This is a genomic window from Pseudomonas sp. 10B238 (genome assembly GCF_000970615.1).
Taxonomy (GTDB): Bacteria; Pseudomonadota; Gammaproteobacteria; order Pseudomonadales; family Pseudomonadaceae; genus Stutzerimonas.
Genome location: NZ_KQ033933.1, coordinates 115,344 through 229,030 on the forward strand (window position 1 = coordinate 115,344; position 113,687 = coordinate 229,030).

The following is a 113,687-nucleotide window of genomic DNA, read 5'->3' on the forward strand; positions in this document are numbered from 1 at the left end:
GCGCCATGCTGATGACCTTCTTGTAGATCGGTAGCTTGCTCCAGGCATCCTTTAGCCCTTTTGGCGGCTCCGGCTCCTTGAGAAAGGCCAAGAGCTTGCCGATCTCGCGTAGCTCGGACACTTCCTCCGCCCCCATACCCAGAGCAACGCGCTTGGGTGTGCCGAAGAGATTTCCGAGAACCGGCATATCGAAGCCGGTCGGGTTCTCGAAGAGCAGCGCCGGCCCCTGCTTGCGCAGGGTTCGATCGCATATCTCGGTCATTTCCAGAACGGGAGAAACGGCGGCTGAAACGCGCTTGAGTTCACCGCGCTGTTCCAGGCCTCGGATAAAGTCGCGCAGATCGCGATACTGCATTGCTTGAGCCTCGCAGGGGCCGGCGGGTGTCCGGGCGGAAAGTGTAGCCTTGGTGCAGGTCGATACAAAACCTGCAGACAGACAAAGGCCGGGTTTCCCCGGCCTCGGCAGCAACGACCAGACTTATTTGCGCTTCATTGACATGAAGAATTCTTCGTTGGTCTTGGTGTCCTTCAGCTTGTCGAGTAGAAACTCGATCGCAGCGCTTTCGTCCATCGGATGCAGCAGCTTGCGCAGAATCCAGATGCGCTGCAGCTCTTCCTCGCTGGTCAGCAATTCTTCGCGACGAGTACCCGAACGGTTGATGTTGATCGCGGGGAATACCCGCTTCTCGGCGATACGGCGATCAAGCTGCAACTCGAGGTTACCAGTGCCCTTGAACTCCTCGTAGATCACTTCATCCATCTTGGAGCCGGTTTCCACCAGCGCAGTGGCGATAATAGTCAGCGAACCGCCTTCCTCGATGTTCCGCGCGGCGCCGAAGAAACGCTTGGGCTTTTCCAGGGCGTGGGCGTCAACACCACCAGTCAGCACCTTGCCGGAGCTCGGGATTACGGTGTTGTAGGCGCGGGCGAGACGGGTAATCGAATCCAGCAGGATGACCACGTCCTTCTTGTGCTCGACCAGGCGCTTGGCCTTCTCGATCACCATCTCGGCAACCTGCACGTGACGGGTTGGCGGCTCGTCGAAGGTCGACGCGACAACCTCACCGCGCACGGTGCGCTGCATTTCGGTCACTTCTTCCGGGCGCTCATCGATCAGCAGAACGATCAGGTGGCATTCGGGGTTGTTACGGGTGATGTTGCTCGCAATGTTCTGCAGCATGATCGTCTTGCCCGCTTTCGGCGGTGCGACAATCAGACCGCGCTGACCTTTGCCGATCGGGGCGCAAAGGTCGATCACCCGGCCGGTGAGATCTTCCGTCGAGCCGTTACCGGCCTCCATCGTGAGTCGCTTGTTGGCGAACAGCGGAGTCAGGTTCTCGAACAGAATTTTGTTCTTCGCGTTTTCCGGGCGATCGAAGTTGATCGTATCAACCTTGAGCAGCGCGAAATAACGCTCGCCTTCTTTAGGCGGGCGAATCTTGCCGACGATGGTGTCGCCGGTGCGCAAATTGAAGCGGCGGATCTGGCTCGGCGAGACATAGATATCATCCGGGCCGGCGAGATAGGACGAATCCGCGGAGCGCAAGAAGCCGAAGCCGTCTTGCAGAATCTCCAGCACGCCATCACCGGAGATTTCCTCACCGCTTTTCGCGTGCTTTTTCAGCAGAGAGAAAATCACGTCCTGCTTGCGCGAACGGGCCATGTTGTCGATGCCCATCTGTTCGGCCATTTCCAGCAGTTCGGTGATGGGCTTTTGCTTAAGTTCGGTCAGATTCATAGAAAGAGTCAGAAGGGATGAAGAAAGCGATTAGCTTGAGAAGCCGCGCAGCAGGAGACGAACAGGTTCGTTGTGCTTTATGAGGCTGAAGTGCGTCGGCGACGGCATGCAGAGGGCGACGGAGAAGCGTCGCAGGGCCGAATTTAGCACCGTGCAGGCGAAGCGTCCACCCTGCAGCTATAAAAAACCCCCGCATTTGCGGGGGCTTTCGAAAGCAGCAACCGTGAATCAGATATTGCTATCGAGGAACGCTGCCAGCTGAGACTTCGACAGAGCGCCCACCTTGGTGGCCTCGACATTACCGTTCTTGAACAGCATCAGCGTCGGAATGCCACGTACGCCGTACTTCGGCGGGGTTTCCTGATTCTCGTCGATGTTCAGTTTGCAGACTTTGAGCTTGCCTTCGTATTCCTTGGCGATCTCATCGAGCACTGGAGCAATCATCTTGCACGGGCCACACCACTCGGCCCAGTAATCGACCAGAACAGGACCATCGGCCTGGAGCACGTCCTGCTCGAAGCTGCTGTCGCTGACATTGTTGATGTATTCGCTCATGGAGTTTCTCCAGGGTCAAAATCAGAAGTGACGCCATCATAGCCCGGCTTGGTGCGGATCGAAAGTCGCAGCCTGTCGCTTGGGCAATAGACCATGGAAGGCGCAATGGATCGATCACGGAGCGCTATGACGCAGCGCTGCGCGTTGGCGGATGAGGGCGATCATGTCAGGATGTCGGAGTTTTGCACAGAGACTGCCCCATGCGCCCAACAGCCGCCGAACCCTTTCCGATGATCGCCGCCCTTGATCTCGGCTCGAACAGCTTCCACATGGTGCTGGCCCGCACCAGCAACGGCGAGATGCGCATCCTCGAGCGGCTCGGCGAAAAGGTCCAGCTGGCCGCCGGCATTGATGAGAACAGACAGCTCGACGAAGCTGCAATGCAGCGCGGCCTGGACTGCCTTCGCCGCTTCGCTCAGCTGGTCAATCATCTCCCCCAGGGCGCGGTGCGCGTGGTCGGCACCAATGCCCTGCGAGAGGCGCGCAACCGCGCCCAGTTCATTCGCCAAGCTGAGACGATCATCCAGCATCAGGTCGAGGTGATTTCCGGCCGAGAGGAAGCGCGACTCATCTACCTTGGCGTATCGCATACCTTTCCCGCGTCTAGTGGCAAGCGCCTGGTCGTCGACATTGGCGGTGGCAGCACCGAATTCATCATCGGGGAAGGTTTCGATTCGCTATTACGTGAAAGCTTGCAAATGGGTTGTGTGAGCTTTACTCAGCGGTTTTTTCAGGACGGCAAGATTACGCCGGCCCGCTACGCGCAGGCCTATACCGCCGCGAGGCTGGAGCTGATGAGCGTCGAGCACGGCCTGCACCGGCTCGGCTGGCAGGATGCGGTGGGTGCGTCCGGCACCATTCGCGCCGTCGGTCTCGCGATCAAGAGCGCCGGGCTTAGCAACGGCGAAGTTACGGCCGATGGCCTCGGCTGGCTCAAGCGCAAACTGTTCAAGCTGGGCGATGTTGAAAAGCTCGACATGGACGGTATCAAGCCGGACCGCAAGAGCATCTTCCCTGCGGGCTTGGCCATTATCGAAGCGATCTTCGACGCCCTGGAGCTGACCAGCATGGCGCACTCCGAAGGCGCACTGCGCGAAGGCGTGCTCTACGATCTAATTGGTCGACACCACCAGGAAGACATCCGTGATCGCACACTGAGCTTTTTGATGGAGCGCTACCACGTCGACACTGACCAGGCCGCTCGGGTCGAAAGCAAGGCGCTGGAAGCCTTCGATCAGGTCGCTTCGGATTGGGCACTAGATGAAGAATGGCTGCGAGAACTGCTCAGCTGGGCGGCGCGGATACATGAGGTCGGACTGGACATCGCGCACTACCACTACCATAAGCACGGCGCCTACTTGATCGAGCACTCCGACCTCCCCGGTTTCTCCCGTCAGGATCAACAGATGCTGGCGCTGCTGGTTCGCGGCCACCGCCGCAATATACCCAAGCAGAAATTCGAGGAAGTGAGCGAGTACGGCGTGAAGCTGACCAGACTCTGCGTATTGCTGCGCTTCGCGATTCTTTTCCACCACATCCGTGGCCCACAGCAAGCGCCAGCGTTTCAGCTCAAGGCCGGCGATAACAGTCTGGACGTGGCTTTTCCTGAAGACTGGCTGGCTCAAAACCCGCTGACACAAGCCGATTTTGCCCTGGAGGCGGATTGGCTCAAGCGGATCGACTTCACCCTCAGCGTGCGCTGATTTTGGCAGCGGTCGACGAACCGCTGCCACCCCAATTACCCCCGGTGTCTATCGCGCAGTCGGGCTTCCCAGACGCTCCAGCAACGTGTTCTGCACGTTGCGTGGATTCTGATTGCCGCTTGGGCTGTTACGCAGATAACTGCCATCAGACTGCAGCACCCAGCTCTGGGTGTTGTCGGTCAGGAAGCCCTCCAGCTCCTTCTTCACCCGTGTCACCAGCTTCTTGCCCTCGACCGGGAAGCAGGTCTCGACCCGCCGATCCAGGTTGCGCTCCATCCAGTCGGCACTGGACAGGTAGAGCTTCTCGTCACCGCCGTTGAGGAAATAGAACACTCGGCTGTGCTCTAGGAAGCGACCAATGATCGAGCGCACATGGATATTGTGCGAGACCCCGAGAATGCCAGGGCGCAGGCAGCACATACCGCGAACGATGAGATCGATGCGCACCCCGGTCTGGCTGGCCTTGTACAACGCCCGGATCATTTTCGCGTCGGTCAGCGAATTGACCTTGAGAATGATATGCGCCGGCTTGCCTTCGCTGGCGTGTTGCGTCTCCTGCATGATCATGTCGAGCAACGCCTTCTTCAGCGTGAAGGGCGCGTGCAGCAACTTTTTCATACGCATGGTCTTGCCCATGCCGATCAACTGACTGAACAGCTTCGACACGTCTTCGCAGAGCGCTTCGTCCGAGGTCAGCAGGCTGTAATCGGTGTACAGCCGCGCGTTGCCGGCGTGGTAGTTGCCCGTACCGAGATGGGCGTAACGCCGCAACTCGCCATTCTCCCGGCGCAGGATCAACATCATCTTGGCGTGGGTCTTGTAGCCCACCACACCGTAGATCACCACGGCCCCGGCCTGCTGCAACCGACTGGCCAATTGCAGGTTGGACTCCTCATCGAAGCGCGCACGCAGTTCGATGACGGCAGTGACCTCCTTGCCGTTACGCGCGGCTTCAACCAGCGCGTCGACGATCTCCGAATTGGCACCAGAGCGATAAAGCGTCTGCTTGACGGCCAAAACGCAGGGATCCTTCGCCGCCTCGCGCAGGAGGTCAACGACGGGAGTGAAGGATTCGTAGGGATGCAGCAGCAGAATGTCCTGCTTGCCGACCACGCTGAAAATGTTCTCGCTGTTCTGAAGCAACTTCGGGATTGCTGGCGTGAAGGGGGTGTATTGCAGTTCGGGATGACTATCCAGACCGGTGATACTGAACAGCCGGGTCAGGTTGACCGGTCCGTTGACCCGATACAGCTCGCTTTCGCTCAAGTTGAACTGCTTGAGGAGGAAATCAGCGAGATGCTTCGGACAGGTATCCACCACCTCCAGCCGCACTGCGTCGCCGTAGCGCCGTGAAATCAACTCGCCACGCAGCGCCCGGGCCAGATCCTCGACGTCTTCGGTGTCGACCGAGAGGTCGGCGTTACGTGTCAGGCGAAACTGGTAGCAGCCCTTGACCTTCATGCCGTGGAACAGATCATCAGCGTGCGCATGAATCATCGAGGAGAGGAACACGTGGTTCGCGCCAGGCCCGCCCACCTCCTCCGGCACCCGAATAACCCGGGGCAACAACCGCGGCGCCGGAATGATCGCCAGCCCGGAGTCGCGACCGAAGGCATCGATACCTTCAAGCTCGACAATGAAGTTCAGGCTCTTGTTAACCAGCAATGGAAACGGATGGGTTGGGTCCAAGCCGATTGGCGTGATGATCGGTGCGATCTCGTCACGAAAGTAACGGCGCACCCAGGCCTTGATCTTGGTTGTCCAGTTGCGCCGACGAATGAAACGCACCTGATGCTTGGCCAGTTCCGGCAGCACGATCTCGTTGAGGATCGAATACTGTCGGCTGACCTGCTCGTGGACCAGTTCGGAAATACGCGCCAGCGCCTGGTGCGGCTGCAGACCGTCTGCACCTGCCTGCTCACGCGCGAACGTGACTTGCTTCTTCAGCCCCGCAACACGAATCTCGAAAAACTCATCGAGGTTGCTGGAAAAGATCAGCAGGAATTTGAGCCGTTCCAGTAGCGGATAGGACTCGTCCAGCGCCTGTTCCAACACGCGAATGTTGAATTGCAGCTGTGACAGCTCGCGGTGGATGTAGAGGCTGTTGTCGTCCAGATTCGGCGGGGGGGCCGGTGGCGCTGGCGCTTCCTCTGTCTTCTCCACCTCAGGCGCTGGCGGGGCCATTTCCTCTAGGGGATGCACTTCAATGGCTGCAGCCTGCAATTCGCTTTCGCTGAGTCCCTGATTAGTCATCGATCTGCCTCGGGAGGGCTCATTGCCCCTGTTTTAATTGTTGTGCCGCCTGCTTGGCGAAATAGGTGAGGATGCCATCGGCACCTGCGCGCTTGAAGGCGGTCAGCGATTCGAGAATCACGGCATCGCTCAGCCAGCCGTTCTGAATCGCTGCCATGTGCATCGCATACTCGCCGCTGACCTGGTAGACGAAGGTCGGCACTCGAAAGGCATCTTTAACCCGCCAGAGAATATCCAGATAGGGCATGCCCGGTTTGACCATGACCATGTCGGCACCCTCTGAAAGGTCGGCACCGACTTCGTGCAAAGCCTCGTCACCATTGGCCGGGTCCATCTGATAAGTGTTCTTGCTGCCCTTACCCAGATTCGCCGCCGAACCTACCGCATCGCGGAACGGCCCGTAGTAGGCACTGGCGTACTTGGCCGAATAAGCCATGATCCGCACATTATGATGTTCAGCCACCTCCAGCGCCTCGCGTATCGCCTGGATGCGCCCATCCATCATGTCCGATGGCGCAACCACCTGCGCGCCCGCCTCAGCGTGGGACAGGGCCTGACGGACCAGCGCGTCGACCGTGACATCGTTCTGCACATAGCCATGCTCGTCAAGAATCCCGTCCTGGCCATGAGTGGTGAAGGGGTCCAGCGCAACGTCAGTGATGATGCCGAGCTCCGGGAAGCGCTCGCGCAGGGCCCGGGTGGCGCGCTGGGCGATGCCCTCAGGATTCCAAGCTTCCGCCGCATCGAGGGATTTCTTCTCCAGCGGGGTGACCGGAAACAACGCTAACGCAGGGATGCCCAGCGCGACCAGTTCCGCGGCTTCTTCCAACAACAAATCGATGGAAAGACGCTCCACGCCGGGCATCGACGGCACCTGCTCGCGGCGATTTTCGCCATCGAGAACAAACACGGGCAGGATCAGGTCATCCACGCTCAGTCGATGCTCGCGTACCAGTCGGCGGGAAAAATCATCACGACGATTGCGGCGCAACCGTGTAGCGGGGAACAAGCGATTGGCAGGAACGAAACTCACAACGAACTCCTGGCCCGCAGAACGGGCGAATATGACGTTTATAAGCCGACATCGTGACAGCTTGATGACAAGCAATCCGCGCCGGCCGGAGATTGCCCTCATTGTCGCCACCAAGCGCGGGCACTGCCAGTGCTTTGAGCAGTCTATCGCCGAGCTGAAGTGCCTAGGCTAGACGCGCCCACAGTTGAACACCCGACGCGATAAGGCATCCAACCTTTATCGCGATGGACTTACCTTGAACCCCACCAAGGGCTAGCATCGAAGGCTGTTGCCTGGCGCAGTTGCCAGGCTGCTGAACTGACCAGGAGTATCTCAATGAACAGAAAAGTCGCCGTGATTCTTTCCGGCTGTGGCGTATACGACGGCTCGGAAATCTACGAGAGCGTGATCACGCTGTTGCGCCTGGATCAGCGTGGCGCCAAGGTCCAGTGCTTTGCGCCGAACATCGAGCAGATGCACGTAATCAATCACCTAACCGGTGAAGAGATGCCGGAAAAACGCAACGTGCTGGTCGAGTCCGCGCGCTTGGCACGGGGAGAGATCAAGGATCTTCGCGAAGCCAATGCCGAGGAGTTCGACGCGCTGATCGTGCCAGGCGGCTTTGGCGCAGCGAAAAACTTGTCTGACTTCGCCACCCAGGGCGCCGGCTGCAAAGTGCTTCCCGATGTGTTGGCGCTGGCCCAAGCCTTTGCCGCGGCCGGCAAGCCGGTCGGCATGATGTGTATCGCGCCTACCATGGCGGCACAGATCTTTGGCCGCGGCGTGGTCTGCACCCTGGGCAATGACGACGATCCGGCTGCAGCGGCGGCACGGGAGATGGGCGTCGAACACCAACCGTGCGAAGTCACTGAGATCATCGAGGATTCGCGGCACAACCTGTTGACCACCCCTGCCTATATGTTGGCGCAATCCATCAGCGACGCGGCTACGGGCATCTACAAGCTGGTCGATAGGGTGCTGGCGCTGACCGGCAAATAGCGCCTCGGCTGGTCTTGCCCCAGCTTTCGAGCCGAGGCGTGAGAGCTGAGGCATCGGCGTGGCGATACCGCCAATCTTACCGGCGCTCCCGCCGCGCCACTGGTCAATCCCCCCTCCCTCCGGCAGCTTAGCTCGATCTGCCGGAGAGCCGCACGCATGAACCACCCAATCGATACCATCGAAGAACAACAGCACGCGGTGCGCCAGCTGTTCGAGCGCATTCCGTTCAATGAATACCTGGGTATCGAACTGGATGAGGTGTCCCGCCAGCGCGTGGTGATGCACCTGCCAATGAAACAAGAGCTGGTCGGTAATTTCTTTCACGGCATTTTGCATGGCGGCGTGATCGCGTCGCTTCTCGACGTCGTCGGCGGCGCCATGGCAATGATCGGAGCCTTCGAGAAACATCAGCACCTGACCACCGAAGAGCGCGCCCTGCGCCTCTCGCGCCTCGGCACCATCGACCTGCGCATCGACTACCTGCGCCCAGGACGCGGCAAACGCTTCAGTGCCGGCGCTACCTTATTGCGCTCCGGCAACAAGGTAGCGGTGGTTCGCTCCGAACTGCACAACGAAGAAGGGGTGTTGATCGCAGTAGGGACCGGCACCTATCTTTGCGGCTGACCCGGAAGCCCGACCTTAAACGGAACAGCCCCGCGCCAGCCGTGTTTGCTTAGCGGACGCCGGCTCGAGCCAGCTGAGTCAGCAGACGGTCCAGCGCGTTGGCAAACGCTTGCCGATCACGGTCGCCGTAAGCCCCCTGCCCCCCGCCCACCTGGCCCTGCTCACGCAGGTCGGTGAACAGGTTGCGCACCGCCAGACGATCGCCCATGTTGCGCTCGTCGAATTCACGACCGCGCGGATCGAGAGCCGCCACGCCTTTTTTCACCAGTCGATCAGCCAGCGGCACATCGCTGCAAATCACCAGTTCGCCAGGCTGCGCATGCTCGACCAGATAGTCATCTGCCGCGTCCGGGCCGCTCGGCACGACGATCAGACGAACACAGGCGAAGGCCGGTTTGATCTGACTCTGCCCCGCCACCAGCAGCACCTCGAACTTGCGCTTGAGGGCGAACTTGATCAGCTGTTCTTTGGCAGCCTTGGGACAGGCATCCGCGTCAACCCATACCCGAAGCGGTGCAGCCCCCGTCATGCAACAGCCCGCCGCACCGTAGCCAGCAAAGCGGCAGCACCGGCGAACATAGCGGCGAAACTACGGTTGACTAGGCGCTGCTGACGCGGCGTGCGCAACAAGCGCAAAACCCGGGACGCCAATCCGGTATAGCCCGCCATGACGATCAGGTCGACCACCACCATCGTGGCCCCCATATGCAGGTACTGCAGTACCAGATCACGCTGTGGATCGAGAAACTGCGGCAGCACAGCGAGAATGAACACGATGGCTTTAGGATTGCTGGCATTGACCAGAAAACCGCGGAACACCAAGGCTAACGGGCGCCCGATCGGTCGCGGTGCAGCGCTGTCGTCAAGCATTGATGGCACCGCCTGCCACTGCTTAAGCGCCAGCCACAATAGATAGGCGACCCCGAACCATTTGATCAGGCTGAAGGCGAGCGACGAGGTCGCCAGCACCGCCCCGACACCGGCGGCCACTACGGCTATCTGCATCGCCAGCGCAATCTGCAAACCGATCGCGTTCCAATAACCGCGCCAGAAGCCGTACTGCAATCCGCAGGACATCGAGGCGATCGCCCCCGCCCCCGGCGACAAGCTGATGACCCAACAGGCAACAAGAAAGGCAAGCCAGGTTTCGAGCGTCATGATTGATCCCTCCAGAAGCTGCGCCTGGCAGGCGCAGCTTTCAGCACAGCCCTTAGTCCGGTATGTCTTTGCCGAGCTTGACCGGCGCCTTCAGCTTGCGATTCATCGCTTTGCGCATACGAATGTTGATCGCCTCGACCCCTAGCGAGAACGCCATGGCGAAGTACACGTAGCCCTTGGGCACATGCGCGCCGAAGGCTTCGGCCACCAGCAGGGTGCCGACTACGATCAGGAACGACAGCGCGAGGATCTTCAGCGTCGGATGCTTCTCGATGAAGTCGCTGATGGTGCCAGCGGCGAGCATCATTACCCCGACGGCAATCACGATTGCGGCAACCATCACCTGCACGTTGTCTACCAGGCCCACTGCGGTGATCACCGAGTCCAGCGAGAAGACGATATCGATCACTGCGATCTGCAGGATGATGCCAACGAAGCCTGCTTTGACCGCACCTCCGGTGGTGCCTTCCGATTCTTCTTCGCCTTCAACGCTATGCCAGATTTCCATGGTGCTCTTGAACAGCAGGAACAGGCCGCCGAAAAACAGGATCAGGTCACGCCCGGACACACCGTGCTCGAATACGGTGAACAAGTCATTGGTCAGGCGCATGACCCAGGCGATCGATAGCAACAAGAGAATCCGCGTGCCCATTGCCAAGGCCAGGCCGAAGAAACGCGCCTTGGGTTGCTGCTCCTTTGGCAAGCGTCCGACGAGGATGGAAATAAAGATAATGTTGTCGATACCCAGGACGATTTCCAGGGCAGTCAGGGTCAAAAAGGCGACCCATATTTCGGGGCTGCTAAGCCATTCCATGCATGCTACTCGTGTGCGTTGTGATGAGGGGACTGGATCTCGGTGCCACGCCAGCGGCGCAACACCTTCTGGAAGAACAGACTGTTAGGAACCTGAACGATCGCACCGGTTCCGCTATCGGCTGACTCTTCCAGCGTGGTGTAGAGCAGGTTTATGTCGATGACTCGGCCCTTGACGATGGGCTTGTCGAAACTCTCCACCAGTTCCACCATGTCGCCCAACCGAAACGGGCCAACGGTCATGATGAGCACAGCGCAGAGCAGGTTGGAGAGCACGCTCCAGATCGCAAAGAAGGCCACGGCTGCGACTGCCACGAACCCCGAGAAGGCGGTCCAAATGACGGTGGCCGAAACTCCGACGCGCTCCAGCACCATGATCAGCGCACCGCCAATAATGAACCAGCGAATCCCGCCACGCAGCGGCAAAAGCAGTTCAGGCGGAAGCGGATAGCGACTGCCGAGCCGTGAAAGCCCACGTACGACGAGCCGCTGAAGAATATAGGCGACCAACAGAATCAACAGTATCTGCAATCCGAGCAGTAACTGATCGCTCCATCTTTGCGAAAAAATCAACCACCGCTCGCTCACAGGCTCGCCTCAAGTTGGCTTTGTAGAACTTCGAGCGCTTCGAGCGCCTCCAGCCAAGCCTCTTCCAGTTCGCCTTCGCGCACCTTCAGTTCAGCCTGCTTGGCCAGCAGCTCGCGCAGCTCATCCTTGCGGGCCGACTCGTATACATCCGAATCAGCGAGAAGCGCCTCCAGCGGCGCGAGCTTTTCGTGAATATCAGCCAAAGACTTTTCGAGCTTTTCGGCTTGCCGTTTCAACGGAGCCAATTGCTGACGCAGGGTAGCCGCAGCCTGGCGGGCGGCGCGCTTATCAGTCTTTTCGCCCGCGGGCTCCACTGGGCTCAGCGGCTGCTGGCGGGAACGGTAGTCGACCAGCCAGCGAGCGTAGTCCTCAAGGTCACCTTCGAACTCCACGACCCGGCCTTCTGCAACCAGCAGGAATTCATCGGTCGTGCTTTTCAGCAAGTGCCGGTCGTGGGACACGACGAGCACGGCCCCCTCGAAGTCCTGCAAGGCCAGCGTCAACGCCAGCCGCATCTCGAGATCGAGGTGGTTGGTCGGTTCGTCGAGCAGCAACAGATTGGGTTTGCCCCAGGCGATCAGCGCTAGCGCGAGCCTGGCCTTTTCACCGCCGGAGAAATTAAGGACCGGCTCATCGCAGCGATTGCCGCGGAAATCGAAACCACCGAGAAAATCACGCAGTACCTGCTCCCGTTCGCCAGGGGCGATACGCTGCAGATGCAACAGCGGGCTGGCCTTGGCGTCCAGAGCGTCTAGCTGATGCTGGGCGAAATAGCCGATGACAAGGTTCTCGCCGCGCTGCAGGCGTCCACCCAAGGGCTGCAGCTCGTTGGCCAGCGTCTTGATCAGCGTGGATTTCCCCGCTCCGTTGGGGCCAAGCAAACCGATGCGGGCTCCCGGGACCAACTGCAGCTTGACCTTCTCTAGCACCACCTTGTCGCCGTAGCCAAGACTCCCCTGCTCCAGATCCAGCAGCGGGCTGGAGACCTTATCCGCCTCGCGAAAAACGAAGTCGAACGGCGAATCGATATGCGCCGGGGCCAACTCCTCAAGCTTTTCCAGGGCCTTGATCCGGCTCTGCGCCTGTCGCGCTTTGCTCGCCTTGGCCTTGAAGCGCCGAATAAAGTCCTCCATGTGCTCGCGCTGTGCCTGTTGCTTTTCGAACGCCTGCTGCTGCTGCGCCAGGCGCTCGGCCCGGGCCCGCTCAAAGGCCGAGTAGCCCCCGCGATAGAGCGTCAGCTTGCGCTGCTCGACGTGCACCACATGACCGACCACCTCGTCGAGGAAATCGCGATCATGGGAAATCAGCATCAGTGTGCCCGGATAGCTCTTAAGCCAGGCTTCCAGCCAGAGAATGGCATCCAGATCGAGGTGGTTGGTGGGCTCGTCGAGCAGCAACAGATCAGACGGACACATCAGCGCCTGCGCCAGATTCAGACGCATCCGCCAACCTCCTGAGAAGCTGCTTACCGGCAGATCCATTTGCTCATTGGCAAAACCCAGGCCGGCCAACAACTTGCGTGCCCGTGCGTCAGCGGTATAGCCGTCGGCGTTATCGAGCTCAGTATGCAAGCGAGCCAGTGCCCCACCGTCAGAGGCTGCTTCAGCTTCGATCAGCGCACCCTGAATGCGGCGCAACTCGGTATCGCCGTCCAGCACGTAATCGACCGCCAACCGATCGAGCGTATCGACCTCCTGGCGCATGTGTGCAATGCGCCAGTCGGGCGGCAGCTGGCAGTCGCCCTCGTCGGGGGTGAATTCGCCGCGCAGCAAGGCGAACAGGCTGGACTTACCGGCGCCATTGGCGCCAACCAGCCCGACCTTATGGCCAGGATGAAGGGTCAGCTCGGCGCCTTCCAGCAAACGCTGCGGGCCGCGCTGTAGAGTCAGGTTCTGAAGTCGGATCATAATGGCGGCGGAGTTTATCAGGTCGCCCGGAAATCCATCCGGCTGCTCATGAAAAAAACCAATTACAGATGAACAACGACGAACTCTGGAATTTTGCCCTCGCCTGTTACGCAGAGCCCGGCGTGGAAAAGGCGTGTCTTGAGTTGCAAGCGCTAGGGATGGACGTCTGCTTGCTGCTCGCCTGCGTCTGGTTGGAAATTCGGGGCATCCAACAAAACGCGCAGCGATTGGAAGAACTGAAACAGCTCAGCAAGGACTGGCAGAGCGCAGTGGTATTGCCCCTGCGAAATCTGCGTCAGGCGTGGCGTGAGCAGGCAGCCATCGACACCGAGCTCGCCAGCTTGCGCCAGCGAGTCAAAACGCTGGAGCTAGACGCCGAACGAACTCAGTTCGAGCGCCTTCAGCAGGCAACGCAGCATTGGTTGCGGGAGGACGGATCTAACAACTGGCTGAACCAGCTATGCACGGGGATCAACGGCGACCCCGATGCATTGCTGACCGTGCTGCGCCGTGCAGCTTCTCAGCTGGATGCCGGCGGAGCGGACTGATCCGCACTGCCGGCCTTGGTTGCTGCGGGCTTGCGTGTGGCAGCAGGCTTGCGCGTTGCAGCGGGCTTGGCAGCGCTGGATGACTTGGTGGAAGCGGGTTTTGGCTTCGCGCGGCTAGTGGCAGGCCGAGCGGGACGTTTCGGAGCGCCACTGTCGGCTGCGCCCAAGCCGCTGGGCGCATTAGCCGTGGCGGACTTGCTATCCGCAACTTTTGAGGCTGCTGTTCGGGCGCGGGCTGTGGCTGGCTTGCTCGCCGCCGGGGTCGAGCTGCTGGAAGATTGCTTGGCAGGAGCTGACTTGGTTGACGCAGGCGCAGCCTTGCGTTGCGCTGAAGCCGAACGTGACGGCGTGGCCTTGCTGCGCGATGCCAGTGCTTGCGCCGCAGCCTTTTCAACCTGAGCGACACCTTGCGCCAAGTTCAAGCTCTGCTCGGCGTCGCGCTTGAGGTCAGCCAGGTAACTCAAGGTCTCGTTCTGCCGTGACTGTAGCAAGGCAAGCATGTCATCCAGTTCGGCTAGCTTGGAGCGAGCCTTGCTTTGGGCCTTCGACTTGCCAGCATTGCCGGCCTCGTCGAGCTTGGCGCGCGCTTTGATCAGTTTTTCCTGCGTCTTGCCACGCTGCTTTTCAAGCTTGGCCAAGAGGATCTCTGCTTCCTTCTGTGCATCAGTGCAGGCTTTTTCCAGATGCACGACCAGACTTTTTGATAGCTGCTGAAGCAAGTGCAGCGGGGTAGTGACCGCGTTTTTCTTTGCTGGCATGAAAGCGCCTCCTGGCGGGATTGGTGCAGCCATACTAGACGGGCCGCAGCGATCCGCCAACCGATCAGCGAAGCGTGCTACAAGCGATCCTTCGCGCGCAGCTGACCGGCATCGGTCAGGCGGTAGCAGCAGGCTCTTTATGCGCGGTATGCAGCACTTCGATCAGGCAGTCTTCAAGCTCGAAGCGCTCGTGCAGCAACTGGCCCAGACGCTTCAGCTCTTCTGGAAGACCAGGGCTTTCGAGACAGTCGCCGTTGTCGCACCGGTCATTGAAAGCAACCGCAACCTGGGTAATCGCCTCGATACGAGGATAAATCTGACGTGCCAGATCCAGCCCCCGCTTGTCACCAAAGGCTTCTGCTTCGTTGAGCAATTGCTCGTAGATCTCGAAATGACCAGCCGACACATAGTCGAGCAAGATTTCGCAGAATTTTTGCAAGGCCGGGCGAGTAGCCGCTTCGGCACCCCCATGCAGCCCTTCGAATGCGTTGATCAATGCGTGGCGTTCCTGCAGCCAGCGGTCGATCAGCAGGTGCACACCTCCCCAGCGTTCCTGGGCGTTCCGACAGCTCTCGAGCATGATGACCTCACTTTCCCTAATCGATGATGCCTGTTGCGCCTTCCGAGACGGTTTTTTGTCTTGGGATATCGGCCTTGGGTGAGTGACAGCGAAATTGGCAGAAAACCGACGCCGCCAGGGCAGACTAAGCTGCGCGGAACGAAGCATCAAGCAGCAAGGATGAAATTCAACTGGCATCACTAGCGTGACCGCTTCGCCCTGCTCATTGACCATCAGGCGGGGCGATCATTCGCCCCGCCTCGACAAAAAGCCTAGTCGCGGCGCAGCAACTGCCAGAAACAGAACAGGGCCATTGCAATGAATGCGAGCAACGTCCACTCCGGAATACTCATTCCGAGCAGTGTCCAGGTAACTTCGGCGCACTCGGCGGTACCGTGAAGCACCAAACGGGCAATTTCCTGGAACGGCAACGCATCCATCATGTATTCGAGACTGGGCAGGCAGCTCGGCAGCTGGTCGGCAGGCATGTTCTGCAGCCATATCTGGCGTATCGCCGTGCCCCCACCAGCAACGGCGAACAGCAGTGCCATGACCGAATAAACACGGCGACCGATCTTGCGTGGGCCATGCAGCGCAGCGACCAGACAGACCAGGCCGAAGCCGATGACGCAGATACGCTGAACGATGCACAGCGGGCAGGGAACCAGCCCGACGACGTGCTCGAGATACAGGGCAGCGACCATCATCAACGCGCAGCCGATGAAGGCCAGAAGAAACAGCGAACGTGGGCTGGCCAGGTTCATGGCAACTCCGCAGACAGGAAAAGTTCGCTACGGTAGTGCGGCAGGCGGCGAGCTGCAAGCCATACGCAAATCGCCGCAGCGGCGCGGGACGGGCGTCACTACCCGGGCGCCGCGCCGACTGCCAACCGCTAACTGCTGCTGGTGGTTTGTATCCGGTTGGCGCTGGATTGATCAAGGAGCCCCAACCCTTCTTGGAACAGCCGGTTGCTGCGCTCGTTGTCTCCTAGCTGGGCCAGCAATCGGGCCAGCTCGGCGCAGGTTTCCGGACGGTGTTCGAAGCGCAGGCTGGCCTCGAGATAGTCGCGTGCCTTGCCCCAAAGCGCGTTGCGCATGCTCAGCCGGCCAAGCGCAAGCAGCAGCTCGGCATTCTCCGGATTAGTCTTGAGCCAGCCTTCAGCATTCGCCAGCTGACGTGCAGGGTCCTGACCGCGGACGCGGCCGTACCGCTCAACCAGGCGATCATCGTACTGTCGTTTGAGCGCTGCGTAGAGCACCTCTTCGGCTTTAGCATCCGCTCCCAAGCGGGACAGGCCGTCAGCGTAGGCTCGCACCAGCAGCGACTCACTGCGCAACCCCGACGGTACGGTTTGCCACTTCTGATTGAGGGTCTGCAACGCGTCCTCATTGCTGGCTGTCGGGGCTTGACCGCTTTGCTCAATCGCCGCTGTCCAGGCCAGCAATTCAAGCTCACTCAGGCGAGCCGGTGGCAACACGCGGTGCTTGCGCAGCTCGGGTAGCAACCTGCACAAAGCCGACCAGTCTTCCAGCTGAACGTACAGCTGCTGCAACAAGGTCAACACGTAGGGATGACGGGGATGGTCGCTGTGCAGCGCGTTGAGTGTTTCCCGCGCCTCGCCATATTGGCCCCTCGCAATTTGCAGCTGAGCCTGGGTCAGGCCAACCGCAAGGCCTGACTCGGGCTCGCGCTCCCTTGCCTTGCGGAGCAGCTCGTCGCTTTGCTCGTGCTCGCCCAGTTCATTGGCGGCACGTGCGGCGCCAAGGTAATGCACCAATGGCTGGTGGTCGTGCTCGGCAGCGGAGCGCAAATGACCCAAGGCTTGAGTCCATTGTCCTTCGGCCAACTCGCGTAAACCGCTGCGTGATGCCTTGCTGACACGACGCTCACGGTGACGACGCGACCACGGATTGACCAGTGCGCCGGACGTGTGCAACAAGCCGAGCACCCAGTGCACCACCATTGCCAACAACCAGAGGCACGCGATCAGACCAAGAAAGATCCAGAAGCTCGACTCGTAGCGGAAGCGGTCATAGCTGATCAGGACATAGCCCGGGTCCTGCGCAATGGCCCAGCCGAGGAACCCGACAATCGCGATAAGCAGGATCAGGACAAAGGCGAATCGCTTCATGCGCGCTGCCCCTCTTCCGCTGACGGCTCATCGGACGCTGGCTCATCGGCTGTCGGCTGGTCAGATTCCGGGGTCGTCTTGTCCGTGGGCTGTGCTGGGCCGCTGTCAGCAGGCGACCCAGCGCTTTCGGACGATTCACGTTTCTGCACATAGGTCTGCAATGCGCGGAGCGCCGGTGAGAGGTCCGGCAGGCTGACCGACACTTGGCGTTTTTTCAGTTCTTCGATACGGTCGCGCAGCCCTCGGCTCTGACCGTTTTCCTCGCTGAAGTGATCCTTGATCAATTGCCCCGCCTGGTCCAACGATTGCTGGTAGACCTTTTCGTTGCCATTGAGCACGGCCCACTGCGCCTGCTCGATGGCCAGCGACAACGCCAACCGCACCTGCGCCAGACTCTGACCGGCAAGCAGCGGCTTGACGCTATTACCAGCGTCGAAATCGATACGGACATAACGTGTCAGCTCATTTAGCCACCGCTGCCAGCCGCTATCAGCCTGGCCACCTGTGGCGCCTTGACCCTCCTCGAATTCAGGAGCCAGGCCATTGAGCTGATTGGCCTGACCGCGCAACGCACCAAGCTGGAGAAACAACCCGGTCCGGTCCAGCTCCGGCAGACTGCGCAACGCTTCAAGCCCTTCGAGCAATTGCTGTCGCGCGGCGTACGCCCCCGGATCATCCTGTTTACGCAAAATCAGATCCGCCTCGGCGAGCAGCGATTCGGCGCTGTTCACGTCTTGCATGGCCGACAGGCGCAACATCGCCATGCGCAACAGATGCTCGGCTTCGGCGAGTCGCCACTGCTCACGACTGGCTCCAAGAACCTGCTCGACACGCCCCGCCAGGCGCTGCTGATCGCTTTGCAGCTCTGTCAGCAAACGGCGTCGATCCTCAAGCTGGTCGGCCGATGGCAGTTGCTCGAGCTTGCCGAGGCGGCTGGCCAGTTGCTCGCTGCGCTCACCCAACTGGCGGGTTTGTTCGCTCGTAGCCTGTGCCGATTGTTGCTGTTGCTGCTCCTGATCGGCCAGCTGCTGAGTCTGCCAGACGCTGTAGCCCCCTGCTGCCAGACCCGCCAAGCCGACCAGCAGGGCCAGACCGGCCAATCCTTTGCCGCCGCCACGCGCATCGGCTGTAGAACCGGCCGGTGTTTTCGGTGGTGGCGCCTTGGGCGCCTCTTTCGAATCCTTCTGCGGCTCTTTCTTAACAGGATTTTGAGCGGCGACAGAGTCGTTGCCCTTCGGTTGCTGAGGTGCCTTGTCGGAGTCTACTTCGCTCACGTTTCCATCCTTTGCATCAGGAAGCGGGCCCGGGATTGTCCCGTAGCGCCGCCAGCAAAGCCGCGGTTCCAGCACCACGGCAGTCCACGATTCTTTTGGCGCCCAACGCCTCGGCCATCTCGGCCACACGAGGGCTGGGTACGAACAAGGGTAGTTCACGCAGAGTTGACCAATCGAATCCTGCCAACTCGCGTAACGACTGCAAACCCTGCCCACTGCTGACCACCATGGCATTCAGCCGTTCCGAACGAACCAGTTCGATCAACCTGTCGCACGGGTACTCAGGCAGATATCTCCGGTACAGCTCGAGGCTGTCGACCTGAACGCCACGGCCGCGAAGCGTATCGGCGAGATGTTCACGCCCCCCCTCCCCGCGCAGGATGAGCGCTTTCGGAGCTGCCACGTCTAGCGCCTCGGCCAGTCGCGGCAGCGCCAGCAGCGCTTCGCTATCGTCGCCACTGGCGGGCCAGGACACATCCAGGCCGTATTCTTCAAGAATGGCGCCAGTCGCTGCGCCCACGCTGAACCAAACTGGCCCAACTGGGGGAACTTTCCAATAACGACCGAGCCGCTCCAGGCCCAACCGGGCCGCCGGTTTGCTCACTACCACCACGGCAGCATAACGATCCAGCTCCAGCATGACCTCGCGCTGTTCGGGCGTTTCGTCGAGTGCCTCGATAGCGAGCAGGGGCAGGCTGGCACTGTGGATGCCCTGACCCGCCAAGATGTCCGCCAGGGCGGCGCATTCTTCTGCGGGCCGCGTCAGCAAGAGACGCCAGCCGTTCACGCCTTGCCGGCCTCACCATAAATATCCTGAAGGATCTTGCCAGCGCCTTGCTGCAATAATTCTTCTGCGATGCGCACACCGAGCGCTTCGGCTTCGGCATTGGGCGCACGGCCTTCAGCGCGTAGGAGCAAGGCACCATCGGGCTGGCCGACGAGCCCACGCAACCACAGCTGATCGCCTTCGAGTACGGCATAACAGGCGATCGGCACCTGACAGCCTCCATTGAGGTGGCGGTTCAGGGCCCGCTCGGCGCTCACGCGGATGGCGGTATGGGGATCGTTCATGCATTGAAGCAGCTGATGCAGCTCGGTATCGCCGGTCCGGCACTCGATCCCGACGGCGCCCTGCCCGCCGGCAGGCAGGCTGTCCTCGACACTGATGCTGGTGCGGATGCGGTCGCCAAAACCCAGGCGGATCAGGCCGGCCGCCGCCAGGATGATTGCGTCGTACTCGCCTGCATCGAGCTTGGCCAGGCGAGTGTTCACGTTACCGCGCAGGAACTGGATCTTCAGATCGGGGCGACGCGCCAGCAGCTGCGCCTGGCGCCGGAGACTGGAGGTGCCTACGATCGCGCCGGCAGGCAGCGCATCAAAATTCTCATAGTGAATGGAGACGAACGCGTCGCGCGGGTCTTCCCGTTCACAGATGCAATACAGACCGAGCCCCTCGGGGAATTCCATGGGCACGTCCTTCATGGAGTGCACGGCAATGTCCGCTTCGTTCTCCATCAGGGCTGTTTCCAGCTCTTTGACGAAAAGACCCTTGCCGCCGATCTTTGCCAGCGGTGCATCGAGCAGCTTGTCGCCCCGACTGACCATCGGCACCAGGCTCACCGTCACATGCGGATGAGCGGCTTCCAGGCGCGCCTTGACGTATTCGGCCTGCCACAGGGCCAGGGCACTCTTGCGGGTGGCGATGCGAATTTCGCGGGACATGAACAATTCCAGACAGATGAACTGCCGGCGATGATAACAGGCCAGGAACAGCGATCGGGTTGGCGGGGATCAAGGAAAGCCGTCCGGGGGACGGTTGAACTGGAACGGGGCGCCTGTCCTTAGCGCCAGGCCCGAATCAGAGGTTTTGCATCAACTTGCGCACACCGGCGACATGGCGGCGGCTTACGGTAAGCGGCTCGCCCTCAAGCCCCTTGAGAAACAGCTGGAAATGTCCAAGGGGGGTGCGCTGCAATCGCTCGATACGGTCGCGATAGACCAGCGCATTGCGGTGAATGCGGACGAAACGCTCGCCGAACTCATCTTCGAGCGCCTTCAACGGCTCATCTAGCAGAACCTCGCCGCCCTCATGGCGCAGGGTGACGTATTTGTGGTCAGCGATGAAATAGATCACCTGAGGCAATGGGATCAGTTCAATGCCCTTGCGGGTCCGTGCGCTGATATGGCTGCGCGGGCCGGTGCCGCTCACCGCCGCAGGACGCGTCAGCGCCGCGAGTTGCACACGATTGGGCCGCTCGGCTTTCTTCAATGCTTCGGCGAGGTGTTCCGGCCGTACCGGCTTGACCAGGTAACCGACCGCGCTCACCTGGAAGGCGTCCAGCGCAAACTCGTCGTGGGCGGTGCAGAAGATCACCGCAGGGGGAGCGTCGCGCTCGCACAGCTTGGCTGCAACCTGGAGGCCATCAAGCCCCGGCATACGGATATCCAGCAACACAACATCGGGACGCAGTTCCTCGATCAGGGACAGCGCCTCTTCGCCATTGGAGGCGGAAGGTTCCAGGACACGATAGCCGTCAAGGTCACCTACCAGTCGGCTGAGGCGCTCGCGGGCTAGAGGTTCGTCATCGACAATCAGCACATTCATACAGTTCTGGCTTCCTGCTTTTGTGTCGCACACGGATAGCGTAGACAGGTGTAGTAACGGGCATTACGCCGCTCCACGCTGAGACTCGCCGCGGGACCGAAAAGTGCCGTTAGTCGTGCGTCTATATTGAGCAGCGCTTGCTGAGTCCCTCTAGATGGCAGCTTTGGAGCCGTCTCATCAAAGGGGTTACTAACCTGCAAATGGAACACGCCGTCAGCATAGTACGCCGCCACGCTGACCACCCCGCCCTCGATTCTTGGCTGGATTCCGTGGATAAGCGCGTTTTCCAGAAGCGGCTGCAGGGTCAGCTGGGGAATCGGCAAATCATCCGGTACGGTATCGACCTGCCATTCAACTTTCAGCCGTTCGCCGAGCCGGTACTGCTCGATTGAAAGGTATCGGCGTGACAACTCCAGCTCTTCGCGCCAAGGCACCAGGGTGCCGGGGCGCGCCAGGCTGGCACGGAACAGATCGGACAGGTCGAGCACCGCTTGCTCGGCCTTAGCTGGATCGGTGACCACCAGGCTCGCGATGCTGTTCAGGCTGTTGAACAGAAAATGCGGTCGGATGCGCGCCTGCAATGACTCGATGCGAGCGCGAAGCTCGGCCTGCTCCTGCCGCCGCCATTGGCTCTGCAGATAGAAATAGCGCAGCAGCAGGCCGGACATGATCAGGCTGATCAATGCATGGCGCAGATACAGATTCACCTCGCCGACGCGCGTCAGCGGACCGCCAAGCTGATAGATATCGGCAACCGCCGTGCACGCCAGCGTCAGCCCGACCACCATCGCACAGCAAGCAAGCCCTGCCAGCCAAGCCGGCAATCGCGCCAGCAGCGGTCGCAGCTGACAAGTCAAACCGGCCGACAGCAACATCACCCACTGCACGAACAACGACGCCAGCGCCAGGCGCATCCAGTTGAACCCTGGTTGCATCGGCTCGGCGAGCACCAGCACGAGCACCAGCAACTCGGCGAGCAGCACCAGGCCGAGCAACGCGTCGGGCTGGCAGAGTTCAGGCACGAAGAAGTCATCGACAGGGGCCGCCGGCCGCGTTCGATCGAGTTTATTTGTTCGCATGAATTGAGTTTCCGCGCCGCAGGAGCGCAAAGCAAGGCGAGCCCGGCAAGGCGGCCACTGCCGTTGCGAAGTGGGAGCCGAGTCTATCGACTCGGAACGTTGCAATGATGACGAACGGTCGCCAGTTCCACGCTTCGGCAGTCATGAATGCGGCTGTATCGGCCGATACAAGGTGTTCTACGAGCGATTCGTTTTGCGCATGATGGCGCAATGCTTGCATCCCATTATCGACCCGCCAATTGTTACCGCTGCCCCAGGAGTTTGAACCGTGCTGCTGTTTTCCTCTCTGCGTAGCCCCTTGCTACGCCCGGTATTCCTGACGCTGTGCGGCGCCGTTCTGGTGCAAGTACTGGTTGCTCTCGCATTGACCCGGGGCACCATCGACGGGCTCGAACAAGACATCGAGCAAAGCCTGGGCGAAGATTCGGCGCGCCTGCTGCAAGCGCTGCGCTCGGCAGATGCCGAAGTCAGGGGCGGGCTTACCAACCTGGCCGAACGCATGACCAGCGATCTGTCCCAGGGACTGACACAGCGATTGACCGAAGAGCAGAATCAGCTGAAAGACGTGCTTGAGCGTCACCTCAAGCAGTCCGGCGACGACCTCGCCACGCTGCTCGCTGGCGTCGCGCCAGCTGCGATCTGGGACAACGACGTACCGGCGCTGACCGAGTTCGTCAGAATGGCTCACCGCAACCCGGCGGTCGTCTTCGTCGTTTATTTCGATGCCAATGGCAACCAACTCACCCGCCACTTGAACCGCCAGGATCCCCGAGTCAAAGCACTGCTGGACAAGGGCACCGGACGCACCGCGTTCGACAAGGTACTGTCCGCGGCCGAGAGCGACCCAACGCTCTATCTCGCCAAGACATCGATCAACCCCAAGGGGGCGGACATCGGCCAGGTGATCCTCGGCTTCTCCACCTCAGCGGTGAGCACGGAACTGGCGGCGTTCGACAGCCGTTTCCAGACACTGGTCGCCAGCGGAGCGAAGCTGGTGGAAGCCGGTCTCGCAACCACCGCCAGCGACAGCGCAAAAATCATGGCGTCTGGCCTGGCCGCGGCGACGGAGGTGGCACAAAGCATCGAGTCCAATAGCCAGAAGGCAGTGGAGCGCTCCGCGTCGGCGCTGCTTTGGAAAATCAGCGTTGGCCTTGCTGTCATCGGAACACTGCTCCTGCTCGCCGTCACGCTGGTGCTCGGACGCCAGGTACTGCGCCGGCTGGGCCTGCTCAGCACCGCGCTGCGCGACCTTTCGGCCGGCCACGGCGATCTCACCCAGCGCGTGAAGATTCACAGCGCAGACGAGGTGGGCGAGATGGCTGACGCGGTCAATCTGTTCCTGGCCAAGCTCCAGCCGATCGTCCAGGAAGCACGCGCTATCGCCGTACAGACCGGGGCGGAAATCGACACACTGGGCAACCGGAGCCGCTCCGCTGCAGCCGCTGCCGAGCGCCAACGTGACGAGGTCGCCCGAAGCCTGCAGGCGTTGGCCGACATGACCCAGCACGCACAGAATGAAAGCCGCGCCATGCAGACTGCACTTGATCAGGTTGCCTCGATTCGCAAGGCCGCGGTAGATAACGAGGCGATTTCCGAGCAGGTGGGCCGTACGATCGAAGCGCTTGGCAGTGGCGTACAGACAAGCGCCTCGGTGATCGAAAAACTGGCCAAGCAGAGCGAACAGATCGAGGTGGTACTGACCGTGATTAAGGGCATCGCCGAGCAAACGAATCTGCTTGCGCTGAACGCTGCCATCGAAGCCGCTCGCGCCGGCGAGAGTGGTCGTGGATTCGCGGTGGTGGCCGATGAAGTGCGAGCGCTCGCCAGCAAGACTCAGCAGTCCACGGGCGATATCCAGGCGCATATCGAAAGCCTACAACGGGGTGCACGTGACGCCGTCTTGGCGATCAACACGGCGGGCAAGCAGGCCGAAAGCGGCGCGGCTTCCCTGGGGAGCAGCCGCGAGCTACAGCGCGCCTTGCAGACTGCCGTCGAGCAAGTGCACCAGGTCGTAAGGGAGGCAACCAAAGGCGCAGAACACCAAGCCAGCACCGCAACGGCCGTGCGCGAGCGGGTCGAAGTCATCTTGACCGAAGCCGAACGATCCGCCGACGCGGTGACTGCAACCGCGGCCAGTGGTAAGGAACTGGGCGTGCTTGCGCAGAGGCTCGAAGCCAGTCTCGGCCAGTTCAAGGCCTGATAAAGCCGCTCGCTGCGGAGCGCCAGCACGGAAGCCGCGCGTAACCCTGTTATTATTCGGGCCCTCCAATTTGCCCATCCGATTCAGCGAGCGCATTCATGAGCACCGACAAGACCAACCAGTCCTGGGGCGGCCGATTCAGCGAGCCCGTCGACGCCTTCGTCGCCCGATTCACCGCCTCCGTCGAGTTCGACAAGCGCCTCTACCGCCACGACATCATGGGATCGATCGCCCATGCGACGATGCTGGCCAAGGCCGGCGTGCTGACCGATGCCGAACGCGACCAGATCATCGCCAATCTGAAAGAAATCCAGAACGAAATCGAAGCCGGCACGTTTGACTGGCGCGTCGATCTCGAAGACGTGCACATGAACATCGAAGCACGCCTGACCGACCGCATCGGCGTCACGGGCAAGAAGCTGCACACCGGCCGCTCGCGCAACGACCAGGTCGCCACCGACATCCGCCTGTGGCTGCGCGATGAAATCGACCTGATCCTCGGCGAAATCACACGACTGCAAGAGGGCCTACTGGGCCTGGCCGAAGCCGAAGCGGACACCATCATGCCCGGCTTCACGCACCTGCAGACAGCCCAGCCGGTGACCTTCGGCCATCACCTGTTGGCCTGGTTCGAGATGCTGTCGCGCGACTATGAGCGCCTGGTCGACTGCCGCAAGCGCACCAATCGCATGCCGCTGGGCTCGGCCGCGCTGGCCGGCACGACTTATCCCATTCAGCGCGAGATCACCTGCGAACTGCTGGGTTTCGAGGCCATCTCCGGTAACTCGTTGGACGGCGTCTCGGATCGCGACTTCGCCATTGAATTTTGCGCCGCCGCCTCAGTGGCGATGATGCACCTGTCGCGCTTCTCCGAAGAGCTGGTGCTCTGGACCAGCGCGCAGTTTCAGTTCATCGACCTGCCCGACCGCTTCTGCACCGGCAGCTCGATCATGCCGCAGAAGAAGAACCCGGACGTACCAGAACTGGTACGCGGCAAGACCGGACGTGTGTTCGGCGCGCTCGCTGGCCTGCTGGTGCTGATGAAAGGCCAGCCACTCGCGTACAACAAGGACAATCAGGAAGACAAGGAGCCGCTGTTCGACGCTGCCGACACCCTGCGCGACTCGCTGCGCGCCTTTGCCGATATGGTCCCGGCGATCAAACCCAAGCGCGAAATCATGCGTGAAGCCGCGCTGCGTGGTTTTTCCACAGCAACCGATCTGGCCGACTACTTGGTGCGCAAGGGCCTGCCCTTCCGTGATTGTCACGAGATCGTTGGCCATGCGGTGAAGTACGGACTAGAGGGCGGCAAGGACCTGGCTGAAATGAGCCTCGCCGAGCTGCGCCAATTCAGCGACCAGATCGGTGAGGACGTCTTCGCCGTGCTGACCCTGGAAGGGTCGGTGAATGCCCGCGATCACATCGGCGGTACGGCACCCAGGCAGGTTCGCGCAGCCGTTCAGCGCGGCCGTGAATTGCTGGTCACTCGCTGAGCCAAGTCACCTGGGCAGGCGCGAGGCGGCTCGTGCCTGTCAGACCGGAGAGTTTTCATGTCGTTGAACATTCGCCCCGCCAGCCGCGATGATGCCGCGCTGATCCTGCGCTTTATCACCGAGTTGGCAATCTATGAGCGCGCCGAGCATGAAGTGAAAACCGATGTCGCGGGCATCGAGTCCAGCCTGTTCGCCGAAGATGCCAGCGCCAGTGCGCTGATCTGCGAGCGCGACGGCCAGCCGATCGGCTATGCGGTGTATTTCTTCAACTACTCGACATGGCTTGGCCGCAATGGCCTTTATCTCGAAGATCTTTACGTCACACCCGAGGCCCGGGGTACCGGTGCAGGCAAGGCGTTGCTCCAATATCTGGCGCGCTTGGCAGTGTCGCGTGGTTGCGGGCGCTTCGAGTGGTCGGTGTTGGACTGGAACGAACCGGCCATCCAGTTTTACGAATCACTGGGTGCACGCCCCCAGGATGAATGGACCAGCTATCGCCTGACCGGTGAAGCGCTACAGGCGTTGGCGGAGCAGGCCTGAGATTGACACGAGCGGGAACTCAACCTGTCGGATGGCGCCAAACGCCTTGACGCCCGAGATTGCTCCCCCTTATGCCCGACCTCAAAACGTTGCTGCTCAATCAGGACACCCAAGGTGCCGAAGTATTCGACTCACCTAAGGAGCGCCTGAACTTCTATCGCTCGGAAATCCACTTCGAGTCGACGCTGCTGGCCAGCCGCACCAGCGGCTACCTGTCTTCGCAGTCGTTTCTGATGATCGCCTTCGCCTCGTCCATGGCCAACACTAATCCCGACTGGGGAAGCCTGTTCCGTCTGGTGGTGCCGAGCATCCTGGCGCTGCTTGGGCTGCTCACTTCGCTGCATGCGATACCTGGCATTCGCGCGAGCTTCGACGTGATCGAGCGCTGGCATCGCAAGCAGGCCGAGCTGCTGCAGACCGAAGGCAATGTCGGCCTGCTGCCCAACCACGATTCCGCTCTGTTCGGTGAAGGCAATAGCCCGCCGGGCGGGAAGCGCTACAAACGTACACTGCTGTTCTCGCTGCGCACGCCCATCATTTTTGGCGCCGTATGGGCGCTACTGGGCGCGTTCTGCATCGTTCTGTATTTCTTCGGCTGATCAAAGCCAGTCACGGAACTTGAACCAGGCGTAGGGGATGATGGCTGAAATCACCATCATCCCAAGGGCCATCGGATAGCCAAACGACCAACTGAGCTCGGGCATGCTCTCGAAGTTCATGCCATATACCGTGCCCACCAGCGTTGGCGGCAGGAACAGTACCGCCGCAATGGAAAACACCTTGATGATGGCGTTCTGTTCGATATTGATCAGGCCCAGCGTGGCGTCGAGCAGAAAAGCGATATCGCCCAACAGCCGCGCCTGATGCTCCCCAAGCGAACGCACGTCACGCTCCAGCGCCTTCAGCAGGCCCTTGGCGGCACCCTGCCTGGGCTCGTTAGCATGCAGGCGATAAAACGCCAACAGACGGGTTGAGCTGAACAAGCTTTCGCCCAGCTGCGACAGGAGCGAACGGTGCTGCCCAAGCTGCTGGATGATCTGCTGCAGGTCCGTGCGCTGCTCCTTTCGCACGTCGAAGATGCACCTCGACAAGGTCTGAAGCTGGACCTGAACGCTTTCCAGCACGTCGGCAATGCGATCAACCACAGCGTCCGCCAAGGCGAGAAAGATCTGATGACTGGAGGAATAGGTCGACGGCTGCCGAGAACTCTTCGTCTCGAACTGCCGGAACGCACTGAGCTCGGTATAGCGAACGGTCACCAGGCAACGCTTGGTCAGGACAAAGGTGACTTGGGCATTTTCCGGCCGCCGATCGGCGATCCCCATCACCACCGTTGTGGTCATGAAGATGGCGCCATCCTCATCGTAGAAGCGCGACGAGTCTTCAATTTCGGCGAGTTCTTCGCGGGTCGGAATGTCCAGCCCCAACGACGATTCGATAAAACGCTCTTCCTGCGAATCAGGCGACAGCAGATCGGCCCACAGCATATTGTCAGGAAGCGTCTGCAGATTTTCGGCAACGCGCCGCACCAGCGCGCCGTTTTCAAGACAGTGAAAGATGATCATTGCTGTAGTCGTGTTCTCGATAAGTCATAGTAAGAGTAGAAACCGACCCAAGCGAAGCGTTCAGCCGGCCTTTTCCGCCTGATGCCAGCTTGCCGGTAGTCACCTCAACACGCTATCGAGAACTTCCCTGACGAGAGTTGCGACATGAACGATGCCACGTCCGATGATGATGAAACCTTTGCCGAGGAAACACTGATCCAGGCAATCGAAAACCAGCTTGAAGCCGGGGAACCCGCCGCTGCCCAGGCTACGCTGAACAAACTGACACTGGTCGGCTACGAGCGCGACGAGATCCTCAAGCTGATGGCGCTCGTGCTCGCCAGGGAGATCCGGCAGATGCTCGAGCAAGACCGCCCGTTCGACATCGAAGGGTACGAAACGCAGCTGCGCAACCTACCCGACCTAGCCGAATAGTCTTAGACGGCGGCACGCGCGCACGTAGCATCTACACTTCCGCAAACAGGGCCAACGCCCATCATCCGAGGAGCAGACATGTCCTACACCCCAGAAGTGGTAGCCGAGCTGGAAATTCTTCGCCTGTTCAACCTCGACAACTCACTCGAAGGCCTGAAAGTCCACCACGACGCCGGCGACGCGGCGATCGCTGCCGCCCAGCGCCTGCATAGCAAAGGTCTGACAACCCTACCCGACGGCGGCTACCTGACGAGCCTCGGACGCGATGCCGCTGAGCATGCCCAAGTGCTGCTAACAATTCTCACTGAGCCCGTTCCGGCTTAAGCTTGAGGCGACCAAAGCCTAGCCGAGCACGCCATTTACCGGTTTGACCACCGCACAGGCGCTCGGCTATCACCCGTTTCTTGCAGCTGCGGCTTTCACTGACCCGTGCTAGTTTTCGCCCTTCGCCTCGATCAACATGTCGGACAACATCGTTTGCCTGAACCAATCGCCACATGACGCGCCACCAGGAAATCCGCCCAATCCTTGAAGAGGGAATCGATCGCAAGGTGCTCGCTGCGCTTCGTGCTCGCTTTCTTTCATTGAATGCCGCACGCCTGGAACGCACCCGGCTCGTCATGTCGTCCCGCCAACAGGCGGTGCTCACACTGTTGCCGCTGCTTTTCCACGTAAACCATCCAATTCTGCCGGGTTACGTTTCCAGCACTACACCAGCCGGACTGGCAGGGTTCGAGCCGGACGCCGAAACATTGGCTGAAGCTCAGCGCCTGAGCCGCTCGTTCACCTACAAGCCACTGCGCGGTAAGCCGCCGCAGCCGATTCTCGGCCTGTTTCTCATGGGCAGTCTTGGCACCGTTGCGCAGGACGACCAAAGCGACCTGGATGTCTGGGTTTGCCATGATCCGGATCTGTCTGCGCAGCAACTCAGCGAACTGCAACGCAAATGTGAGCTGCTACAGGGATGGGCCGCAACTCAAGGCAGCGAGGCGCATTTTTTCCTGGTCGATCCGGTCCGCTTCACTCAGGGCGCCCGCGAAGCCAAGCTGACCTCCGATGACTGCGGGACCACTCAACACTATCTGCTGCTTGATGAGTTTTACCGCACCGCGATCTGGTTGGGCGGACGCACCCCGCTCTGGTGGCTGGTACCTGATTACGAAGAGCACCGCTACCACGACTACGTGCGCACCCTGCTGGACAAACGCTTCGTGCGCAGCGACGAGGTGCTGGATCTGGGCAGTCTCGCCAGCATCCCGCCCGGCGAATACCTCGGTGCCGGCTTGTGGCAGCTGTACAAGGCCATTGAGTCGCCCTACAAGTCGCTGTTCAAGCTGCTGCTGATCGAGGTCTACGCCGGCGAGCATCCTCAGGTGCGCTGCCTCAGCCTCGACTTCAAGCAGGCTGTGTATGCCAATCGACTCGATCTGGACGAGCTCGATCCTTACATCGTCGCCTACCGCAGAATCGAGCACTACCTCGACAGCCGCGGCGATCAGGAACGCCTCGCACTGCTGCGCCGCTGTCTATACCTGAAGGTCAATAAGCCGCTCAGCCAGCCCTTCAACGGCCGAAACAAAAGCTGGAAAAGGCGGTTGCTTGAGCGCCTGGTGGCGGAATGGAAATGGGATGATCGACAGTTTGCCCAACTCGACGCACGTAGCCAGTGGAAGGTGCGGCGGGTCGTCGAGGAACGCCGAGCACTGGTCAACGAACTGACCTACGGCTACCGATTCCTCAGTGAATTTGCGCGGCGCCTGCAGATCATCAGCAGCATCAACGGACGGGATTTCGGTGTACTTGGCAGGCGTCTGCATGCCGCGATCGAACGCAAGGCGGGCAAGGTTGAAGCCATCAACCTGGGCATCGCGCCCGACCTGGCAGAGCACAGCCTGACCCTCATGCAGGGCTACGACGCCGCGGACGACGTCTACTGGGCGCTTTACGAAGGCAACCTGAATGCCCAACAGCTCAGCAATTTTTCGCCGCTCAAACGCTCCCGCGAGCTGGTTCCACTTTTAGCTTGGTGCCATCGCAACGGCATTATCGATACGGCAACGCATGTCGCGCTGCACCCCGGCGACAGCGGCCTGACGGAAGCCGAGCTGTTCGCGCTGTTGACCGATATCCGCCAAGCATTCCCAATGCCGCCTCAGGCTCTGGCTGACGAAGCGCTGTTGGTCGCGGCGAGCCCCGTCAAGGTCCTGCTGCTGATCAACGTCGGTCTTGACCCGCTGAACCCACAACAACCCCTATCGTTCGACGAGCTAACCGAATCGCTGCGGCATGCCGTTACCCGAGACAATCTGGTGCTGAGCGTCGACCAACTGACACTGAACAGCTGGAGCGAACTGATCGCGACGCGCTATGAAGGCACATCCCCGTTGCCGGACTGCCTGCGTGATTTCCTTCAAGAGCTGCCGATTCGTGGCGAGCGGCCCGATCTGCGAATACGCTGCTTCAGCCGAAATGCCGGCATGGCACTCGCGCGACGTATCAACACCGTTTTTACCGACGCCCAAACGTTGCTCGACGAGCCGGGTGAGAGCCGTTACCTGTTGCAGGTCCGCCAGCACTACCACCTGCTGGATCTGGTGAGCGGAAATGTCCGGCACACCACATTGAGCGACATGCCCGCACTGCTGGAACATCTCGGCGAGGCTCATCACACCGTGCGACCCATCCGCGTGGAGCGACACGCGCTCGAAGGGACCGACCTGCCGTTGATTCTTGGACAAGCCAGGGCACACTGCCTGCAAGTTTTCTATCGCGCTCAGGGAAGCCTGGCGGAAGTCACCGTTCTGGATGAATTCAACGCGCTCTGGCGCCAGCAACAGCCCTATCGAGACGAGCAGAGTCTGCTGACACCCTTGCTGCGGTTTTTGCAGTCGGTGAGTTACCGGCGCAACACCCAGCTTCCATTCGAAGAGAGCCGGCTGGCAGCGATGGATATCCTGTTCTACCGGCTCATGACACCGGCAGCGGGCGAGACAGTGAACATCGAGCGGATACCGCCGCCACGGGAAAACGTCGGCGATCCTTACTATGACGTGCAGGCAATCGTCGAACACAGCGAACGAGGCCGCTCACGGGTGACCCTGTACTGCAATCATCAGGAGTTTTCGAGCCTGGAATATGGCGCCGAGCTGTTCGCCGCAGTCGCGCATTTCATTCTTGCGCAGCGACGCGGCGCCGAGCGCTACCCCTGCTATATAACCGACCTCGACATGTCCGGCCTGCACGGCACTGGCCGCGCCCAAACTGTTCAGCACCTGCGCTACAAAGCGCACCTGGAGGCAGCGCTCAACCAGGCGCTGAAGTCGCTCTGATCCGTCCCGGAGCGAGAGCGGACGTGGTCACGACGCCCTCAGAGAGTGACGTCGCCCGCCGCTTCCGGCTGATATTCGACAGCCAGCAGGGTCAGCTTGAGTACCTTGCCGCTGGGCGTCGGCCAATCGATGTGCTGCCCCACCGTCATGCCTAACAGCGCTGTGCCTACCGGTGCCAGGACCGAGACAGTACCTTCCTTGCCGGCATCCTGAGGAAACACCAATGTCAGATGGTAGTCCTTGCCGACACCCTCCTCGCGACAATGGACGCGGGAATTCATAGACACCACGCCAGCGGGCAGCTCGCTGCGCTCGACCACCTGGGCGCGGGACAACTCTTCCTCGAGTGCCTCGGCGGCCGGACCGTAGTCAGCCAGGCCGTCGAGCAAACGCTCGAGCCGCTGGAGATCGGGTTGAGTGATGATGATGGGCGGTGCGCTGGTCATGGGTGCGGGTAAGCTCCTAGAAAATTAAACAGACAAAAAAACAAAACCCCGCCCGAAGGCGGGGTTATTTAACCTGCAACCGACCCTATCACAGCTCATTAAATAAGCAAGGGTGCCGGAATCATGGCTTGGGCCTGCCGCCCGCCACCCTTACAGGTCTTCGAATTCCAGCGCCTCGCCGCCCTGCTCCTGAGTAACCCGGGACAAAAGCTCACCGAGACGTTCATCGTTGGCGTCGCAGATCCACAGCGAGGTCGACTCGTCATAGTCGAAATGAAAACCACCGGAACGCGCCGCCACCCACAACTGGCGCAGCGGGGGCTGACGGCTGAAAATCAACTGGGTGCCGTTCTCGAAACGCACGGTCAGCACGCCACCGGAATTCTCCAGGTCGACGTCCATTCCGCTGTGATCGAACACGTCCTCGATTTCCTCCTGCGCAGCGTCAACAAGATCGTGAAAGCGGGCTTCGCTCAGGCTCATGAATCGATTTCCTCGGTACGGGTTGCATGGCGGCAACGGGGCCGCCGACGATGCTGGCGAGCTTAGCAGGCCACCGCCGCGTCTAGCGAGCGGCTGTCCGGGCAAGAGATCCAAGGTGGGACCGGCGAGCGCGGCCACATAGGCAATCCGACGGGTGCTGGGTATACTCCGGCCCATCGATTTTTCTAGGATTGCACCCCAATGAAGCGTCTGCTGCTTCCACTCATCGCACTGGCGGTTCTCGCTTCCGCGCTTACCGGCTGCGGCCAGAAAGGCCCGCTCTACCTTCCGGACGACGAGGCAACTGCCAAAGAACGTTCCAAAGACCGATTCGAACTGTAAGGAGGCATTCATGGAGGCCTTCTCGTACCGCGACGGTCAGCTCTTCGCGGAGGGCGTGGCGTTGCCCGCTCTCGCGCAACGCTTCGGCACCCCCACCTACGTCTATTCTCGGGCTCACATCGAGGCGCAGTACCGCGCCTACGCCGACGCGTTGCAAGGCATGCCGCATCTGGTCTGTTTTGCGGTCAAAGCAAACTCCAACCTTGGCGTGCTCAACGTACTGGCCCGCCTGGGTGCCGGCTTCGACATCGTTTCGCGTGGCGAACTGGAGCGCGTACTGGCGGCCGGTGGTCAGCCTGACCGCATCGTGTTCTCGGGCGTAGGCAAGACCCGCGACGACATGCGCCGCGCGCTGGAAGTCGGTGTGCACTGCTTCAACGTCGAGTCCACCGACGAGCTTGAGCGCCTGCAGCAGGTTGCCGCCGAGCTGGGCGCAGTGGCACCGGTCTCGCTACGGGTCAATCCGGACGTCGATGCTGGGACCCACCCGTACATCTCAACGGGCCTCAAGGAAAACAAGTTCGGCATCGCCATTGCCAACGCCGAGGAGGTCTATGCCCGAGCTCACGAGCTGAGCAATCTGGAGGTTGTTGGCGTCGATTGCCACATCGGCTCGCAGCTCACCACGCTGCCGCCATTCCTTGATGCACTCGACCGTTTGCTCGCCTTGATCGACCGCCTCGCCGTGCGTGGCATCCGTATTCGCCATCTGGATCTGGGCGGCGGGCTGGGTGTTCGCTATCGCGAGGAGCAGCCCCCGCTGGCCGGCGACTACATCCAGGCCGTGCGCAAGCGCATCGACGGACGCGACTTGGCGCTGGTGTTCGAACCCGGCCGCTCGATCGTCGCCAACGCCGGTCTGCTGCTGACCCGTGTTGAATACCTCAAGCACACCGAGCACAAAGATTTCGCCATCGTCGATGCGGCGATGAACGACCTGATCCGCCCGGCGTTGTACCAAGCCTGGATGGATGTCGTACCGGTGCAGCCGCGCGAGGGCGAGGCGCGTCACTACGACATCGTCGGCCCGATCTGCGAAACCGGAGACTTTCTCGCCAAGGAGCGCCCGCTGGTGCTGGCTGAAGGAGACCTGTTGGCGGTCCGTTCGGCCGGTGCCTATGGCTTCGTCATGAGCTCGAACTACAACACCCGCGGCCGCGCAGCCGAGGTGCTGGTTGACGGCGACGAAGCCTACGAAGTGCGCCGCCGCGAAAGCGTGCAGGAGCTTTATGCCGGCGAAAGCCTGCTGCCTGCCTGAGGCCACGACGATGCTTTTGCGTTTTACCAAGATGCACGGCCTGGGCAATGATTTCATGGTCATCGACCTGATCAGCCAGCACGCGCACATCCAACCCAAGCACGCCAAGCAATGGGGCGACCGGCATACCGGCGTGGGCTTCGATCAGCTGCTGCTGGTCGAGCCGCCGCACAACCCCGATGTGGACTTCCGCTATCGCATCTTCAACTCCGACGGATCGGAAGTGGAGCAATGCGGTAACGGCGCTCGCTGCTTTGCCCGCTTCGTGCTGGACAAGCGCCTGACCATGAAAAGGCAAATCCGCGTCGAGACCAAGGGCGGCATTATCGAGCTGATCGTGCGGCCCGACGGGCAGATCAGCGTCGACATGGGCCCGCCTCGCCTGATCCCGACTGAGATCCCCTTCCAGGCCGACCAACAAGCCTTGAGTTATCCGCTTCAGGTCGATGATCAGCAGCTGGACATCGCGGCCGTATCCATGGGCAACCCCCATGCAGTGCTGCGCGTGGAGGATGTCGATAACGCTCCGGTGCACCAGCTCGGGCCGAAGATCGAGCACCATTCGCGCTTTCCTCAGCGGGTCAATGCCGGTTTCATTCAGGTGGTCGATCGTCAGCACGCCAAGCTGCGTGTTTGGGAGCGTGGCGCAGGCGAAACCCAGGCCTGCGGGACCGGCGCCTGCGCCGCGGCAGTCGCTGCCATCCAACAAGGCTGGATGGATTCTCCGGTGCAGCTCGATCTACCCGGTGGCCGTCTGTCCGTTGAATGGGCAGGCGCTGGACACCCCGTTATGATGACCGGCCCCGCTGTTCGCGTATTCGAAGGACAGGTTCGCCTATGACCGAGCAAAACCAGGACAAGCCACAGCTGCCCGACGCAGAAGCCGTCGCGGCCTATCTGCGAGCCCATCCGGAATTCTTTGTCGATCACGACGAGTTAATTCCCGAACTGCGCATCCCTCACCTACCTGGCGGCGCGGTGTCGCTGGTCGAGCGGCAAGTTAAGCTGCTGCGCGAGCGCAACATCGAAATGCGCCATCGCTTGTCGCATCTGATGGACGTGGCCCGTGACAACGATCGGCTGTTCGACAAAACGCGTCGGCTGGTGCTCGATCTGCTGGATGCCAACAGCCTGGAAGAAGTCATCGGCGCGGTGGATGAAAGCCTGCGGCACGAGTTCCAGGTGCCCTTTGTGAGCCTGATCCTGTTCAGTGAAACGCCGCTGCCAGTCGGCCGCAGCGTTACCAGCGCCGAAGCCCAGCAAGCCATCAGTGGATTGCTTGGCAGCGGCAAGACAGTCTGTGGTGTGCTTCGTCCGCATGAACTCGCCTTTCTCTTTGGAGAAGAAGAAAGTCGCAGCATCGGCTCGGCTGCGGTGGTCGCCCTGAACCAGCAGCAGGGCATCCTGGCGATTGGGAGCGTGGACCCGCAGCACTATAAGAGTTCACTGGGCACCCTGTTCCTCGGTTACATCGCCGAAGTGCTGACACGCGTACTGCCCTCCTATTCCACGCCGCTGCGCTCGGTGCGTTGAGAACACAGACCACCCGCTACGGGCCAAAACCTGAGTGCCAGGCCCAGCCTTAGGCGAGCCGGCACTCCCAGGAAGCCGCTCATGCAAACCGACCTAGACGCCTACTTCGAACACCTGCGCACCGAGCGACAGGTGTCGCCGCATACCCTCGACGGCTATCGTCGCGACCTGGTCAAAGTGCTCTCCTTCTGCGAAAAGCAGCGGCTGCCTGAATGGGGGCAACTCAAAAGCCCGCACGTGCGTCAGCTTATTGCCGAGCAGCATCGCCACGGCCAGTCCGGACGCAGCCTCGCTCGGCTGTTGTCGTCGCTACGCGGGCTGTATCGGTATCTCAACCAGGAGGGCCGCTGCGCCCATGATCCGGCTGCCGGCATTTCCGCACCCAAGGGCGAGCGGCGCCTGCCGCGCTTGCTAGATACCGACCGAGCCATGCAGCTACTCGATGGCGGCGTTGAAGACGATTTCATCGGTCATCGTGATCAGGCGATGCTGGAGCTGTTCTATTCATCAGGGTTGCGCCTGGCCGAGCTGGTCGGGCTGAACCTCGACCAGCTGGACCTGCCCGCGGGACTGGTTCAGGTCCAAGGCAAGGGCAACAAGGCACGGGTGCTGCCCGTAGGCCGCAAAGCGCGCGAAGCCCTCGAAGCGTGGCTGCCAGTGCGCGCGCTGAGCAATCCGCCGGATGGCGCCGTGTTCGTCAGCCAGCAGGGTCGCCGGCTGGGTCCGCGAGCGGTGCAGCTACGGGTGCGCCAGGCAGGCGTGCGTGAACTGGGTCAGCACTTGCACCCGCACATGCTCAGGCACAGCTTTGCCAGTCACATGCTGGAGTCCTCCCAGGATCTGCGCTCGGTGCAGGAGCTGCTCGGCCATGCCGACATCGGTACCACCCAGATCTACACCCACCTGGATTTCCAGCACCTGGCCAAGGTCTATGACCAGGCGCACCCACGCGCCAAACGCAAGCAAGGCAGCGACCAATGAGCATTCGCCTGATCACCTTCGACCTCGACGACACGCTGTGGGATGTCGGCCCAGTCATTCACAGTGCAGAAAACAGCCTGCGCGACTGGCTCGGGCAGCATGCGCCTCGACTGGGCGGGTTTCCGGTGGAGTCGCTCGCTGCAATCCGCCACATGTTGGTTGAATCCGAACCCGGCCTGAAACACCGCATTAGCGAGCTGCGTCGACGCATCCTTTTTCACGCCTTGCATGACGCCGGCTACCCGGAGGGCGAGGCCCGAGATCTTGCCAGTCGAGCATTCGAGGTTTTCCTCGAAGCGCGGCACGCCATCGACCTGTTTCCTGACGTTCACCCCACGCTGGAGCATCTGGCCAATCACTACATGCTCGGCGTGCTGACCAACGGCAACGCGGACGTCCGACGCCTGGGGTTGGCCGACTATTTCCAGTTCACCTTGTGTGCAGAAGACCTGGGGATCGGCAAGCCGGACCCACGGCCGTTTCAGGAAGCGCTCGGGCGAGCGGGCGTAGCTGCCGAACACGCCGTCCATATCGGCGATCACCCCGACGATGACGTCGGCGGGGCGCAGCGCGCCGGTGTCCGTGCCATCTGGTTCAATCCGGGCGGCAAAGCGTGGCAGCATGAAGGCCAGCCTGACGCCGAAGTTCGCAGCCTGGCAGAGCTCCCGAGACTGCTCGCACGGTGGCGGTAACCGAATAACAACCGCGCAGATACGACAAAGCCCAACACGACCGTGTTGGGCTCTGTTGCGATCACACGTTTACCGGCGTGACGCTTCGTCCGATCCCGCCCCTCAGAACCTAGATAGGACGACTGCCGTATTTGCTGTCGGGCTTCTTGGGCGGATCTGCGACCACGTTGGGTTCGACTTCCTGTACGCGTCCCCCGCGTGCCAGAAACTCTTCCATTGCTCGAGCCAACTCGTCACGTTCCTTCTGCTTGGCTTCCAGGCTCGGCAGCTCTTCTACCACAACCGCCTTGGCCTTCTTTTTACTGGTCGGCGCTGCCCGGTCGCTGTCGGTGCTTTCGTCGTCGGCGCTGTTATCTGCTTCGCCGTCATCGGCAGCAGGCAGCTCCTCGCCTTCGTCCTCGTCGTTCGTGTCCAGATCGTCTTGTTCTAATTCTTCGTCGCTCATGTTCAACCTCGTACCTTGCCAAAGCGGAAGTTATAGCCCAGCGATGTGCTTTGTTCGCCATCGCCAAAAAAATTCAACTTGCCATCCCGTGCAACGTGGCCAGAACCTGCCTGGCGCCACCTTGATCCCGGTGCTCACCCAGGTAGATACCCTGCCAGGTCCCCAATGCCAGCCGCCCCTCGCTGACGGGCAAACTTACCTGGCAACCCAGCAGGCTAGCCTTGAAATGCGCCGGTAGATCGTCCGGTCCTTCGTAATCGTGTTCGTATCCAGCTTGGCCCTGCGGTACCAGACGGTTGAAAAACCGTTCGAAATCGCGCCGGACTGCGCCGTCGGCATTCTCGTTGACCGTTAATGAAGCCGAGGTATGACGCAGCCACAGGTGTAACAGACCGATCTCGCATTGTTGCAGTTCCGGCAGTTGTGCAAGCAGCTCGTCGGTTATCAGATGGAAGCCTCGCGGCCTCGGGCGCAGCGTGATGAGTGTCTGTCGCCACATTCTAAAAGACCCCTTCGGCTCCTGAACGCGCGCATTCTAGCGCGGCGCCAGAAAAAACAAAGGGCGCCCTGAGGCGCCCTTGTCGACAGCGGAGAAATCAACGCTTGTTGGTGAACTCGGGATAGGCCTCGAGGCCGCACTCGACGACGTCGACGCCCTCGTATTCTTCCTCTTCGCTCACACGCAGTCCCATGACCGCTTTGAGGATGCCCCACACGATCAGGCTGGCAATGAACACCCAGGCAAAGATCGATACCAGGCCTAGCAATTGCGCGCCGAATGTCGCGTCCGCATTGGTCAGCGGCACCGCCAGCAGGCCCCACATACCCACAACGCCATGCACCGAAATGGCGCCGACCGGATCATCAAGCTTGAGTTTGTCCAGGCCGAGGATGCTGAAAACGACCAGTACGCCGCCCACACCGCCGATCAATACGGACTGCAGCGCGCTCGGGGTTAAGGGTTCAGCGGTAATGGCAACCAGACCGGCCAGCGCACCGTTGAGGACCATGGTCAGGTCGGACTTGCCGAACAGCAGACGGGCGGTAACCAATGCCGCGACCAGGCCACCGGCGGCCGCCATATTGGTATTGGTGAACACCTGAGCGACGGCGTTGGCGTCTTCGATAGTGCTCATCTTCAGCTGCGAACCGCCGTTGAAGCCGAACCAGCCCATCCACAGGATGAACGCACCCAAAGTCGCCAGCGGCAGGTTGGCGCCAGGGATCGCATTGATCTGACCGTTCGGACCGTACTTGCCCTTACGCGGGCCCAGCAGCAGGACGCCTGCCAGGGCCGCCGAAGCACCAGCCATGTGCACCAGACCAGAGCCAGCGAAGTCCAGGAAACCGGCAGCATCGAGGAAGCCGCCACCCCATTTCCAAAAACCCTGCACTGGGTAGATCACACCCGTCATTACCACCGCGAAGGCGATGAACGCCCATAGCTTCATCCGCTCGGCCACCGCGCCGGAGACCACCGACATGCAGGTGGCGGCGAATACCACTTGGAAGAAGAAGTCGGCACGGGTCGAGTAGTACGGTGCGTCTTCACCACCTGCGGCGACCACGTCCACCGCGTTCTCGTCACCGATCAGAAAGCCCAGGCTCGGCAGGATGCCCCCGTCCGGACTGGAGTACATGATGTAGTAACCGATCAGCAGGTACATGATCGACGCCACGGCGTAGAGCACGATATTTTTAGTCAGGATCTCGGCGGTGTTCTTCGCCCGAACCAGACCGGCTTCGAGCATGGAGAAACCGGCCGCCATCCACATCACCAGCGCACCGCAGATGAGGAAGTAGAAGGTATCGAGTCCGTACTGGACGGGTATCAAAGCTGTGCTATCCATTTTTTTATCACCTTTTGCCGAGCGCCTCGCAGCGCTGTTCGGTTAAGGCGCCCGGGTTGGCTCCGGGCGCACTCCGTGTGCTTACAGGTTGTAGCCGCGCTCGTTGTGCAGGCTGAGATCCAGGCCGATGGTTTCTTCTTCTTCGGTGACCCGCAGCCCCATCACCACATCGATCACCTTGAGGATCACGAAGGTGACGATGGCGGTGTAGACGACGGTGAAGAGCACGCCCTTGAACTGGATCCACAGCTGCAGTGCGATGTTTTCCACCTCACCAAAGCCGCCCAGTGCCGGGGCAGCGAACACGCCAGTCAGCAACGCACCCACGATGCCGCCGACTCCGTGCACGCCAAAAGCGTCCAAAGAGTCGTCGTAACCGAGCTTGCGTTTCAGGCTGGTTGCACAGAAGAAGCAGATGACGCCGGAGGCCAGACCGATAATCAGCGCGCCCATCGGGCCGACCGTACCGGCGGCTGGTGTGATGGCGACCAGACCGGCCACGACACCCGAAGCGATGCCCAGGGCGCTGGGTTTGCCGTGAGTGAGCCACTCGGCGAACATCCAGCTCAGCGCAGCCGCAGCGGTTGCGATCTGGGTCACTAACATGGCCATTCCGGCTGTGCCGTTAGCAGCCAGCGAGGAGCCGGCGTTGAAACCGAACCAGCCGATCCAGAGCATCGCGGCGCCGACCAGGGTGAGGCCGAGGTTGTGCGGCGCCATCGGCGTGGTCGGGAAGCCTTTGCGCTTACCGAGCACAATGCACGCCACCAGGCCAGCAATACCGGCATTGATGTGCACCACGGTGCCGCCCGCAAAATCAAGCACACCCCAGTCCCACATCAGGCCGCCATCGCCGCCCCAGACCATGTGCGCGATCGGTGCGTAAACCAGCGTGAACCAGACGCCCATGAACACCAGCATCGCGGAGAACTTCATGCGCTCGGCGAACGCACCGACTATCAGCGCCGGGGTGATGATGGCGAAGGTCATCTGAAAGGTGATGAACACGCTCTCCGGCACGGTACCGGTAAGGCTGTCAGGCGTCAGGCCGCTGAGGAAGGCGCGACCCAAGCCTCCAACGAAGGAATTGAGGTTGGTGACGCCTGCTTCCATACCGGTGGTATCGAACGCGAGGCTGTAGCCGTAGACCATCCAGAGGATGCTCATCAGGCCGGTGATGGCGAAGCACTGCATCATCACCGACAAGATGTTCTTGGAGCGGACCATGCCGCCGTAGAACAGCGCCAGGCCCGGAATCGTCATGAACAGCACCAGCGCGGTGGCCGTAAGCATCCATGCCGTATCGCCGGAATCAAGCGTTGCCTCCTGCGCCATGGCGATGCCTGGACTTATCAGAGACAAAAGGGCTCCTAGCCCTGCGAATTTTCGCAGAGTCATGGTTTTACTCCTGGGGCGTGGGGGTTCGTAGGCCTGCTAGGCAGGCAATCGCAAATGCTCGGACGGTGCGTGGCGACGTGTCGGGCGTTGCCGCCCGCTCAAACGCGCGCTACGCGTCGGGCCGTCAGATTGCGTCGGTATCGGTTTCGCCTGTGCGGATGCGAATGGCCTGTTCCAGATTCACGACGAAGATCTTGCCGTCGCCGATTTTTCCGGTGTTGGCCGCCTTGGTGATCGCCTCGATCACGCGATCGAGTTGGTCATCGGCGATTGCCACGTCGATCTTCACCTTCGGCAGAAAATCGACCACGTATTCAGCCCCGCGATAGAGCTCGGTATGGCCTTTCTGGCGACCGAAACCCTTGACCTCGGTGACCGTGATGCCCTGGACGCCAATCTCGGACAGCGACTCGCGTACGTCGTCCAGCTTGAACGGCTTGATGATGGCAGTGACTAGTTTCATGAAACTTCTCCCGTTTAGGTGGACTTGCCCCAGAAGTACGAACCCGGCTCAAGTCTAAGCGCAGTGTCTGGCTCTTGTAACGCGCCGGCGTTGCCGAGCGACCATCCGACACCATCAACCGATCCGACGAAACGTCCCGAATCGCCTTTGCACCGCTACCTGCTGGTGCATGCGTCATGAGGAGCTAAGCAGAATCGATGCCAGCTTTTTGCAATGCCCGGCGTGAGGCGCTCCGCAATGGGCGTACGCGGCCACATCAGAGCTCGCCCGTGCTAATAGCGCACCATGCCAGTGCACGGCACCGCAACGGCATGCCCGCAAACGTGCACGCGCGTCGGCAGGACGGTCGAATAGCCCGTGTTACACTGCGCGTCGCTCAGAAACAGGTAATGCCCATGTTCCCACCCAAAGCTTTTCTCGACGCCGTCGGCGCCCAGGCCTCGCGGCTATTCAGCGGTGAAAACCCCCTGCCCCGCGCGGAAGTCGAAGCCCAGCTCAAAGGCATCGTGCAAGGTGCGCTGAGCAAGCTCGATGTGGTCAGCCGTGAAGAATTCGACAGCCAGATGATCGTGCTTGCACGCACCCGGGCGAGACTTGAAGCCCTCGAAGCAAAGGTCGCCGAGCTGGAAGAGAAAATCGCGCCACCCGCGTCCGAATAGGCCGGCTGGCGTCACGATCAAAGGAGTGATCGGATGTCCCTCGCAATTGTCCACAGCCGCGCCCAGGTCGGCGTGGAAGCGCCGACCGTCACGGTGGAGGCGCACCTTGCCAATGGCCTGCCTTCGCTGGCCTTAGTCGGCCTGCCGGAAACGGCCGTCAAGGAAAGCAAGGACCGCGTGCGCAGCGCGATCCTGACGTCCGGCTTCGACTTCCCGGCCCGACGAATCACGCTCAATCTTGCGCCAGCCGATTTGCCTAAAGATGGTGGCCGCTTTGATCTGGCCATCGCGCTGGGCATATTGGCGGCGAGTGGCCAGATCCCTGCGGACCGGCTGGACACGCTCGAATGCCTGGGCGAGCTGGCGCTTTCCGGCACACTGCGGCCGGTACAGGGCGTGTTGCCCGCCGCGCTGGCGGCCCGCCAGGCCGGACGCGCCCTGCTGGTGCCACGAGCCAATGCCGAGGAGGCCAGCCTGGCGTCGGGATTGGTGGTCTACGCCGCCGACCACCTTCTGGAAGTCGCTGCGCACTTCAACGGCGTGACGCCCATCGAACCGTTTCAAGCCCAAGGCCTGTTGCGCCAGGTGCTGCCCTACCCTGATCTCGCAGATGTACAGGGCCAGGCTGCCGCCAAGCGTGGGCTGCTGGTGGCCGCAGCGGGTGGCCACAACCTGTTGTTATCCGGTCCGCCTGGTACCGGCAAGACATTGCTTGCCAGCCGGCTACCCGGCCTGCTTCCACCTCTGGAAGAACAGGAAGCGCTGGAAGTCGCAGCAATTCAGTCTGTCGCCAGCCAGTCTCCCTTGGCGCACTGGCCACAGCGCCCTTTTCGACAGCCCCATCACAGTGCATCGGGGCCAGCCCTGGTTGGCGGCGGCAGTCGGCCAAGGCCGGGGGAAATCACTTTGGCGCATCAAGGTGTACTGTTTCTCGATGAGCTGCCGGAATTCGACCGCAAGGTCCTGGAAGTGCTTCGCGAGCCCCTGGAATCGGGCTGTATCGTCATCGCCCGCGCGCGCGACAAGGTGCGCTTCCCAGCACGCTTCCAGTTGGTCGCGGCGATGAACCCCTGCCCCTGTGGCTACCTGGGCGACTCCAGCGGTCGCTGCCGCTGTTCGCCAGACCAGATTCAACGCTACCGCGGCAAGCTCTCCGGGCCGCTGCTCGACCGCATCGACCTGCATCTGACCGTCGCTCGCGAAGCCACGGCGCTGAACGCACCACTGGCTGGCAACGAAACCACGCAGCGGGTGGCAGCGCAGGTGGCCGAAGCGCGGCGTATTCAACTCAAGCGACAGGGCTGCGCCAATGCTTTCCTCGATCTTGCCGGTTTGCGCAACCATTGCTCATTGCAACCGGAGGACCAGCAATGGCTCGAACGCGCCTGCGAACGCCTAGGACTGTCGCTACGCGCTGCGCATCGGATCCTGAAGGTCGCACGCACACTGGCGGATCTTCAGCCGGCCGACGCCATTGGTCGCGCACACCTGGCCGAGGCATTGCAATACCGACCCGGCAACCAGACGGGCTGAAACCCGAAACAGCTTCCTGCCCGGCTCGACGGTCATCGGCAGGGCCCGAAAAGCCTCCCGACAAAGTGAGAAAAATACGCTGCAACTTGCTGCTTGGTGCGGTCAGAACCAAGGGTCCAACCCCATCGCCGCGGAGCGGGCCCGGTCGAAAGCTGACCAGTATGTTAGATTGCGTCCTCTTCGCCACAGGCGGCCACTCCCCAATCGGTTATCAAGGAGCGCAGCATGGAGGCCAACAAGTCTTCCTCTCCCACCCTCAATCCCCCGGTGTTCTACGGCTCTGCCGTGCTCATCCTGTTGCTAGTGATCTACAGCGTCGCCACTCCGGAACATGCTCAAGGCATGTTCAGCGACGTCCAGGCCTGGATCATCGCCAATGTCAGCTGGCTCTACATTCTTGCAGTCGCCGTCATCCTGCTGATGGTTGTATTGCTGGCGCTCAGCCGTTATGGCGAGATCAAGCTGGGCCCTGACCACAGCGAGCCGGACTACAGCTATCTGACCTGGTTTTCGATGCTGTTCTCGGCAGGCATGGGCATCGGCCTGATGTTCTTTGGCGTCGCCGAGCCGGTCATGCACTTCCTCTCGCCGCCGGTTGGCGAAGGCGGCACCGTCGCTGCTGCGCGCGAGGCCATGAAGATCACCTTCTTCCACTGGGGCCTGCATGCCTGGGCCATCTACGCGATCGTCGCGATGATTCTGGCCTACTTCAGCTATCGCCAGGGCTTGCCACTGACGCTGCGCTCCGCCCTGTACCCACTGATTGGCGAACGCATCTACGGCCCGATCGGCCATGCGGTAGACATCTTCGCCATTATCGGCACCGTCCTCGGCGTCGCCACTTCGCTGGGGCTGGGTGTCACGCAGATCAACACAGGACTGAATCACCTGTATGGCGTGCCCATTTCCGTCCCGGTGCAGATCGCACTGATTGCGGGCACCACCGTACTGGCGACTATCTCGGTGGTGACTGGCCTGGACAAGGGCGTACGGAGACTCTCGGAACTGAACCTGACGCTGGCCGTTCTGTTGCTGTTGCTGGTGCTGATCGCCGGGCCGACCGTGTTCATCCTGCAGACATTCGTGCAGAACACCGGTAACTACTTCTCACAGATCGTCACCGCGACCTTCAACCTCTACGCCTACGAGCCGAACGACTGGATCGGCGGCTGGACGCTGTTCTACTGGGGCTGGTGGCTGGCCTGGTCGCCCTTCGTTGGGCTGTTCATCGCGCGCATTTCGCGAGGTCGCACCATCCGCGAATTCGTCACCGGCGTGCTGCTGGTCCCGACAGCCTTCACCCTGCTGTGGATGACTGTGTTCGGCGATACAGCGATCCACATGATCCTCTGGGAACACGTCACCAGCCTGGGCGAAGCCATCGAGCGAGACAGCTCACTGGCACTGTTCGCCTTCCTCGAGTATTTCCCCTTCGCCTCGCTGCTGTCGCTGATCGCAATCATCATGGTGGTGGTGTTCTTCGTCACCTCGGCGGACTCCGGTGCGCTGGTCGTGGACATGCTCGCCTCCGGCGGTCAAGGCCAGACACCTGTGTGGCAGCGCGTGTTCTGGGCCGGCTCCATGGGAGCGGTCGCCATCGCCCTGCTGCTCGCGGACGGCCTGACCGCGCTGCAGACCGCAACCATTGCCAGCGCCTTGCCCTTCACCATCGTGCTGCTCTGCGCCATGTGGGGCTTGCTCAAGGCGTTGCGCGTGGATGCCACCAAACAAGGCTTGCGCTACCAGACGGTCAGCACCACGCCCACAGCGCCGCAGTCTGAAGGTGGCTGGCGCCGTCGGGTGCAGAACCTGACCAAGTACCCACGCCGTCGCGACGTGGAGCGCTTCATCGTTGCAATCGCGGCGCCCGCGTGCGCTGAAGTGGCGGAAGAACTGCGCAAGCAGGGGTACGCCGTGGAGCTTACAGGCGGTGAAGACAACCGCACCGGGCTGCAGATCACCCATGAGGGCGCGCCTGATTTCATCTACCAGATCCGCCCGCGCGGCTATCCGATGCCGAGTTTTGTCGCCACCGAAGAGGGCGATTCTGACGAGGCGACCTACTTCCGCGCCGAGGTTCACCTCAGGGAAGGCGGGCAGAATTATGACGTGATGGGCTGGAGCCGTGATGGCGTGATCGGCGACATCCTGGACCAGTACGAGAAGCACATGCACTTCCTGCACATGGTTCGCTAAGCAACAACGCGCCGGGCTCTAAGCCCGGCGCTTCGTTTCAGCAACTGGCTTCGGCCGTCCGGCCACGATTGAGAAAGGGCCTGAGCTCCGCAAGCGGCAGCGGCTTGCTGATCAGATAGCCTTGAACCTGATCGGCTCCGAAGCGACGCAGCTGACCGAGCTGAGCGGCGCCCTCCACCCCTTCGGCTACCACCTCTAGACCCAGGTCATGTGCGAGGCTGATCATCGCGCGCACCAGCCGCCCATTCTGCGGGCGCGCCGCCATCTGACCGACAAAACTCTTGTCGATCTTGAGCAGACTGATCGGCAGTCGACTCAGGTGTACGAACGAGGAGAAACCGGTACCGAAATCATCCAGCGAGAAGCGCACACCTAGCGCTGCCAGAGCGTTCATGGTGCCGCGAACCTGATCGCTGCGGCGCATCACTGCGGTTTCGGTGAGTTCGAACTCCAGCCAATGCGGATCCACACCGCGTTCCTCGATCAGCCGCTTCAGGGTTGCCAGCAACTGGCTGTCCTGAAACTGGCGGAACGATAGGTTGACGGCCATATGCAGCTCGCCTGCACCGCTTTCGCGTAGGCTTTGCATGTCGCGCAGCGCCCGCGCGATCACCCAGTAGCCGAGCGGCACAATCAAGCCGCTTTCTTCGGCCATGGGGATGAACTCGTCTGGCCCGAGAAGCCCACGCTCGGCATGCGGCCATCGCACCAGCGCCTCCATACCAACGATGCGGCCGGTGTCGATGCAAAGTCGCGGCTGATAGTGCAGCTCAAGGTCATCGCGCCGCAGCGCACGGCGCAACTCGCCTTCCAGATCAGCAAGGTGACTGGCGCTGCGGTTGACCCGCTCGTTGTACAGATACCAGGAACAGCCTTGACTCGCCTTGGCTTGGCGCATGGCCACCTGCGCCAGCCAGAGCAGTTGGTCGGGGTCCGTATCGGCCTTCGCATTCGCCAGCCCAAGACTGCAGCCGAGCATCAGGGTGTCGCCGTCAATCCAGTAGGGCTCGGCCAGTGCCTCGACAATTCGGTCAGCGATCCGATCAGCGCGATCAGGCTGCCGCTCGGTATCGAGCAACAATGCAAACTCGTCGCCACCCAGGCGGGCCAGGGTGTCACCCACCTCCAGCTGTGCCTTCAGGCGCGCCACGACTTGCAGAATCAGACGGTCGCCAGCCTGATGCCCCAGAGCATCGTTGACCCGGCGAAAGTTATCCAGATCCAGGCACCCAAGCGTCAGTCCTTCTCCTTCGTGCTCGGCCAGGCGCGATGCAAGCAATGCCTGAAAGCCTTGGCGATTGGCAATGCCAGTCAGCGGGTCCTGCACGGCCAGCCTTTGCAGGGCGCCCTCCAAGTTGCACCGTTCGCGGGCATAGCGCACACAACGCCGCAGCATGTCGGTACTCAAACGGGCGCCGGGAAGCCAGTCGATGACACCTTCCGGCAGCTCCGCGGGCTCGTCTTCGAGCAACAAAACGGTAGGCCAGGGGAAGTGCGCCGACGCGGGGCGACAGCCCGGCGTGGCAATCAACAAGGCGTGGCCGGACTCGGCAAGCAGATCAATCGCGGCCGACCAGTCTTCAGCCACGCTCAGCCGATGACGGCCGCGCACGGACGACAGGGCAACCTGAAGCTCTTCGGTCCACGTGGGCACATCGGCCAGCAGAACCAGACGCATGGGTTGTATAGAAGATGTCACGGTGTTTCCCCGGTTCGTACGGAGCAGAAGATGGCAATGCCACCTCGACGGATACACCTCCCTGTGTGAAGCGGGGCGGCAAGCTGAGCAGCCTAAAGCGGGCGCCGCGGCGCATAGACTAGAGCATTGCAATGGATAACCCAGCCTCGCTGGCGACGACCGGTAGCCGCAGCCGGTCGACAGCACCAATTCACAGCCATAGCCCTGCTAAACTCTCGCCCCCGTTTCGATAGACCAAACGACGATGTCCCGACTCAATCCCCGGCAGCAGGAAGCCGTGAACTACGTCGGCGGCCCCATGCTGGTGCTCGCCGGCGCCGGCTCCGGCAAGACCAGCGTGATCACCCGCAAGATCGCCTACCTGATCCAGCAATGCGGCATCCGCGCTCAGTACATCGTCGCCGTGACCTTCACCAACAAGGCCGCACGCGAGATGAAGGAGCGCGTCAGCAGCCTGCTACGCGGCGGCGAAGGTCGCGGCCTGACGGTTTCTACCTTTCACAACCTCGGCCTGAACATCATCCGCAAGGAATACGCCAAGTTGGGCTACAAGCCCGGCTTTTCAATCTTCGACGAAGGTGACATCAAGGCGCTGCTGACCGACATCATGCAGAAGGAATACGCCGGCGATGACGGCGTGGACGAGATCAAGGGCTACATCGGCAGCTGGAAGAATGACCTGATCATTCCCGAAGAAGCGCTGGCCAACGCGCGCAATCCGAAGGAACAAACCGCCGCCATCGTCTATACGCACTATCAGCGCACGCTCAAGGCGTACAACGCGGTGGATTTCGACGATCTCATCATGCAGCCGGTGAAGCTGTTCCAAAACCACCCCGAGGTGTTGGAGAAGTGGCGCAACAAGGTCCGCTACATGCTGGTGGATGAATATCAGGACACCAACGCCAGCCAGTATCTGCTGGTCAAGCTGCTGGTGCAGGAGCGCGCCCACTTCACCGTCGTGGGAGACGACGACCAGTCGATCTACGCCTGGCGCGGCGCGCGGCCGGAAAACCTGATGCAGCTGAAGGACGACTTCCCCTCGCTGAAGGTGGTGATGCTCGAGCAGAACTACCGTTCCACCAGCCGCATCCTCAAATGCGCGAACGTGCTGATCGCCAATAACCCGCACGCCTTCGAGAAACAGCTTTGGTCGGAGATGGGTCATGGCGACGCGATCCGAGTGATTCGCTGCCGCAACGAGGAAGCCGAGGCCGAGCGCGTGGCCATGGAAATTCTCACCCTGCACCTGAAGACCCAGCGGCCCTACAGTGATTTCGCCATCCTCTACCGCGGCAACTACCAGGCCAAGCTGATCGAGCTGAAGCTGCAGCACCACCAGATTCCCTATCGCCTGTCCGGCGGCACCAGTTTCTTTGCTCGCCAGGAAGTAAAAGACCTGATGAGCTACTTCCGCTTGCTGGTCAATCCGGACGACGACAATGCCTTCCTTCGCGTGATCAACGTGCCGCGCCGGGAAATTGGTTCTACCACCCTGGAAAAACTCGGCAACTACGCCACCACTCGCAAGGTTTCCATGTACACCGCCTGCGACGAGCTGGGTCTAGGTGAACACCTCGACAGCCGCTTCACCGACCGGCTGTCGCGCTTCAAGCGCTACATGGACAACCTGCGCATGCAGTGCGCGCAGAACGACCCGATCGCTGCGCTACGCAGCATGGTCATGGATATTGACTACGAGACCTGGGTGCGCGGACAGACGTCCAGCGACAAGGCAGCCGACTTCCGCATGGGCAACGTCTGGTTCCTCATCGATGCGCTGAAGAACACCCTGGAGAAGGACGAAGAAGGCGAGATGACCATCGAGGAAGCCATCGCCAAACTGGTGCTGCGCGACATGCTCGAACGTCAGCAGGAAGAGGAAGAAGGCGCTGACGGCGTGCAGATGATGACGCTTCATGCATCCAAGGGGCTGGAATTTCCTTACGTCTTCATCCTCGGCATGGAGGAAGAAATCCTCCCGCACCGCTCCAGCATCGAAGCCGACACCATCGAGGAAGAACGCCGCCTGGCCTACGTCGGCATCACCCGGGCGCGGCAGAACCTGGCCATGACCTTTGCCGCCAAGCGCAAGCAGTACGGGGAGATCATCGAGTGCATGCCCAGCCGCTTCCTCGACGAGCTGCCCCAGGAAGACCTGGAGTGGGAAGGCCAGGAAGACGCGCCGGTGGAGGTCAAAGCCGCCCGCGGCAACGACGCGCTGGCGGCGATGCGGGCGATGTTGAAGAAGTAACGGCGCCTGCACGACTCAAGCAAACGTAGGGTGGATCACGATCCACCGATCCACCGGGCGACGGCACCGGGTGGCGCTCCACCAATTCGTGAGGCGGCGATTCACTGAGCGGGATCACGGTGAATGAAAAGAGCGTCATCCACCCTACCTGCTGACGACACCCGCAACATCGAAAGCCGCTGCTGCGCTTTATGTAGGAGCGAGCTTGCTCGCGATCATGGCATTCGCGGGGCCGCGGATCGCCAGCAAGCTGGCTCCTACAGTCAGGTTGGGGCCGTCTTGTCGTTTGGCATACAGCGTGGGCTATCAGCCGCTAACGATCGCCTCCAGCTCCTTCGCCGCCGCGCGCAGGCGGGGCACGAAGGCGAGCAGTGACTCCATCGAACAGCGAATCACCGGCGCATGGGTGAACAGACAGGCGGTCAATTCGCCGCGGGCATCGCGCACTGGGACGGCGCAGGCGACCATGCCGTCGATGAACTCCTCCGAATCGGTGGCCAGATCCTCTTCACGTATCCGCACCAGGTCGTCACGTAAGGCACTCAGATCAGTGACCGTATTTCGCGCCATCTGCCGGATCGGCAGCCTGGGTAGGATGCGCTCCAGCTGGTCGTCCGGCAGCGAGGCAAGGTAAAGCTTGCCGCTGGCCGTGCACCAGAGCGGCGTATGACTGCCGATGGGCAGGTTGATCTGCAGCGGCCAATTGGTCTGCACGCGATCAAAATAGAGCATGTCCAGGCCATCCGGCACCGACAAGCCGCAGGTTTCCCCGATCTCGTCGGACAACTGCCGCAGGATCGCCTGACGCAGCGCCTTGTGGCGGCCGCTGCCCAGGATATTCACCGCCGTCGCATGCAGCCGATCGCCCGGCAGCAGGCCACCCTTGAGGCCGAACTGCAGGAAGCCCTCCTTCTCCAGTGTCTGCACCAGGCGGTGGGCGCTCGGCTTGGGGATGTCCAGCTTGTCCGCCAATGCACTGGGCGTCAGCGGCTCCGCGGCGCTGGCTACGGCTTCGATGATCTCGAGCACGCGGGTAATGGATGAACCTTTTTCACGGGGGGTACTGCGCATCGCCTGCCCTGTTGTTAGGAAGAATGAAGCGCCATAGCGCGGAATGAGTGAATCTGTGGCGCGTTAACTGAAAACGCTGGTGGGCTGAAGCCCACCCTACGCGCGCCTACTCCAGGACTGGCATCGAGAAATCCGCACCGAGCGCGGATTACGTCTGCTCGCGTCAATGACGATCTTCATTAGCGTGAAGACAGCGGCCATGCTTAATCAGCCAGTAGGGTGGGCTTCAGCCCACCGCAGTAGTAATGCGGGCTCAAGCGGAACAGCGCCCGCTCTACCCTAAGGCGCTCGTCCCGACTTGCTCTATTTCATCGTTGGCATGGAGAAGTCAGCGCCGGCACGAATGCCGGTCGGCCAGCGCCGGGTCACGGTCTTCATTCGGGTGAAGAAGCGCACGCCGTCCGGACCGTGCATGTTCAGCGGGCCGAAGATCGAGCGCTTCCAGCCACCGAAGCAGTGGAAGGCCATCGGCACCGGGATCGGTACGTTGACGCCGACCATACCCACCTTGACCTCTTCCTCGTACTGTCGCGCGGTGTCGCCGTCACGGGTGAAGATCGAGGTGCCGTTGCCGAACTCGTGGTCGTTGACCAGCTTAAGCGCCTCGTCGAAGGTGTTGACGCGCACAACCGCCAAGACGGGCCCGAAGATTTCCTCCTTGTAGATACGCATCTGCGGTGTCACCCGGTCGAACAGTGTCGGGCCGACATAAAAGCCGTTCTTGTAACCCTCGACCTTCAACCCACGCCCGTCACAGACCAGGCTCGCGCCTTCTTCCACACCCAGATCAATGTAGCCGGACACCTTCTGCTGATGCTCGCGTGTGACCAGCGGCCCCATGTGCGGCTCGGGTTCGACGCCCGTGCCCGGGCCGGTGCGCATCTGGCTGATTTCGCCTTTGAGCATCTCGACCAGGTTGTCCGCCACCTCATCACCCACACACACCGCTACCGAGATCGCCATGCAGCGCTCGCCGGCCGAGCCATAGGCGGCGCCCATCAGCGAGCCAACCACTTGCTGCGGATCGGCGTCGGGCATGATCACCATGTGGTTCTTCGCCCCGCCCAGAGCCTGGCAGCGTTTGCCGTGGGCCGACGCAGTGCTGTAGATGTACTCGGCGATGGGCGTCGAGCCGACGAAGCTCACCGATTGCACGCGCTCGTCGGTCAGCAACACATCCACGGCCTCCTTGTCGCCATTGACGATATTCAGCACGCCTGCGGGCAGCCCGGCTTCGGCCAGCAATTCACCGAGCAGCATGGTTGCGCTCGGGTCCTTCTCCGACGGCTTAAGGACGAAGGTGTTACCGCAGGCGATGGCCACCGGCAGCATCCACAGCGGCACCATGGCCGGGAAGTTGAAAGGCGTGATGCCGACACAGACGCCCAGCGGCTGCATCAGCGAGTTGGAATCGATATCGCGCCCGACGTTGGGCGAGAACTCGCCCTTGAGCAGGTGCGGGATGCCGCAGGCGAACTCCACCACTTCGAGGCCGCGAGTGACTTCGCCCTGGGCATCGGAGAACACCTTGCCGTGCTCCAGGGAAATCAGCCGGGCGACGTCGTCACGACGTTCTTCGAGCAGCGCCTTGAAGCGGAACATGACGCGAGCACGGACCAGCGGCGGCGTCTTCGACCAGCCTTCGAACGCGGCTTGGGCGGCAGCGACGGCTTCACGAGTTTCTTCAGCCGAAGACAGCGAGACGTAAAGACGTGGCTCACCGGTAGCGGGGTTGTAAACGGTCGAATGGCGTTCGGAACGGCCAGCGACCGCCTCGTTGTTGATCAGATTACCGAGGGTCTGCATGGGTCACTCCTGGTTCCAGACGGTTTCGTAGAGGTCGATGATTTCAGCTTCGGTGGGCACCCGCGGGTTGTTGCCGGGCGAACCCGAGGCCAGCGCCTGCTTTGCCATGGTTTGGCGCAGTTCGAAGAAGCGCTCGCGGGTGATGCCGAACTGCTCGGGGCTAGGCACCTGCAGTTCCTTGTTGATCGCGCGCAGCTCGGTCAGCAGCTTTTCGTTGGCTGCCTCGACGCTGTCGCCCTCGCCCGCCACCCCCATGGCACGTGCGCAGTCGGCATAACGCTCCGGCGCGGCGGGAATCGAAAACGCCGTGATCGCCGGCAGCAGCATGGCGTTGGACAGCCCGTGCGGCACATGGAAAAACGCACCGATGGGCCGGCTCATGCCGTGGACCAGCGCCACCGATGCATTGGAGAAGGCAATGCCAGCCAGGGTCGCACCCAACATCATTGCCTCGCGGGCCTGGCGGTTGCTCGGCTCGTGATAGGCCGCACGCAGATTCGGCGCCAGCAAGCGCATGGCCTGCAGGGCCTGGGCATCGCTGTAGAGGCTTGCCTTGCGGCTGACGTAAGCCTCGATGGCGTGGGTCAGCGCGTCGATGCCAGTATCGGCAGTAACCCGCGGCGGCAGCGACAGGGTCAGCTCGTAATCGATCAGCGCGGCGACCGGCATGAAGCCGAGGCCGGCGCAGAGCAGTTTCTCGTCGCTGGTTTCGTCAGTGATGATGGTGAAACGGGTCGCTTCCGAGCCGGTGCCCGCCGTGGTTGGGACGGCGATCAGTGGCAGGCCCGCCTCGCTGACATCACGCGGGAAGCGGTAATCGCGTATTTCGCCGCCGAATTTGCCAAGGATGCCGATGGCCTTGGCCGAATCGATGGGGCTACCGCCACCGAGGGCGATGATCGAATCGTAATCACCCTGACGCACCATCTCGACGCCGGCACGAATCGATGCCGCAGTCGGCTCCGGCAGCGTGTCGGCAAAGCAGTCGCTGGGAATATCCGCGTTGGCCAGGATCTCGCTGATCCGGGCGACATAGCCCAGCTCGACCATCATCCGGTCGGTCACGATCAGTGGTCGTTTGCAGCCAAGGTTATGCAGCACGGAGACGATCTGCTGACTGGCGCCGGCACCGACTTCCATCAGGCGCGGCAGGACGATGCGATGGCTCATTGGCTTCTCCGATAGGGTTCGCGCTGCGCTCGGACAGGTCTAAAGGCCAGCCAGATGAGGCGCTATGTGAACGGATTGCATGAGAAAACTTTAGGTCTCGATTGAGAAAGTTCGTCTCAGGTGCCTGGAGACTAGAAACAATGACCGCAAGCGTCAAGCTAAAACGAGACGTTTATTCTCGTTATCGTGAGAACTGGTGTGTCAGGGCCGTATGGATACTTGATGAACGTGACGAGGGAGCGGGCCCGGATCGCCAGCAAGCTGGCTCCTACAGGAATGTGGGGTTGTTATGCCACAGCCGCACTGAACCCCAGCTTTTCATTGTTGGTGAGATCGTCAGCGCGGAGACACCTACAGACCACGAGCGGCTGACGACTCGGGCTTTTCGTAGGAGCTAGCTTGCTGGCGATCAGCTGTACTAAGAACGGGACAGCGCCTGACCGAGCAGACGCTGCAACAGATCGTCGCCCTCAGCCTGTAAGCGTGTTCGAGTCTGCGCAACCTGATCGCGGCTAGCGTCTTCGAGACTTGCCATATCGGCATCCACGTTGATCAAGGCTGCGCTGAGCCCGGCATGGATGAGCACTGTGCCGGCCTGGGCATCGCTTTGCACGTTCGAGTTGGTACATGGCCAGGCATCAACCGCCAGTTCGAGCGCCTCCAAGCAGCAATGCGCCAAAGCCAGCGGCACGGCACAGGCCTGACGAGACGCGGCCTGCTTCTGTTCGGGCTCACCCTCCCGAGCAGCGTTCAGGTAGTCCCCGAAAGCCCGGACATCATCATCCGCGAACGCACCGGGCCTGCCCAACAGTGCTTCCGCCGCTTGCAACAGCGCGCGGCGAGTCGGATCGGACCCGTGGGCCTCGCTGATACGCAGCCCCTTTACCACCAACGCAAGCCCGATATCGGCCGTGACAGCGGCGGCCGCACCGCAACCGGGCGTTGGTTGGTTTGCAGCCGTAGCCGCCCTGAAATCGGCCAGCCGTTGCGTCCAGAGGCTCGCCTCATCGCTCATACGGTCGATCCGTCAGCTAGCCTGCGCATTACCGTCGCCCCAATGGAGCAGCACGTCGAGCATGCGGTTGGAGAAGGCCCATTCGTTGTCATACCAAGCCAGTACTTTGACCAGATCGCCCTGTACGCGCGTGTGGCTGAGGTCGGCCACGCACGAGGTCGGATGGCCGAAGAAGTCGCGCGAGACCAGCGGCAGATCGTTGCACTCCATGGCGCCGAGCGGCATCTTCTGGGCGCCTTCCCGGAGGATCTGGTTGATTGCCTCAACGCCTCCCGGTGCACGCTCGGCGGTGAAGGTGAGGTCGACCAGCGACACGTTCGGTGTCGGCACCCGAACCGCCAGCCCGTCCAGACGCCCGGCCAGCTCGGGCAACACCAGACCGATAGCCTTGGCCGCACCGGTGGTCGACGGAATAATCGATTCGGCTGCAGCACGGGCGCGGTAGAGATCCTTGTGCGCTTTGTCCAGCAAGCTCTGGTCATTCGTGTAGGAGTGCACCGTGTTCAGCAGGCCCTGGCGGATCCCCACTGACTCATGTAACACCTTGGCCAGCGGTGCCAAGCAATTGGTGGTGCAGGAGGCGTTGGAGATCACACGATGGCTGCTGTCGAGCAGCTCATGGTTGACGCCGTAGACGACCGTCAGATCCGCGCCGTCCAGTGGGTGCGAGGCGAACACCCGCTGGGCACCGGCCTGCAGGTGCTGATCGATCAGGTCGCGCTTCTTGAATTTCCCCGAGCACTCCAGCACCACGTCGACACCCAACTGTTTCCACGGCAGCTGCGTCGGATCGCGTTCCTGAAGCAGGCGGATCGACTGGCCACGGATCTGCATCACGTCATCGCGCAAGTCGACCTGGCCGTGGAAACGGCCGAAGGTGGTATCGAAGCGCGTCAGATGCGCCATCGCCGAGCGCTCGCTGAGGTCGTTGATCGCTTCGATATGGATCTGGTTTTCCAGGTTTCGCTCGAACAGGGCTCGCAGTACTGCTCGGCCGATACGGCCATAACCATTGATAGCAACTCGCAACATGGTGCTCTCCTGGGTCGTTGAGGCTGGTGAAGGTTAGTCGGAGTATCCGCGGTGGCGTTCAGTACCGTCCGACGGAGATCAATGAATCGGGGAAACCCAGGCACCGCTCGTCAGTCGTAACTCTCACAGGCCCGTTACGCCGGGCTTGCCGCACTCAGGAGAAGGGCCACGAGCAATGAGCGAGTCATTCCCAGCACCCTGGTGGAAAGGCGCCACCATTTATCAGATCTATCCAAGGTCCTTCGCTGACAGCAACGGCGACGGCATTGGCGACCTCGACGGCGTACTGCAGCATCTCGACCATCTGCAGCAGCTCGGCGTCGACGCACTGTGGCTGTCGCCGATCTTCCGCTCGCCGATGGCCGACGCCGGCTACGACATCAGCGATTACTGCGACATCGACCCCCTGTTCGGTTCGCTGAGCGATATCGACCGGCTGATCACCGAAGCCCACGCCCGCGGCATTCGCGTACTGCTTGATTTCGTGCCCAATCACACCTCCGATGAACACCCCTGGTTCGTCGAGTCGCGCAGCTCGCGGGACAACCCGAAGCGTGACTGGTACATCTGGCGTGACGAGCCCAACAACTGGCGTGCCGCGCTAGGCGCCGGCAGCGCCTGGACCTGGGACGAGCAGACCCAGCAGTACTACCTGCACCTGTTCCTCGCCAAGCAGCCGGATCTGAACTGGCGCAACCCAGAAGTGGTGGAAGCGATGCACGACGTGCTGCGCTTCTGGCTTGATCGCGGCATCGACGGTTTTCGCATCGACGTCATCCACTGCACCGGCAAGGACTTAACCTTCGCCGACGACCCGCGCTGCCAGGCCGGCCAACCGCTGTCGGATTTCAATGACCAGCCCTACAGCCACGAAGTGCTGCGCGGCTTGCGCAAGTTGGTCGACAGCTACCCCGGCGACCGCGTGCTGGTGGGCGAGGTGAATATCCGCTCCACCGAACGCGTGCTGCAGTACTACGGCGCCGGCGACGAGCTGCACCTGGCCTTCAACTTCAACCCGCTCGACGCGCCCTGGGACCCGGTGCTGTTTCGCACCTGTATCCGCGATGTGCAGCACTGGCTGCAACCGGCCGGCGCCTGGCCCACCTGGGTACTGTCCAACCACGACAATGTGCGCCAGCGCAGCCGCTATCAAGGCTCCGAACGGGCCTCCCGTGCCGCCGCAGTGCTGCTGCTGACCTTGCGCGGCACACCCTTCATCTATCAGGGCGAGGAGCTGGGGCTGGAAGACGCGGTGATCACCGCCGAGACCCGTGTCGATCCGGGCGGCCGTGACGGTTGCCGGGCGCCGATTCCCTGGCAAGCTGAGCCGCCGCATGGCTGGGACGGCGCTGCACCCTGGCTGCCCTTCCCACCCGAGGCCGACGAACTGGCGGCCGAGCGCCAGACCGGCGCGGTGAATTCGATGTTTGCGCTTTACCAGCGCCTGCTCGCCGCGCGCAAGGCCAGCCCGGCGCTGCATCACGGCGATTTTGCAGAGCTGCCATCGCACCCTGATGTACTGGCCTACCACCGACAGCAGGGCGACGACTGCCGCCTGGTCTGCATCAATTTCGCCGATCACCCACACGCGTTTCCCCAAAATGCTCATTGGCTGGTGGAAATCGCCAGCGATGGCGTCGGGGAAGGCGAACCCTTCAATGGCAATTTGTCAGCCGGGCAGGCGCTGGTCCTGCGCCCGGCGGAGAGCTGAGCATGCGTCCACTCTGGTATCGCAACGCGGTGATCTATCAGGTCGATCCCGCCCTTTTCCGTGACAGCAACGGCGACGGCTGCGGCGACCTGCGCGGCATCACCGAACGACTAGATTACATCCGCGGCCTGGGTGCCACCGCCGTCTGGATCATGCCCTGCTACGCTTCGCCGTTCCTCGACGCCGGCTACGACGTCACCGACCACCTGCAGATCGCCCCGCAATTCGGTGATCTGGCGGACATGGTGGCGCTGCTGGAAAAGGCCGAGGAGCTCGGCCTGCACGTGATCATCGAACTGCTGGTGCAACACACCTCCAGCGAGCACAAATGGTTCCAGGAGGCGCGCCGCGACCGAAATTCGCCGTACCGCGACTACTACATCTGGGCAGATGAGCCGGACACTTCGATGGCGCCGATCTTTCCGACGGTCGAAGACAGCATCTGGACCTGGGATGAGGAAGCCGGCCAGTACTACCGCCACCTGTTCTACAAGCACGAGCCGGACCTGGACCTCGCCAACCCGCGGGTCATTCACGAAATCGAGCGGATCATGTCGTTCTGGCTGCGCCTGGGTGTGTCCGGCTTTCGCATCGACGCCGCGGTACACATGGTGCGCCAGGCCGGCGGCGGGGATCTGAAGAAGGGCTATTGGCTGCTGGAACACATGCGCGACTTCGTCACCATGCGCCGCCCGGAAACCGTACTGCTCGGCGAGATCGACACCGACCCGGAAAAGTATGTCGAGTATTTCGGGGACGAGGCGGACCGCGTCACCCTGCTGCTGGATTTCTGGACCAACAACCACCTCTTCCTGGCGCTGGCCCGGCAACAGGCCGAACCGCTGGTTCGCGCCTTGAACAGCCAACCGCTGCCACCCAGCCATTCGCAGTACGCACTGTGGATTCGCAACCATGACGAGCTGAGCCTGGATCGGCTGAAAGAAGATGAGCGCAACGAGGTCATGGACACCTTCGCCCCCGATCCGAAGATGCGCGCGTATAACCGCGGCATTCGGCGGCGGCTCGCGCCGATGCTCGATGGCGATGAACGCCGAATCGCTGCCACGCATGCGTTACTGTTTTCGCTGCCGGGCACACCGATCATCCGCTATGGCGAGGAAATCGGCATGGGCGACGACATGGAGCGCCCCGAGCGCCAGGCCGTGCGCACGCCGATGCAGTGGTCCAACGAGCCCAACGCCGGGTTTTCCTGCACCGCCGGCGAGCTGGCGGCGCCGCTGATCGATGAAGGCCCCTTCGCCTACGACAAGATCAATGTATTCGCCCAGACCCTGCGCAGCGATTCACTGATGGCCCGCACGGGCAACATGATCCGCACGCGGGTCGGGCTGCGTGAAATAGGTATCGGCAAGCGGCAGACGGTGGAAGTCGAGGATCCGGCGGTCTTCGCCATCCGCCACGACAACGGCTCCAGCGTGCTTATGCTGGTCAACCTGGCCGACAAGGAAACCACAGTGGAAATCACCGCCGACGATCTGCAGGACATGGTCGATGTGCTCGCCGACAGCAACTACGATCAGCCCGAAGGCTCGCCGCTGAAAATCCGCCTCGGGCCGTACGGCTACCGTTGGCTGCGGCGCAAACAGCAACTGTTCGGGTAATCCAGATGCCCCACCAGCTCGATGCAACCCAATGGCGCGCCTGGCATGGAGACGACTTTCCTCACGATTGCTGGTGTGTGGCAGGCGACGAGCTCTGCGCCGTGGCCGGTTCGCGGTGCATCGATCTGGTATCCCGGCAACGCTACGGAGATTTCATCCTGCGCTTCGAAATCGCCCTGCCCTTTGCCGGCAATTCCGGTGTGTTCTGTTGCGTCGACGAAGGTGCTGATCTCAGCTGGCACAGCGGCCCGGAAATGCAGCTGCTCGATGACCGCGGCCATCCCGATGGTTGCGAACCGACGACGCGCAACGGCGCGCTCTACGGTTTGCTGCGACCTGATATCGAAACGCAGATTGAGCCCGAACAGTTCATCGAAGCGGCGTTGAGCCTTCGCAACGGCGAAGTCGAGCACTGGCTGGACGGGCAACGGGTGCTGCGCTACCGGCTCGATGATCCGGCGCTGCGGGAACGCATCACCCAGAGTAAATTCAGTGGCTATCCTCGCTTTGCCCAATCTTTCGAAGGCCACGTGGTGCTTCAACACCACGGCGAAGCGGCGCGTTTCCGCCGCCTGTCGATCGAAACACCGGACTGAACGGTCCACTTGGACCTGCGAGCAGAATTGAGCGAGAATGCGCGGCTTTCCAGGCTGCGGTAAGCAGTGACGGACGGATGCAGAATCGAAACGAGCTGGGCGCTCGCCTCTATGGCGCAGCGCCCAACTGGTTTTCAGCGCCCCGATTCGTCAGGCAAACCCGGCCGCTCACGCTTGAGGTAGCGCGTTCGTGGAACAGCTGAAACAGAAGATCCGCAATGAAGGCATCGTACTCTCCGACCGCGTACTGAAGGTCGATGCTTTCCTGAATCATCAGATCGACCCTGTGCTGATGCAGCAGATCGGCCAGGAATTCGCGCGCCGGTTCCGCGACGAAAAGATCACCAAGATCGTCACCATCGAAGCCTCGGGCATCGCGCCAGCGATCATGGCTGGCCTGGAGCTGGGCGTGCCGGTCATTTTTGCTCGCAAGCATCAGTCGCTGACCCTGACCGATCACCTACTGACGGCCTCGGTGTACTCCTTTACCAAGCAGGTCGAGAGCACCATCGCGATTTCCACCAATCACCTGTCGCCAAACGACCGGGTGTTGGTCATCGACGATTTCCTGGCCAACGGTAAAGCGGCCAAGGGTCTGATTTCGATCATTCAGCAGGCCGGCGCGAGCATCGCCGGGCTTGGCATCGTCATCGAGAAGTCCTTCCAGGCCGGCCGGCAGGAACTGGAAGAAGCGGGCTTCCGGGTTGAATCCCTGGCCCGCGTGGCCGCCCTCAGCGATGGCCAGGTGGTGTTCGTGGAGTAAGCGCCCCGCGCCACTCCCTGCGCTTATTCCTTACGCCACAGATCAACCAACGCGCCCTGCGTGCCGGCAACCGGATCGCTCACCGGTACGCTGACCCGCTGAGCGCGCGCCTGTGCCTCATCATGGCCAGCTTCATCCGGGCGCAGCAGATCGTACTGCTGCTCGACCGGATAGCCGCCCACCACTTCGAAATCATCGCTGGCGCTGAGCTGGCAATGACCGGTGCCGGCCGGCAGCACCAGCGCGTCGCCAGCGCGCACCTCGACTTCCTGCCCCTGCTCGCCACCGAGCATCAGCCGCGCCGAACCCCGCGAAACGCCGAGCACCTCATGAGCGGTCGAATGAAAGTGGTGATAGTCGTACACACCCGCACGCCATTGGGCCGGCCACAGATGGCTATTGAACAGATTTTCGAACCCGCTGGCGTAGTCGTTTCCGGCTAACGGCAACTGCCGGTACACCAGCACCGGATGCGAGCTGTTCGGCGTACGACCGTCGCTGGAAAAATGCAATTGCTCGGGATGCGGGGCGGAACTGGGCATGGGCACCTCATCTTCGTGCGGAGGCCTGATGTCGGTGCAGGCCCCGGGAATGGGTTTGAAGTTTCGACCCGATGCAGCGCCGCTTTTCTCCCCCCAGACACGACAAAGCCGCCCGAAGGCGGCTTTGCCTGACCGGTTGAAGCTTAGAGCCCGGACATCTGCTTGATTGCAGCCATCAGCTCGTCATCCGAGCAGCTGGCGCAAGTGCCTTTGGGCGGCATGGCGTTGATGCCGGTGATGGCGTTGGCCAACAGCACATCGAGACCACCCTTCTCATCAGCACGCGCTTGCCAGGCAGCTGTATCGCCGACCTTCGGCGAGTTCAGCAGACCGGTGCCGTGGCAGGCGTTGCAGAACTTGCCGACCACTTCTTCACCGCTAAGCGCGCCGCCACCAGCGGCAGCAGCTGCCGGACCGGCTGCGGCGCATTCTTCACCTTGAATACACACTTCGCCTACCGGCTTGAGGCGCTCGGCGATGTCGTCGTTGGTCGCAGCCTGAGCGCTCACTGCCCACAGGGCCAATACGGCAGTCTGTGCTACCAGGATCTTCTTAATCAGGTTCACCTTATACCCTCATGTGGCTAGACACGCCCGCGGCCACGGTATCGCGAGCGGCGGTCAGTATAACGGCAAGCCATGCCCGCCGAAACAATACGAAAGGCCCTGTCATCCTCAGCGACGCTTTGTCGCAGCGGCACCCGTCCGTCGCTTGGACCAGCGGCACGGGTCAGAAGTTGGCCGGCGTGGTCGCGCTGATCAGCTTGGCCGGCGCATCGAATGGATTACGAAAGCGATGCGGCTTGCTGCTCTCGAAGTAGTAACTGTCGCCTGTTTCCAGCAAATAGGTCTGGCCACTCACCGTCAGCTCCAGGCGTCCCTCGACCAGCATGCCAGCCTCTTCGCCCTGGTGCGCCAGCATGTCGGTGCCGGTATCGGAGCCAGGCGGATAGGTTTCGGCGAGAAATGCGATGGCGCGACCCGGATGCGCTTTGCCGACAAGCTTCATGCTTACCGCGCCGTCGGAAATATCGATCAGCTCGCCGGCCTTGTAGACCACCTGGGTATCGCTGTCCTGCTCGAAATCAGGCGAGAAAAACTCGACCAATGACATTGGAATCCCGCTCAGCACCTTCTTCAACGAACTGATTGACGGGCTGACGCTGTTTTTCTCGATCATGGAGATCGTGCTGTTGGTGACGCCCGCACGTTTGGCGAGTTCGCGTTGGGACAGGCCCTTGAGTTTGCGGATGGTTTGCAGTCGAACGCCAACGTCCAATACGGGAGCCCCCAATAAGAGCGATTGCTGAGGTCGCTATGATGGCGAGGGCGTTCAGTATTTTCAACACAACGGGACGAAATGACAGATCGCCCCGGATGGCGATCGGGCTACGCCGGTAATGCGGCCACAACCGACAGCTCAACCAGGATCTCGGCCTCGCAAAGCTTGGCCTCCACCGTGGCACGCGCCGGCGCGACGCCTTCCGGCAGCCACTGATCCCAGACCGCATTCATGCCAGCGAAATCGGCATCGATGTCCTTCAGGTAAATGGTCACCGAAAGGATGTGCTGCTTATCGGTACCGGCCTGCCGCAGGAGGCGTTCGATATTGTCGAGCGTCTCACGGGTCTGTTGTTCGATCCCCGCATTCATGTCCTCGCCCACTTGGCCGGCCAGATAAACCGTGTTGCCGTGGATGACGATCTGGCTCATGCGAGCGTTAGTGTGCAGGCGCTGTATGGGCATGCTTGTGCGATTCCTTGTGGGTGCCATAGCGGGAAATATCGAGGCCGTCGGTACTGATCTGCGTGCGCTTTTTCGCCAGCATGTCCGCCAGCAAGCGACCAGAACCACAGGCCATGGTCCAGCCCAGGGTACCGTGCCCGGTGTTCAGATACAGATTGCGATAGCTTGTGCCGCCAATGATCGGTGTTCCATCCGGTGTGGCCGGGCGCAGGCCGGTCCAGAGTTCGGCCGTACTCGGGTCGCCACCCTGCGGGAACAGATCGCCGACGACCATTTCCAGCGTTTCTCGCCGGCGCGGATTGAGCGAAAGGTCATGGCCTGCAATTTCGGCCATGCCGCCCACCCGGATGCGCTGATCGAAACGGGTAATGGCGACCTTGTAGGTCTCGTCGAGCACGGTGGAAACCGGCGCCATCGCGGGGTCGCTGATCGGTACGGTCAATGAATAGCCCTTGAGCGGATACACCGGCGCGCGGATGCCGAGCGGCTTGAGCATCTGCGGGCTGTAGCTGCCCAGCGCCAGCACGTAGCGATCGGCCTTTTCCAGCTTGCCATTGATCCAGACGCCCTCAAGCTGGTCACCGGCAAACTGCAGCCGCTGGATGTCCTGGTTAAAACGGAACTCGACGCCCAGCTCGCGGGCCATTTCGGCGAGCTTGGTGGTGAACATCTGGCAATCGCCGGTCTGGTCATTAGGCAGGCGAAGCGCACCACTGAGCTTGTCCGATACCTTCGCCAGCGCCAGCTCGGCGTGTGCGATGCCGGCGCGATCGAGCAGTTCATAGGGCACGCCGGAAGCATCCAGCACGGCGATGTCCTTGGCGGCGTTATCGAGCTGTGCCTGGGTGCGGAACAGTTGGGTCGTGCCGCACTGCCGGCCTTCGTAATCGATACCGGTTTCAGCGCGCAGCTCATCAAGGCAATCGCGGCTGTATTCGGACAGCCGCACCATGCGCTCCTTGTTCACCGCGTAGCGCGCTGCCGTGCAGTTGCGCAGCATCTGCGCCATCCACAGGTATTGCTGAATGTCGCCCGTGAGCTTGATGGCAAGCGGGGCATGGCGTTGCATCAGCCATTTCATGGCCTTCAAAGGTACGCCAGGCGCGGCCCAGGGCGACGCGTAACCGGGGGAAACCTGGCCGGCATTGGCGAAGCTCGTCTCCATCGCCACGGCTGGCTGACGGTCAACCACCACAACCTCGAAGCCAGCCCGCGCCAGATAGTAGGCACTGGTGGTACCGATCACGCCGCTTCCCATAACCAGAACACGCATCGCCGTCTCCCACCCGTGCTGCCGGGCTTTTTCGAGTCACTGTTAATGCGGAGTATAGAAAGCGCTATGTAGTGGTTTTCGCTATATAACAGGCTATATTTGCGATTTATTCACGCCTGCAACCGCATATATAGAGGCGATACGCCTATGCGCACTAAGCATCAAACCCGCCGCGAGCTGGACAAGATCGACCGCCAGATCCTTCGCCTGCTGCAGGCCGAAGGACGCATGCCATTTACCGAACTGGGCGAGCGTATCGGCCTGTCGACCACGCCGTGTACGGAGCGCGTTCGACGTCTGGAGCGCGAGGGCATCATCATGGGTTACACGGCGAGGCTGAACCCGCAGCATCTGAAAGGCGGATTGCTGGTATTCGTCGAGATCAGCCTGGCCTACAAGTCAGGCGACATCTTCGAAGAGTTTCGCCGTGCCGTGCTCAAGCTGCCTCATGTCCTGGAGTGCCATCTGGTTTCGGGGGACTTTGACTACCTGATCAAGGCGCGGATATCGGAAATGGCCTCCTACCGCAAGTTGCTCGGCGACATCCTGCTTAAGCTGCCGCATGTGCGCGAGTCGAAAAGCTACATCGTGATGGAAGAGGTCAAGGAATCGCTGGAACTGCCGGTGCCGGAGTAGGAGCCGGAAGCCGATCAGAGTTCGCTGCCAGATCAACCCAAATCCCGGCGCATCAAAAGCCGAGCCGAACGAGCCGTTGGGTCAGCCGTTAGCCAACCGAGAACCGTCAGGTTTTGCTTCAGCCTCGCGCGGCTTTTGCTCTGCAATAAACATCCGGTCTACCCTTCGGTCCATGCAAACCGTCCAAGGCTCGACCATGACCACCCCGCAATCAGCTGCTCGCGCGCAGCACCACGCGTCGTCCTACTACGCGGCCACCACCAATCGCACCCTTGATCTCAAGCACTTGCAAGGTGAGCTGGAGGCGGACGTCTGCATCGTCGGGGGCGGCTTCAGCGGTCTCAATACGGCGATCGAACTGGCCGAGCGCGGCCTCTCCGTAGTGCTGTTGGAAGCCCACCTGATCGGTTGGGGCGCTAGCGGGCGCAACGGCGGACAGCTGATTCGTGGAGTGGGGCATGACGTCGAGCAGTTTCAGCCGGTGCTGGGTGACGACGGCGTGGACAGCCTCAAACGTATGGGTTTCGAAGCGGTGGACATCGTGCGCGAGCGCATCGAGCGCTACGCCATCGATTGCGACCTGACCTTGGGTTACTGCGATCTGGCAACGAAACAACGGCACGTAGAAGGCTTCGAAGCAGACTATGCCGATCTCCAGCGTCTGGGCTATCCGCACCCATTGAGGCTCCTGCCAAGAGACGCGATGGGCGAAGTCATCGGTTCTGATCGCTACGTGGGCGGTCTGATCGACAGGGGCTCGGGCCATCTTCATCCACTCAACCTGGCATTGGGCGAAGCAGCCGCAGCCCTATCGCTAGGCGTGCAGCTGTACGAACGATCCGCTGTCGAACGGATCGATTACGGTCAGCAGGTTCGGGTTCACACCGCGCAGGGCAGCGTGCGTGCCCGTCAGCTCGTGCTGGCCGGCAATGCTTACTTGGGTTCTCTGAACAAATCACTGGCGGGCAAGGTGCTACCGGCCGGCAGTTACATCATTGCCACCGAGCCGCTTCCCGAGGACGTCAGACAGGAATTGCTGCCGCAGAACATGGCGGTCTGCGATCAGCGAGTGGCGCTGGACTACTTCCGCCTGTCGGCCGATGGCCGGCTGCTATTTGGCGGCGCCTGCCACTACTCCGGACGCGACCCGAAGGACATCGCCGCCTACATGCAACCGAAGATGCTCGAGGTGTTCCCCCGCCTACGAAACACCCGAATCGATTACCAATGGGGCGGCATGATTGGCATCGGCGCCAACCGGCTGCCACAAATTGGACGACTGCCAGACCAGCCCAACGTCTACTACGCCCAGGCCTATGCCGGACACGGCCTGAACGCCACGCACCTGGCAGGACGCCTGCTCGGCGAGGCCATCAGCGGGCAGCTCGCGGGACGCTTCGACCTGTTCTCCCGTGTGCCACACCCGACCTTCCCTGGCGGTCAGCGTCTGCGCTCGCCACTGCTGGCCCTCGGCATGCTCTGGCACCGGCTTAAAGACCAGTTCTGAATTTCGCCGTTGCGCTGGCGTCCAAACTGTCGAGGAACATAACAATCGACAGGAGTGACCTTGCGCCTGCACCTGCTCCTTGTGGCAGTGCTATTCCTGGTTGGCTGTGCCGGCCAGATTACACCCGCCCCAACGTCTTACGCGCTGCCCAACCAGAACTCGGCACTGACCCAGCAAGTCGAGGCGCTGGCGGCCAAGCAGCCTGCGGGCACCTCCGGATTTCGCCTGCTGTCCGACAGTGCCGACGCCTTTTCGGCGCGTATCCAGATGATTCGCCAGGCCAGGGCGAGTCTCGACGTGCAGTACTACATTGTCCACGATGGCTTGAGCACCCGCGCGCTCATAGAAGAGGTGGTGCGTGCGGCGGACCGCGGCGTCAGGGTACGGCTGCTGCTTGATGACACCACGAGCGACGGTAGCGACTACCAGATCGCCACTCTGGCGGCACACCCGCACATCCTGATCCGCGTCTTCAACCCCTTGCATATCGGCCGCAGCACCGTGATTACCCGTTCGCTCGGGCGGTTGCTCAACCTATCCCAACAACACCGCCGCATGCACAACAAGCTGATGCTGGCCGACAGCAGCCTGGCCATCGTCGGCGGGCGCAATCTGGGCGATGAATACTTCGATGCCGATCAGAGTTTCAACTTCACTGACATCGATCTACTCGCCGCCGGCCCGGTTGCCGAGCAATTGGCGGTCAGCTTCGACCAGTACTGGAACCACACGCTGAGCGTGCCGATCCAGCAGTTCTTGCGTCATCCGCCCAACAAGGACGAGCTTGAACTGGCGCGCCGCGATATCACCCGCTACCTCCAAGCCGAACGACAAAAGGACGAGCGCCGCTATCAGCATTTGATGGGCGGGCTGCAGGAGCCATCTCCGCGCGACTGGCTGACCGATCTGATATGGGCGCCTGGCGAAGCGCTTTGGGATCACCCCGACAAGATCGAAGCACCCGGCATTCCAGATGAAAGTCTGCTGCTGACCACTCAGCTGCAGCCGAGCATGGACGGCGTGCGACGATCCCTGACGCTGATCTCCGCTTATTTCGTGCCGACTGAACAAGGTGCTGCATACCTCGCCGGACACGCCAGAAACGGCGTTGCGGTACAGGTCTTGACCAATTCTCTGGAGGCCACCGACGTGCCGGCCGTGCATGGCGGCTATGCGCCCTATCGGGCCGATCTGCTAAAAGCGGGAGTGAGATTGTTCGAGTTGCGCCGACAACCGGACCAGGAGACCCGCTTCAGTATCAGTGGCGATTCCGAATCCAGCCTGCACAGCAAGGCAGCGGTGTTCGACCAGGAGCGGGTCTTTCTCGGCTCGCTGAACTTCGACCCTCGCTCAGTTCTGTGGAACACCGAAGTCGGCATCCTTATTGACAGTCCAGAATTGGCTCGCGAGGTGCACAAGCTTTCGCAGGAGGGCACTTCGCCTGCCGTCAGCTATGAAGTGCGACTGATCGAGCGCAACGGCGTGCGGCGGTTGATCTGGATCGCCGAGGATGACGGGCAGCGAAAGGTATTGCTGCAAGAACCGGGCGGTGCTTGGCGACGGTTCAATGCCTGGTTCAGCCGGGTGATTGGCCTCGAGCGGATGCTCTGAGCGACTACAACTGGCGCAAGTGGTTTCGTGTCACTTCAGCCAATCTTGCCGCGCAAACGGCCGCCGATCCAAAAATAGCTCTTTTGTGTGATACCAGAGCGCCACCCCTTGGCTAGGCTACCGAGCTGATGCCGTGCTGGTCCCGACCGCCTGGCACTTTGCTTCTATAAAAATAAAAAGGAGCGCGACATGAATCATCGCAAATGGCTATGGATGGTGGTTTTGCTGGCGTGCTGGTTCCCAGCTCTGCTCAATCCTGCCCATGCTCAAACCTACACTGCGCTGGAAAGCATGCAGATCCACGCCAACCGAGCGACCAGCAGCCTGTTGCTCTATCGAGGCGAAGGTTTCCAGAAGGCGCACCTGGCCCGAATGGAAAGCGACCTCAAAGCGCTAGCAGACAGGGTCGACAGCTTTCCCGGCGCCGGCAACGATCTGAACCAATTGCATCAAGTCTTACAGACAACGCTTCGCGAAGGCGCAAGCTTCGGCCGCAAGGAAGACGACATGCCTTGGGGTTGGCCGCTGCAGATGAGCAAGGCGCTGCGCGATTTCCTAACGGCTGTGCGCAGCCAGCAAGGCGCCAACGTTCGCGCCGAGCTGCCAGCCAAGGTGGAATACCTCACCGTGCAGTACCTCAGCCGCGCCTATGTAGGCTCATTCGAAACCGCCCGCGAACAACCGGATACCTACCTCGGCCAGGACGAGCGCCGCCTCGTACCGTCGATCGACGAGCAACTGGCTGCGCTGGATGGCAAATCGAACGTGGCCATTGCCAAGCTCAAAACACGTTGGGAGTTCCTCAAGGTGGCGCTCGAAGACATGAACAGCGGCAACAACAGCTTTAACACTGCGTCAGGCCGCGCGTTCGCCCCGATCATGGTTGATCGCCACGCGCGCAGCCTCAGCGATCAATGGATGGCGCTCGCCCCTGACTGAGCGCCCTCCTGTCAGGCATCGGCCGGCTGCTGGCGCAGTTGAACCGGGCCAACACGCGCTTCGATCGCGTGGCGCAGGGGTTCGCGCAGACCGAAGATGAAGCCCAGCTCAGCAGCAACGAACAGTGGCCCGATGATCAGCCCGGTCAGATCGTCGACGAACGCAGGCTTGCGTCCTTCGAAGTAGTGGCCGATGAACTGGATAATCCAGCCGACTACAAATAAACCGCCACCGGCGCTCAGCCACAGCGCCGTCGATTGCTGCGCAAGCGCTGCACCGCCCCAGACGCAGAGCAACAGCACCGCCCCCATGAGCACGCCGAAGCGCAGATCCAACCGAAGATAAAACAGCGTCGAGATCAAGGCGACCAGCGCAACCGGGCTCAGCCATAGCCCGAACGCCTCCACACCTGGACGCGACAACAGCACGGCGACAGCCAGCACGATCATCGGAATGCCGATGAAATGGCTGAGCAGATTGCGCGGGTCTCGGTGATAGGCCGCGTATTGGGCGAGGTGATCGGTGAGTGTTTTCATGGGGACGAGCTCCGAATAGCCTGACTGGCAAGCTTAGCCAGCTCGGCAAGGTGCCGCGCGGTGTCGAGTGGTGGTTGAGCGCCAAAGGTCATGGCGCTTGCGCCAATCGGCGGCTCAGCTAGGGCTCCGGACGATAGCCCAATCGCAGGCCACCCCAGTGACGGCTGTTCACCATGATCGGCACCGACAGGTCATGCATCAGCTCTCCGGTATCGCGGCTATAGGTCTGCAACAACACCTTGCGCTCGTGGCTGCCACAGCGCGCGCCGGTGCGGTCATTGAACAAGCGCTTGCTGCGGCTCTTGACCTTATCAATCTCCGGATCGCCGACCGGGGGCTGGCTGAAGGCGCGGTTGTGGGTCGGCACGTATCCGTCCGGCGTGGTCGCGATGGCGTAGATCAACGCCTCGTTGCGCGCGAGCAACGGCTCCTGGATGGCAGGCAGTACTTCGTCGGCATAACGATCGAAACGGGTGTTGTAGCGGATAGGATTGGTGCCCGGCTGCGCCCGGTAATTGCGATCAAACAGATCGTCGACACCCAGGCGCCCGGCTTTCAGATCCGCCTCGAAACGCGCCCCGATGGCAGCTGCCGCTTCGCGCGCGAGATCGTAAACATCTTGGTGGTAGGCATCGAGTTGCACCTCGGCGAGCTGTTCGCTGACGGTTTCCGCCTGCTCTACCAGCTTCTCTGCCGCCTTCTCCAGCTGGCGGGTCTGGGTCTCGCTCTCCAGAGCGTCTCCACGCAACTGCTCTACCGCGACGAACAACTGCGCGAGTCGCTCATGATTGCTTGCCGTGCCGGCAGCGATTTCCGCCACCTGGGTTTCGACATTGCCAGCCAACTCGGCAATTCCAGTGAGCTGAACGCCTGTCCCTGCGATCTGTGCGGCGGCTTCGTCCAGTTCGCTGGCCTGCTTCTGGATATGGCTGACCACCGCGCCACTTTGCTCGCGGATATCGCTAACCATCCGACCCACCTCTTCGGTAGCACTGCTGGTGCGACCGGCCAGGTTTCGCACCTCATCAGCCACCACGGCAAAGCCACGCCCGGCCTCACCGGCGCGTGCCGCCTCGATCGCCGCGTTGAGTGCAAGCAGGTTGGTCTGGCTGGCAATCGACTGAATCACATCGGTGATCTGGCGGATTTCTTCGGTGCGCGCCGAGAGTCCGTCGAGCAGTTCGCGGCTGGCCTTGGTCTGTGCGCTGAGCTGCTGCATGCGTTCGATGGCGTGTTGGAGTTCGACACGCCCACTATCGCTGCTACGCCGCACGGCTTCGGCCGCTTCCAACGCCTGCCGTGCTCGGGCAGCGCTGTCCTGTTCGGTCGCCGTCATCGCCTCGGCGCCATTGGCGATCTCGCTGACCGCAACCAGCTGTGATTGCAACCGTGCCGCCAGTTGCTCAGCGCTGAACGACACTTGAGCTGCCGACAGGGCGTTATGACAGGTATGCCGGGAGAGGCTCTTGCTCAGGGCAGCGGAACTCAGCTCGCCGGCGTCCTCTGCAACCGGGGTGCCCGTCTCCCTGCGCCAAGGGCCGAACCAAGGCCATAGGGCAAGCAACAGGATCGAGATCGCGGTCAGATAGAACGGCAACTCCATCCAGCCATGAAACGACAGCAGCCCCAGCAGGGCCGCTGCGTGCAACAGACAGGCCTTGGGGTGAAGGCGGAAGGTAGGGCGCATCGTTGGCCTCTTGTTTTCGTCCGGTAAAAAGGCGTTGTACCACCTCTGCCAACAAAGAACATTGTCCCTTGGTGGCACATGGCCTTGCCGGACTGGAAACGATTACACACCCGTCGCCGCCCGGCATGGCCGAGTTACCGGGTTAGCGGCTGGACGCGGCCAACCTTAAGCGGCCGTCAAGCCTGACCGTACGTCAGGCCACCGCTTTTTAGCGAGACTGATCCGGAGCCGTCAGCGGCAGACCGAGCTGTACCCGGCGGCGTAGCCAAGGGCTCGGACGATAGCGCGGTTCGTGACCATAGCAGCGCTGCATGCCCTCCAGGATAGTCAGGATTCGAGCCGGGTTGTAATGCGCGGCGAAGCCCAGCGGCCCCTTTGGATAGCCAAGGGCCACCGTGACCGCGCGGTCGAGCGTTTCTGGGGAAGCGATGCCCTTCTGGGCGATCTCACAGCCAAGGTTGACGATGCTGGCCACGATGCGTTGGCTGACGAACCCCGGAGAGTCGTTGATCACCTCGACCGGCACGCCGTCGGCGCCCAACGCCTGGCGTGCCTGAGCCTCCAATGCTGGGTCGAGCGCTGGTTGACGCATCAGCACGCGGCGTTTTTCAAGGTCACTGAAGAGGTCGAGCGCCATGGTGCGCACGCCGGGCAGCCCCAGGCGCTCGATACAGCTACTCGCATCTTCTCCTAGCGGCGTGATCAGACAGATTGCTTGGTCCGAAGGCTCGGCACCCTCCTCGAGAATCGCGCCGGCCTGCTGCAATACCGACCTGATGGAGCTGCGCAGGTCGGGCTCGATACTGTCGAGCCAAAACGGTCGATCAATGCTTACCGGCTCGAAGCGGGGCTCAGGCGTGCGGATCTGCTGGCCGTCTTCGTAGCGATAGAAACCCTGGCCGGTTTTGCGACCGAGCAAACCGGCCGCCACCCGCTGCGCGGCGAGGTAAGACGGTGTGTAGCGCGGATCGTAGTAGAACTGGTCATGCACCGACTCCATCACCGCGTGGGAAATATCCAACCCGGTCAGGTCGAACAATTCGAACGGGCCCATTCGAAACCCGGGCCCGTCCCGCAAAATACGGTCGATCTGTTCCGGCGTGGCGATGCCCTCGCTAAGGATGCGCTGCGCCTCGGTGCCATAGGCACGACCGGCGTGATTGACCAGAAACCCGGGAGTATCCGGCGTAATCGCAGGGAAGTGCCCCGCGTGCTCGGCCAGTTGCACCAAGCGCTCAATGACCATCGGGTCGGTGCGCTCGCCGCGCACCACTTCGACAAGTTTCATCAGCGTCACTGGATTGAAGAAGTGATACCCAGCCACCCGCTCGGGGCGCGCGCAGGCACTGGCAATGCGGGTCACGGACAATGAGGAGGTGTTGGTCGCCAGGACGGCGTCGCCCGCAACCAGACCTTCAAGCTCGACAAACAGGCTCTGCTTGGCTTCCAGGTTTTCGACGATGGCTTCGATCAGCAGATCGCAGCCGGACAGCTCGGCCAGCTGATGGGCTGGCTGCATGCGCTCCAGAATCGCCGGCAGCTCATCGGCGCCCAAACGTCCCTTGGCCACGCTGCGCTCAAGCAGTTCACGGTTGAACTGCAGGGCTTGATCGATGGTTTCGGGCCGAGCGTCATACAACCAGACCTGCTGACCAGCGCTGGCAAATAGCTGTGCGATGCCGCGCCCCATGGCGCCGGCGCCGATAATGCCGATACGGGAAAACATGGGAACCTCCTCAGTGGATGGCGTTGCGATTCTGAAATATGATCGACCGATATTCCGCAGTGCGAAACCATGTTCCATCTATTTGAACCTGAGCCTAAAGACTGCCAGACTCCATAGCAAGCCATCCGTGATCGAGCGCCATGTCCGCTTCCGACTATTCGTCCGCCCAACTCCAGCAGGTCCACGCCTCCGTTACCGGTTTCTTCCAAGACATCGGCTGCGACCTGCTCGCCTACGGTCCGGAGCACGCCACGCTCGCCCTGACTCTGCTGCCGCGCCATTTGAACAATGCTAGCAACATGCACGGTGGCGTCATGGCGACCTTGATGGATGTTGCGATGGGCCTATGCGGCACTTGGGAAGCCGACCCGGCGGACCGGCGTGTCGCGATAACGCTGTCGATGAACATCAACTTCAGCGCAGCTGCTGTGGCGGGCAGTCGCATCAGGGCGCAGGCTCGATGCCGCTCTGCTGGCCACAAGGTGTTTATGGCCAGCTGCGACTTGCTGGATGAGCAGGATCAATTAATCGCGTTCGGCGAGGGTGTGTTCAAGCGCGGCTCGCTTCGACGGGAGCTCCCGGCCTAGATGACCGCCCTGCTGCCACTGGCTCTGTTCTTTGAGCTGCTGGCTCTAATCACCCGAATTCAGCCGATGAGTGTTATCAGCGGCGCCCTGCTGAGCCTGTTCTTCATCTGGCATTGGCGCTCGCTGATGCCCTATCCACGTCGGCTCGGGGTCGTCACCGCTGCACTGCTCGGCTACTGGCTGTTGTCTGGCGAAGCAAACTGGCAGCAGGGCGCGCGAATGTTGTCGTCAGCCGCCTATTACGCAGCCTTTATTGGCGCGCTGGGTCTGATGCACTGCCTGGTCAAGCGTCTGCAGCAACTCAGCGAGTTGCATCGCCTCCTGCTGGCCGGCCCTCGCACATGGCTCTACCCGGGCTATCTGCTGAGCACATTCGCGATCAGCTCGGTGCTCAGTTTCGGCATGCTCAACCTGATATGTGGCTCGCTGGAAAATCATCTTGCACGCCGTCCATACAGCGATCGTCAGCGCCGCGAAGGCCGCCGCGGCGTGATGGTTACCGCTCTGCGAGGGTTCGCCCTGGTGCCTTTGCTGGCGCCGACGAGCGTTGCGGTGGCGATCCTCACCCGCGAGCTCGGCATTAGCTGGAGCACGTTACTACCCTTCGGCCTGCTAGGCGGGCTGATCCTGCTGTTGTTCGGCTGGCCGGTGGAGAACCGTCGCTTGCAGCAGTTGGCGGACTATCCGGTCGTCGATGCCGGCTCGGACACCCAGCAAGCCGGTGGCCGCCTGAATGGCCTGTTGTTGGGCAGCCTGATCGGCATCGCGCTGATCGCCCTGCTGGCCGCCCTTACCTGGCTCTCCGCCACCCAGGCCGCGATGCTGACGGTGCCGACCGCCGTGATCGTGATCCTGCTCTGGCAGCGGACCGCGCCGCGCCAGGTGTTCAGTGAGGTCAGTGAAACATTGATCGGCATGCGCAACGAGACATTCATCTTTGCCAGCTCGGCATTACTGGCCGGGTTGGTTGCAGCCGTCTTGCCGGTGCATCACCTGGCGGATCAGCTCGGAAGCACGCCGATGGCACTGTTCGGGCTGGGTGCGGTCGGTGCGCTGGCGGTCATGGCATTGGCGTTACTTGGCGTCGCGCCGCTGATCTCATTGAATCTCTGCGCCGCGCTACTGGCGCAACTGGCGAGCCAGGGCCTGGCGGTGACGCAACCGGCTGTGGCGCTGTTGTTCGGGTTTTCACTGGCCATGCTCCTCTCGCCCTACGGCCCCTCAGCCGTACTGTTGGCCCGCCACGCCCAGCTGTCACCCTGGCGCATCGCTGTCGGCTGGAATGGGCGTTTCGTCCTCAGCGTATTGATCCCACTGCTGCTGATACCCCTGCTGGCATGAGGACCCTCGGCTCACATCCAGCCGTATTCGGCCATCGACAATGGTTCGCCATCTCCGACAATGAAATGATCGAGCACTCGCACATCGATCAATGCCAGGGCATCGCTGAGCTTGCGGGTCAGCTGACGGTCAGCCTGACTCGGCTCGGCGACACCGGATGGGTGATTGTGGGTCAGGATGACGGCTGCGGCATTCTGCGCCAGCGCGCGCTTGACCACCTGGCGGGGGTAGACGCTGGCTCCGTCGATGGTGCCGTGGAACAGCACCTCGAAGGCCAACACCCGGTGTTTGGAATCAAGGAAAAGACAGGCAAAGAGCTCGTGCGGCTCGTGCCGCAGACGCGCCTTGAGATAGTCACGCACTGCCTGCGGGCTTTCCAGCGCTGAGTCACGACGGATGCGCTCAGCCAGATGCCGTCTTGCCATTTCCAATACGGCTTGCAGTTGGGCGAACTTGGCCGGCCCGAGCCCCAGGTGTGCGCTGAACTGTTCGCGGTCGCTTTCCAGCAGCGCACGCAGGCTGCCGAACTCATTGAGCAGGTACCGCGCCAGATCCACCGCGCTTTTCCCGGCCACGCCGGTGCGCAAAAAAATCGCCAGCAGCTCCGCATCGGACAGGGCCGATGCGCCTTGCTCCAACAGCTTTTCCCGCGGCCGTTCCGCCGCCGGCCAGTCACGAATGCTCATGCCACCTCCATGTCGAGCGTGCCCCTCGTCCTGTGAGGGCGCTGTGCTATCTTAGCGGCCTTTTATCCACGGCAACCGGTCCTCATCGGAACCAGTTCTCACCCCGTAACAAGGCAGGCCTATGCAGCGGCTTTATCGTAAACGCATCGTCCTGGGCGTCGGCGGCGGCATCGCCGCTTACAAGAGCGCGGAGCTGGTGCGCCGGCTACGCGACCAGGGCGCCGAAGTGCGCGTCGTGATGACCAGCGGCGGCCGTGAATTCATCACGCCGCTAACCCTCCAGGCCCTGTCTGGCCATCCGGTTCACCTCGACCTGCTGGACCCTGCGGCAGAAGCCGCGATGGGCCATATCGAGCTGGCCCGGTGGGCCGACTTGGTACTGGTAGCGCCAGCTACGGCTGATTTGATGGCACGCCTGGCCCAGGGCGTTGCCAACGACCTGTTGACCACGCTCGTACTGGCGACCAACGCACCGGTTGCACTGGCCCCAGCCATGAATCAGGCCATGTGGGCAGATCCCGCCACCCAAGCCAACCGCGCGCTACTTGAGCAACGAGGGATCCGCCTGTTCGGCCCGGCTTCTGGTAGCCAGGCCTGTGGCGATGTGGGTCTTGGCCGTATGCTTGAAGCGGATGACCTGGCTCAGGCCGCTGCTGACTGTTTCGAACGCAGCCTGTTAACCGGAAAGCACCTGTTGATCACCGCAGGTCCGACCCAGGAAAACATTGATCCGGTGCGGTACATCACCAATCACAGTTCCGGGAAGATGGGATTTGCCCTTGCCGAAGCCGCCGCCGAGGCCGGTGCGCGCGTGACCCTGGTCGCCGGGCCGGTGTTCCTGCCTACGCCCGACCGCGTTCAGCGCATCGACGTGGTCAGCGCCCGCGACATGCTCGCTGCGTGTGAAGCAGCGATGCCTTGCGACCTGTTCATTGCCGCTGCAGCCGTTGCCGACTACCGCCCGGAAGTCGTTGCGCCGCATAAACTGAAGAAAGACCCCGCCAAGGGCGACGGCCTGCTGCTGCAGATGGTTCGCAACCCCGACATCCTCGCAACGCTAGCCGGACGGCCGGACCGGCCGTTTAGCGTCGGCTTCGCCGCCGAGACCGAAAACCTGCTGGAGTACGCCACGCGCAAGCTGCGGGACAAAAATCTCGACCTGATCGTGGCCAATGACGTCGCCAACCCGAGCATTGGCTTCAACAGCGAAGAAAACGCCGTCACGGTGATCGACCGCCAGCAGTACGAAACCCGTTTCAGCCAGGCCAGCAAAGGGCACATTGCTCGTCAGCTGATTGCCTTCATCGCCGACCGTTACCACCAGGCCTGACCATGCACAAACTTCAAGCAAAAATTCTCGACCCCCGTCTTGGCACGGATTTCCCGCTGCCCGCGTATGCCACCAGCGGCTCCGCCGGGCTCGACCTGCGCGCCATGCTGCAAGCCGATACGACGCTGGAACCGGGGCAGACACTGTTGATCCCAACCGGCCTGTCCATCCATATCGCCGACCCTAACCTGGCGGCGCTAGTCCTGCCGCGCTCTGGCTTGGGGCACAAGCACGGCATCGTGCTGGGCAACCTGGTCGGGCTGATCGACTCGGATTATCAAGGCGAGTTGATGGTGTCCTGCTGGAACCGCGGCCAGACCAGCTTCAACATCGCCATAGGGGAGCGCATCGCCCAGCTGATGCTGGTGCCGGTGATCCAAGCGCAATTCGAACTGGTGAACGAGTTCGATGGCAGTGAGCGTGGCGCCGGCGGCTTCGGCCACTCTGGCAGTCACTGAGATAGTTCTCGCCTTTTTCAGGACGAACCGAGGAGCTCCATGAAACTCTTCAAGCGCACCGCCAAGGACGACGGAGTTCTCAACCCCGCCGATACCGCCCCCTCCCGCCCGCGCCGTAGCGTCGGCCTGAAGACGCTCACACCCGGACTAATCCCGGGGCTGCTGGGGCTCGTGGTCGCTGGCGCGTTGCTTTGGACCGCCCATCAGAGCAGTCAACAGCAGCAAGCCCGCGAACTCGCCAACGCGTGGGGTCAGAGCCAAGCTTCGGCGATCAATCAGGCGCTCCGCCAACTGGCCGAAGACACGCGCGCTGCCGCCAGCGATCCGCAACTGCTCGAAGCACTGCGTAGCGAGCAGCCGCATCAGATACGTGCCGTCGAACGTGAGCTCGGCTACCGGGACGGCGTCATAGATGCGCATCTCAGTCTGCGCGGCCAAGCGCGAACGGATGCCAGCCGGCCTGGACCGCTGAATTTTTCCGCACTGGATATGCTGCAGCGCGCCGAGAACGGGCAAACGCCTGCAACCGAAGCGTTCAAGGTCGGCAACCGCTGGTTGCTCTACAGCGCGGCGCCGTTGCGTCTGGCTCCCGAGCAGCCGATTCAGGGCACCCTCCTGTTGGTAACCAGCCTGGAGCGCTTCCTGGCCACCCTGCCGCAGTTGCCGACCGAAGCCGGGCAATTGCGGCTGGCGCAACAATTCAACGGAGCTCCGACACAGCTTTTGGTTCAGCGTGGCGGGGCTGGCCTGGATCAGGCGTCAATAGAGCTGCCAAGCAACAACCCGAACTGGAAGATCAGTTTCTTGCCTGCATCGGAGCTTGGCACTGCGGGCCATTCGCCTATACCGATACTGGGGGCGGCCCTGGCGGCCCTCTGCGGGCTGCTGCTCGGCCTGCAGGCAGTCCTTAGCGCACAGCAAAGGAGGCTCCGTGAAGATGTCTTGCATCTGGGCCAGATGGTTCAGGAACTCTCCAACGGCAAGACCATCAAAACACCGACCTTGAGCCTGCCGGCGCTCGACGCACTGGCCAAGAGTCTGGTCCGACTGCCGCTCCGCACCGCCGGGATGTCATCGACCAAAACCCCGACTGCAGAGCAGCCCGCGGTTCGGCAAGCCCCATCTACCGAATATGTCGACCCTCTTTTCCAGGACACCGACATTCTCGACATCGACATTCTCGACGAGGACCAAGATTGGCTTGGCCTCGATACCAAGGAGCGAGAAAACGCAATGAGCGCCCCTAAAGCCCCGCAACTGCCCGCGAGCATCTTTCGCGCCTATGACATCCGCGGCGTTGTCGGCGACAGCCTGACCACCGAAACCGCTTATTGGATAGGCCGGGCAGTAGGCTCCGAAAGTCTGGCCCAAGGTGAGCCGAACGTGTCGGTCGGCCGCGATGGCCGACTGTCCGGACCTGAGTTGGTCCAGCATCTGATCCAAGGATTGGTGGACAGCGGTTGCAGCGTCAGCGACGTCGGCATGGTGCCGACCCCGGTGCTCTACTATGCCGCCAACGTCCTGGCAGGCAAATCCGGCGTGATGCTCACCGGTAGCCACAACCCGCCGGACTACAACGGCTTCAAGATCGTGATCGCGGGCGACACCCTCGCCAACGAGCAGATCCAAGCGCTACGCCAGCGCATCGAAACCGGCAATCTCAGCGAAGGCGTTGGCCAAGCGGAGCAGGTCGACGTGCTGGAGAGTTACTTCAAGCGCATCCGTGACGACATCGCCGTGGCCAAGCCGATGAAGGTGGTGGTGGACTGCGGCAACGGCGTCGCTGGCGTGATCGCGCCGCAACTGATCGAAGCACTGGGCTGCAAGGTCATACCATTGTTCTGCGACGTTGATGGCAACTTCCCCAACCATCACCCCGATCCGGGCAAGCTGGAAAATCTCGAGGACCTGATCGCCAAGGTCAAATCCGAAAATGCCGACCTGGGCCTGGCGTTCGACGGCGACGGCGACCGTGTCGGCGTGGTTACCAATGCGGGAACTGTGGTCTATCCAGACCGTCTGCTCATGCTGTTCGCGAAGGACGTAGTCTCGCGCAACCCAGGCGCCGACATCATTTTCGACGTCAAATGTACCCGACGCCTGACACCGTTGATCAGTGGCTACGGCGGCCGGCCGGTGATGTGGAAGACCGGTCATTCGCTGATCAAGAAAAAAATGAAAGAGACCGGTGCGCTGCTCGCAGGCGAGATGAGTGGTCACATCTTTTTCAAGGAGCGCTGGTACGGCTTCGATGACGGCATCTACAGCGCCGTGCGGCTGCTGGAGATCCTCAGCCAGGACAAGCGCAACGTGGAACAGGTCTTCTCGGCTTTCCCCAATGACATCTCGACGCCCGAAATCAATATTCAGGTCACCGAGGAAAGCAAGTTCACCATCATCGAGTCGCTGCATCGCGACGCCCATTGGGGCGACGCCAACATCACCACGCTTGATGGTGTGCGGGTCGATTACCCGAAAGGCTGGGGCCTGGTACGCGCGTCGAATACCACACCGGTGCTGGTGCTGCGTTTCGAAGCCGAAACCGAGGAAGAGCTCAAGCGCATACAGGAAGTCTTCCGCGCGCAGCTTTATACTGTCGCGCCTGACCTCACCCTGCCGTTCTGACTTGCGGAGCCTTGCATGACCCTCAGCCGTGAAGCCGCCACACAATTCGCCCAGGTTCTGTCCGAGGCACTGCCCTATATCCGCCGGTTCGTCGGTAAGACGCTGGTCATCAAATACGGCGGTAATGCGATGGAAAGCGAGGAGCTGAAAACCGGCTTCGCTCGCGACATCGTGCTGATGAAGGCAGTGGGTATCAATCCGGTGGTGGTTCACGGTGGCGGCCCGCAGATTGGCGACCTGCTCAAGCGCCTGAACATCGAAAGCCATTTCATCGATGGCATGCGGGTCACCGACAGCCAGACGATGGACGTGGTGGAAATGGTCCTTGGCGGCCAGGTCAACAAAAGCATTGTGAGCCTGATCAACCAGCACGGCGGCGCGGCCATTGGCCTGACCGGCAAAGATGCCAATCTGATCCGTGCGAAAAAGCTCAAAGCCACACGCCAAACGCCAGAGATGACATCTCCCGAAATCATCGATATCGGCCAGGTTGGCGAGGTCACCGGCGTCAACACCGAGCTGCTGGAAATGCTCGTTCGCGGCAACTTCATCCCGGTCATTGCGCCAATCGGCGTAGGCCCGGACGGCGAGTCCTACAACATCAACGCCGACCTGGTCGCTGGCAAGGTCGCCGAGGCGCTGAAGTCGGAAAAGTTGATGCTGCTGACCAATATCGCCGGCCTTATGGACAAGCAAGGCCAGGTGCTGACCGGGCTGACCACCTCACAGGTCGACGAACTGATCGCCGATGGCACCATCTATGGCGGCATGCTGCCGAAGATTCGCTGCGCCCTCGAAGCCGTCCAGGGCGGCGTGCACAGCGCGCATATCATTGACGGCCGTGTACCGAATGCCGTGTTGCTGGAAATCTTTACCGACATCGGCGTCGGCACGCTGATCACCAATCGCAAAACGTCCGCTTCTCACTGATACGGTCATGAAAAAGCCCGGCCTCTTTAATGAGAGCCGGGCTTTTTTTCGCCTTGTTCAAAGCGCTATTCGGACTGACCAAGCAACTCGGCCACTCGCTCACGCTCTCGGCCATAGCTGACTTCTGCCTGTTTACGGGTCTGCCTGTAACGCTCAACGTCCCGTTTCAGGCTGGCCTGCTCTTTTGCCAAATTGTCGATCTGTACCAGCAGCTGCTCGGGCACCTTCCGTCCGGCGCGCTCATGGTTTGCCGCCTGACTCTGAAGATTCGCCTGCTGTGTCCGCAACGATTGCAGGTTGCCGCGAGTGATACCGATAATGCTGTCGAGCTCAGATAGCCTGCGCGCCTTTGCGCGCTCGACATCAGCAACACTGGCATACAGCCGCAGCAGTTGGGCATCAGTCTCAGCTCGGGCTTTGGCTTCCAGCAGAAGTTGGCGCTCTTGAGCAGTTGGCGCAGGCGGCACTACTTGCGTCACACGGCCTTGGTCGTTGAGCACTTCATAACCGCGGCCAATGAACTGCGGTGGCACACCGTGCCGGTCGAGGACCACAACACCCTTGTCATCGACATACCGATACAGCTCAGCTTGCGCTACCGTCGCGCCCAGTAAACCCAACAGCAACAGCGCGCTGCTCCCTATTCGCATACTTCAGCCTCTTCCGTATTCGGTGCTTGCGGCACTGCCCGTCGAAATGCCTGATTGTTCTTGTCCGAAGGGTCTCAGCTTATACAAACCCCATCACAGTTGTGCAGCAATAAGTACACCAACTGCGAGAATGAACCGCTTGATCATGACTGATTCAAGCGACAAGACGCGGCTCGCAAGGGTTTAGATTGGTAGCGCCCGAGCGAAACAACCCGGATAGCGGAGTTCAGAAGAACCGGAGCGCTGCCGGTAGTAGCACGCCACCGACGGCCCTCCTAACGCTGAAACCGTCACAATTCGTCAGTTGCTGACAAAAAGCACAGCCGTTGCCGCAGCCATAGTCAGCGGTAAATTATCGCGAGACCTGCACCCGCCGATGAGTCGCCAGACGAGCCGGTCTTAGATGCCATATTGATCCCGGTAGGCCTCGACAGCGGGCAAGTGGCGCTTGAGCTGCTCATCCTGGCCAAGGAACTCCAATACCTGAGCCAGTGAAACGATGCTCACCACGGGCATGCCGTAGTCCTGTTCCACTTCTTGAATGGCGGACAGCTGACCATGCCCCCGCTCCTGCCTATTCAGCGCAATCAGCACACCGGCAGCTTGCGCGCCCTGTGCCCGGATGATCTGCATGACTTCGCGAATCGCGGTGCCGGCGGTGATCACGTCATCGACAATCAGCACGCGACCGCTGAGCGGCGCACCGACCAACGTACCGCCTTCGCCATGGTCCTTCGCTTCCTTGCGGTTGAAGCACCAGGGCAGGTCACGCTGATGGTGTTCGGCCAGCGAGATCGCCGTCGCAGCAGCGAGAGGAATACCCTTGTAGGCGGGGCCGAAAATCACGTCGAAATCGATACCACTCTCGGCGACTGCGGCCGCGTAGAAACGCCCCAACTGAGCCAGCGCCGATCCGCTGTTGAACAACCCGGCATTGAAGAAGTAGGGGCTGGTGCGCCCAGACTTCAGAGTGAACTCACCGAAGCGCAAAACCCCGCGCTCGATGGCGAAGCGAATGAACTCGCGCTGGTACGCCTGCATGAAGGATATTCCCGGAAGACACTGACTTAGCTAATTGCGAAGAGCTTGGGTTATCATACACGCACGTGTTTTTAGGGGCCATTTATGCGGATCATCAGCGTCAACGTGAATGGCATTCAAGCGGCGGCGCAGCGGGGTTTGCTCAGCTGGTTGCAAGCGCAGAATGCCGATGTCATCTGCCTGCAGGATACCCGCGCCTCCGTAGTAGAACTCGACGATCCGGCCTACCAGCTCGACGGCTATTTCCTCTATACCGTTGATGCCGAACTTCCCGAACAAGGCGGTGTTGCGCTGTACTCCAGGCTGCAGCCAAAGGCTGTCATCATGGGTCTTGGGTTCGAAACCGCCGACCGCTACGGCCGTTATCTGCAAGCGGATTTCGACAAGGTCAGCATCGCCACGCTGCTGCTGCCAACCGGTCGCGGCGGGGACGAAGACCTGAACCAGAAATTCAAGTTCATGGACGATTTCGCTCATTATCTTGATAAGCAGCGCCGCAAGCGTCGCGAATACATCTACTGCGGCTCGCTATATGTGGCCCACCAAAAACTGGACGTCAAGAACTGGCGCGATTGCCAGCAGACGACCGGCTTTCTGGCCCCGGAGCGCGCCTGGCTCGATGAGATCTTCGGCAACATGGGCTATATCGATGCCCTACGCGAAGTCACTCGTGAGGGCGATCTGTACAGCTGGTGGCCCGACACCGAACAGGCCCAGATGCTGAACCTGGGCTGGCGATTCGACTATCAGATCCTCACGTCCGGCATGCGCCGCTTTGTCCGCAACGCTCGCCTGCCGCGCCAGCCACGCTTCTCCCAACATGCCCCACTGGTCGTGGATTACGACTGGACGCTGAGCCTCTGAGCTATCCGCTAGAACAGCCCTAAGCGGGCATGTTCTTGCCGTGCCGACCTGAGCCAGACGCTACTTAACAATGCGCCAGCAAAACGGATAGCGATAAGGTTTTCCCTCGTTGGCACGGATGCCGGCGATCACCACCAGCACCAATGCCACCACGCTGATAAGCGCCATTAAGGGAAAGCCGATCAGAACCCAGGCAAGCACCCCGCAAATCATCAGCAGGATGCTAAAGGTAATCTGAAAGTTCAGCGCTTCCTTGCCCTGCTCGTCGACGAAGGGATCCATATCCTTTTTCAACTGCCAGACGATCAACGGGCCCAGTACATTCCCGATCATTGGCACCAGAAACCAGAAGAACGCCGAGTAATGACAGAACATGGCCCACTGCCGCGCTTGCGGAGAGGGCTGCGGAACCAATTCCTGATCAGACATGACGCTCTCCTCCGGATTAATCAGCCAGCGAAGCAACCTGCAGAGCGAATAGCTCCTGCATACCGGCCTGCGCCAACGCGAGCATGGCATTCAACTCATCTGGTTGGAACGGCGCACCTTCTGCGGTGCCTTGCACTTCAATGAAGCCGCCAGCACTGGTCATCACCACGTTCAGGTCGGTCTCGGCCGCCGAGTCTTCGAGATAATCGAGATCGAGGACTGGTTCGCCCTGGTACATACCTACCGACACAGCCGCGACCATTTGCTTGAGTGGATCGCCACCCTTCAATCCGCCGCGCTTCTTCAGCAATTTCAGCGCATCGACCAGCGCCACCATCGCCCCGGTGATCGACGCAGTGCGAGTACCGCCATCGGCCTGAATCACATCACAATCGATGTAAATGGTGTTTTCACCCAGCTTGCTCATGTCCAGCGAGGCACGCAACGAACGGCCAATCAGCCGCTGGATTTCCAGCGTACGCCCACCCTGCTTACCCCGACTGGCTTCACGCTGGTTACGCTCGCCGGTCGCTCGCGGCAGCATGCCGTACTCGGCGGTCAACCAGCCCTGCCCTTGTCCTTTGAGGAAGCGCGGCACGCCATTTTCGATACTGGCGGTGCAGATCACCTTGGTGTCGCCGAACTCCACCAAAACCGAGCCCTCGGCGTGCTTGGTGTAATTGCGAGTAATGCGGATCGATCGCAGCTGATCGGCCGCGCGGCCACTGGGACGCTTCATGAGGCTTATCCTGGTCTGAGTGAATTGACGGCCATTATAGAGGCCTGACCTACGCTAAGGGCCACCGTCGAGGCATTCCGATCAGTAGTCGGCCATGCCAATCGAGCACCTGCTACGCCAAGCGACTCAGCTACAAGAAGAGGACGCACCGGCGTCACTGGCTGCATTTTCCTTTACAATCCTCCGCCTTTCGTCATCGCACCGAGAGGTTTCCCCATGATTCACAGCATGACCGCTTTCGCCCGCGCCGAGCAGGCCGGCGAGCACGGCACCCTCAGCTGGGAGATCCGCTCGGTCAACCATCGCTACCTTGAACCGCACCTGCGCTTACCCGAGGCTTTCCGCGATCTCGAAGGCGCGGTCAGGGAGGCGCTGCGCAAGGGGCTGTCGCGCGGCAAGGTTGAGTGCACCCTGCGCTTCGCTGAAGAGACCGCTGGACGATCGATGCAAGTCGACCCGGAGCGGGCTCGCCAGCTAATCAGCGCGGCTGAAAAGGTTGCGGCATTGATCAAGCAGCCCGCCCCGCTCAACCCGCTGGAGATTCTCGCCTGGCCAGGCGTGCTGGTCGGCGACTCGACGGACCCGCAAGCACTCAATAACGCCGCACTGCAGTTGTTTCATCAGGCCTTGGAACAGATGAAGGCTGGCCGGCTACGCGAAGGCGAAGAGCTTGCTCACCTGATCAACGAACGCCTTGATGCCATCGGTACGGAAACCGCCACGCTTCGCAGCCAGGTGCCGCAGATGCTCGCAGCACAGCGCCAGAAACTCATCGACCGCTGCGCTGAGATGCGCGTCGAACTGGACGCTCAGCGCCTCGAGCAGGAGCTGGTAATGCTGGCGCAGAAGAGCGATGTCGCCGAAGAGCTCGACCGTCTTGGCACCCATGTCACCGAGGTGCGCCGGGTGTTGAAGTCCGGCGGAGCGGCCGGGCGGCGCCTGGACTTTCTCATGCAGGAACTCAACCGCGAGGCCAACACGCTCGGCTCCAAGGCGTTCGACACGCGCAGCACCCAGGCGGCGGTCAATCTCAAGGTGCTGATCGAGCAGATGCGCGAGCAGGTCCAGAACATCGAATAGCAACTAAGCTTGGCCTGACTTGCGGGCCAATCCGCCAGATCCCAAGACAGCAATCCGCTAAGAGAATTACATGGCAGCCTCCACCGGTACGCTCTACATCGTTTCCGCGCCTTCCGGGGCCGGCAAGACCAGCTTGGTCAAGGCCCTGCTCGATGCGCAACCGCAGGTTCGGGTTTCGGTTTCACACACGACCCGGCCGATGCGACCAGGCGAGGTGGATGGCGTGAACTACCACTTCGTCAGCCGTGAGGAGTTTCTGCAGCGCCTGGAGCATGACGAATTCCTCGAACACGCTGAGGTCTTTGGCAACCTGTACGGCACTTCGCAGCGCTGGCTTGAGCAGACCCTGAACGAAGGCTTCGATCTAATCCTCGAGATCGACTGGCAGGGCGCACAGCAGGTTCGCCGCTTGATGCCGCAGGCCAAGTCGATCTTCATTCTGCCGCCAACTCAGGAAGCCCTGCGCCAGCGCCTGACCAACCGCGGCCAGGACAGTGATGATGTGATCGAAACACGCATGCGTGAGGCGGTCAGCGAAATGACCCATTACGTCGAATACGATTATCTGGTGATCAACGACGACTTCGCCCACGCGTTGATTGACCTGCAGGCAATCTTCCGTGCCAACCAGCTGTTGCAGGCCGCTCAGCAACAGCGCTTCGAAGGGTTGCTCGGGCAATTGCTGGCCTGAAACAGCTGCGAAGCCGCACTCAATGGACGGGACGGCTGGCACCGAAACGCAGGAAAACTTCTCCGCGTCTGCTTAAGGTTGGTAGCCTGGAGCTGCTTTCCTGTTTTACCGCTTCCCTATTGGCTGGTGATTTTTTAGACTATCCCGTCCGCTCGCCCATTCGGGCACGCTTTACCGTTATTGATGAGGAACACCATGGCCCGCGTTACCGTTGAAGACTGCCTGGACAACGTAGATAACCGCTTCGAGCTGGTCATGCTCGCTACCAAGCGCTCGCGCCAACTGGCCACCGGTGGCAAAGAGCCGAAGGTAGCTTGGGAAAATGACAAGCCGACCGTCGTGGCCCTGCGTGAAATCGCCTCAGGCCTGGTGGATTACGATGTAATCGCTCAGGACGAAATTGTCGATGACGAGCCACTGTTCGTCCAGTACGAGGAAGAGCCCAACGAGGCCCTCTGATTAAATGCCAGGTCGAAGTCGAACCGCAGCCATAGCGCCCCATCGGCAAGGAGCAATCCCTTGCCAGCCATAGACGCTCTTGCTGATCGCCTGTCGACCTATCTCGACGCTGACCAAGTCAATCTGGTCCGTCGTGCCTATTTCTACGCCGAGCAGGCCCATGACGGCCAGCGTCGGCGCAGCGGTGAAGCCTACGTCACCCACCCCCTCGCGGTAGCCAACATCCTCGCTGATATGCACATGGACCATCAGAGCCTGATGGCCGCCATGCTGCATGACGTCATCGAGGACACCGGTATCGCCAAGGAAGCGCTCACCGCGCAATTTGGCGAAACTGTCGCCGAGTTGGTGGATGGGGTCAGCAAACTGACCCAGATGAAGTTCGAAACCAAGGCCGAAGCCCAGGCGGAAAACTTTCAGAAGATGGCCATGGCCATGGCGCGCGACATTCGCGTGATCCTGGTCAAGCTCGCCGACCGCCTGCACAACATGCGCACACTTGAAGTGCTGGCTGGTGAGAAACGCCGGCGCATCGCCAAGGAAACTCTGGAGATCTACGCCCCCATCGCTAATCGGCTGGGCATGCATGCCATGCGCATCGAGTTCGAGGATCTGGGCTTCAAAGCCATGCATCCGATGCGTTCGGAGCGTATCCGCGCTGCAGTTCGCCGCGCACGTGGCAACCGCAATGAAATCGTCGACAAGATTGAGCAGTCACTCGTCCACTGCCTGGAACGTGACGACCTGCAAGGTGAAGTAGTCGGACGAGAAAAACACCTCTATAGCATTTACAAAAAGATGCGCGGCAAGCGAAAGGCGTTCAACGAAATCATGGACGTCTACGCGTTCCGGATCGTCGTCGACAAAGTCGATACCTGCTATCGCGTACTCGGCGCGGTACACAGTCTCTACAAGCCCCTGCCCGGCCGCTTCAAGGATTACATCGCGATCCCCAAGGCCAACGGTTACCAGTCTTTGCATACGACTCTGTTCGGCATGCACGGGGTGCCCATCGAGATCCAGATCCGCACCCGCGAGATGGAAGAGATGGCTAACAACGGCATTGCGGCACACTGGCTGTACAAGTCCAACGGGGAAGAAACCGCGAAAGGCACCCACGCCCGCGCACGGCAGTGGGTCAAAGGCGTGCTGGAACTGCAGGAACGCGCCGGCAATTCCCTTGAGTTCATCGAAAGCGTGAAGATCGACCTGTTCCCGGACGAGGTCTATGTCTTCACGCCCAAGGGCAGCATCATGGAGCTGCCGAAGGGATCCACCGCGGTGGACTTCGCCTACGCCGTGCACACCGACGTCGGCAACACCTGCATTGCCTGCCGCGTCAATAGGCGCCTGGCGCCGCTCTCGCAGGCGCTGGAAAGCGGTTGTACCGTTGAGATCGTTACCGCTCCGGGCGCACGCCCCAACCCGGCCTGGCTGAACTTCGTGGTCACAGGAAAGGCGCGAACGCACATCCGCCATGCACTGAAGCTGCAGCGTCGCTCGGAGTCGATCAACCTCGGCGAGCGCCTGCTGAACAAGGTGCTCGCCGGTTTTGAAACAAGCCTGGACAAGGTTTCGCCAGAGCGTATCCAGGCGGTGCTCAACGAGTACCACATGGAGGTCATTGAAGACCTTCTCGAGGATATCGGGCTGGGCAATCGCATGGCCTACGTCATTGCCCGACGACTGCTGGCCAGCGAAGGCGAGCAGCCACAAAGCGCTGAAGGACCACTGGCGATTCGTGGCACCGAAGGCCTGGTGCTCAACTACGCCAAGTGTTGCACGCCGATTCCTGGCGATCCCATCGTCGGCCACCTGTCCGCGGGCAAGGGTATGGTGGTGCACCTCGACACGTGCCGGAACATCGCGGACGTGCGGCACAACCCGGATAAATGTATTCAGCTGTCCTGGTCCAAGGATGTCACTGGCGAGTTCAACGTCGAGCTACGCGTTGAGTTGGAGCACCAGCGCGGCCTGATCGCCCTGTTGGCCGGCAGCGTCAATGCGGCGGACGGCAACATCGAAAAGATTGGCATGGACGAGCGCGACGGCCGAATTAGCGTCGTTCAGCTGGTGGTCAGTGTGCATGACCGCGTACATCTGGCGCGTGTGATCAAGAAGCTTCGTGCGATCAAGGGCGTCATGCGCATCACGCGCATGAAAGCCTAGGTCCACACGGCAACGCACCGGGGCTTTTGCCCGCTCGCTGCAGCCCGTATCCTCTGGGGCCGCACTCTTCTATCGGAGCACCCCATGAGCAAGACCGTGATCCACAGCGACAACGCACCCGCCGCCATTGGCACCTATTCCCAAGCAATCAAGGCTGGCAATACCGTCTATATGTCCGGTCAGATTCCGCTGGACCCGAAGACAATGGAACTGGTGGAAGGCTTCGAAGCACAGACCGTGCAGGTCTTCGAAAATCTCAAGGCCGTCGCCGAAGCTGCTGGCGGTTCGCTCAAGGACATCGTCAAGCTGAACATCTTTCTCACCGACCTCGGCAACTTTGCCACCGTCAACGAGGTCATGAGCCGCTATTTCCAGCAGCCCTACCCCGCCCGTGCAGCCATTGGCATCGCCGCGCTACCCAAGGCTGCACAAGTTGAAATGGACGCCATCATGGTGCTCGAGTGATACCCAGCTAGCCAATCAGCGGTGCAGGGAACGCTACTGATGATTCTGCCCGGGCGCGCGGCACTACGCCTCCTGCTTGCCTGCAGCGGCCTGCTTGCAGCATGTGCGCTCTACCTCACCGAGCCAATGCTGCTGCAGACGCTGCGCAACAACTTGTTCGACCAATACCAGCGCTGGCAGCCCCGGCCCGAACCGGCACAGACCAAGGTGCTGGTGCTTGATATCGACGAGGACAGCCTCACGCGTATCGGACAGTGGCCCTGGCCTCGCGATCTGTTGGCGCAGCTGACGGATCGACTGCGTGAGGCCGGTGCCGCTGTTGTGGTGTTCGATGTGTTGTTCGCCGAACCGGACCGCTACTCTCCGACGCAACTGCTCGGCCAGCTTGCCCCCGAGCTGGCAGCGCAACTGCAGGCGTTACCTGACCACGACCAGCTGTTCGCCAATGCGCTAGAGCGTCAGCCCAGCGTTCTTGGTTTTGCAGCAACCCGCGAACCAAGTCAAAACACTCCCGTGAGCCGCTTTGCCGTGCAGCTGCGGGCCGATACCGAAACGCCTGAGTTTCCCGCCTATGCCGGGACCGCCACCGCGCTGCCGCTGCTCGACAGCGCTGCAGCGGGGAGCGGCGCGATGACTTTCCAGCCAGATTCGGATGGCGTGGTAAGGCGCGTGCCGCTGATGATCAGGGTGGGCGACCACCTGCTGCCATCGCTGTCAGCCGAAGCCATACGTGTTTACCTGAAGCAAACGCTCTACCGCATCGATACCAATGCGCGCAGCGCCGTTGAGCAGCTCCATATTGGCCGTATAAGCCTTCCAACAAATCGCCACGGCGAATTCTGGGTGCACTACCGATCAGACATGAGCGCACAAAGCCTGCCCGCCTGGAAGCTGTTCGAGGAACGGTCGGACGCCAGGTTGCAAGACGCGATCGTGCTGGTCGGAAGCTCGGCGCAAGGGCTGCAGGACCTCCGCTTCAGCCCGCTTGGCGGCATGATGCCCGGGGTCGAGGTGCATGCGCAGGCAGTCGAGCAGGCGTTGTTCGGCACACCGCTGCAGCGCCCATACTGGGCAAGCCCGCTCGAGGCACTGACGCTTCTGCTTGCTGCGCTGCTGTTGTGCGGCGTAACGCTTAGCACCGGTGCCCTTACGGGCGCTCTGGTTTCCGGCGGATTGTTGCTCGCCCTGAATCTGATTGCCTGGTGGGCCTTTTCGCGCCACGGATTACTGTTCGATGCGATCAGCCCCAGTATTGGCCTGGCCATTACCTACCTGGGCGCCAGCGTTGCGCGCCATCGCGCCAGTGAACGGCAGCAGCGCTGGGTGCGCGCAGCTTTTTCTCGCTACATCTCACCGAATCTGGTCGAACACCTGGTCCGCAACCCCGCGCAGTTGCGGCTGGGAGGCGAACGTCGGCACTGCAGTTTTGTGTTCACCGACCTCACCGACTCTACTGCGCTAATGGAGGCGCAATCACCCGAACAGCTAGTCAGCATGTTCAACCAGTACCTGGAGGGCATCATCCAGATCGCTTTTCGCCATGAAGGGACGCTCGAGCGGATCATGGGCGATGGCCTGGCAATTCTATTCTCCGCACCGCTGATTCAAAGCGACCACCAGAACCGCGCCCTCGCCTGCGCCCTGGAAATTCGCCAGTTTACGCGCCAGCACGCGAACACCCAGCGAGCGGCAGGCGTTGCCTTTGGACGGACCCGCATCGGTGTGCATAGCGGCGAAGTGGTGGTGGGTAACTTTGGCGGCTCCACACTGTTTGACTACCGTGCCCTGGGAGACGCGGTCAATGTAGCCGCGCGGCTCGAAGGCCTGAACCGCTATCTGGGTACCGAGCTTTGCGTGTCGGAGACGATACGCAAAGCCAACCCGCACAGCCCTATGCGCCCTGTCGGCAACGTACTGCTCAAAGGCAAGGAGCAGTCTATCCGGCTCTACGAGCCCTGCGAAACGGAGGCGGACGATCCGTATGAGGCGGCTTATAGGTTGATGTCCGATGGCGACGAAGGCGCCCTCGCGAGTTTCGAACAGTTGCACGCGCAACGGCCCGGTGATGAGCTGGTGCGCTTTCAGTTAACGCGGCTGCGCAGCGGACAGCGCGGTGAGCATATCGTGATGACTGATAAATAAGCCGTCTCAGCGCACGCTGATCTCGACTCGCCGATTGCGCGGCTCAGACACGCCGTCAGGCGTCTTGATCAGCAGGTTGCGCTCGCCATGCGACGAGACTCTTAGATCAATCACCTCGATATGGCGCTTTCGCAACATCTCGGCTACAGCCTTGGCTCGGATTAGCCCCAGCTGCTCGTTCCAGCGTTGGCCACTGAGTGTGTCGGTATGACCTATGACCGATACTGCCGAAGGGCCACGTTGGCGGATCGTTTCGAATGCATCCTCGATAGCCTGCTCCGACTCCTCGGTGAGTTCGGCGCTGCCAATCTTGAAATACAGCTGGAAACGTTGCGGCAGCGCTGGCTGCGCGGCCAGGGCGGCCGAGAAGTCACGTGCGATGCGCAGGTTGCCAACCTCGAACGGCCCCGAGCCAAAGCCGCTTGAACCGATCACGGCGCCCTGATGCTTGCGATCAAGACGCGTCTGACCCTGTGCATCTTCGATGACCACCGCACCCGTGGTGCCATCGGGGCTTTCCAATAGCACGACGTAATTACCCGTCGCACAACCGGTCAGCAGGGCGAAACCCAACAGCGCAAACGTTTTTTGTAGCATTCGCCTCACTCGCTAACCTTCACCAGAAAATGCGTACCGCGCACGCCGATCGTACCGGTTGGGGTTTTCAGCTCGACCGCCTCGGGCTTGAGCTTGGCAATCACGCCCGAGATAAAGTTCAGCGTGCCTCGACTGATGCGGGCGCTCAGTTTCAGCTCCTCATGGGCCGGCTCGAACTGATACTCGTCCAAGGTGAACTCGCTGTTGGGACCGAAAGACATCACCGTGTTGTCGCTCAGCGTGACTCCCATCGAACCCTGGGCACCGGTGCGCAGCGTCGCTCCGATGATCACAGCCTGGCCCACCCGCGCATCAATGGTCTGCCCGCGGCTGGTCATAGTCGCCTCGCCCTGCACTTTCATGATGTATCCGATGGGCTCGCTGATTTCGTCCGCAGTTACCACTCCTGAAGCCGTCAAAAAGCCAAGGACCAGCACAGTTCGGGCAATTTTTCCTACCGGGGCAATTCTAGTGACCATGATCAATGTAACCTCCGTGGCTGGCCAATGGCCTGCGAATCGGTGCACAGCGCCTCTGGCTTCGGCCACCGATGTTTTCCTGGCATTTCCGTCAAGTAATCGCCGCAGGATGCAGTATGACCTCTAGCAAATACAAGCTCAGCTACGAGACCTGGGCCGCAGCACTGGTGACGATGTTCATTCTCGTACCCACCGTACCGGTACTTCTCTTGGCCGGATTCGAGTGGCTCGGCCTACGCGAAATCTTGCTCGCTGAGCTGCTGTTCATGTTTGTCTGCCTACCGCTGCTCTTCGTCTGCCTAACGAGCATTCGTCGCTCATTGGGCGCTCTGGCAGAAGACACCCGTCGCATCCGGGAGCTCGATTTCAGCCCGCGCAACAGCCCCCGCTCGCCCATCCGTGAGCTCGACGACCTGCACCGTCAGCATGACATCATGCGACGGTCAATACGTGCACAGAACCTGGCGCTGGAAGAGGCCCAAGAGAAACTGGCGGGTCTGGTCGAAAACGGCATGTTGCTGTCTTCCGAGCGCGATAAGCACCGCCTGCTCCAGCACATCCTGATGCAAGGTAAGCGGATCTGTAACGCTGATGCCGCCACGCTCTACCTGATGACCGATCACGACAGCCTGCGCTTCACCCTGCGCTCGAAGGCTGACCAATTACCTGCATTCGAACTGCCGTTGCATGACCCGGAAACCGGCACGCCCAACGAGCGGCACGTATCCACGTACGTGGCCCTGCGCAGGGAAACCGTGATCATCGATGACGTCTACCGCGAGACGCGCTTCGACCTGTCGGGAACACGGCGCTTCGATATGGAGTCGGGCTACCGCACGGTCTCGATGCTCTGCGTGCCGCTAGTCGCACACGGCGGCGAAGTGCTCGGCGTACTGCAATTCATGAACGCGACCGACCCCGGTAGCGGCGACGTCACCAGTTTCAGCAGGCAGAACCTCCGCTTCGTCGAAGCGCTGGCATCCCAGTCGGCCGTTGCGCTGGAGAACCACAACCTGATCGACTCGCAGACCGCCTTGATCGACTCGATGATCGAAATTCTGGCCGGCGCCATCGATGCCAAGAGCGCTTATACAGGCGGGCATTGCGCCCGCGTTCCTGAACTTGCACTGATGCTGGCCGAACAAGCCAGTGCAGCGGTAGAAGGACCGCTGGCGGACTTCCGTTTCGAAACGGAGGAGCAGTGGCGGGAGTTTCGCATCGGCGCCTGGCTGCACGATTGCGGCAAGATCACCACGCCCGAACATATCGTCGACAAGGCGACCAAGCTGGAAACGGTCTACAACCGCATCCATGAGATCCGCATGCGCTTCGAGGTACTGCTCCGCGACGCCATGATCGAGCGTCTCGAAGCCTTGGTTGCCGGTGCGCCATCGGCAGCCGTCGAGGCTCGCCATGCCGCTACAGTGGCGCGTTTGCATGAAGAATTTGCCTTCGTCGCTGAGTGCAACATCGGTGGCGAGCTGATGGCGCCGGAGCGGATCGGACGTTTGCAGCGCATCGCCGAGCAGCGCTGGATGCGCCACTTCGATGACCGATTGGGTTTGTCTCACGAGGAGCTGACACGCCTGGAACGCTTCCCGGCCAGACACTTGCCGGTGTCCGAGAAGCTGTTGGACGACAAGCCCGAACACCTGATGCCACGCATCGAGACCAAGGCACTGGACCCCAAGTACGGCTTCAAGATGAGCGTGCCAGAGCATCAGTTCAACTTTGGCGAGCTTTACAACCTCAGCGTCAGCCGCGGCACGCTAACTGCCGAGGAGCGGTTCAAGGTCAACGAACACATCGTGCAGACCATCGTCATGCTGGAGAATCTGCCGTTTCCCAAGAATCTACAGCGCGTTCCGGAATACGCCGGCACCCATCATGAAACCTTGCTTGGCACCGGCTATCCGCGACAACTGGGGCCCGATCAGCTGTCGATACCCGCGCGAATAATGGCTATCGCCGACATCTTCGAGGCACTGACCGCGTGTGATCGCCCCTACAAAAAGGCCAAACCGCTGAGCGAGTCGATCCGCATCCTGGCGCGGCTGCGCGACAGGGGCCATATTGATGCCGACCTTTTCGCGCTGTTCCTCTCATCAGGACTGCACCTCAGCTATGGCGAGCGCCATCTCAGGCCCGAGCAGCTCGACCAAGTCGATATCACCAAATTTCTGCAGCGCCCGATTGCAACCGGGACCTGACAGCCGCCGGCCTTTTATCAACTGGCGACGCGACCATCCCATAGCTCCTTGTCGTCAAGCTGGCAGGATTCCACGTAACGCGGCATGCCGCCGATCTCCTGCAACTCCGTCATGCCTGCGAGCTGGCTGACGATGCGGTAACGTTTGCCTGCGGTCTTGTCTTGCAATGGATAGAGCGCGGCAATCTGCTGCGCCAACTCGGTCAAGGTGGACATGGTGCGGGTAATGCTCTGGGTGCGAAAAGTCAGGCTATTTACTATGAATAGACACGCATTGCGCGACGCAGCCGACGCTTAGCAGGCCGCTCATCGGATCGGTGAATTTCAGGCTTGTTTGGCAACTTTCGTCCCGCCTGTTGTCTCGTTCTAGAGCGCGCATCAAACCAACCATAAGCGCGCCGCTTTAACGCCTGACGTGAGGTTCTTGTTCCATGCTGACACTCTCAATAAACGGCGCCGACCTTGAGGTCGACGTTCCCGAGGACATGCCCCTGCTCTGGGTTCTACGCGACGTGCTGGCGCTGACGGGCAGCAAATACGGTTGCGGCATCGCCCAGTGCGGCGCCTGCACCGTCCATCTCGACGGCGAGGCGGCGCGCTCGTGCGTGTTGCCGGTTGGCGAAGTGAAGGGTCGCAAGGTCGTGACCATCGAGAGCATCGGCAACACCGACCTCGGCCAGCAGGTGCAACAGGCCTGGCTGGAAGACGAAGTGGTGCAGTGTGGTTACTGCCAGTGCGGACAGATCATGTCAGCCGTCGCGCTGTTGGAGAAAAACCCGCAGCCCGATGACCAGACCATTGATCAGGGCATGGCCGGCAACCTCTGCCGCTGCTGCACGTACACCCGCATTCGGAGCGCCATCAAGCGCGTCGCCCAAGCATGAGGAGTCGCGAAATGGCCCACCCAGACACGACTCTCGAATCCCGCTCACGGCGCAACCTGCTGAAGGTCGGCAGCTTGGCCCTTGGTGGGCTGGTGATCGGCTTTTCGCTGCCCTTCCCGGGTCGCAGCTTCGCCGAACAGGTGCTCAGCGAAGGACCGGAAGACCAGCCGATGTCCAACGCCAAGGCACTGGACGCTTTTATCGGCATCGATCGCGATGGAAAGGTGATCTTCACCGTGCCGAAGATCGAAATGGGCCAGGGCGCGCAGAGCGGCCTGGCGGTGATGATTGCCGAGGAGCTGGAAATCGGCCTCGATCAGATCACCCTCAAGGAGGCGCCGCCGAACGAGGCGATCTACAACGATAAATTGCTGAATTTCCAGGCGACTGGCGGTTCGACCTCTATCCGCAGTAATTGGGAGCCGTTGCGCCAGGCCGGCGCGGCCGCACGATTGCTGTTGATACAGGCGGCCGCCCAACGCTGGCAGGTCGGCGCCGATCAGTTGCGTGCCGAGAACGGCCGCGTGCTGGGCCCCGATGGTCAGAGTTTCGGCTATGGCGAGCTGGTCGATGACGCCTCCAAGCTGCCGGTGCCGGAAAATATTCCGCTCAAGCCTGCCGAGCAGTTCAAGCTGATCGGCAAACCCACCCGGCGTTTGGACACACCGGCGAAGGTCAACGGCACGGCGCGATTCACCATCGACCTCGTGGTGCCCGGCATGAAGTACGCCTCAGCACGCGCCTGCCCGGTCATCGGCGGCACCGTTCGCAGTGTCGATGACCGCGCTGCCCGGAAAGTGCCCGGCGTCATCGACGTGATTCGCCTTGGCGATGCCGTTGCAGTCATAGGCGAGCACACCTGGGCTACGTTTGCCGGTGTGCGCGCGCTGGAAATCGAATGGGACTACGGCGACAACGCCGATATCGACTCCGCTCAGATGGAGCGTGAGATCAAGGAAGCACTGGACAAACCCGGCGCCCTCGCCAACGAACAGGGCGACATTGACAAGGCGCTGAAGGACGCTGCGAAAACCTTCGAAGCCGAATACCAGATGCCCTTTCTCGCCCACGCGGCGCTTGAGCCCATGACCTGCGTCGCCCAGGTCCGCCCGGACGCAGTGGAACTCTGGGTCGGGACGCAGGTGCCGGTACGCGCGCAGACGGCTGCTGCCGAAGCCTCTGGCCGCCCGGCAGAGCAGATCATCGTCAACAATCAGCTCATTGGCGGCGCCTTTGGACGTCGGCTGGAGGTGGATTTCATCCATCAAGCCGCGGCCATCGCAGCGAAGGTCGATTACCCGATCAAGCTGACCTGGCTGCGCGAGGAAGACACCACTCATGACATGTACCGCCCGCATTACATCGACCGCTTCGCCGCGGCGATGGATGCCGAGGGCCGTCTTCTAGGATGGCGTCACACCATTGCCGGTGCGTCGGTGCTGGCCCGCTTTGCTCCAGCCGCGGTCCCCGATAGCGGGCTGGATGGTGACGCGGTAGAGGTCGCGATTCATCCGATCTATGCGATGCAGAATCTGCGGGTGAATTATGTACCGGTGCCACCCAAAGCCCTGCGTCAATCCTGGTGGCGCGGAGTGGGACCACTGCGCAGTACCTACATGCTCGAAAGCTTCATTGACGAAGTGGCACGTAGCGTCGACCGCGACCCGGTGGAGTACCGCATGGAGTTGCTCGGCAGCCACCCGCGTGCCCAGGCCGTACTGCGCCTCGCCGCTGAGCAGGCTGGCTGGGGCGAGCCTCTTGAGGCCGGGCACGGCCGCGGCGTCGCGGTGCAGGAAGTCTTCGGCAGTTTCCTAGCAACCGTGGTCGAGCTACAGGTCACCGAAGACAAGGGCATCAAGCTCAAGCGCCTGGTGGTGGCCGTCGATTGCGGCCAGGTGATAAACCCGGTGTCCGTCAAATCGCAGATCGAAGGCGGCACGCTGTTCGGGCTTTCGGCTGCACTGTTCAACGAGATCACTGTCAGCAAAGGCCGTGTCGAGCAGAGCAACTTCCACGATTACCGCCAGCTACGGATCAGCGAAGCGCCGCCGGTGGAGACCTTCATCGTCGAAAGTCGCGAGGCGCCTGGTGGGGTAGGTGAGGCCGGGACGGCAATGATCGCCCCCGCGTTGGTCAACGCCCTGGCTTCAGCCAATGGCACGCGAATCCGCCGTCTGCCGCTGGCACGTGCCGGTTATTACGTGATTTGAGGAGCCCAGCATGATGACTCGACTTTCTCTCGGCAGCCTGCTGGGCGCTGCGCTTGCGCTTTACGCTGGCGCGACCCTCGCGCAACCCGCCAATAGCGCACTGCTCGAACGCGGCGAATACCTGACCCGTGCGGCCGACTGCCTGGCGTGCCACGTAACCGAAGGCGGCAAGCCTTACGCAGGCGGCCTTCCGGTGAAAATGCCGTTCGGCACGCTGTATTCCACCAACATCACACCGGACAACGAGACCGGCATCGGCACCTGGAGCGACGATGACTTCGTCGAGGCCATGCAGCAGGGCGTCGGGCCGGATGGCAAGCATTACTATCCGGCGTTCCCCTACACCTCCTACACGCTGATGCCACGTGAGGACATCCTAGCGATCAAGGCCTATCTGTTCAGCCTGGAGCCGGTGAACCAGCCGAACAAAGAGAACGACATCGGTTTCCCGTTCAACCAACGCTGGGGCATTGCTCTGTGGAACCTGCTGTTCCTCGATGACGAACGATTCGAGCCCGACCCGGAGCAGTCCGAGCAGTGGAATCGTGGCGCCTATCTCGTTCAGGGGCCAGGGCACTGCGGTGAGTGCCACACACCGCGAAATCTGATGCAGGCGAAGAACGGCTCCGAGCACTTGGCGGGCGCGACGATCCAGGGCTGGAATGCCTGGAATATCACGTCCGACGAGCAGGCTGGGATCGGTGGCTGGCCGGATGACGCCTTGGCGCGCTACCTCGCCCAAGGCGTAGCGCCCGGCTACGGCGTCGCCGGCGGCCCAATGGCCGAAGTCGTCAATTACAGCCTGCGGCACCTGACGCCCGAGGATATCCAGGCCATGGTGACCTACCTCAAATCGGTTCCGGCGAGCCCGGCCGACGTGATTCGGCCATCGGCGCAGCAACTGGCGAGCGGGCCACCGACCGACAGCGCCTATCCGCTGGGGCAAAAGCTGTTTGCGGAAACCTGTGCCAGCTGCCATCAGTGGGACGGCAGCGGTCGTCAGAGTGACTATGCCTCGCTGCGCGGCCTGCGCACGTTGAACGATCCGCAAGGGCTGAATCTGGTCCAGGTGATCCTCAACGGTGATGCCTTGCACGGACCAAACGGACATCACCTGATGCCAGCCTTCAACCGCCACTTCAATGACCGTGAGGTATCGGCTCTGGGTAACTTCATGCTCAGCCATTTCGGCTCGCAGCGTGGCGAACTGACGCCGGAGACTATCGCCGAGCGGCGTAACGGCGGGCACTGACCTAAGGGCGGGCTGAGCCGCGACGCCCTTCGCATAGGCGAAGGGCGTTGATGGGCAGCGTTGAACCGTCGCGGCGCCAGCCCATTCGTATCCTGCGTCGAAGCGATGCTGCGTCAAGGCTTGAAATCACGAACGCCGTACGCCGTTTCGGTTCCACGACCAAACGGTCATTCGTCGCAAACCGCCCCGCCATTCGTCGCGTTGCCACTCGTATGGTGGCACGTGCCGTATTCTCGCCGGCTATCGGAGTTCAGCAACCCGATTCGCAGTCCGGCATATAAATCGCATCCAACGAGCCCGTACTGTGCTGCGCCACACAATTGGCGCCGCGGGGTTTCCCGCGAACAACTGTGGTCCGCCAACCCGGCGGTTGTTTGTCGAAAACATCGGGCTGTCCCGATTGGATGTGAAATGAAAATACCACGTCTGCTACAAGGTCGCCGCGGCCCTGTGCTCTCCGTTTCCCTGTTGCTGCTGATCGCCGCTTGCGTTGCGTTCTGGCAGTTGTGGCCAGCTGCACCGTCAACGCCCGCGACGGGTGCAGCGGCCAGCATGCTCGAAGCCCTGCAGGAGTCGACCGCCCCATGGCAAGCCAATCGCCGTGATCTTTCCGTGTTGTTGGGCGACTTGCGTGGCGACGCCATTGTCAGCGCCGCGCTGGGCAAAGATGCGGTCTACATCAGCCGGCACGACGGGCTGCAATATTGGGTGCCCGATCAGTCCGGGCGCGTTGCCCAGCTCCTGCTCGATCAGTACGCCAGCAGCGAAGGTCAGCTTTTCCCGCTGACATTGTTCGAGACCGACGCCGAGGCGCCCTGGTACAAGAGTGCGCTGCCCTACGCGCCATTCATCCTGCTGCTGGTGGGTGCTTTGACCTACCTGGCAATCAAGAGCCAGGCGTTTCAGGTGCATCGCAAGGGCAGCGGCATCAGCTTTGCCGACGTCATCGGTGCCAGCGAAGCCAAGCAGGCCTTGAGCGACGTCACTGCCTATCTGCGTGACCCCTCCGCCTATGCCGCCTTGGGTGCCCGTCCGCCCAAGGGCGTGCTGCTCACCGGCGAGCCCGGCACCGGTAAGACTCAGCTGGCGAAGGCCCTGGCTACCGAGTCCAACGCCAGCTTCATTCAAGTCACCGGTAGCGACTTCTCATCGATGTACTTCGGCGTCGGCATCCAGAAGGTCAAGGCGCTGTTCCGTACCGCGCGCAAACAGGCGCCGTGCATCATCTTCATCGACGAGATCGACGGCATCGGCAAGCGCGCCGAACAGCAGCGCTCCAGCGATGCCGAAAGCAACCGCATCATCAACCAGTTCCTCGCTGAAATGGATGGCTTCGACGGTGCTAGCGGCGTGCTGGTACTGGGCGCCACCAACTTCCCCAACTCGCTGGACTCGGCCCTGGTCCGCGAGGGCCGCTTCGATCGCTCGATTGCCGTCGGCCTGCCAGGGCTGAACGACCGCGAGGCGCTGTTCCGCCTGTATGCGGACAAAATCCGCGCCGAGCAGGATCTGGATTTCGCCCAGCTGGCGCGTAACACCGTGGGCCTGACGCCCGCCGCTATTGCCTACATTGCCAACCATGCCGCCCTGCTTGCTGCACGTGGCGCAGCGAAGACGGTCTCCATGGCGCATTTCGTCGACGCGGTGGAAACCTGCCGCATCGGCGAGCAGCCGTCAGGTGTGACGCCCATGTCGCCCACTGACCGCAAACGCATCGCCGTGCACGAAGCGGGGCACGCACTGGTTGCCGCTGCGCTGAAAACCGGTCGAGTAGAGAAAGTCACCATACTGCCACGCGGCCAGGCGCTGGGCGTGACGCTGGTAACGCCGGTGGAAGACAAGCGTCTGCACATGGAATCCGAGCTGCGCAACCGCATCCAGATGCTGCTGGCCGGCCGTGGTGCCGAGCAGCTGTACTTCCACGAAGTCTCCTCCGGTGCCGGCCAGGACCTGCAGGAAGCCTCGAAGATCGCGCTGTCGATGGTTGGCGCACTGGGGATGGGCCCGAACGGTTCGCTGCTGAGTTTGCAGGCGGTACGCGACGCGCACATCGAGTTCGATTCCGGCGAATCCATCCGTGCGGCCGACACTCTGCTCAAGCAGCTCGACCGTGAATGCATGGCCCTGCTGAAGCGGCTCAAACCGGCACTGGATGAGATCGCGGACCAGCTGCTGGCCGAGGAAACCGTGCCCGGAGAGGATGTCCTCGCAGCCATCGAGCGCCTGCCCGAACATCATCATGAGGCCACCGTCAGCTCCATCATTGGCCATGCCATGAGCAGCATCGATCGGGTGGCTGCCAGTGCCATGGAGAACAGCGAGTTCCTCGGCCTGGCGCCGGTGGTGGAGCAACCCGAGGACGACGGTCCGGGAATGCTCTGAATCAAGGTCGCAAGCAAAACGGCGGGGCTGGGCGAAGACACGCGCAACCTCCGCCGCTCTCGTTTCAACGAACCGTCAACTTGGCAGCATGGCTATTGCACTGCGCTGCCTCGCGTCGGCGTTGCACGACTCAAGCACGCTAATCGAGAACCACCAAATGGTTGGGTAACTCATTACGCTCGTGGGTCGCTGGTACATGCTGGGAGAGCAGCGAGCCACAGGCTTCGATGCACCCGAGAAACCCGTCCAGCACCTTGCCGTTGCGCACATCGCGGGTGAAGGTCTCGACGATCGATTCCCAGGCATTGTTATCGATGCGGCTGGAAATACCCCGATCCACCAGAATTTCGACATAGCGTTCGGCTTCGGAGACGAAGATGAGCATGCCGGTGTCGCCAGTGGTGTGATGCAGGTTCTGTTCGATGAACTGCCGCCGCGCCAGGTTGCAGGCGCGCCAATGCCGTACCGACCGAGGAATCAGCCGGCTGGTCACACTCGGGATGCGGAATAGTACCGCCAGCACGACGAAGGTCAGCCATTGCACCAGCAGCAACTGCCAACTAGCCAACCAGCCGCTGAAGAACAGCAGCGCGCCGGGCAGCACCAGTGCAATCAAGCTCGCCCAGAGTAACGGGATGTAGCGATAGTCATCGGACTGGCCCGCCAGTACGGTCACCAGTTCGGCGTCGGTCGTGCGCTCCACACGGGCGATGGCCTCAGCCACCTGCTGCAGCTCGCTTTCGCTCAAAAGGGTCATTGCATGTCCATCATTGATGAGGCTCTCGTCGTTCTGATCTGATGGGTTGCGCCTGTACGGCACGCCCCATCGAGTTCACGTGCTTATTACCAGCCGCCGGAAGCTCCACCGCCGCCAAAGCCGCCACCACCGCCGCCGAAACCGCCGCCACCGCCAAAGCCGCCACCGCCCCCACGGCCCATGCCGCCGAGCAGGGCGCCGAGTAACAACGCGCGACCGGCACCTCGTCCGCCCCCGCGACCTCCAGGCCCGCCACCGATCACGAAGATCGCCACCAGCATCAGAAAAAAGCCGAGGATGCCGAGGCCACCTGGCTGTTGCGCGCCCATCGGCATGGCCGGCTGCAGCTCGGCGGCCCGCAGCGGATCGCCGCCAAGCACCTGAACAATGGCGGCAGCGCCTTCGGTAATACCACGGGTGAAGTCACCCTCGCGAAAGGCGGGGGTGATGATGCGGTTGATGATCACCGAGGACTGCGCATCGGTGAGGCGGCCTTCCAAGCCATACCCGACTTCAATGCGGACCCGACGGTCGTCGCGAGCAACGATCAGCAGCGCACCGGTGTCTTCGTCCTTCTGCCCGATACCCCACTCACGGCCCAGCTCGACACCAAACTCTTCGATGCTGCGACCTTGAAGATCCGGCACAGTGACGACCACCACCTGCTCGCCGCTGGCCTGCTCATGCGCGGCGAGCATACTGGTCAGCCGCGCCTCGGCCTGGGTGTCGAGTAGTTCGGCCTGGTCGACCACCCTGCCGGTAAGCGCAGGCAGCTCGACGCTCTGGGCGGCTATGCCGCTCGCCCAGAACAACAGCGCGAGGATCAGGGGGAGCGTGCGGGTCATTGAAACTGCACTTGCGGCGCCTGTTCAGCGTTCTCGGTTGTGGCTTCGAAGTTTTCACGGATCGGCATGTCGCCGTACATCAGGCTATGCCAGATGCGGCCGGGAAACGTCCGGATCTCAGTGTTGTAGCGCTCGACTGCAGCGATGAAGTCGCGACGTGCGACAGCGATACGGTTCTCGGTACCTTCGAGCTGCGATTGCAGCGCAAGGAAGTTCTGGTTGGATTTGAGGTCCGGGTAGCGCTCGGACACCGCCATCAGCCGGCTCAGCGCGCCGGTCAGCTGACTCTGCGCCTGCTGGAACTGCTGCATTTTCTGCGGATCGTCGAGGTCGTCTGCGCTGATCTGAATCGAGGTAGCTTTGGCGCGCGCCTCGGTAACTGCGGTGAGCGTGTCCTGCTCCTGACGGGCGAAGCCCTTGACCGTCTCGACGAGATTGGGAATGAGATCAGCGCGGCGCTGATACTGATTCTCGACTTGGGACCAGGCTGACTTCACCTGCTCATCGTATTGAGGAATGTTGTTGATGCCACAGCCGGCCAGCAGCCAGGACATGAACAGGACAACCGTCAGTTGCCAGGTGAATCGATAACGCTGCATCTGCATGATTCGCTCGTCCATCCAAAAATCCAGGGTACAGGATAAGGATAGCCGTGCGGCCTGAGAGTTCAGGTTGTCATGGTGTCAGATCACCCCGGCACGACGCAGCGTGTCGATCTGCTCGGGAGCGAAGCCTAGCAAGCGCTGTAACAAGGCTTCGCTGTGTTCGCCAAGCAGCGGCGGGGCCTTGCGGTATTCCACCGGCGACTCGGACAATCGAATCGGGCTGGCTACCTGGGGTACGGTACCGGCCAATGGATGCGGCATCTCGACACGCAATCCGCGCGCCTGCACCTGCGGATCGGCAAACACCTGGGCCAGGTCGTTAATCGGCCCGCAGGGCACGCCAGCCTGCTCAAGTACCGCGACCCATTCGGCCGTCGTGCGGAACACCGTGACCTGGCGGATCAGTGGCACCAGCTCCTTGCGATGCGCCACGCGTGCCTTGTTGCTGGCGAAGCGTGGATCGTCGGCCCATTCTGGGTGCCCGGCCACCTCGGCAAACTTGCGGAACTGGCCGTCGTTACCGATGGTGAGGATGATGTCGCCGTCGGCGGTTGGGAAATCCTGATACGGCACAATGTTGGGATGGGCATTGCCCATGCGCTTGGGCGCGACACCCGTGGTCAAGTAGTTCATCGCCTGGTTAGCCAGACAGGCCACCTGTACGTCCAGCAGCGCCAGTTCGACATGCTGGCCAATTCCGCTCTGCTCGCGATGATTGAGCGCAGCAAGCACGCCAACCGTGGCGTAAAGACCGGTGAGAATATCCGTCAGCGCCACGCCGACCTTGACCGGACCGGCGCCCTCTTCGTCCTCGGCGCGACCGGTCAGGCTCATCAGGCCGCCCAGGCCCTGGATCATGAAGTCATAGCCGGCACGCTGGGCATAGGGACCATCGCTGCCGAAACCGGTGATCGAGCAATAGATGAGCTTGGGGTTGATTGCTTTGAGGCTTTCGTAATCGAGTCCGTAGGCCGCCAAACCGCCCACCTTGAAGTTCTCCAGCAGCACATCACACCGCGATACCAACTCACGGATAATCCGCTGACCCTCGGGCTGGGTGAAATCCAGGGTCAGAGATTGCTTGTTGCGGTTGGCAGACAGGTAATACGCCGCTTCCGAAGTATTCTCGCCCTCCTGATCTTTCAGGTAGGGCGGGCCCCAATGACGGGTGTCATCTCCAGTACCAGGCCGCTCGACCTTGATCACCTCGGCGCCAAGATCACCAAGAATCTGCCCGCTCCACGGGCCAGCGAGCACACGCGATAGGTCGAGGACGCGGATATGGGAAAGGGCGCCGGGCATGAATGAAGCCTCAAGAGATTATCGCCGCCGCGGGAAATGAGCCTGCAGCTGTGCGAGGAAAACGTAGGGTGGATCGGGGCGCGTAGCTGACGCGTTACCCATCCACCAAGCGGAGCTGAAGTTGTCGGCGTAGCCGAAGGTGGATGAGGTAGCGCCATCCACCCTACGGTCACCGCTTAGAAGAACGCCTGAATGCCGGTCTGCGCGCGGCCCAGAATCAGCGCGTGCACGTCATGGGTGCCTTCGTAGGTGTTGACCACCTCGAGGTTGACCAGATGCCGGGCCACGCCGAATTCATCGCTGATACCGTTGCCACCCAACATGTCGCGGGCCAGGCGTGCGACGTCGAGCGCTTTGCCACAGCTGTTACGCTTCATGATCGAGGTGATCTCCACTGCCGCGGTGCCCTCGTCCTTCATCCGACCGAGGCGCAGGCAGCCTTGCAGCGCCAGGGTGATCTCGGTCTGCATGTCGGCCAGCTTCTTCTGGATCAGCTGATTGGCAGCCAGCGGGCGACCGAACTGCTGGCGGTCCAGGGTGTACTGACGGGCGGTATGCCAGCAGAACTCGGCGGCGCCCAGTGCGCCCCAGCTGATGCCGTAACGGGCCGAATCCAGGCAGGTGAACGGGCCGCGCAGGCCACGAACGTCCGGGAAAGCGTTCTCTTCCGGGCAGAACACGTTGTCCATGACGATCTCACCGGTGATCGAGGCGCGCAGACCGACCTTGCCATGAATCGCCGGGGCGCTCAGGCCTTCCCAACCCTTCTCCAGTACGAAGCCGCGAATGGCACCTTCATCATCCTTGGCCCAAACCACGAAGACGTCGGCGATCGGGCTGTTGGTGATCCACATCTTGGCGCCGGACAGGCGATAGCCGCCGTCGACCTTCTTCGCTCGGGTGACCATCGAGCCCGGGTCGGAGCCGTGGTTCGGCTCGGTCAGGCCGAAGCAGCCGATGTATTCGCCGCTGGCCAGTTTGGGCAGATATTTCTGCTTGGTTTCCTCGTTGCCGAACTCGTTGATCGGCACCATCACCAGCGACGACTGCACGCTCATCATCGAGCGGTAACCGGAATCGATGCGCTCGACCTCACGAGCGATCAGGCCGTAGCACACGTAGCTCAAACCACTGCCACCGTACGCTTCAGGAATGGTCGCGCCGAGCAAGCCGGTGTCGCCCATTTCACGGAAGATTGCCGCATCGGTGCGCTCGTGACGGAAGGCTTCAAGCACCCGTGGCGCCAGCTTGTCGGCGGCGAACTGCTGAGCGCTGTCGCGCACCATGCGCTCTTCATCGGTGAGCTGCAGATCGAGCAGCAGTGGGTCGATCCAGTTGAAGCTTGCTTTGCCGGCCATGGGTGGTCCTCTTGTCGTAGACGGTGAACCGGACTCAGCGCCCGGTGCAGCATTCGGATGCATTGATCCTAGAAGCTGTGGCGCCAGCCGGCAAACGAGTAATTCGCAATGATCTGTGCGATTTACTCACTCCAGGCTATGCTAAATGTACTGAATACCCGCTTATTAGTGAGGCAGCCGCATAATGCGCCGCAAGATTCCCAGCACAGCCGCGCTTGTCGCCTTCGAAGCGGCCGCGCGCCACCAGAGCTTTACCCGTGCTGCCGAAGAGCTGGCCCTGACCCAGAGTGCGATCTGCCGGCAGATCGGCGGGCTGGAAGAATTCCTCGGGCTGGAGCTGTTCCGCCGTTCCCGCCGCGGCGTGAAACTGACTGAGGCCGGGCAGTCCTATGCACGGCGGGTCGCCACGCAGCTCGATGCGGTGGAGCGCGATACGCTTTCGGTAATGGGCCAGCAAGGCGCGCAGACCATCGAGCTGGCGCTGGTGCCGACCTTTGGCACGCAATGGCTGCTGCCACGGCTGCGGCAGTTTCAGGCGTTGCATCCGGAAATTACCGTGAATCTGACCAACCGCACCCGCCCCTTCCTATTCGCCGATACCGAATTCGATGCGGCGATCTACTTCGGCGACGGCGACTGGTCCGGTACGGTCGCCTATTCCCTGATGCCGGAGCAGTCGGTGCCAGTGTGCAGCCCGGCCCTGCTGGACGGTGCGAATGCGCTGGCGCCACAGACCATTGGCGAGATGCCATTGCTGCAACAGACCACACGCCCCTATGCCTGGCGCCAGTGGTTCGATTCGCTGGGCATGAAAGTCGCCCGGGATATGACTGGCCCCCGCCTGGAGCTGTTCTCGATGCTGGCCCAGGCCGCCGAGCATCAGATGGGCGTGGCGCTGATACCGCCGTTCCTGATCCAGCGCGAACTGGCCGAGGGACGCCTGGTGATTGCGCACCCACACTCGTTCCGGCGCGAGAGCCAGGCCTACCACCTGATGATCCCGGAGCGTCGCGTGGAGTCGGCGGCCTTGAACGCCTTTCGTGACTGGCTGCTCGACGAAGCCCGCGCATGGCTGGCGCAGCAGGGTCCGATTGCATCGCACTGAAATGCCATTGCCACCCCGAAACCACCAGGCCGGCCGTGCGCTTTGTGAACCGGCTGCTTGAATCATCCCTAACGGTGGTTCCTACTGACGCCCGCGCCGTGACCAACAGGATGTAGCTCAACGGCGTGTCAACCCAGATCATCCAGCCTCACTTGCCAGGGAAGGTAGAAGCATGAGCGGTTACGTCCCCAACATTCCTCAAGCCAAGCGCGAAGCCGAGCTGCGCAACGTCGAACCGGTCGATATACACGCAGAGCGCTGGTCCGAATACGAACGCCACGCCAGGGAACCCGTCAAGCCTGCCGAGAAGATCAAGCTGGCTCTACGCATCGGCGTGTTCTTCGACGGCACAGGCAACAACGCCACCAACACCGCACTCGGCCTGGCCTGCGGCGCGCAGCACCCCATCCAGAAAGAAGACCTGGACGCCAGCTGTAAGCCCTATATGGCCAAACCGGATAGCAGTTATGGGAATGACATAACGAATATCAAAAAGCTCAGCGAGCTTTACTCCGCTCCGCCAATACCTGAAGGGACCGGCCCGTATAAACGTCTGTCAAGTAGGTTGTATGTGGATGGTGTCGGCACCGAAGCCGGACAAGAAGACCGTTTTGTGGGTGCCGGAGCTGGCCGAGGGGCGAGCGGAGTCTCAAGCAAGGTGCAAGAAGCGTTTAGTCGAATCAAAGACGTGATCGACGACGTGTTTAAACAGAACCCAGACTGTGAAATCAACTCAGTGACGTTTGACTGTTTCGGCTTTAGCCGTGGCGCCGCCGCTGCGCGACATTTTGCCAACGAAGTGGTACGAGGTGACCAAGGGCCCCTAAGGGCAGCCCTGCATGACAACCCAAAAGCGTTCTGCTCATCTTTCGTGGCCCGCTACCAACGCGGTATTGATGTTCGATTCATCGGGCTCTTTGACACCGTTGCTTCTGTCGGAGGGCTAGCAAACCTGGGAAATATCAGAAGCTCGATCACCCCGGGACTCAATCTTCATCTGCCGCGAAAGTATTTCAGTAACGTCGTCCAACTGGTGGCCCGTGACGAGGTGCGCGCGAACTTCCCCCTGAGTACAGTGAAGCCAGACCATACCGAAATCACTCTGCCTGGCGCTCACTCTGATATCGGCGGAGGGTATCTGAGCGAAGTAGAAGAATGTGTCTTGGTCACGCCGATGCAGGCACTGGTGGTAGCCAAGGGCGTCGACGTGAAGACGACCTCCATTTACCGGGACGCTGAGCAAGCCAAACGGCGGTTGGTCACTGAAGGCTGGCCTCCGTCCATGCTTGAAGTTGTCACGCCTGACCCTCAGCTGGTACCTGTCGACCCAGCCGATCGACTGGCACCAAGGCAAACACGCGTGTACGCCGGACTGCAGCTGACACGGCGAGTCAGAGGGGAGCTTTCAGGCGTCTATTTACGCGTCATGTATATGCTAGCGAAGAAAGCGGGAGCGCCTATGGATGACATTCCTGCGGAACCGCAGTACTTACTCCCTGCGGAACTCGAACCGCTCGTCAACCGTTTCGCTACGGGCGACTACAGCACCACCTCCGCCGAGGAGGAATTGTTAAAGCAGCGTTATATACACGTCTCGGCCCACTGGAACCACCCAGTTAAGACTCGCTCGGCCGGTGGCATGAAGCTTGTCTACATCAACGCGCCAAGCCCTGACGGAATCCGGCGTCGACATCCACATGTACCTGACTGGACTCTACTGTGACCAAGCCATTCTTCTCGCTGTTGGCCGTACTTGTTCTATGCGGTTGTCAGGCTCACGACCCCCTTTCAGCCATGAAGGACCCCAAAGCGCGCTGGTGGAGCCTTGAGTTTATCGGACCGAATTATATGACCGGTTGGGTAGAGTCCAGCGTCGTTCAGGACATCGATGGACGGCTGATTGATCATGGCGGCGGCGGGGTTATTGGTAACGGAAACCCAGGCTACGCAACCGAAACAGCTAAAGGCTGGGTGGGTGGAGTGGGCAGCAATACCCGGGGCGTCGTGGGGGCGGATCTGCCGAAACGTATATATGTTCGCTGGCAGTCGATAGTCGAGCCGCAAACCTATCGCGCATGGGTGGATATCCCAGAGCAGGCTCGGGAACTCATGCTTGCCTCCGTGCAACGCCGCTGCCCTGATACACCTACACGAACAGCACGCTATATGGCTTCGATGTACTTTGGCTTGGCCCCAGGAGGGACCGTCCAAGTCTGGGTTGTAGACAGCTGTGGTTACCCAGTCAAGGTTGCTCGTACGGAAGCTGAAGTGGAGCCAATGGGTCCGTCGCAGGGCAAGACCAACGGGCGTTACGCTTACACAATCAACGATAAAACCCGTCGCTACATCATCAAATACGGCATCCCATACGGAAGTTGGTAAAGCACCCAAACATTCCTGAGCATGTCGCAGCGACAACCTAACGAATCAAGCCGCTTCCGGCTTCTTCTTCCGAGGCTTGAGATACTTGGTCAGCCCCTGAAACCACATCACTAGCGCGGGGTTGCCCTGGATCTGGATGTCTTTGTTCTGGATGCCTTGCATGAAAGCGAGCTGCTTGTTCTTCGCGTTCATGGTGGCGAAGCCGTAGGCGCTGTCCTTGAAGCCGATGGCAAAGGCCGGATCGGTGGCGGGACCGCCGTGACTGGTGACGCGCTGATCCTTGACTCTGTAATGCCGAGCTACCTTGCCGTCCAGCGTGTGCAGCTGGAAGGTCAGGTCTTTGTCGCCGAGTTGCTTCTGGAAATCGGGGTTGTTGCGGCTGGCCTTGGTCATCAGGCGACCCAGCATCCAGAGAAGAAAGCGAAATTTCATGATTGGCCGACCGTTGGCAGGAAAAGCGGCATTGTAGCGGCTGGTCTGAGCGGCGAAAGCAGGAGAACAGAAGGGTCTGGAGTGGACTGCTCAGTCAGGCTGACCCGGAGCCTGGGCGGCCCCGGGCGGCGCGATTTTAATTGATCGCGTCTTTCAGCATCTTTCCCGGCTTGAAAGCCACGGTGTTGCTGGCCTTGATGGTGACGGGTTCGCCCGTCTGCGGATTCTTGCCCGTACGGGCCCCGCGGTGACGTTGTACGAAGGTGCCGAAACCCACTAGGGTCACGCTGTCCTTACGGTTGAGTGCGCTGGTAATTTCATCCAGTACGGCGTTGAGTACACGATTGGCCTGATCCTTGGTGAGATCGGCCTTGTCGGCGATAGCGGCTGCGAGTTCCGGTTTGCGCATAGGTAGCCTCTAAGACTTTCTTGTTGTTGTGATCCGCTGTTCTCCGAACAGCGTCCGAAACGCTGCAACAGCTCTAGGCTGCGGCAGCGGCCTCTGGGAGCATGGCACGCTGCTAGCACTCGCGCCAGTCCTCGCCAGCGCTTTGCCGAATCATTACGAAGACTTTAACGACAGAACCTGAGGCAGTTCCGCCAACACCGGTGGCAGTTGCTTGTTCAGCGCCAGGCGCTCTTGCACAGCCGTTCCGGTGAGTGCGTAGCCGAGCAGCTTGCCGTCAGGTCCACGGAAGGTTGCCTTGAGGTTGTTGCCCTCGCCTTCAACGTTCCAGCTGCCGTGGCTACCAGCAGCTGGCGGGGACACCACCAGGGGGCATACCGGTGTTTTCACAGTGATAGGCATCGGCCCGTAGGTGACCGGCGTCGGTTGGCCAATGAGCGTTCTGGCCAGCGCACGGACGCCGCTCATCAACGGCATCACATAGAGCAGGTTGAGCCCGTCGACCTCAGCACAGTCGCCCAATGCATACACATGCTCGATCGAGGTCTGCAGCAGTCGGTCCACTTCAATGCCGCGATTGACCTTCAAGCCTGCCGCCTCGGCCAGCTCGATACGCGGACGCAATCCCACCGCGCTGACCACCAGATCGCACCCCAGGCGCTGGCCGTCTGACAGCTGCGCCTGGAGGGCGTCACCGTCACGTTCCAGCCGCTCGAGCACCGGTCCCAGGTGAAACCGCGCACCCAGCGACTCAAGCCCTCGGCGGACCGCCGCCGCGGGTTCGGGCGGTAGCAGTGACGGCATGAGCTGCTCGCACGGCGCGACCAGATCGACCTCATAGCCGCCTTGCAGCAAGTCATTTGCAAATTCGCAGCCGATCAACCCGGCCCCGAGGATCAACACGCGCCGCTTACCGTGTGCGGCCTCGCGGAAGCGCCCGTAATCGAGCAGATCGTTGATCGGGAAGATGGCCTCCTGCGCATCGCCGTCGACCGGCACCTGAATGGTCTGCGCCCCCCAGGCGACCACCAGATCGCGGTAGGGAACGGGCTCGTTGCCGATCCAAACGCGACGGTTGGCCGGATCGAGGCGCGTCACTCGAGTATGGGTGCGAATTTCGGCGTTGAGCTGAATGGCCATCGGGCCGGCCACCGTCATGCCGAGCGCATCGGCATCCTTGTTCATGGCGAAGCCGGTCGAGAGCATGGGCTTGGAATAGGAGCGGCCGTCGTCAGCGGTAATCAGCAACAGCGGCGTTTCACTGTCCAGCTTGCGGAATTCCCGGGCGAGGTTGTAGCCCGCCAGTCCGGTGCCAATGATGACCAGCGGTGCGTTTGGGTTCGAGTCGTTCATATCAGCCGATCGCGATCATTTCAAAGTCCATCTTGCCGACGCCACAGTCAGGGCACAGCCAGTCCTCGGGCACGTCTTCCCAGGCGGTGCCTGGCGCGATGCCGTCGTCCGGCCAGCCCTCGGCTTCGTCATAGATGAGCCCACACACCACGCATTGCCACTTTTTCATCATTCACCTCGATCAGTCTCGGTTGCGCTGCACGCTATACCAGAACGCGATGAGCGCCAAACCCTGGCGCCTCGGTGATAGACCCCGTACCTGCGAAAGATTTCAGGGCAAAACAAAACGGGCGGCCTAGGCCGCCCGTCCGGGTTCACGCACGCAGCTGTTAACTAGCGGTCGCGATGCCCACTAGCGGATCGCTGATACCCATCACATAGAAGCCGATCAGGCCGATGGTGCCAGCCAGTACGAGGTAGTACAGCGTCGGCAGCATGGTCTTGCGCAGCGTGATGCCCTCTCGTCCCAGCAGGCCGACCGTGGCCGACGCCGCGACGACGTTGTGGATGGCGATCATGTTGCCAGCCGCGGCGCCCACTGATTGCAGCGCTACCATCAATGCGCCAGAGATACCCAGCAGCCCAGCAGTGTTGTACTGGAACTGCGACAGCATCAGATTCGACACGGTGTTGGAGCCGGCAATGAAAGCACCCAGTGCGCCAACCGCAGGCGAGAAGAACGGGTAGACCCCGCCTACGCTGTTGGCCACCAGTTGTGCCATGGCCACTGGCATGGAGACCAGATCCGAACCGTTGACACCGGAGTTGATCAAGATCCGCACCATCGGAATGGTGAAGATCAGCACGAAGCCAGCGCCCAGCAGCGTCTTGCTCGATTCGGCGATGGCAGCGCCCAGCTGAGCGGCTTTCATCCGATGCAGGAAGAAGGTCACCAGCACTACCATGCAGAGAATCCCGCCTGGCAGATACAGCGGCTCCAGCGTGCCGGACACACCGGTTTCACCGAGGATGTCCCGCCAACCGAAGCTCACCGACATCAGCGCCGCCTTGAGGTCCGGGAAGATCCGCGACATCACCAGGAAGATCGCCAACAGCAGGTAAGGCGCCCAGGCCATCGGCACGGAGATCGGTGTGCGTCCGGCGACGTCTTCGATCTTCATCTCGATCTTGCCCATCCACTCAACCGGCCACTCGCTGGCCGGGGCGAAATCCCAGCTGGTCTTGGGCAGCAGGAAGCCCGCCTTCGCCGCCGGAACCACAATGGCCAGGCCGACCAGAGCGCCGATCATCGACGGGAATTCCGGACCGAGGAACACGCCCGCCGCAGCGTACGGAATCACGAACGCAAGACCGGTGAAAATGGCAAACGGCGCCATTGCCAGACCTTCGCTCCAGGAACGATTACGACCGAAGAAGC

108 protein-coding genes and 2 pseudogenes (2 of these 110 cut by a window edge) are annotated in these 113,687 nt (G+C 61.3%); 51 read left to right on the forward strand and 59 right to left on the reverse strand.

What is annotated here, in order from left to right; all coding sequences use genetic code 11:
- The 3 genes from ubiD to trxA form a co-directional block, all read right to left on the reverse strand.
- Positions 1-355, reverse strand: the 5' portion of a protein-coding gene (gene ubiD, locus RT21_RS12090; RefSeq protein WP_045430826.1) for a 4-hydroxy-3-polyprenylbenzoate decarboxylase. It extends 1,112 nt beyond the left edge of the window; the window shows 355 of its 1,467 coding nt (coding positions 1-355); it begins with the start codon at positions 353-355; its stop codon lies beyond the left edge, outside the window.
- A 123-nt stretch (positions 356-478) separates the two neighbouring features.
- Positions 479-1,738, reverse strand: a complete 1,260-nt coding sequence (gene rho / locus RT21_RS12095) for a transcription termination factor Rho (protein ID WP_045430829.1) — start codon at positions 1,736-1,738, stop codon at positions 479-481.
- 228 nt (positions 1,739-1,966) lie between these two features.
- Positions 1,967-2,293: a thioredoxin TrxA gene (gene trxA, locus RT21_RS12100; RefSeq protein ID WP_019341284.1), complete on the reverse strand. Its 327-nt coding sequence runs from the start codon at positions 2,291-2,293 to the stop codon at positions 1,967-1,969.
- 200 nt (positions 2,294-2,493) lie between these two features.
- On the opposite strand from trxA, the gene ppx reads away from it, so the two are divergent.
- Positions 2,494-3,996, forward strand: a complete 1,503-nt coding sequence (gene ppx / locus RT21_RS12105) for an exopolyphosphatase (protein WP_046162915.1) — start codon at positions 2,494-2,496, stop codon at positions 3,994-3,996.
- Positions 3,997-4,044: 48 nt separating this feature from the next.
- Here ppx and ppk1 read toward each other — a convergent pair whose 3' ends face one another.
- Positions 4,045-6,249: a polyphosphate kinase 1 gene (gene ppk1, locus RT21_RS12110; RefSeq protein ID WP_046162916.1), complete on the reverse strand. Its 2,205-nt coding sequence runs from the start codon at positions 6,247-6,249 to the stop codon at positions 4,045-4,047.
- 19 nt (positions 6,250-6,268) lie between these two features.
- Complete coding sequence (gene hemB, locus RT21_RS12115; RefSeq protein WP_046162917.1) at positions 6,269-7,282, reverse strand: porphobilinogen synthase; 1,014 nt, start codon at positions 7,280-7,282, stop codon at positions 6,269-6,271.
- Between the two features lie 315 nt (positions 7,283-7,597).
- On the opposite strand from hemB, the gene elbB reads away from it, so the two are divergent.
- Both elbB and RT21_RS12125 read left to right on the forward strand, forming a co-directional pair.
- Positions 7,598-8,260, forward strand: coding sequence for an isoprenoid biosynthesis glyoxalase ElbB (gene elbB, locus RT21_RS12120; protein WP_046162918.1), 663 nt, complete (start codon positions 7,598-7,600; stop codon positions 8,258-8,260).
- A 156-nt stretch (positions 8,261-8,416) separates the two neighbouring features.
- Positions 8,417-8,884: a thioesterase family protein gene (locus RT21_RS12125; protein ID WP_045430839.1), complete on the forward strand. Its 468-nt coding sequence runs from the start codon at positions 8,417-8,419 to the stop codon at positions 8,882-8,884.
- 49 nt (positions 8,885-8,933) lie between these two features.
- Here the strand turns inward: RT21_RS12125 and RT21_RS12130 are convergent, their stop codons facing one another.
- Genes RT21_RS12130 through RT21_RS12150 form a run of 5 tightly spaced genes read right to left on the reverse strand, consistent with a single transcriptional unit; the run spans position 8,934 to position 13,350 of the window.
- Positions 8,934-9,413 (reverse strand): YaiI/YqxD family protein, encoded by a 480-nt coding sequence (locus RT21_RS12130; protein ID WP_045430843.1) that lies wholly within the window; start codon positions 9,411-9,413, stop codon positions 8,934-8,936.
- Positions 9,410-10,042: a LysE family transporter gene (locus RT21_RS12135; protein ID WP_046162919.1), complete on the reverse strand. Its 633-nt coding sequence runs from the start codon at positions 10,040-10,042 to the stop codon at positions 9,410-9,412. The genes RT21_RS12130 and RT21_RS12135 overlap by 4 nt, the downstream gene beginning before the upstream one ends.
- 52 nt (positions 10,043-10,094) lie before the next feature.
- The gene (locus tag RT21_RS12140) at positions 10,095-10,856 is read right to left on the reverse strand and encodes a TerC family protein (RefSeq protein ID WP_046162920.1); all 762 of its coding nucleotides are present in this window, start codon (positions 10,854-10,856) and stop codon (positions 10,095-10,097) included.
- Between the two features lie 5 nt (positions 10,857-10,861).
- Entirely contained in the window at positions 10,862-11,443 is a 582-nt protein-coding gene (locus RT21_RS12145) for a mechanosensitive ion channel family protein (RefSeq protein WP_046162921.1), read from the reverse strand.
- Positions 11,440-13,350 carry an ATP-binding cassette domain-containing protein gene (locus tag RT21_RS12150; protein WP_046162922.1) on the reverse strand — a complete coding sequence of 637 codons (1,911 nt, stop codon included), beginning with the start codon at positions 13,348-13,350 and terminating at the stop codon, positions 11,440-11,442. Before RT21_RS12150 ends, RT21_RS12145 begins: the two co-directional genes overlap by 4 nt.
- 68 nt (positions 13,351-13,418) lie before the next feature.
- On the opposite strand from RT21_RS12150, the gene RT21_RS12155 reads away from it, so the two are divergent.
- Positions 13,419-13,898: a TIGR02444 family protein gene (locus RT21_RS12155; protein ID WP_046162923.1), complete on the forward strand. Its 480-nt coding sequence runs from the start codon at positions 13,419-13,421 to the stop codon at positions 13,896-13,898.
- On the opposite strand, the gene RT21_RS12160 is transcribed toward RT21_RS12155, so the two are convergent.
- The 9 genes from RT21_RS12160 to RT21_RS12200 form a co-directional block, all read right to left on the reverse strand.
- Positions 13,871-14,656: an AlgP family protein gene (locus RT21_RS12160; RefSeq protein WP_046162924.1), complete on the reverse strand. Its 786-nt coding sequence runs from the start codon at positions 14,654-14,656 to the stop codon at positions 13,871-13,873. The two genes, RT21_RS12155 and RT21_RS12160, sit on opposite strands and share 28 nt — an antisense overlap.
- A gap of 115 nt (positions 14,657-14,771) precedes the next feature.
- Positions 14,772-15,236 (reverse strand): Rsd/AlgQ family anti-sigma factor, encoded by a 465-nt coding sequence (locus tag RT21_RS12165; RefSeq protein WP_046162925.1) that lies wholly within the window; start codon positions 15,234-15,236, stop codon positions 14,772-14,774.
- A 251-nt stretch (positions 15,237-15,487) separates the two neighbouring features.
- A complete protein-coding gene (locus RT21_RS12170) occupies positions 15,488-15,979 on the reverse strand; it encodes a disulfide bond formation protein B (protein ID WP_046162926.1) in 492 nt (163 codons plus the stop codon).
- Between the two features lie 128 nt (positions 15,980-16,107).
- Positions 16,108-17,346 carry a heme biosynthesis HemY N-terminal domain-containing protein gene (locus RT21_RS12175; RefSeq protein WP_046162927.1) on the reverse strand — a complete coding sequence of 413 codons (1,239 nt, stop codon included), beginning with the start codon at positions 17,344-17,346 and terminating at the stop codon, positions 16,108-16,110.
- Positions 17,343-18,620 (reverse strand): uroporphyrinogen-III C-methyltransferase, encoded by a 1,278-nt coding sequence (locus RT21_RS12180; protein ID WP_046162928.1) that lies wholly within the window; start codon positions 18,618-18,620, stop codon positions 17,343-17,345. Before RT21_RS12180 ends, RT21_RS12175 begins: the two co-directional genes overlap by 4 nt.
- 16 nt (positions 18,621-18,636) lie before the next feature.
- Positions 18,637-19,407 carry a uroporphyrinogen-III synthase gene (locus tag RT21_RS12185; protein WP_046162929.1) on the reverse strand — a complete coding sequence of 257 codons (771 nt, stop codon included), beginning with the start codon at positions 19,405-19,407 and terminating at the stop codon, positions 18,637-18,639.
- Positions 19,404-20,342, reverse strand: coding sequence for a hydroxymethylbilane synthase (hemC, locus tag RT21_RS12190; protein WP_045430879.1), 939 nt, complete (start codon positions 20,340-20,342; stop codon positions 19,404-19,406). Before hemC ends, RT21_RS12185 begins: the two co-directional genes overlap by 4 nt.
- A gap of 136 nt (positions 20,343-20,478) precedes the next feature.
- Entirely contained in the window at positions 20,479-21,225 is a 747-nt protein-coding gene (locus RT21_RS12195) for a LytR/AlgR family response regulator transcription factor (RefSeq protein ID WP_045430882.1), read from the reverse strand.
- On the reverse strand, positions 21,222-22,304 hold the full coding sequence (locus tag RT21_RS12200; RefSeq protein WP_046162930.1) for a sensor histidine kinase: 1,083 nt from the start codon (positions 22,302-22,304) through the stop codon (positions 21,222-21,224). Before RT21_RS12200 ends, RT21_RS12195 begins: the two co-directional genes overlap by 4 nt.
- A 1,039-nt stretch (positions 22,305-23,343) precedes the next feature.
- On the opposite strand from RT21_RS12200, the pseudogene RT21_RS24440 reads away from it, so the two are divergent.
- The 5 genes and pseudogenes from RT21_RS24440 to RT21_RS12220 form a co-directional block, all read left to right on the forward strand.
- Positions 23,344-23,646, forward strand: a pseudogene (locus RT21_RS24440) (HAMP domain-containing protein); the annotation flags it as partial.
- The gene (locus tag RT21_RS24445) at positions 23,620-24,504 is read left to right on the forward strand and encodes a methyl-accepting chemotaxis protein (RefSeq protein WP_371263610.1); all 885 of its coding nucleotides are present in this window, start codon (positions 23,620-23,622) and stop codon (positions 24,502-24,504) included. The pseudogene RT21_RS24440 and the gene RT21_RS24445, both read left to right, overlap by 27 nt.
- 98 nt (positions 24,505-24,602) lie before the next feature.
- Positions 24,603-25,997, forward strand: coding sequence for an argininosuccinate lyase (gene argH, locus RT21_RS12210; RefSeq protein WP_046162932.1), 1,395 nt, complete (start codon positions 24,603-24,605; stop codon positions 25,995-25,997).
- A gap of 57 nt (positions 25,998-26,054) precedes the next feature.
- Positions 26,055-26,537: a GNAT family N-acetyltransferase gene (locus tag RT21_RS12215; protein ID WP_046162933.1), complete on the forward strand. Its 483-nt coding sequence runs from the start codon at positions 26,055-26,057 to the stop codon at positions 26,535-26,537.
- A gap of 71 nt (positions 26,538-26,608) precedes the next feature.
- Positions 26,609-27,136 carry a hypothetical protein gene (locus tag RT21_RS12220; protein ID WP_046162934.1) on the forward strand — a complete coding sequence of 176 codons (528 nt, stop codon included), beginning with the start codon at positions 26,609-26,611 and terminating at the stop codon, positions 27,134-27,136.
- Here the strand turns inward: RT21_RS12220 and RT21_RS12225 are convergent, their stop codons facing one another.
- On the reverse strand, positions 27,137-28,102 hold the full coding sequence (locus RT21_RS12225; protein ID WP_046162935.1) for a magnesium transporter CorA family protein: 966 nt from the start codon (positions 28,100-28,102) through the stop codon (positions 27,137-27,139).
- 156 nt (positions 28,103-28,258) lie between these two features.
- On the opposite strand from RT21_RS12225, the pseudogene RT21_RS12230 reads away from it, so the two are divergent.
- The 3 genes and pseudogenes from RT21_RS12230 to RT21_RS12240 form a co-directional block, all read left to right on the forward strand.
- Positions 28,259-28,516, forward strand: a pseudogene (locus tag RT21_RS12230) (hypothetical protein); the annotation flags it as partial.
- Between the two features lie 78 nt (positions 28,517-28,594).
- Positions 28,595-28,840: a TIGR02647 family protein gene (locus RT21_RS12235; RefSeq protein WP_045430907.1), complete on the forward strand. Its 246-nt coding sequence runs from the start codon at positions 28,595-28,597 to the stop codon at positions 28,838-28,840.
- Positions 28,841-29,013: 173 nt separating this feature from the next.
- On the forward strand, positions 29,014-31,845 hold the full coding sequence (locus RT21_RS12240; RefSeq protein WP_046162937.1) for a class I adenylate cyclase: 2,832 nt from the start codon (positions 29,014-29,016) through the stop codon (positions 31,843-31,845).
- A 38-nt stretch (positions 31,846-31,883) separates the two neighbouring features.
- Here the strand turns inward: RT21_RS12240 and rnk are convergent, their stop codons facing one another.
- Positions 31,884-32,291: a nucleoside diphosphate kinase regulator gene (rnk, locus tag RT21_RS12245; protein WP_045430914.1), complete on the reverse strand. Its 408-nt coding sequence runs from the start codon at positions 32,289-32,291 to the stop codon at positions 31,884-31,886.
- A gap of 150 nt (positions 32,292-32,441) precedes the next feature.
- A complete protein-coding gene (gene cyaY / locus RT21_RS12250; protein ID WP_045430917.1) occupies positions 32,442-32,774 on the reverse strand; it encodes an iron donor protein CyaY in 333 nt (110 codons plus the stop codon).
- Between the two features lie 201 nt (positions 32,775-32,975).
- On the opposite strand from cyaY, the gene RT21_RS12255 reads away from it, so the two are divergent.
- The 6 genes from RT21_RS12255 to RT21_RS12280 all read left to right on the forward strand — a co-directional run bounded on the left by RT21_RS12255 (position 32,976) and on the right by RT21_RS12280 (position 37,580).
- Positions 32,976-33,116 (forward strand): LPS translocon maturation chaperone LptM, encoded by a 141-nt coding sequence (locus tag RT21_RS12255; protein WP_019341253.1) that lies wholly within the window; start codon positions 32,976-32,978, stop codon positions 33,114-33,116.
- A 10-nt stretch (positions 33,117-33,126) separates the two neighbouring features.
- Positions 33,127-34,374, forward strand: a complete 1,248-nt coding sequence (lysA, locus tag RT21_RS12260) for a diaminopimelate decarboxylase (protein ID WP_046162938.1) — start codon at positions 33,127-33,129, stop codon at positions 34,372-34,374.
- 10 nt (positions 34,375-34,384) lie between these two features.
- Complete coding sequence (dapF, locus tag RT21_RS12265; protein WP_046163057.1) at positions 34,385-35,215, forward strand: diaminopimelate epimerase; 831 nt, start codon at positions 34,385-34,387, stop codon at positions 35,213-35,215.
- Positions 35,212-35,907 (forward strand): DUF484 family protein, encoded by a 696-nt coding sequence (locus RT21_RS12270; protein ID WP_046162939.1) that lies wholly within the window; start codon positions 35,212-35,214, stop codon positions 35,905-35,907. Before dapF ends, RT21_RS12270 begins: the two co-directional genes overlap by 4 nt.
- Before the next feature lie 81 nt (positions 35,908-35,988).
- Complete coding sequence (gene xerC / locus RT21_RS12275) at positions 35,989-36,888, forward strand: tyrosine recombinase XerC (protein WP_046162940.1); 900 nt, start codon at positions 35,989-35,991, stop codon at positions 36,886-36,888.
- Positions 36,885-37,580, forward strand: a complete 696-nt coding sequence (locus tag RT21_RS12280; RefSeq protein ID WP_046162941.1) for an HAD family hydrolase — start codon at positions 36,885-36,887, stop codon at positions 37,578-37,580. The genes xerC and RT21_RS12280 overlap by 4 nt, the downstream gene beginning before the upstream one ends.
- 109 nt (positions 37,581-37,689) lie before the next feature.
- Here RT21_RS12280 and sutA read toward each other — a convergent pair whose 3' ends face one another.
- The 5 genes from sutA to glnK all read right to left on the reverse strand — a co-directional run bounded on the left by sutA (position 37,690) and on the right by glnK (position 41,736).
- A complete protein-coding gene (gene sutA, locus RT21_RS12285; protein WP_045430936.1) occupies positions 37,690-38,025 on the reverse strand; it encodes a transcriptional regulator SutA in 336 nt (111 codons plus the stop codon).
- A gap of 73 nt (positions 38,026-38,098) precedes the next feature.
- Entirely contained in the window at positions 38,099-38,524 is a 426-nt protein-coding gene (locus tag RT21_RS12290) for a secondary thiamine-phosphate synthase enzyme YjbQ (RefSeq protein WP_046162942.1), read from the reverse strand.
- 97 nt (positions 38,525-38,621) lie between these two features.
- Positions 38,622-39,875, reverse strand: a complete 1,254-nt coding sequence (locus RT21_RS12295; protein ID WP_046162943.1) for an ammonium transporter — start codon at positions 39,873-39,875, stop codon at positions 38,622-38,624.
- Positions 39,876-39,956: 81 nt separating this feature from the next.
- Complete coding sequence (locus tag RT21_RS12300; RefSeq protein WP_045432246.1) at positions 39,957-41,273, reverse strand: ammonium transporter; 1,317 nt, start codon at positions 41,271-41,273, stop codon at positions 39,957-39,959.
- Positions 41,274-41,397: 124 nt separating this feature from the next.
- Positions 41,398-41,736, reverse strand: a complete 339-nt coding sequence (gene glnK, locus RT21_RS12305; RefSeq protein WP_003096476.1) for a P-II family nitrogen regulator — start codon at positions 41,734-41,736, stop codon at positions 41,398-41,400.
- 395 nt (positions 41,737-42,131) lie between these two features.
- Between glnK and RT21_RS12310 the strand changes: the two genes are divergently transcribed.
- From RT21_RS12310 to RT21_RS12320, 3 genes are all read left to right on the forward strand, one after another.
- Positions 42,132-42,395, forward strand: coding sequence for an accessory factor UbiK family protein (locus tag RT21_RS12310; protein WP_046162944.1), 264 nt, complete (start codon positions 42,132-42,134; stop codon positions 42,393-42,395).
- Positions 42,396-42,428: 33 nt separating this feature from the next.
- Positions 42,429-43,928 (forward strand): YifB family Mg chelatase-like AAA ATPase, encoded by a 1,500-nt coding sequence (locus RT21_RS12315; RefSeq protein WP_046162945.1) that lies wholly within the window; start codon positions 42,429-42,431, stop codon positions 43,926-43,928.
- Between the two features lie 225 nt (positions 43,929-44,153).
- On the forward strand, positions 44,154-46,124 hold the full coding sequence (locus RT21_RS12320) for a BCCT family transporter (protein ID WP_046162946.1): 1,971 nt from the start codon (positions 44,154-44,156) through the stop codon (positions 46,122-46,124).
- Between the two features lie 37 nt (positions 46,125-46,161).
- Here RT21_RS12320 and RT21_RS12325 read toward each other — a convergent pair whose 3' ends face one another.
- Positions 46,162-47,802, reverse strand: a complete 1,641-nt coding sequence (locus tag RT21_RS12325) for a putative bifunctional diguanylate cyclase/phosphodiesterase (RefSeq protein ID WP_045431041.1) — start codon at positions 47,800-47,802, stop codon at positions 46,162-46,164.
- A 265-nt stretch (positions 47,803-48,067) separates the two neighbouring features.
- Between RT21_RS12325 and rep the strand changes: the two genes are divergently transcribed.
- Complete coding sequence (gene rep / locus RT21_RS12330; protein ID WP_046162947.1) at positions 48,068-50,077, forward strand: DNA helicase Rep; 2,010 nt, start codon at positions 48,068-48,070, stop codon at positions 50,075-50,077.
- A gap of 306 nt (positions 50,078-50,383) precedes the next feature.
- On the opposite strand, the gene RT21_RS12335 is transcribed toward rep, so the two are convergent.
- From RT21_RS12335 to gap, 5 genes are all read right to left on the reverse strand, one after another.
- Positions 50,384-51,148 carry an IclR family transcriptional regulator gene (locus tag RT21_RS12335; RefSeq protein WP_046162948.1) on the reverse strand — a complete coding sequence of 255 codons (765 nt, stop codon included), beginning with the start codon at positions 51,146-51,148 and terminating at the stop codon, positions 50,384-50,386.
- Between the two features lie 303 nt (positions 51,149-51,451).
- The gene (locus tag RT21_RS12340; RefSeq protein WP_046162949.1) at positions 51,452-52,954 is read right to left on the reverse strand and encodes a CoA-acylating methylmalonate-semialdehyde dehydrogenase; all 1,503 of its coding nucleotides are present in this window, start codon (positions 52,952-52,954) and stop codon (positions 51,452-51,454) included.
- Between the two features lie 3 nt (positions 52,955-52,957).
- On the reverse strand, positions 52,958-54,124 hold the full coding sequence (locus RT21_RS12345; RefSeq protein WP_046162950.1) for an iron-containing alcohol dehydrogenase: 1,167 nt from the start codon (positions 54,122-54,124) through the stop codon (positions 52,958-52,960).
- A 418-nt stretch (positions 54,125-54,542) separates the two neighbouring features.
- Positions 54,543-55,139, reverse strand: a complete 597-nt coding sequence (locus RT21_RS12350; RefSeq protein ID WP_046162951.1) for a cyclodeaminase/cyclohydrolase family protein — start codon at positions 55,137-55,139, stop codon at positions 54,543-54,545.
- Between the two features lie 12 nt (positions 55,140-55,151).
- Entirely contained in the window at positions 55,152-56,171 is a 1,020-nt protein-coding gene (gap, locus tag RT21_RS12355; RefSeq protein WP_046162952.1) for a type I glyceraldehyde-3-phosphate dehydrogenase, read from the reverse strand.
- A gap of 175 nt (positions 56,172-56,346) precedes the next feature.
- On the opposite strand from gap, the gene RT21_RS12360 reads away from it, so the two are divergent.
- The 4 genes from RT21_RS12360 to RT21_RS12375 all read left to right on the forward strand — a co-directional run bounded on the left by RT21_RS12360 (position 56,347) and on the right by RT21_RS12375 (position 60,863).
- A complete protein-coding gene (locus RT21_RS12360) occupies positions 56,347-57,882 on the forward strand; it encodes an alpha-amylase family glycosyl hydrolase (protein ID WP_046162953.1) in 1,536 nt (511 codons plus the stop codon).
- Between the two features lie 2 nt (positions 57,883-57,884).
- A complete protein-coding gene (locus RT21_RS12365) occupies positions 57,885-59,504 on the forward strand; it encodes an alpha-amylase family protein (protein ID WP_046162954.1) in 1,620 nt (539 codons plus the stop codon).
- Between the two features lie 5 nt (positions 59,505-59,509).
- The gene (locus RT21_RS12370; RefSeq protein WP_046162955.1) at positions 59,510-60,100 is read left to right on the forward strand and encodes a 3-keto-disaccharide hydrolase; all 591 of its coding nucleotides are present in this window, start codon (positions 59,510-59,512) and stop codon (positions 60,098-60,100) included.
- A 190-nt stretch (positions 60,101-60,290) separates the two neighbouring features.
- A complete protein-coding gene (locus tag RT21_RS12375) occupies positions 60,291-60,863 on the forward strand; it encodes a xanthine phosphoribosyltransferase (protein WP_045431064.1) in 573 nt (190 codons plus the stop codon).
- A 23-nt stretch (positions 60,864-60,886) separates the two neighbouring features.
- On the opposite strand, the gene RT21_RS12380 is transcribed toward RT21_RS12375, so the two are convergent.
- The 5 genes from RT21_RS12380 to dadA all read right to left on the reverse strand — a co-directional run bounded on the left by RT21_RS12380 (position 60,887) and on the right by dadA (position 64,423).
- On the reverse strand, positions 60,887-61,405 hold the full coding sequence (locus RT21_RS12380; protein ID WP_046162956.1) for a cupin domain-containing protein: 519 nt from the start codon (positions 61,403-61,405) through the stop codon (positions 60,887-60,889).
- A 143-nt stretch (positions 61,406-61,548) separates the two neighbouring features.
- Positions 61,549-61,971 carry a c-type cytochrome gene (locus RT21_RS12385; RefSeq protein ID WP_046162957.1) on the reverse strand — a complete coding sequence of 141 codons (423 nt, stop codon included), beginning with the start codon at positions 61,969-61,971 and terminating at the stop codon, positions 61,549-61,551.
- Positions 61,972-62,134: 163 nt separating this feature from the next.
- Positions 62,135-62,683 (reverse strand): cupin domain-containing protein, encoded by a 549-nt coding sequence (locus RT21_RS12390; RefSeq protein WP_046162958.1) that lies wholly within the window; start codon positions 62,681-62,683, stop codon positions 62,135-62,137.
- A gap of 110 nt (positions 62,684-62,793) precedes the next feature.
- Complete coding sequence (locus RT21_RS12395) at positions 62,794-63,150, reverse strand: RidA family protein (RefSeq protein WP_046162959.1); 357 nt, start codon at positions 63,148-63,150, stop codon at positions 62,794-62,796.
- Positions 63,125-64,423 (reverse strand): D-amino acid dehydrogenase, encoded by a 1,299-nt coding sequence (dadA, locus tag RT21_RS12400; protein ID WP_046162960.1) that lies wholly within the window; start codon positions 64,421-64,423, stop codon positions 63,125-63,127. Before dadA ends, RT21_RS12395 begins: the two co-directional genes overlap by 26 nt.
- A gap of 147 nt (positions 64,424-64,570) precedes the next feature.
- On the opposite strand from dadA, the gene RT21_RS12405 reads away from it, so the two are divergent.
- The 4 genes from RT21_RS12405 to RT21_RS23825 all read left to right on the forward strand — a co-directional run bounded on the left by RT21_RS12405 (position 64,571) and on the right by RT21_RS23825 (position 69,116).
- Positions 64,571-65,059: an Lrp/AsnC ligand binding domain-containing protein gene (locus tag RT21_RS12405; RefSeq protein ID WP_045431082.1), complete on the forward strand. Its 489-nt coding sequence runs from the start codon at positions 64,571-64,573 to the stop codon at positions 65,057-65,059.
- A 196-nt stretch (positions 65,060-65,255) separates the two neighbouring features.
- Positions 65,256-66,566 (forward strand): NAD(P)/FAD-dependent oxidoreductase, encoded by a 1,311-nt coding sequence (locus tag RT21_RS12410; RefSeq protein ID WP_234463464.1) that lies wholly within the window; start codon positions 65,256-65,258, stop codon positions 66,564-66,566.
- 60 nt (positions 66,567-66,626) lie between these two features.
- Positions 66,627-68,177, forward strand: a complete 1,551-nt coding sequence (locus RT21_RS12415) for a phospholipase D family protein (protein WP_046162962.1) — start codon at positions 66,627-66,629, stop codon at positions 68,175-68,177.
- Positions 68,178-68,366: 189 nt separating this feature from the next.
- Positions 68,367-69,116, forward strand: a complete 750-nt coding sequence (locus RT21_RS23825) for a hypothetical protein (protein ID WP_046162963.1) — start codon at positions 68,367-68,369, stop codon at positions 69,114-69,116.
- Between the two features lie 11 nt (positions 69,117-69,127).
- On the opposite strand, the gene RT21_RS12425 is transcribed toward RT21_RS23825, so the two are convergent.
- The 3 genes from RT21_RS12425 to RT21_RS12435 form a co-directional block, all read right to left on the reverse strand.
- The gene (locus RT21_RS12425) at positions 69,128-69,652 is read right to left on the reverse strand and encodes an Mpo1 family 2-hydroxy fatty acid dioxygenase (RefSeq protein WP_046162964.1); all 525 of its coding nucleotides are present in this window, start codon (positions 69,650-69,652) and stop codon (positions 69,128-69,130) included.
- A gap of 118 nt (positions 69,653-69,770) precedes the next feature.
- Positions 69,771-71,339 carry a methyl-accepting chemotaxis protein gene (locus RT21_RS12430; protein WP_046162965.1) on the reverse strand — a complete coding sequence of 523 codons (1,569 nt, stop codon included), beginning with the start codon at positions 71,337-71,339 and terminating at the stop codon, positions 69,771-69,773.
- A gap of 208 nt (positions 71,340-71,547) precedes the next feature.
- Complete coding sequence (locus RT21_RS12435) at positions 71,548-73,065, reverse strand: 3-hydroxyacyl-CoA dehydrogenase (RefSeq protein WP_046162966.1); 1,518 nt, start codon at positions 73,063-73,065, stop codon at positions 71,548-71,550.
- Positions 73,066-73,205: 140 nt separating this feature from the next.
- On the opposite strand from RT21_RS12435, the gene RT21_RS12440 reads away from it, so the two are divergent.
- Together RT21_RS12440 and RT21_RS12445 are read left to right on the forward strand one after the other, a co-directional pair.
- Positions 73,206-73,652, forward strand: coding sequence for a PaaI family thioesterase (locus tag RT21_RS12440; RefSeq protein ID WP_046162967.1), 447 nt, complete (start codon positions 73,206-73,208; stop codon positions 73,650-73,652).
- The gene (locus RT21_RS12445; protein WP_046162968.1) at positions 73,653-74,993 is read left to right on the forward strand and encodes a hypothetical protein; all 1,341 of its coding nucleotides are present in this window, start codon (positions 73,653-73,655) and stop codon (positions 74,991-74,993) included. It abuts the gene before it with no gap.
- Between the two features lie 11 nt (positions 74,994-75,004).
- Here RT21_RS12445 and radC read toward each other — a convergent pair whose 3' ends face one another.
- Positions 75,005-75,679, reverse strand: a complete 675-nt coding sequence (radC, locus tag RT21_RS12450) for a RadC family protein (RefSeq protein WP_046162969.1) — start codon at positions 75,677-75,679, stop codon at positions 75,005-75,007.
- A 121-nt stretch (positions 75,680-75,800) separates the two neighbouring features.
- Between radC and coaBC the strand changes: the two genes are divergently transcribed.
- From coaBC to argB, 4 genes are all read left to right on the forward strand, one after another.
- Positions 75,801-77,009 (forward strand): bifunctional phosphopantothenoylcysteine decarboxylase/phosphopantothenate--cysteine ligase CoaBC, encoded by a 1,209-nt coding sequence (coaBC, locus tag RT21_RS12455; RefSeq protein WP_046162970.1) that lies wholly within the window; start codon positions 75,801-75,803, stop codon positions 77,007-77,009.
- Between the two features lie 2 nt (positions 77,010-77,011).
- Complete coding sequence (dut, locus tag RT21_RS12460) at positions 77,012-77,467, forward strand: dUTP diphosphatase (RefSeq protein WP_046162971.1); 456 nt, start codon at positions 77,012-77,014, stop codon at positions 77,465-77,467.
- A gap of 1,233 nt (positions 77,468-78,700) precedes the next feature.
- A complete protein-coding gene (algC, locus tag RT21_RS23925; protein WP_196766751.1) occupies positions 78,701-80,092 on the forward strand; it encodes a phosphomannomutase/phosphoglucomutase in 1,392 nt (463 codons plus the stop codon).
- A gap of 15 nt (positions 80,093-80,107) precedes the next feature.
- Complete coding sequence (gene argB / locus RT21_RS12470) at positions 80,108-81,022, forward strand: acetylglutamate kinase (RefSeq protein WP_045431120.1); 915 nt, start codon at positions 80,108-80,110, stop codon at positions 81,020-81,022.
- Between the two features lie 65 nt (positions 81,023-81,087).
- Here argB and RT21_RS12475 read toward each other — a convergent pair whose 3' ends face one another.
- Both RT21_RS12475 and pyrE read right to left on the reverse strand, forming a co-directional pair.
- On the reverse strand, positions 81,088-81,672 hold the full coding sequence (locus RT21_RS12475; RefSeq protein ID WP_177327087.1) for a DUF4124 domain-containing protein: 585 nt from the start codon (positions 81,670-81,672) through the stop codon (positions 81,088-81,090).
- A 399-nt stretch (positions 81,673-82,071) separates the two neighbouring features.
- Positions 82,072-82,713 carry an orotate phosphoribosyltransferase gene (pyrE, locus tag RT21_RS12480; RefSeq protein ID WP_046162973.1) on the reverse strand — a complete coding sequence of 214 codons (642 nt, stop codon included), beginning with the start codon at positions 82,711-82,713 and terminating at the stop codon, positions 82,072-82,074.
- 84 nt (positions 82,714-82,797) lie between these two features.
- On the opposite strand from pyrE, the gene RT21_RS12485 reads away from it, so the two are divergent.
- Positions 82,798-83,577, forward strand: coding sequence for an exodeoxyribonuclease III (locus RT21_RS12485; protein WP_045431125.1), 780 nt, complete (start codon positions 82,798-82,800; stop codon positions 83,575-83,577).
- A gap of 60 nt (positions 83,578-83,637) precedes the next feature.
- Here the strand turns inward: RT21_RS12485 and RT21_RS12490 are convergent, their stop codons facing one another.
- Together RT21_RS12490 and rph are read right to left on the reverse strand one after the other, a co-directional pair.
- The gene (locus tag RT21_RS12490; protein ID WP_046162974.1) at positions 83,638-84,006 is read right to left on the reverse strand and encodes a DUF4870 domain-containing protein; all 369 of its coding nucleotides are present in this window, start codon (positions 84,004-84,006) and stop codon (positions 83,638-83,640) included.
- Between the two features lie 16 nt (positions 84,007-84,022).
- Positions 84,023-84,745 carry a ribonuclease PH gene (gene rph, locus RT21_RS12495; protein ID WP_045431128.1) on the reverse strand — a complete coding sequence of 241 codons (723 nt, stop codon included), beginning with the start codon at positions 84,743-84,745 and terminating at the stop codon, positions 84,023-84,025.
- Between the two features lie 216 nt (positions 84,746-84,961).
- Between rph and RT21_RS12500 the strand changes: the two genes are divergently transcribed.
- The 6 genes from RT21_RS12500 to RT21_RS12525 all read left to right on the forward strand — a co-directional run bounded on the left by RT21_RS12500 (position 84,962) and on the right by RT21_RS12525 (position 91,751).
- Complete coding sequence (locus RT21_RS12500; protein ID WP_046162975.1) at positions 84,962-85,825, forward strand: YicC/YloC family endoribonuclease; 864 nt, start codon at positions 84,962-84,964, stop codon at positions 85,823-85,825.
- Positions 85,826-85,895: 70 nt separating this feature from the next.
- Positions 85,896-86,516, forward strand: a complete 621-nt coding sequence (gene gmk / locus RT21_RS12505; RefSeq protein ID WP_045431134.1) for a guanylate kinase — start codon at positions 85,896-85,898, stop codon at positions 86,514-86,516.
- 195 nt (positions 86,517-86,711) lie between these two features.
- Positions 86,712-86,975, forward strand: coding sequence for a DNA-directed RNA polymerase subunit omega (gene rpoZ, locus RT21_RS12510; RefSeq protein ID WP_045431137.1), 264 nt, complete (start codon positions 86,712-86,714; stop codon positions 86,973-86,975).
- Positions 86,976-87,035: 60 nt separating this feature from the next.
- Positions 87,036-89,144 (forward strand): bifunctional GTP diphosphokinase/guanosine-3',5'-bis pyrophosphate 3'-pyrophosphohydrolase, encoded by a 2,109-nt coding sequence (spoT, locus tag RT21_RS12515; RefSeq protein WP_045431140.1) that lies wholly within the window; start codon positions 87,036-87,038, stop codon positions 89,142-89,144.
- Positions 89,145-89,228: 84 nt separating this feature from the next.
- Positions 89,229-89,609, forward strand: coding sequence for a RidA family protein (locus tag RT21_RS12520; protein ID WP_045431142.1), 381 nt, complete (start codon positions 89,229-89,231; stop codon positions 89,607-89,609).
- A 39-nt stretch (positions 89,610-89,648) separates the two neighbouring features.
- Positions 89,649-91,751 carry a CHASE2 domain-containing protein gene (locus tag RT21_RS12525; protein WP_046162976.1) on the forward strand — a complete coding sequence of 701 codons (2,103 nt, stop codon included), beginning with the start codon at positions 89,649-89,651 and terminating at the stop codon, positions 91,749-91,751.
- Positions 91,752-91,757: 6 nt separating this feature from the next.
- Here the strand turns inward: RT21_RS12525 and RT21_RS12530 are convergent, their stop codons facing one another.
- Entirely contained in the window at positions 91,758-92,348 is a 591-nt protein-coding gene (locus RT21_RS12530) for an OmpA family protein (RefSeq protein WP_046162977.1), read from the reverse strand.
- 5 nt (positions 92,349-92,353) lie between these two features.
- The gene (locus RT21_RS12535; RefSeq protein ID WP_046163058.1) at positions 92,354-92,827 is read right to left on the reverse strand and encodes a FecR family protein; all 474 of its coding nucleotides are present in this window, start codon (positions 92,825-92,827) and stop codon (positions 92,354-92,356) included.
- Between the two features lie 116 nt (positions 92,828-92,943).
- Between RT21_RS12535 and RT21_RS12540 the strand changes: the two genes are divergently transcribed.
- Positions 92,944-95,037 (forward strand): HD family phosphohydrolase, encoded by a 2,094-nt coding sequence (locus tag RT21_RS12540; RefSeq protein ID WP_046162978.1) that lies wholly within the window; start codon positions 92,944-92,946, stop codon positions 95,035-95,037.
- 17 nt (positions 95,038-95,054) lie between these two features.
- On the opposite strand, the gene RT21_RS12545 is transcribed toward RT21_RS12540, so the two are convergent.
- Positions 95,055-95,252: a hypothetical protein gene (locus tag RT21_RS12545; protein WP_045431154.1), complete on the reverse strand. Its 198-nt coding sequence runs from the start codon at positions 95,250-95,252 to the stop codon at positions 95,055-95,057.
- A gap of 215 nt (positions 95,253-95,467) precedes the next feature.
- On the opposite strand from RT21_RS12545, the gene RT21_RS12550 reads away from it, so the two are divergent.
- The 4 genes from RT21_RS12550 (at position 95,468) to RT21_RS12565 (ending at position 101,764) form a co-directional block, all read left to right on the forward strand.
- A complete protein-coding gene (locus tag RT21_RS12550) occupies positions 95,468-95,920 on the forward strand; it encodes a (2Fe-2S)-binding protein (protein WP_045431156.1) in 453 nt (150 codons plus the stop codon).
- Positions 95,921-95,931: 11 nt separating this feature from the next.
- Positions 95,932-98,130 (forward strand): xanthine dehydrogenase family protein molybdopterin-binding subunit, encoded by a 2,199-nt coding sequence (locus tag RT21_RS12555; RefSeq protein WP_046162979.1) that lies wholly within the window; start codon positions 95,932-95,934, stop codon positions 98,128-98,130.
- Positions 98,131-98,143: 13 nt separating this feature from the next.
- The gene (locus tag RT21_RS12560) at positions 98,144-99,382 is read left to right on the forward strand and encodes a c-type cytochrome (protein ID WP_177327089.1); all 1,239 of its coding nucleotides are present in this window, start codon (positions 98,144-98,146) and stop codon (positions 99,380-99,382) included.
- 411 nt (positions 99,383-99,793) lie between these two features.
- On the forward strand, positions 99,794-101,764 hold the full coding sequence (locus RT21_RS12565; protein ID WP_046162980.1) for an AAA family ATPase: 1,971 nt from the start codon (positions 99,794-99,796) through the stop codon (positions 101,762-101,764).
- Positions 101,765-101,903: 139 nt separating this feature from the next.
- On the opposite strand, the gene RT21_RS12570 is transcribed toward RT21_RS12565, so the two are convergent.
- From RT21_RS12570 to RT21_RS12590, 5 genes are all read right to left on the reverse strand, one after another.
- Entirely contained in the window at positions 101,904-102,521 is a 618-nt protein-coding gene (locus RT21_RS12570; RefSeq protein ID WP_045431166.1) for a TPM domain-containing protein, read from the reverse strand.
- Between the two features lie 86 nt (positions 102,522-102,607).
- Positions 102,608-103,366 (reverse strand): TPM domain-containing protein, encoded by a 759-nt coding sequence (locus tag RT21_RS12575; RefSeq protein ID WP_046162981.1) that lies wholly within the window; start codon positions 103,364-103,366, stop codon positions 102,608-102,610.
- Complete coding sequence (locus tag RT21_RS12580; RefSeq protein ID WP_177327088.1) at positions 103,363-103,986, reverse strand: LemA family protein; 624 nt, start codon at positions 103,984-103,986, stop codon at positions 103,363-103,365. The genes RT21_RS12575 and RT21_RS12580 overlap by 4 nt, the downstream gene beginning before the upstream one ends.
- A 63-nt stretch (positions 103,987-104,049) precedes the next feature.
- The gene (locus tag RT21_RS12585; protein ID WP_046162982.1) at positions 104,050-105,273 is read right to left on the reverse strand and encodes a CaiB/BaiF CoA transferase family protein; all 1,224 of its coding nucleotides are present in this window, start codon (positions 105,271-105,273) and stop codon (positions 104,050-104,052) included.
- A gap of 176 nt (positions 105,274-105,449) precedes the next feature.
- The gene (locus RT21_RS12590) at positions 105,450-106,631 is read right to left on the reverse strand and encodes an acyl-CoA dehydrogenase (RefSeq protein ID WP_046162983.1); all 1,182 of its coding nucleotides are present in this window, start codon (positions 106,629-106,631) and stop codon (positions 105,450-105,452) included.
- Between the two features lie 184 nt (positions 106,632-106,815).
- On the opposite strand from RT21_RS12590, the gene RT21_RS12595 reads away from it, so the two are divergent.
- From RT21_RS12595 to RT21_RS12605, 3 genes are all read left to right on the forward strand, one after another.
- Positions 106,816-107,736 carry a LysR family transcriptional regulator gene (locus RT21_RS12595; RefSeq protein ID WP_046162984.1) on the forward strand — a complete coding sequence of 307 codons (921 nt, stop codon included), beginning with the start codon at positions 106,816-106,818 and terminating at the stop codon, positions 107,734-107,736.
- A 172-nt stretch (positions 107,737-107,908) separates the two neighbouring features.
- A complete protein-coding gene (locus RT21_RS12600; RefSeq protein ID WP_046162985.1) occupies positions 107,909-109,459 on the forward strand; it encodes a T6SS phospholipase effector Tle1-like catalytic domain-containing protein in 1,551 nt (516 codons plus the stop codon).
- Positions 109,456-110,118, forward strand: coding sequence for a DUF2931 family protein (locus RT21_RS12605; protein ID WP_046162986.1), 663 nt, complete (start codon positions 109,456-109,458; stop codon positions 110,116-110,118). The genes RT21_RS12600 and RT21_RS12605 overlap by 4 nt, the downstream gene beginning before the upstream one ends.
- Before the next feature lie 45 nt (positions 110,119-110,163).
- On the opposite strand, the gene RT21_RS12610 is transcribed toward RT21_RS12605, so the two are convergent.
- From RT21_RS12610 to RT21_RS12630, 5 genes are all read right to left on the reverse strand, one after another.
- On the reverse strand, positions 110,164-110,550 hold the full coding sequence (locus RT21_RS12610) for a hypothetical protein (RefSeq protein WP_046162987.1): 387 nt from the start codon (positions 110,548-110,550) through the stop codon (positions 110,164-110,166).
- 136 nt (positions 110,551-110,686) lie between these two features.
- The gene (locus RT21_RS12615) at positions 110,687-110,959 is read right to left on the reverse strand and encodes an HU family DNA-binding protein (RefSeq protein ID WP_045431184.1); all 273 of its coding nucleotides are present in this window, start codon (positions 110,957-110,959) and stop codon (positions 110,687-110,689) included.
- Positions 110,960-111,112: 153 nt separating this feature from the next.
- A complete protein-coding gene (locus tag RT21_RS12620) occupies positions 111,113-112,309 on the reverse strand; it encodes an NAD(P)/FAD-dependent oxidoreductase (protein ID WP_046162988.1) in 1,197 nt (398 codons plus the stop codon).
- 1 nt (position 112,310) lies between these two features.
- On the reverse strand, positions 112,311-112,478 hold the full coding sequence (locus RT21_RS12625; protein WP_046162989.1) for a rubredoxin: 168 nt from the start codon (positions 112,476-112,478) through the stop codon (positions 112,311-112,313).
- A gap of 160 nt (positions 112,479-112,638) precedes the next feature.
- Positions 112,639-113,687 carry the 3' portion of an L-lactate permease gene (locus RT21_RS12630; RefSeq protein ID WP_046162990.1) on the reverse strand. The gene runs 661 nt beyond the window's last position, so only the last 1,049 of its 1,710 coding nucleotides appear in the window; the start codon falls outside the window, past its right edge — the gene reads right to left on this strand; it ends in the stop codon at positions 112,639-112,641.

Coding starts and splice junctions, on each gene's coding strand:
- RT21_RS12525 (WP_046162976.1), top strand. CDS start 89,649: ATGATTCTGCCCGGGCGCGCGGCACTACGCCTCCTGCTTGCCTGCAGC.
- RT21_RS12360 (WP_046162953.1), top strand. CDS start 56,347: ATGAGCGAGTCATTCCCAGCACCCTGGTGGAAAGGCGCCACCATTTAT.
- sutA (WP_045430936.1), bottom strand. CDS start 38,025: ATGAGCGACGAAGAATTAGAACAAGACGATCTGGACACGAACGACGAG.
- rph (WP_045431128.1), bottom strand. CDS start 84,745: ATGAAGCGTCCCAGTGGCCGCGCGGCCGATCAGCTGCGATCGATCCGC.
- RT21_RS12445 (WP_046162968.1), top strand. CDS start 73,653: ATGACCGCCCTGCTGCCACTGGCTCTGTTCTTTGAGCTGCTGGCTCTA.
- RT21_RS23825 (WP_046162963.1), top strand. CDS start 68,367: ATGAATCATCGCAAATGGCTATGGATGGTGGTTTTGCTGGCGTGCTGG.
- gap (WP_046162952.1), bottom strand. CDS start 56,171: ATGTTGCGAGTTGCTATCAATGGTTATGGCCGTATCGGCCGAGCAGTA.
- dadA (WP_046162960.1), bottom strand. CDS start 64,423: ATGCGTGTTCTGGTTATGGGAAGCGGCGTGATCGGTACCACCAGTGCC.
- RT21_RS12590 (WP_046162983.1), bottom strand. CDS start 106,631: ATGGCCGGCAAAGCAAGCTTCAACTGGATCGACCCACTGCTGCTCGAT.
- RT21_RS12320 (WP_046162946.1), top strand. CDS start 44,154: ATGGAGGCCAACAAGTCTTCCTCTCCCACCCTCAATCCCCCGGTGTTC.
- RT21_RS12380 (WP_046162956.1), bottom strand. CDS start 61,405: ATGCCCAGTTCCGCCCCGCATCCCGAGCAATTGCATTTTTCCAGCGAC.
- RT21_RS12300 (WP_045432246.1), bottom strand. CDS start 41,273: ATGACTCTGCGAAAATTCGCAGGGCTAGGAGCCCTTTTGTCTCTGATA.
- xerC (WP_046162940.1), top strand. CDS start 35,989: ATGCAAACCGACCTAGACGCCTACTTCGAACACCTGCGCACCGAGCGA.
- lysA (WP_046162938.1), top strand. CDS start 33,127: ATGGAGGCCTTCTCGTACCGCGACGGTCAGCTCTTCGCGGAGGGCGTG.
- RT21_RS12545 (WP_045431154.1), bottom strand. CDS start 95,252: ATGTCCACCTTGACCGAGTTGGCGCAGCAGATTGCCGCGCTCTATCCA.
- radC (WP_046162969.1), bottom strand. CDS start 75,679: ATGAGCATTCGTGACTGGCCGGCGGCGGAACGGCCGCGGGAAAAGCTG.
- RT21_RS12325 (WP_045431041.1), bottom strand. CDS start 47,802: ATGCGTCTGGTTCTGCTGGCCGATGTGCCCACGTGGACCGAAGAGCTT.
- RT21_RS12165 (WP_046162925.1), bottom strand. CDS start 15,236: ATGCTCGAGAGCTGTCGGAACGCCCAGGAACGCTGGGGAGGTGTGCAC.
- RT21_RS12150 (WP_046162922.1), bottom strand. CDS start 13,350: ATGATCCGACTTCAGAACCTGACTCTACAGCGCGGCCCGCAGCGTTTG.
- RT21_RS12295 (WP_046162943.1), bottom strand. CDS start 39,875: ATGGATAGCACAGCTTTGATACCCGTCCAGTACGGACTCGATACCTTC.
- algC (WP_196766751.1), top strand. CDS start 78,701: ATGAGCGCCCCTAAAGCCCCGCAACTGCCCGCGAGCATCTTTCGCGCC.
- RT21_RS12600 (WP_046162985.1), top strand. CDS start 107,909: ATGAGCGGTTACGTCCCCAACATTCCTCAAGCCAAGCGCGAAGCCGAG.
- trxA (WP_019341284.1), bottom strand. CDS start 2,293: ATGAGCGAATACATCAACAATGTCAGCGACAGCAGCTTCGAGCAGGAC.
- RT21_RS12125 (WP_045430839.1), top strand. CDS start 8,417: ATGAACCACCCAATCGATACCATCGAAGAACAACAGCACGCGGTGCGC.
- RT21_RS12345 (WP_046162950.1), bottom strand. CDS start 54,124: ATGAGCCATCGCATCGTCCTGCCGCGCCTGATGGAAGTCGGTGCCGGC.
- RT21_RS12540 (WP_046162978.1), top strand. CDS start 92,944: ATGACCTCTAGCAAATACAAGCTCAGCTACGAGACCTGGGCCGCAGCA.
- elbB (WP_046162918.1), top strand. CDS start 7,598: ATGAACAGAAAAGTCGCCGTGATTCTTTCCGGCTGTGGCGTATACGAC.
- dapF (WP_046163057.1), top strand. CDS start 34,385: ATGCTTTTGCGTTTTACCAAGATGCACGGCCTGGGCAATGATTTCATG.
- rpoZ (WP_045431137.1), top strand. CDS start 86,712: ATGGCCCGCGTTACCGTTGAAGACTGCCTGGACAACGTAGATAACCGC.
- ppk1 (WP_046162916.1), bottom strand. CDS start 6,249: ATGACTAATCAGGGACTCAGCGAAAGCGAATTGCAGGCTGCAGCCATT.
- glnK (WP_003096476.1), bottom strand. CDS start 41,736: ATGAAACTAGTCACTGCCATCATCAAGCCGTTCAAGCTGGACGACGTA.
- RT21_RS12430 (WP_046162965.1), bottom strand. CDS start 71,339: ATGCGCCCTACCTTCCGCCTTCACCCCAAGGCCTGTCTGTTGCACGCA.
- argB (WP_045431120.1), top strand. CDS start 80,108: ATGACCCTCAGCCGTGAAGCCGCCACACAATTCGCCCAGGTTCTGTCC.
- RT21_RS12395 (WP_046162959.1), bottom strand. CDS start 63,150: ATGCCCATACAGCGCCTGCACACTAACGCTCGCATGAGCCAGATCGTC.
- RT21_RS12565 (WP_046162980.1), top strand. CDS start 99,794: ATGAAAATACCACGTCTGCTACAAGGTCGCCGCGGCCCTGTGCTCTCC.
- RT21_RS12575 (WP_046162981.1), bottom strand. CDS start 103,366: ATGACCCGCACGCTCCCCCTGATCCTCGCGCTGTTGTTCTGGGCGAGC.
- RT21_RS12195 (WP_045430882.1), bottom strand. CDS start 21,225: ATGAATGTGCTGATTGTCGATGACGAACCTCTAGCCCGCGAGCGCCTC.
- RT21_RS12370 (WP_046162955.1), top strand. CDS start 59,510: ATGCCCCACCAGCTCGATGCAACCCAATGGCGCGCCTGGCATGGAGAC.
- RT21_RS12135 (WP_046162919.1), bottom strand. CDS start 10,042: ATGACGCTCGAAACCTGGCTTGCCTTTCTTGTTGCCTGTTGGGTCATC.
- RT21_RS12560 (WP_177327089.1), top strand. CDS start 98,144: ATGACTCGACTTTCTCTCGGCAGCCTGCTGGGCGCTGCGCTTGCGCTT.
- RT21_RS12340 (WP_046162949.1), bottom strand. CDS start 52,954: ATGCAGACCCTCGGTAATCTGATCAACAACGAGGCGGTCGCTGGCCGT.
- RT21_RS12625 (WP_046162989.1), bottom strand. CDS start 112,478: ATGAAAAAGTGGCAATGCGTGGTGTGTGGGCTCATCTATGACGAAGCC.
- RT21_RS12435 (WP_046162966.1), bottom strand. CDS start 73,065: ATGTTTTCCCGTATCGGCATTATCGGCGCCGGCGCCATGGGGCGCGGC.
- RT21_RS12555 (WP_046162979.1), top strand. CDS start 95,932: ATGGCCCACCCAGACACGACTCTCGAATCCCGCTCACGGCGCAACCTG.
- cyaY (WP_045430917.1), bottom strand. CDS start 32,774: ATGAGCCTGAGCGAAGCCCGCTTTCACGATCTTGTTGACGCTGCGCAG.
- RT21_RS12350 (WP_046162951.1), bottom strand. CDS start 55,139: ATGAGCGATGAGGCGAGCCTCTGGACGCAACGGCTGGCCGATTTCAGG.
- RT21_RS12235 (WP_045430907.1), top strand. CDS start 28,595: ATGTCCTACACCCCAGAAGTGGTAGCCGAGCTGGAAATTCTTCGCCTG.
- RT21_RS12215 (WP_046162933.1), top strand. CDS start 26,055: ATGTCGTTGAACATTCGCCCCGCCAGCCGCGATGATGCCGCGCTGATC.
- RT21_RS12310 (WP_046162944.1), top strand. CDS start 42,132: ATGTTCCCACCCAAAGCTTTTCTCGACGCCGTCGGCGCCCAGGCCTCG.
- RT21_RS12530 (WP_046162977.1), bottom strand. CDS start 92,348: ATGCTACAAAAAACGTTTGCGCTGTTGGGTTTCGCCCTGCTGACCGGT.
- RT21_RS12225 (WP_046162935.1), bottom strand. CDS start 28,102: ATGATCATCTTTCACTGTCTTGAAAACGGCGCGCTGGTGCGGCGCGTT.
- RT21_RS12550 (WP_045431156.1), top strand. CDS start 95,468: ATGCTGACACTCTCAATAAACGGCGCCGACCTTGAGGTCGACGTTCCC.
- argH (WP_046162932.1), top strand. CDS start 24,603: ATGAGCACCGACAAGACCAACCAGTCCTGGGGCGGCCGATTCAGCGAG.
- dut (WP_046162971.1), top strand. CDS start 77,012: ATGCACAAACTTCAAGCAAAAATTCTCGACCCCCGTCTTGGCACGGAT.
- ppx (WP_046162915.1), top strand. CDS start 2,494: ATGCGCCCAACAGCCGCCGAACCCTTTCCGATGATCGCCGCCCTTGAT.
- rep (WP_046162947.1), top strand. CDS start 48,068: ATGTCCCGACTCAATCCCCGGCAGCAGGAAGCCGTGAACTACGTCGGC.
- RT21_RS12130 (WP_045430843.1), bottom strand. CDS start 9,413: ATGACGGGGGCTGCACCGCTTCGGGTATGGGTTGACGCGGATGCCTGT.
- RT21_RS12160 (WP_046162924.1), bottom strand. CDS start 14,656: ATGCCAGCAAAGAAAAACGCGGTCACTACCCCGCTGCACTTGCTTCAG.
- pyrE (WP_046162973.1), bottom strand. CDS start 82,713: ATGCAGGCGTACCAGCGCGAGTTCATTCGCTTCGCCATCGAGCGCGGG.
- RT21_RS12595 (WP_046162984.1), top strand. CDS start 106,816: ATGCGCCGCAAGATTCCCAGCACAGCCGCGCTTGTCGCCTTCGAAGCG.
- RT21_RS12140 (WP_046162920.1), bottom strand. CDS start 10,856: ATGGAATGGCTTAGCAGCCCCGAAATATGGGTCGCCTTTTTGACCCTG.
- RT21_RS12410 (WP_234463464.1), top strand. CDS start 65,256: ATGACCACCCCGCAATCAGCTGCTCGCGCGCAGCACCACGCGTCGTCC.
- RT21_RS12585 (WP_046162982.1), bottom strand. CDS start 105,273: ATGCCCGGCGCCCTTTCCCATATCCGCGTCCTCGACCTATCGCGTGTG.
- RT21_RS12580 (WP_177327088.1), bottom strand. CDS start 103,986: ATGGACGAGCGAATCATGCAGATGCAGCGTTATCGATTCACCTGGCAA.
- RT21_RS12200 (WP_046162930.1), bottom strand. CDS start 22,304: ATGCGAACAAATAAACTCGATCGAACGCGGCCGGCGGCCCCTGTCGAT.
- rho (WP_045430829.1), bottom strand. CDS start 1,738: ATGAATCTGACCGAACTTAAGCAAAAGCCCATCACCGAACTGCTGGAA.
- RT21_RS12175 (WP_046162927.1), bottom strand. CDS start 17,346: ATGAAGCGATTCGCCTTTGTCCTGATCCTGCTTATCGCGATTGTCGGG.
- RT21_RS12615 (WP_045431184.1), bottom strand. CDS start 110,959: ATGCGCAAACCGGAACTCGCAGCCGCTATCGCCGACAAGGCCGATCTC.
- RT21_RS12290 (WP_046162942.1), bottom strand. CDS start 38,524: ATGTGGCGACAGACACTCATCACGCTGCGCCCGAGGCCGCGAGGCTTC.
- RT21_RS12405 (WP_045431082.1), top strand. CDS start 64,571: ATGCGCACTAAGCATCAAACCCGCCGCGAGCTGGACAAGATCGACCGC.
- RT21_RS12490 (WP_046162974.1), bottom strand. CDS start 84,006: ATGTCTGATCAGGAATTGGTTCCGCAGCCCTCTCCGCAAGCGCGGCAG.
- RT21_RS12240 (WP_046162937.1), top strand. CDS start 29,014: ATGACGCGCCACCAGGAAATCCGCCCAATCCTTGAAGAGGGAATCGAT.
- RT21_RS12270 (WP_046162939.1), top strand. CDS start 35,212: ATGACCGAGCAAAACCAGGACAAGCCACAGCTGCCCGACGCAGAAGCC.
- RT21_RS12440 (WP_046162967.1), top strand. CDS start 73,206: ATGTCCGCTTCCGACTATTCGTCCGCCCAACTCCAGCAGGTCCACGCC.
- RT21_RS12335 (WP_046162948.1), bottom strand. CDS start 51,148: ATGCGCAGTACCCCCCGTGAAAAAGGTTCATCCATTACCCGCGTGCTC.
- rnk (WP_045430914.1), bottom strand. CDS start 32,291: ATGACCAGCGCACCGCCCATCATCATCACTCAACCCGATCTCCAGCGG.
- RT21_RS12520 (WP_045431142.1), top strand. CDS start 89,229: ATGAGCAAGACCGTGATCCACAGCGACAACGCACCCGCCGCCATTGGC.
- RT21_RS12535 (WP_046163058.1), bottom strand. CDS start 92,827: ATGGTCACTAGAATTGCCCCGGTAGGAAAAATTGCCCGAACTGTGCTG.
- RT21_RS12500 (WP_046162975.1), top strand. CDS start 84,962: ATGATTCACAGCATGACCGCTTTCGCCCGCGCCGAGCAGGCCGGCGAG.
- RT21_RS12475 (WP_177327087.1), bottom strand. CDS start 81,672: ATGCGAATAGGGAGCAGCGCGCTGTTGCTGTTGGGTTTACTGGGCGCG.
- RT21_RS12365 (WP_046162954.1), top strand. CDS start 57,885: ATGCGTCCACTCTGGTATCGCAACGCGGTGATCTATCAGGTCGATCCC.
- RT21_RS12280 (WP_046162941.1), top strand. CDS start 36,885: ATGAGCATTCGCCTGATCACCTTCGACCTCGACGACACGCTGTGGGAT.
- RT21_RS12315 (WP_046162945.1), top strand. CDS start 42,429: ATGTCCCTCGCAATTGTCCACAGCCGCGCCCAGGTCGGCGTGGAAGCG.
- RT21_RS12620 (WP_046162988.1), bottom strand. CDS start 112,309: ATGAACGACTCGAACCCAAACGCACCGCTGGTCATCATTGGCACCGGA.
- RT21_RS12220 (WP_046162934.1), top strand. CDS start 26,609: ATGCCCGACCTCAAAACGTTGCTGCTCAATCAGGACACCCAAGGTGCC.
- RT21_RS24445 (WP_371263610.1), top strand. CDS start 23,620: ATGGCTGACGCGGTCAATCTGTTCCTGGCCAAGCTCCAGCCGATCGTC.
- RT21_RS12255 (WP_019341253.1), top strand. CDS start 32,976: ATGAAGCGTCTGCTGCTTCCACTCATCGCACTGGCGGTTCTCGCTTCC.
- RT21_RS12425 (WP_046162964.1), bottom strand. CDS start 69,652: ATGAAAACACTCACCGATCACCTCGCCCAATACGCGGCCTATCACCGA.
- RT21_RS12155 (WP_046162923.1), top strand. CDS start 13,419: ATGAACAACGACGAACTCTGGAATTTTGCCCTCGCCTGTTACGCAGAG.
- hemC (WP_045430879.1), bottom strand. CDS start 20,342: ATGTCCCGCGAAATTCGCATCGCCACCCGCAAGAGTGCCCTGGCCCTG.
- coaBC (WP_046162970.1), top strand. CDS start 75,801: ATGCAGCGGCTTTATCGTAAACGCATCGTCCTGGGCGTCGGCGGCGGC.
- gmk (WP_045431134.1), top strand. CDS start 85,896: ATGGCAGCCTCCACCGGTACGCTCTACATCGTTTCCGCGCCTTCCGGG.
- RT21_RS12610 (WP_046162987.1), bottom strand. CDS start 110,550: ATGAAATTTCGCTTTCTTCTCTGGATGCTGGGTCGCCTGATGACCAAG.
- RT21_RS12485 (WP_045431125.1), top strand. CDS start 82,798: ATGCGGATCATCAGCGTCAACGTGAATGGCATTCAAGCGGCGGCGCAG.
- RT21_RS12570 (WP_045431166.1), bottom strand. CDS start 102,521: ATGACCCTTTTGAGCGAAAGCGAGCTGCAGCAGGTGGCTGAGGCCATC.
- RT21_RS12170 (WP_046162926.1), bottom strand. CDS start 15,979: ATGAACCTGGCCAGCCCACGTTCGCTGTTTCTTCTGGCCTTCATCGGC.